Below are 113,849 nucleotides of genomic sequence, written 5' to 3' on the forward strand. Positions count from 1 at the left end.
ATGCCCCTGAGCGCCCATGATTCCCAAAGACAGGAAGGTCAGGAGCGCGAGTATCACCATGGAGGCGACGACCTTGCGGGTAAGGTCACGGCGTTCCTTGCGATACTGGGCGTTGGTCTGCTTGAGGCCGACTTGCCGGATGACGCCAAGGGAGCCGCCGGTCCGCACCGACACGAAGGACCCGCTGCGAATGCGCGCGAGCGACGTGACCTTGAGCGGACGATTGGTCTGGCCGGTCTTCGCATCGTCGGTCGCTGCCTTGGCCTCGTCGGCCGCCGCGGCCCTTTCGGCCTTGGCGCGCGCGATGCTTGCCCTGCTGTGCTTGCCCTCGGGCATCGTCACCTTGTCCTCAGAACGCGCCACGTTTGCTCCCCACCCCGCGGATGGCCGTGACAAGGAAGACGATGGCGCCTCCAATGGAAATGAACATGCCCGACATGGTTGCGTAGCCGTCACCCAGAAACATCGTGACGAGCACGTAGGACACGAGAACGAACACGCCGCCGCCCACCATGGAAAGCGGCATGAGATAGGTGAAGTTAGGGCCCACGAGTCTGCGTGCGAGGTGCGGGACCATGAACCCGACAAAGCCCACGCGACCGCAGAACGAGACGATGAGGGCCGTCACGAGCGTTGCCAGGGCGATGATGACGAAGCGCATGCGCCGCGTCTCAACACCCATGGCCCGCGCCTCGCCTTCCGAGAAGGCGAGCAGGGTGAGCTGGCTTCTGTAGTGCATGACGACAAGAAACATGATGAGGACGGGAACGCCGACGGCGAGTAGGTCGATGATGGAATAGGAGCGGTAAAACGACGATATCTGGAGCTGCATCATCATGTCGGCCTGAGGGCCTTCGGGGTCGACGACGATGTAGTAATAGCGGATGGTGGACGACACCGCGCCCATGATGGAACCGATCACCTGGCCCACGATGATCATCATGAGACCGGAAGTGGAACCACGTCCCACCGTACCGATCACGAGCATGACAAGACCGACCACGATGGCGCAACCCACGAAGCTGCAGAGGGCCAGGCCATAGGAGTTCCAGAGCGACATGAGGGGATCGGTCACCGTCTGGAGGCTCTCCGACTCGAACCACAGGCCGTGGGACTGGCTCGCGTCATAGAAGAAGACGACCCAAAGCGCCATGCCCAGACCCGCACCGCTCATGACGCCCAAAGTGGAGGGCGAGACGAGGGCGTTGCGGAAGGTCCCCTGGTACACGGCACCACAGAGCGCCAAGCCGGCACCGCACAAGATGATGACCCCATAGGTCGTCGCGAGGTTGATCGTCCTGTTCCCCGCGGTTACGTTACCCATGAGCATGGCAAACAACCCGTTCACGTTCTCGCTCAGATCGCGGATGAACCACGCGAGCGTGTAGCCGTCGTTGTAGTTCGTCGTGTGCAGCGTCTCGTTGAACAGGTTCTTGGGGATGACGAGGCCGACGACGAACACGACCACCGTGACCGCGATGAGGATGAGGATGATGCGCAGCCTCCGGTCAAGCGCTCGCTCCGAGCCCTTCCTCAGGGACACTTCCTCGTGCTCCTCGATCAGGACCTCGATGGAACGCTCCCTTGGCATATCCTGATGCTTGCCCTTACGCGCCATCAGAACACGACCTGTTCACCACTATGCGCCGAAGAAGCAGGCTCGTAGAAGTCGTCCTCCTTGTCGAGCTTGCGGTCACGGCGCACGCGTGCGATCCACCACAGGGCAAAGCCGGCGAGCACGAACGCGATGAGCACGAATGCGACCAGGCTCAGGTTGGGGGCGTCATCCGAAGAGGCCCCGTCCGGTACATTGGACTGCTCATCGCCCAAGGAGTCCTGCGGGGCAAGGCCGCTTGCGTTGGGATTGGCGCTTGCGGCCAAACCGCCGGCGGAGGCAATGGGAGTCGTCGCCCGCGGAGCATTGCGGGAACCAAGCAAGGCGACCGAGGCAGGCCCATCGTCATTCGCTTCGCCTCCAGATGCGCTTGGCAACTCCTCCACCGCGTCCTTCCCGAAAACGGCATAGAGCGTGACGGGGTCCTCGCCTTGCGTCAACGTCGCAAGCGTCTTTACCGACCCCCTGATGTAGTTGGAATCATCGGGCGAGAGCGACCAGCCGCGGAAGGGCAGGTCTTCGCCCTTGTCCGCGGGGCGCGACACTCCGGTGGCATCGAAGGCGCCGTTCACGGTCGTCGTCGTCGGCACGTCATCGGCCTGCGCGTAGAGCTGTCCGTCAACGTAGAAGTCCACGGGAACCTTGCGGTCTCGCACCTCGTAGATGGCATAGACGCTCGATTGCCTCGTCAGGTCATCCTGAGCGCCCGCAGCGGTGGGAATCGGCACCATGGGGGGCTCCCATCCGTAGTAGGGCTCGACATCGCTTTGCCGCGGCGACCAGCCGATGAAGCTGTACACGTGGGCATCGTCGTAATTGACATCACCTTGTCGTGCGACCTCGTTTGCCTTGTCGAGTCCGTTGCTTCCTCCATAGACCTGCTTGATGGCATAGGTGTATTGCATGCCTTCCCTTACGGGAAGCATGCCATAGTAGTAGACGTTATAACGACCGGGTCTTTCCGAGAAGGTGGCGACGTAGCTGCAATCACGTGTCGCCGGAGGCAGGGTCCCCCCGTAGAGCTGCACACTGCCAGCCGCTTCATCACTCCATCCGGCAAAACCGTAGATCATGCCCGTCTTGCCATGCTGTTTCGTGGGAATCGAGGCCGTCGCGCTCCGCGCGGCATAGACGTAATCCGGGCTCTGTCCCTCGTAGACGCCATGGGCCTCGACGTATCCGTCCACCTTGAAGCTCGCGAGATGCTGGCCCGGAGCGACGGGAACGTAGACGGCACGTATGCTGACGCTTCCCCTCAAGGCATCCGTCGTCTCGTCGAGCTCGAGATTACCGATGTGGTCCTCATCCCAGGTCCTGGCGCTCTGACCGGACTGGTCGGTGGTCCAGCCCACGAAGCGATAGGTCAGGCCGCCCCAGGTGTAATCGCTCGCCTGGGGAATCGCGCCCCCGGAGGCAAGCGTGGTCCCATAGCCCTGGACACGGCTCTGGGACGCGAGCATGGTGCCGTCGGCGGCGCGCAGGTTGTCAAAGGTCACCGTGACCTCTCCGGGAGTCACCGCGACGGGCGCCGTCTGGCGGGGAGCCAAGACGTTCGTGACGACCTCGCGGGCCGCGGCGTCCACCTGGCCCTGCGCGAGGGAGCTCGCGTCTCTCACCTGAACGCAGCTCGCACTGGGTCCCGCGAGGCATTGGCCTTCGGCATGCGCGAACTCCACCTCGCGGTAATCGTAGTTGTAGTAATAGGCCGGGTATATGACCTTGCTGCTCACGTCTAGCTTGAAGATGTCGCGCAAATCGAGATGGCCCGTCTGCTTGCGATAGGACGCATCGCTTGCGGAGGCAACGATGTGGGCGTCACGTTCGACGACAATGTCCTCGCGGCCCTTCTGCGCATCCTCCTGGGTAAGCTCCGCATACACGCCCGCCGCATCGCCGGATGGGGAATTGGCCTCGAGCACGCCGGCAATGCGAGCTTCGGGCATGGAGCCGGTCAAGGCCACGGCCTGGGCATTCGGGACGATATCGTAATAGCTCTGGGAATAGAAGACGCTCGCCTTGATCTTGTCGAGCTTGCCGACATCCTCCGGGGCGACGGGGTCGGAATAGGCCCACACGTAGCTACCGTCGCTCAGGGTGAGGGGGGCGGCGTAGTACAGGTAGGTATCGTAGACATGGCCATCGCGATCGTCGGGAACGTCGGCCTTGGCATAGCGCTTGAAGAGGCTCTGGATCTCGTCGTAGAGAGCCGTGCCCTCTTCGGGATAGAAGCGCATGAGGTTTGCGTTGAGTAAGCGTATGGAGGGCTTGCTCGGGTAGGAGATGTCGCCCTTCTGCTGTCTTTGGGAATCGTTTTGCACGATGACGGACGAGCCAGCATCGACAAGGAGCGAAGGATCCTTGCCGTTCGAGGCATAGGCGATGCCCTGGGCCTGGACTGCCTGTAAACCGGACGCCACGACACGTACCGTGCTGTCATCGACAACCGTTACCGACGAATCCGTCGCGGCGATGGCCTGCACCTGCATGGTACCGGTTCCCGCCGGAGCATCATCGATTGCCAGGGAGAGCTCCACGCCGGAAAGCCTCAGATCCGAGCCTTCGCTTGCACGTATGGCGGCAAAGGAGACATCGGTGTTGGAGAGCAGCGCGTTGGGTGCCAGGCGCACGGCCAGGGTTCCGTTCTTCACATCGTACGCGCCCCGCCCCGCAAGCGAGAGGGCGGCCGCATCCGACGAGGCCGCAGATGACGAGGGCACGTCGATGGAGAGGGCATGTCCATCGAGGTCGAGCGTCACCGCAGCGGGGAGCTCCGCGATCTCGTGCTCGTCGGCATCGGCGAGCAGCTTGAGCGTGTCGCCCGGCCTCGCCTCGCCAATCGCCTGGGCCAAGGAGGGATAGGAGCTGTGGGTGCGTTCGTTTCGCATGATGGACTCGCGCCACCAAACGGCACTCCCCGCCTGATCCTGATGCAAGGTCCACCCTTCGCGAAGCGACCCCTCGACGGGAGCGAAGGCATCGAAGTACCCACGGGCGGCAGCGTCGATGGACGGCCCATAGGAAAGCACTCTATCGTTTTCGAGCTGCTCGCCGAGCACGCGAATGACGTGCGCGGACTCGAAGGAGTCCCCCACGGTCAAGGGAGCGGCCAGGAAACGTATATGGGTATCGAGCGCGCTTTCGAAAGCGCAGGTGCCATCGAGGATCCACGAGGACTTGCAAGGCACCTGGGCGCTCCCGCCCATAAGGCACCAGTAGGAACCGCCTGTCGCATCCTGTTCGCACAGGGCGCTGACGTTCATGTCGCGCAGGCTCGCCTTCGCGTCGTCATTGGTCAGGCGCGCGCCGAAGACGTCATTCGAAACCTGCCGTGTCGATGCCGACAGGGTGCTTCCCGTCGCCTCGAACGCTCCGGCGCATTCGACGGCACCCGTGGAACCGTCGAGCGCGTCGGCCTCGACAGCGCTGTCGGAGATGGCGAGCGTGCCCTTCGTCGTGGTGGAGACGACGCCCCGCACGTTCACGCCGGAAACGTCGGAACGGGCGTGGATAGTGCTGCGGCGTATGGTGATGTCGGCGTCTCCCCCCTCTTGGTACACGCCGCGCGAGAAAACGGCCTGCGAGGTCATCTGCATGTCGACGGAATCGAGCATGACCGCGCCCGAGCCCGAGATGCGCAGGGCCGTCCCTTCCCTCCCCTGCGATATTCCCTCGATGCGAACGTTCTCGAGCGTGAGGTCACCAGCGCCGCCATAGGTAATGCATGCCCTGCTGGCAAGTTGATAGCCCCTGATGGCAGCCTGCCTGTCGCCCGTTGACGAGTAGACGCGCACGTTGTCCCCCGTGTTCACGGCAAGTCCCGCCATGACATGGCCGTTCAGGTCGATCGAGAGCTCGCGCTTTCCCAGCTGGGCAGGCACCGTGTCCGCATCGATGGTCACGGCGGCGACATCACGACGCAACTGGACTGTCTCGCCGTCTTTCTGCCGTCGCAGGGCCTCGGTCACCGTCGCGCATGGCGTCTCGCTTCCATCGGATCCCATGATCACGACCGGTGCCGATGCGCTATCGAGCCTGAAGAAGAGACCCCTGTCATCGCTGGAGACACCGCAAGCGCCCTCGGCAAGCCCGTTGGCAAGAGACGCCGCGATTGCCTGGCGCGTGCCTGCGTCCAGGCCATCGGAAAAGACGCCGAAGCGCTGGCCGTCACCATTGGCATACTCCAGAGCGCTCCCGGCAAGCACCGTCATGCCCTCGCCCGCAAAGGAGCTCCCGAAGACGACGCCGTCCTCGACGCTCGTCACGAGAGCGGCCCCGTACGCGGGATAGGAAGCTTTGCCGATTGCGCAGCGCAACGGAGCGTTCAGGCTCATTCCCCGGGAATTATCCGTGCGAAGTCCAAAGGCGCCCTCCTTGCCGTCACAGGTCAGGCTGAGATCGGCTGCGTTCGCGGCAGATGCGCGTGCCTCCTGGTTTGCGTACCTTTCGAGAACGGCCGGGTCAACACTGCCGGGCTCCACGGAGATCCTCGTGCCATAGATGCCCGTAGCCGTGCTTCGGGGAGCATTCACAGCAATGGCGCCTCCCCGAACGGTGATGGAAGCGTTTCCACCGCTGTAGACGCCGTAGGCGTTGTCAAAGGAGGTGAGCTTATGCGCCTCTCCACTGGGCCGCTCGACCACTGGCGAGGCCTGGACTTCCAGATCGCAGTGATCCAGCTCCACGGATGCAACCTGGTTGCCGGCATACACGGCTCTGGGGTGGCCCTCGAGCTTGCGCGTGGCCGTCGAAAGCGTCTGGTTGGAGTGGTCGACGAACACGCTGCAGTTGTCGAGGACGGCACTCCCCCGTGTCACGTACACCCCGCAGGCATCGAGCTTCTCGAGCTGCGTGTAATCCTGATGACCCTTGAGTGCCATGGAAACATCGCGGACGACGAGATTCTCGCAAGAAGAGTCGATGAGATGCGCGAGCCTGCCCTCGGTGACGACGAGCTGCTCTCCGGGATCGACTTGTCCTTCGGCGGCGATGCCGGCAAAGGGCCTGCCTCCCGTGATCGTGAGCGACTTGCAGCGTTTGGTGCCGATGAGGTAATCGTAGCTGGGCATCCTGGCCGTGAGATGGAATGTCCCGAGGTCGATGGTCACGTCCGCATCTGGTGCATCGATGGTGATCCAGCCTCCCACGTCGAGATCGGCCGTGAGCGCGTAGGTACCGCCTTCGGTAATGGTAAGCGGCTGGCTGGTGCCCCCGCTTTGCCCGTGCCACTTCGCGTTCAGGTCAATGGCCCCGTCGCCCATGGCGCTCAAGGGGGCATCTGGCTGACCTTGGGTGACGACGCTTCCATCCGGGGACGACCCGCCCGCGTCGCCCGCGGAATCGGAAGCCGCCGGGATTCCCGATAGGGTTTCATCAGATATCTCGTCATGAGAGGCCTCGTCTGTCACGTCGGTGACGGACGTAGACGAGGCAACGCTGTCCGATGAAACGCTATCGGTCCTGTCGCGCGTGGTGCCCATGGCAGCGCCGGGCGTGGCGGCAAGCGCGAGGACGAGCACGAGGCACAGCATCACGCCAGTCACCCGCTCGAAGCGAGGATAGCGGGACTGTGCAGGCGTGCGAAAACGCCTCCTCGTGGGCCGTCTCTTGTGAATCACGTCACGCATATCTCTCGTTTCCCTCGATGGCAGGAGGGCCAGACCCTCCCAAACGCCCGGTTTGGGAAAGGTCTGGCCATTCCATTGGCTCCTCGCGAGAGGAACCGTGCCTGCTTGGCGCTACGGGTGGCTAGTCAACGCTAGCGACCGCGTACCAGGCGATGTTTTCGTCGTTCCAACCAAGGCTGATCAGGTACTCGTGCTCGGTCCTGCTCGTCGTGTAGTTATGGTTGTTGGCGAACTCGTTGGGGTTGTACTGGCGCAGCAGCGGAACCGTCTCGTTGGGATCTGAGGTCCAGCCGTTGGCCTCCTCGGTCCAGCCGTTGGCAACGAGGTTATCGCGCTCCTCGGCGCTCAGGGTGTAGTGATGCTCGCCGCCGATGGCGTTGTAGAGGCGATAGACCTGGACGCCGTTTTCGGCAGGGGCATACCAACCGATGTTCTCATTGTTCCAACCGTTGGCGAGGCAGTTGTCACGCTCGACGGTGGAGGTGGTGTAGAAGTGCTCGCCGGAGTTGGGATTGTAGACGCGATAGACGGCGACGGTCTCGGCCGGAGCGGGCTTGTCAGCCGGATCGGTCATCTCGGCGTAGGTGCCGACCTCGCCAACCAGGCGGTCGGTGATCTGGAGAGACTCGTTGGCGTCGTCACCCTGGGCCTTCACGTAGGCCAGGCCATAGTCGATAAGCTCCTTGACCTCGGCCTGGTTGTAATCGGCGCAGGTGTTCTCGGTCCACTGCAGGTAATCGTTACCGCTGCCAGACGTGACGTCCCAGTTGCGCACGCCGTCCATGGCGCGGTTGATGGCGTCGTTGAGCCTGTCGGACTTCACGTGGAAGACGGTGTCATAGGTGTAGGCGACCCAGTCGGACTGGTCGATGTACTCGGGATACAGGCAACCGAGAATACGGCCGTAGTTGACGACCAGGGACGGACCACGGTTATCGCAGCCGACGGTGCCGCAGTCGGCATCGGCGACCCAGTACATCTTTCCATACAGGCTCTCGAGACCCGTGGTGTTGACGAATCCGTCACGGTTGTAATCGCCCGTATCGAGGACGATGAGGTCGATGTCATTGGCGTTGGCCTGAAGCTCGGTGATGGGGATGGTGACTTTCTCCTCGCCGGCGGCCTTCGCGTCGGCCCAGTTCACGGCGACGTTCTCGAGCGTCGCGTAGAAGTTGCTGTCAAAACCCGTGTCGAGCGTCACGTTCGTGCCGTCATTGGCGCTCACGAAGACGATGGTCTTCTTATCGGCGCCATCCTTGTCGAGACGGGACAGGACGTAGCCCTGGGAGCCCTTGGTGATGCCCTCGTAGTTCTTGGCGAGGGCAACGGGGTCGCCATAGCGGAGCTCCTTGCCGCTTGCGCTGGCAGCCTGGTTGGCGGCGTCGGCCAACGTGTAGAACAGCTCGACCTGGCTGCTGCTCACGTTGGCGTTCACGGCAACGGGATGGTAGTTGCCGAACTTCGCCGGATCGGCCGTGGCCATGGCCGTAACTTCGGCCGTGTAGTCGGTGAAGGTGGTGTTGCTGGTGGTGGCGACACCCATGATCACGTCGGGCTTCATGTCCCAGATGGCATCATCGGAATCGGCCGTGCCGTAGAAGCCCAGTGCGCGGTTCATGTTCGTGGAGCTGTAGGCCGAGCGCTTGGAGTTGGGGATGACCTTCTTGCCGTCGGTATCGTAGACGGTGTTCCACATGTAGCCATTCGGGTTGACGTTGTACTCCGTACCCATGAGCAGGTAGCGCAGGGCACCCGAGACGTTGGAGATGTTGGCCTCGAGCGTTCCGGCCGAGCCGTCATCGGCATCGTCGATGCCCCAACGCTCATCAGTGGTGTTCATGCCCAGGTACTCGGGCCAGGCAGCCGCAAACGGCGTGGGCGAGCAGGAAACGTACTGGTCTCCGTCCATTGGCGGATGGTTATCGTCAGCCCATGCGGATCCAACCGGCATGACGATCATGGAAGCGGCCAACGCGCCGGCGCACAGGGCCGAGCAGCTCGCCTTTCCAAACCTTCTCAAAGTACTTTGCATTGTGCCTCCTATGCACGTTGGTTGTTCGACGGTTCGTCTTCTCCTGCATGCGAACCCATCGAACCACTGTCAGTTTGGCGTGAGCCAAGGGTGTTTTACGAACGGCCTCCTTTCGTTTGCATGGCGTCGTTTCTCCTCATATCAACGACCTGTAGGGCATTCTGCGGTTATGACTACGTCAAAGCCCTCGAGGTGAGATATCGCGTCGGTGTCGATGCGGTAGAACTGCTGGTAGAATGCCTCGATCCACGCCTGGGGTGTTTCGACGCCCCCTTCCTGGAAGACGCCCCAGGCCCACGGGGCCGTGATGAAGCTCTCGACGTTTCCGTCAAACCAGTTGCCGGCGATGCCCGATGGAATCTGGTAGATCTGATAGGGTTGTCCCACGTTGTACAGGCCATCGACCTTGGAGGCCGAGCGGGCCACGTTCTGGGCGATGTCGCCATCGCGCACGATGATGCCGGGAAAGTCCTGGTCACCGATCGTGATCCAGCGGTCCTCGACGGAAATGCCCGTCTGCGAATACCACAGGGCCGAGGGAATCTCGCGCACGCCGACCTGTCGTGGCGTCACGCCATCGCTCGATCCGGGCATCACGACGTAGGGATAGGACTCCTCTGCGCCGGCCGTGGAGGAGACGGGCTTCACGTTGTCGTAGGCATTGTTCACGACACCCGAAACCTGCAGGTAGTAGTCGCTCAGTATGCAGTTTCCGCCTACCGTGCTCGCGGACAGGCCGACGCCGTCGCTCAGGTCGATCGGCTGTCCGTTGAGGGGGAGCTCGTGAAAGCCGAACTCGCGGTTGGCAATCATCGATGACCCGGTGGTACCGGTCCACGAATCGATGCACGCCGTCGTGACGCGCGTCTGGCTCAGGCGGGTCGTGTCCTGACCGAGCGGGGCCGTTCCCTGGTAGATGCCCTGGAAGACGCGCCCGGTAGCCATCTTGTAGCTATAGCCGCCATTGGAGTTGAGGCAGCCGTTGATGGCGGTGTCGTGCATGTCGATGTAGTCCTGCACCTGGTCTGCCGTCGAATAGGTTGCCTCGGAATTGATGCCGGAGAGAACCTGTCCCACGACCTTGACGGCCGTCACGATGTCCTGATCCGGCGTGTAGGTCTGCCCGAGCGCCGGTACGTGCACGACGTTGATGCCGGCCTCGGTGAGGAAGGCGCTTTGCTCGTCGCTCAGCATGACGTCCACTCCATCGACAAGTATCGCGTCGGCATGGCTTGCCACGAGCGCGTCAACGTCAAGGTTGCCGCCGCCGTCCCAGACGACCGGGACCTCTTCGAGGCCCTCGCCGGGAAACGCACCACGAGCCTGCATGTCGGCGATGAACTGCGCATCGGTCGCGCCCAGGCCGCCCTTGCCGGCGAGCATCTGGGTTATGAGCGCGTACTGGCCCTTCGCGGCGACGGAGCGTGCCTCGGGAAGCTCGTCGTACTCCCCTTCACCGAAGGTCTGGCCGACGCCGCCGCGCCCTGCCGTCTTGTCAGCCTGGGTGCCGTCGCCCTGGTCGGAGGTCTGCGTGTTTTCGGCGTCATCGCCCTGACCCGATGCGTCGGGTTCCTCCACGGTCTGGGTTTCCTCGGACGTCGCGGTATTTCGCTCGTCGTTATCGTCGCGCTCGTTGCCCTGCACGGCATCGGTGTTGCTCGTGGTCTGCTGCTCGTAGCTGCGGCGTATGGCCTGGCCGTTCGCGGCTGCGTCTTCCTTGTAGACCGGCAGGAAGTTTGCCTGTTCGGCATAGTTCTCGTTCTCGGAAAGGTGGACGCTGGCAAGGTCGGGATTAAGCGGAGCGCCTTCGACCTCGTGGTACTCGGGATCGGCATGGGCCTCGAGGACCCCCGTGGCGGGATCGATGATGACCTCGAGAAGCGTGTCACTGAAACGGCAACCGGGGAGCAAGACGCATGAGCTTATGAGGAGCAGGCAGAATACGAGCCTGAAACCCCTCAGGGCCCTTTGGAAATATCCCCCTGTTGTCCTCGATCGAATCGACATGCCCCCATCCAAACATTATATTTTCTTGAGATAATTATTCTTCACCCAAGATAATTCAGGAAATATATACTCCTTTGAGATTATTTTTCTAGGTGAATAGTTTACGTTTGGGTGAACGGTCAAGATTTTTCGCATGGGCACATAAGCGACGAGAAATTGGAATGGAGCACGGCTGACTCTCTGCGCGTTAGAGTGGGTCGCAAAAGGCCCGAAGATGACGCTTGTGCCCATCACAGGTATCATCATCAGCATGATGGCACGCGCGAAATACAAGCTTGACCTTGCTGACACCCATGCAGAAATATGTTTTGCCGCATTCGACACGGGCGTGCAAATCCGCGCCTACGGTGCGGCGGACATCTGCACTCCGGCACTCGAGCAAGCCTATGCGGATTGCAGACGCTACGAACGGCTCTTCTCTCGCACGATCCCCAGCTCCGACATATCGCGCATCAACGCAGCACGGGGCGCCTGGGTCGAAGTCAACGTGGACACGGCCGAACTCATCGAACGCGCACTCGCGTATTGCGCGGCAAGCCATGGCGTTTTCGACATCACGATCGGTGCCGCAAGCAGACTCTGGAACCTCAAGGAGAGTATCATCCCGCCCGCCGAGGTGCTTGCCGAAGCCGTGCAACATGTCAACTGGCGCGGCGTGCAGGTCAATCGTTCAGAAGACGCAGCGCGCGTGCGCCTCGATGATCCGGCAGCCATGATTGACCTCGGCGGCATCGCGAAGGGATGGATTGCCGATGCGCTTGACCACATGCTTGAGCGAGCGGGGGTTTGCGCTTACGTCATCGACCTCGGTGGCAACGTGCTCGTGCGCGGCAGCAAGCCCGATGGCTCGCCCTGGAAAGTCGGGCTTCCCCACCCCGCGCAAGGGCGTGCAGGATCTGCGCTCGCGGGCACGATCGAGCTCGAGAGTGGAAGCATCGTCACAAGCGGCATCTACGAGCGGGCCTGTGTGCATGACGGCGTGCTCTACCACCACGTGCTCAGCCCACATACGGGCATGCCCATCGAGACGGAATATCCAGCGGTTTCCGTCGTATGCGAACGCTCGATCGACGCCGAGGGCTACTCGACGACGCTCCTCGCACTCGGCGCGAAACGCGGTCGCGAGCTCATGGCAGAGCATCCGGAAATCCTGCAGGCGTACTTCATCTCCTGGAACGGGGAGATACAACCGCTGCGTTAACTACGACGCGCAAAAATGGCGAAAGTCACGCTAGTCCTTCGTGCGCTCGAAATGCACGATCTGCTTCTTCATCGAGATCTTGCCGACCTGCCAACCATGCGGCAGTAGCTCCTTCTTGTAATTGAGAAACGAGTGGTCAAGAGGCACGCCGGCGATATCGCCAATCTCCTCGAACGAAAGATCGAGGATCTCTCCCGGCTGCTTCGCGACATAGTCCCATAGCTTGTCGTACTTGCTCATGGTCGCTTTCCTAGGCGATGCCGCGCGTCTCCTTGAGATGCGCGATGACATCCTCAACGCCGTTGTAGAGCTTCTCGTCGTCGTAAAGGTATGGAATGAGATTTGCGTCGCCGCCAAGCGCGAGCAGCTCGTTGTACGGAGCCTCCTGCTCAACATCGCGCTTGTCGAGCTCGATGCCGTGTTCCGTGGCGAAATCGGTCACGATGGCACAGGTAGCGCACGGCGCCCAGTAATAGAGAATCGGCGTAGCCATGGTTCCTCCTTATCGGCAGTTTGCATGGGAACATTATACGTGAAGGGGTGTGTCAGGGGGTCTGACCCCCTGACACACTGACACACGATCATTCGTTCGCGGGATGCTCGAGCGCCTCGTAGAGAAGACGCGGTGTCAATGCCACCAGATACTCGCAAAACTCCCGCATCTCGTAGGGAAGCTCGCCCGAGCGAAACTTGTTGGTCATGATGGACTCACAGTAGGGAAACGCCTCTATCTGGAACGCGAGCTCCCCCGTAATCTCGCGATGCTGAAACTCCGTGATGGTCTGGGTGAGGTTCTTTTGCCGCTCCCTCACGAAGGAGGGCACCGCCGATTGGTATTCGCGCCCCACCGACGCACTGGCAAAGAGCGCATTGAACTTCGACATCTCGCGCGTAGTGATCATATGCCCCTCGAGCCACGTAAGATCGCGCCCGATGCGAAAGATCCCGTCTTCGTGACACTGATGACCGATCCAATTGACCACGGCATATTTGTCCTCGAAGTTATGGTAAAAGTTCGAACGGCTCACGCCCGATTCCCGCACGATGTCCTCGATGTGTATGCGCGCGAAGGGCGTGTCGGCGCAAAGCCGGTTCATGGCCTCGGCCACGCGAAGCTTGGTGAGGTACGAGCGAGAGTACATTTTCTGGTCTGATGCCAAATCGCCGATCACGAGGACCCCTCCCCCTGGAGTCGTTGGTTTTCGCCACGAAAGTGGCCGCACAAATCACGAAAGTGAGATGTTTTGCCCAAAATGTACTACACCATTGGACGCTTTTCCAATCCTAGCCCCCATGGGGAAACATAAGGAAGCTTCCATTCCTTGAGGCTATCACACTCCCCTTTCTATAGTCGTCTCATGTTTCAGACGAAATCCCGTCACCGGGTAATAGAGGAGGGAGAGCACCTATGACGAAAGAGGAAAAGAGGACAGAGATATTCAACTCGGGACGAGCGTGGATCGTTGCCTGCGTGGCCATCATCGCCTCGATTCTGATCTCGGTCAACTGCAACAAGCTGCCGGCGACCATGTCGCTCGTGATTCCCGCGCTTGGCATCGATACCGGCATGGCGGCAAACATCATGTCGCTCAACGGATACGTCGGTCTGATAATGACCTTCGTCGTCGCCGCCATCATCATGAAGTTCGGAGCGCGCAAGGCCACGACACTCGTATTGGTATGCGCAGTAGCCGGCGCCATCATTTCGGCGATGGCCACGAGCGTCGAGCTTCTCGTCGTCGGCCGTCTTATCGAAGGCGTCGGATACGCCTGCATCGGCTCGGTAGTGCCGGTCATCATCTCCGAGTGGTTCCCGCCATCTAGGCGCGGCGTCCCCATGGGCCTGTTTTCCGTATGGGTGCCCCTGGGTTCCATGTTCATCATGGGCACGTCCGGCTTCTTCTTCAACGTCGGCGACCCCTACAGCTACCACAACGTCTTCTGGTTCGTGGTGGTCCTGCTGGCCATCGTCACGGTGGTCTGGATTCTGGCCATACGCGATCCCAAGGTCTCGTACCTGGACGAGGTTGACCCCAACGCGCCCAAGCCGAAGATGTCCGAGGGCTTCAAGAGCCTGTCTTGCTGGATCTCGATGGTCGCCTTCGCGGCGTTCTCCCTGGGCACCGCCTGCGTCATGAACTTCGAGACGCTCTACATGGTGCAGACCATGGGCATGGACCAGCTGGGTGCCAACACCATGATGAACATCGCCAACATTGCCGTGGTTATCGGCGGCATCGCCATCGGCGTGGTCATGAACCTAGTGACGGGCAACACCCAGCGTCTTGCCATCCTCGTCGTGGCATCCGTCGTGCTCGGTGTCTCGTTCTCGATGGCCTACACCATCGGCGAGGGAATGCTGATTCCCTGGCTCATCCTGTTCGGCCTTTCCAATGGCGTGGTCCCGGCCATCTTCTTCACCATGGTCGCCGAGATAGCACCTCGACCCGAGTTGGCCGGTATCTCGTCTTCGCTCATGAGCTGCGGCCAGTGCGTGGGCGGCATCCTCTTCGGCCTGGTGGGCGTCATCGTCTCCAGCGCCGGATGGGGTGCGTGCACGGGACTGCTCATGGGAGTCGGCATCGTGCTCGTCGTGGGTGCCATCGCCCTCATGGTGGTCATCAAGGCGCGCGACGCGAAGAAGGTGCAGAAGGACGCCTAAGACCGCCGGCCTACCGGCACAAGTAGAGAACCCTTGCATTGTTCGATTTGCAGGAATGTACGTGAGAAGAGAAAGAGGAAGACATGGAATTCAAAAACGATCTAGGTAAGCCGTGGAAGTTCCAAGATGGTGACTTCACCGTGATCCGCTCTTCGGTGTGGTCTCCCCCGGGTTGCCATCCCGTCGGATGCGGGATTAAGCTCTACGTGGACAAGGACGGACGTCTTGACCATGTGGAAGGCGACGAGAACGATCCCATCACCCAGGGTCGCCTGTGCCCCAGATGCGTCGCCCTCAAGGATTACATCTACAACCCCTCGCGCGTCATCTATCCCCAGAAGCGTGCGAAGGAGGAGCGCGGAAACGCCGATGCATGGGAGCGCTGCAGCTGGGACGAGGCCCTCGACATCATCATGGACAACTGGCGCCGACTCACCGACGAGTACGGACGCGAGACCATGGCCATCTTCGTGGGTACCGGCCGTGACGGCATGCTCTCCCAGGACTTCCAGCTGTCCATCTTCCGCACGCCCAACCTGGCCTACACCCAGTCCGGTTACGCCTGCTACCAGCCGCGCATGATGTCGTCGCAGATGGTGCTCGGTGCCCTGTACCCCGAGCTTGACTACGCCGGCGGCCTCGAGGGTGGCTATGACGACCCGGAGTACTGCGTGCCTGAGCTCATGGTCCTCTGGGGCAAGATGCCCCTGGCATCCAACCCGGATGGCTTCTTCGGCCATGCGGTCATCGACCTCATGAAGCGCGGTGCGAAGCTCGTCACCATCGATCCGCGCGTCAACTGGCTGGCAACCAGGTCCGAGCTGCAGCTGCGCCTGCGCAACGGCACGGATGCCGCCCTTGCCATGGCGATGTGCAACATCATCATCAAGGAAGACCTCTACGATCACGATTTCGTGGAGCGCTGGACCTACGGCTTTGACGAGTTCGCCGAGCGCGTTGCCTATATGACGCCCGAGGATGCCGCCCGCATCTGCGAGGTTCCCGTCGAGGACATCTACACGGTGGCCCGCATGTACGCCAACGCCCATCCGGCCTCCATCGCCTGGGGCCTCGCCTTCGACCAGAACACCAACGGCATGCAGGCCGGTCAGTGCGTACTCGCCATGATATGCATGTGCGGCAACCTCGACGTGCCCGGCGGCAACATCGTCGCCGACCTGTCGATGCCCGAGGACATCACCGGCGACGCCGCATCCGGGCAGTCGGAGCACAACACCGACACGCGCGCCTTCATCACCGAGGGCTGGTACCAGATGACCGACGAGGAACGCGACAAGTGCATCGGCATGGACAAGTATCCCCTGTACTGCAACCAGATTACCGGTGCCCAAGCTGACTGCGTGTTGGATACCCTGGAGACGGATGAGCCCTACCCCATCAAGATGGCGTGGATCGCCAACACGAACCTCATCGCCCCGACCAACTCGGCCGAACCCACCCGCTGGCACAAGGCGCTGCTGCGCTCCATCGACTTCGCCTTCGGCACGGACTGCTTCATCACGCCGACCATCCAGGCCGTCTGCGACGTCTTCCTGCCGCTTTCCACGGTGGCCGAGCACGATGGCGTGAACCGCACCCACTATGGTGCCGCCTCCATCACCACCGGCTGCGGCAACAAGGCCATCACCGTGGGCGAGGCCAAGTCCGACCTCGAGATCTACTGCATGCTCGCCAAGCGCATGGCCGAGATGTTCCCCGATGACCCCAAGGCGCGCTTCGCCTACGAGAAGTACCCGGACTACCACGACTATCTCGAGAAGAACCGCCTCGAGGGACGTCACGTGTTCAATGAGGTGCGCGAGCTCGTCAAGTTCAAGCGCAAGGTCTATTACAAGAAATACGAGACCGGCAAGTTGCGCCCCGACGGACAGCCGGGCTTCCTGACCCCAACCGGACGTGTCGAGCTGTGGTCATCGGCCTTCGCAAACAACGGCATGGACCCGCTGCCCTACTACTACGAGCCGGACCTTTCGCCGCGTATTCCCGAGAAGACCGCCGAGGACCTGGAGCTCAAGCGCAATCCGCTGGTCCCCGAGGAACTGGACGCCAAGTGGCACGAGCGTGACCTCCCCCACGAGGAGATCATGGAGAAGTACCCGTTCATCATGTCCACGGGTCACCGCCGCTACTCCTCGTTCCACTCCGAGCACCGTCAGGTGGCCGTGCTGCGCGAGCTCGATCCGAACCCGATGATCGAGATCAACCCGGCCGACGCAGAGCGCATCGGCGTCTCCGATGGCCAGTGGTGCGAGATATCCAACATGTTTGGCAGCGCGAAGTTCAAGGCGCGCGTGATGCCGACTGTGGGTGAAGGTCATGTCGAGGTTGATCACGGCTGGTGGTTCCCCGAGCAAGACGGCAGCGAGCCCAGTCTCTTCGGGGTCTGGCAGTCCAACTGCAACGACCTCATCCCGGAACACCACAACAACGCCCTTGGCCTGGGAGCCCCCTACAAGAGCGCATGCTGCAACGTGGTGCCCCTCAAGGAAAGCTACGACGTCGACATGGCAGCATTCGGCGAGAAATTCGGAAAGCTGGTGTAAATCATGACTCAATACGGATTGCTTATCGATTACGAATTCTGCACGGGATGCCAGAGCTGCGAGGTCAGCTGCAAGGAGGAGCATGACTTCCCCGTCGGCAAGTGGGGCATCCGCGTCCTGGACGACGGTCCCTGGCAGAAGGACGATTCCAAGGACATCGGGAACTGCTACAACTGGAACAAGATTCCCACTCCCACTGACCTGTGCGACCTGTGCATCGACCGTTTGCGCGATGGACGCGAGCCCGTGTGCATGCACAACTGCCTGGCCGATGTCATTCGCTTCGGCACCATCGACGAAATGGCCGAGGAGCTGAAGCGCAAGCCCAAGCAAGTGCTCTGGACCCCCTGCGACATCAATCTCTAGTTTCATCAGTACCGCAAGCCCGAATGGTGCGTCTCTTGACGAGGCGCACCATTCGCCACGCGTGAACCATCCGAGGAGGAAGCCATGTCCATGCGCAGGAATTCCAACGGAGCGTTGACCACGATGAACGTCATCGGCATCCTGGCGCTGTTCTGCACCATGAGCGAGTTCGCCATTCTGACGCCATCCATCGCAGCCTTCTCGCATCATTTTGCCGATACCGACATCACCACCATCATGCTCGCAAACAGCATCACCGGCATCGTGTCGGTACCGGTGAGCATCGCGTCCGGCGCCCTGCTCCCGAAGATCGGCTTCAAGCCCGCTGCCATCGCGGGCATCCTCATCATGACGGTGGGCGGCGCGTACCCCTTCCTCATGCCCGATATCACCGACTACAACCTCATCATCTTCTCGCGCATTATCGTCGGCATTGGCCTGGGCATCATGTTTCCCGTGGGCAACGCGAGCATCATCGCGTTGTGCGAGGGCGAGCAACGTTCACGCCTGCTTGGTCTGGGAATCACCATCCAGTTCGTCTTCAACATCATCTACACCACGGTAGCCGGCTATCTGACCGAGATCGGTTGGAACTACTCGTTCTTGGCGTATCTAATCGGCTTTGTCCCCATGGTCATCGCGTTGCTGTGGATGCCCGAAGCCAAGGGTGTCGTTCGCGCCAAGCTCGCAGGCCAGGTCAAGACGAAGGGAGTCGCAAAGCCGAAGATTCCGCGTTCCATCGCGGGATATGCGCTATTCGCGCTGGCGGCGTGGACCTGCGTCGTGACGGTGCAGGTAGTAACCTCCTCGGTACTTGACTGGCGCGGACTTGCCGGACCGGGCGAGGCGGCGCTTGTCATCAACTGCTGCGGCATCGGAACCATCCTGTGCGGCCTGCTCTTCCCCTACCTCGTCCGCTGGTTCAAGGCGCGTCTGTTCGGGATATCGGCCGCGTTCATCGTGATAGGACTCATCCCCTGCCTGCTGGCACCGTCATCCATCGTCTACGCCCTGGGCGTCTTCATCTTGGGGTTTGCCGGCTCCGCGTTCTTCACCGCCGCGCAAAACGCGACAGGCAATGTCACGCCTCCCGAGCGCGTGCCCTTCGTGAGCGGCATCATGACGTCGATGATGAATCTGGGGCCGTTCTTGGCACCCTATGTGTTCAGTTGCTCGATGCTCCTGCTGCCGGCCATGGGCTTCGATGCCGTGTTCCCGGTTCTCATCGTCATCGCCTTGGTGGTATGCGTCATCGGCCTTGTTCACCCCATGCGCGCCCTCATGATGCGCAAACCCGAATAGGCTGGGTGCGATATGCCACGTTGCTTCGCATGCATCCATTGCGGAAAATGCGGGCCGCCAAGCTCGGACGCCAAAGTCCGCCCCATCGGATACTGCATCTTCTGCGACACGCAAAACGATGCAAGCGATACCACCTGCAAGACATGTGGCAAGCGCCTGCCGTTGCCTCCCGGCAACGTGAACGCGGCTAGCAGCTGACAGGCTAGATGCTCACCGTCAGGCCGTCCATGAGGTCGTTCACGGTCTTCATGGCGCACATCTTGCCGCACATCGTGCAGGTCCCTTCCGTGACGGGCGGGGCGCTCTCGTAGAACTCGCGCGCACGTTGCGGATCGAGGGCGAGGTCGAACATCTCGCTCCACGACACGCGACGACGAGCATCGCTCATGCGATTGTCCCGGTCACGCGCACCTGGCACGCCTTTGGCGATGTCGGCGGCATGGGCGGCGATTTTGGTGGCGACGAGTCCCTCGCGCACATCGTTGGCGTCCGGTAGGCGCAGATGCTCGGCCGGCGTCACGTAGCAGAGGAAGTCAGCCCCGCTCGAGGCCGCGATGGCCCCGCCGATGGCCGCCGTGATGTGATCGTAGCCGGGAGCGATATCGGTCACGAGCGGGCCGAGCACGTAGAAGGGCGCCTCGTGGCACAGGCGCTTCTCCATCTTCATGTTGGCCGCGATTTCGTCGAGCGCCATGTGTCCCGGCCCCTCGACCATCACCTGCACGCCGGCATCCCACGCGCGTTGCGTGAGCTTGCCGATTTCGATGAGCTCGGCAATCTGGGCGGCATCGCTTGCATCGTAGATGCTACCGGGGCGCATCGCATCGCCAAGGGAGATGGTCACGTCATGCTCGTGCAGGATGGCGAGCACGTCATCGTAGAACTCGTAGAACGGATTCTCGTTGCCGGTCGCCTCCATCCAGGCAAAGATCAGCGAACCACCCCGACTGACGATGTTCGTGAGACGCCCCGTCTCCTTGAACGAGTCGATGACCCGGCGGTTCATGCCCGCATGTACCGTCACGAAATCGACGCCGTCTTCGGCATGCGCGCGAATGACCTCGAGAAAATCGTCCGGCGTGATGTCGATGAGCGCCTTCTCCAGATACCCAATGGCATCGTACATGGGCACCGTGCCCACCATTGCCGGGGACCGATCGATGAGCGCACGGCGAAACGCGCGCGTCTTTCCCGAGTTCGAGAGGTCCATGATCGCCTCGGCGCCCAGCTCGAGCGCGACATCGACCTTGCGCCACTCCTCCTCCTCGTCGGCCAGGTCGCCCGAAATGCCAAGGTTGACGTTGACCTTGGTGCGCAGTGACACACCATCCAGGCATGAGCCCACGCCCTCGGGATTAAGCGAAGCGTGGTGGATGTTCGCCGGAATGGCAATGCGTCCAGCAGCGACGGCCTCACGCACGTTTTCCGCGCAGATGCCCTCCTTCGCGGCGACGGCGCGCATCTGCTCGGTCACGATTCCGGCACGCGCGTAATCGATTTGCGTTATTTGATTGCCCATGGCGTCCATGGCGCACTCCCTTCGTTGGCATTACCCACACAGGTTCATCGGGTCGGCATCGTAAGCGCCCTCTCAGCCTGGACCATCCAAGCTCCCCGGTTATGGTTTGGGATTATATGTCAGATACGGCGCGATGATTCGCCAGAGCGAAAATCCCGCGCTAGCTCTTGCGCTGAAGCCTCTCGAGCTCGGCCTTGAGCGAGGCATAGTGCTTGAACTCTTCCTCGGACCAACTACCAAAGAGCGCTTCCTCGAGCATTTGGCTGGCCGTAACAGCAAGGCCCTCTTGCGGATAGAGGCGCTCACGGCTGCGGTTGTAGAGGTAGATTTGATCGAACATGCCCGAATCCTCGAGTACAGCGAGGTTGCGCACGATCTGGTCGACGATCTTGCGATGATGGGCGGGGTCGGTTGCTCGGGGCGTGGTGCCGGCAAGACGCATTTGCTCATAGCGGAGTTGGCAGGAGACGAGCGATATCTCCGGCTTGACCGCCATGAGAGCGAGCGAGACATCATAGCCGCGCTCACGTAGGAGCGTGGCGGTCGCGAGAGGCACCTGAGACGTGCGTAGCGTGCCCTCGATGATGAGGTTGTAGCCGGCCGAGGAAAGCGCATCGACGAAGGCCTCCACCATCTTGCCTGCCCATTGCGCCGTATAATCGACGGCCTTATCGCCATAGGCGCTTTGCAGAGCAAAGAAGCGCGGGTGAAGCTTTCGATATTCATCACCGTTGATGACGATGACATCCTTTTTGAACATCTCGAGAAACACGTGGTGAAGAGTGGTCTTGCCTGCCCCGCTTTGACCACCAAGCAAGATTGCCTGCGGTCGATCATGCGGCGACAGACAAGCGGGCGCTACCATCGTCTCGAGCTGACCAATCAGCTTTTCGGAAAACTCTTCTTCGGAATACTCCGCAAGATAGTTACCCATGTCAGGCCGCCTGCGGGATATAGCGGTCTGCGAGTTTATCGAATGCGTCAAGTTGGCCCTTAATTTCTGCCAGCTTACCCTTGTTGGAGTTTTCGGAACTGACAATAGTAGGCTTAAGCAAGGCAATCTGATTGATGATGTCGGAAAACACCATTTCGCGCATTGCATCGCCATGTTTCCGTGCGGTCGACCTCAGCGCAAATAGCTTGGCCAGAATCTCGGCGGCTTTCTCCGTAAGCACCTCTTGCGTGAGCGTAATCTGATAGATCTCCGTCATGTCCATATCTTCATCTCCTTCGCCAAAGTAGACCTCTGCATAGACGATTTCCTCGACGCCATGACGCTCCTTCTCGGAAAGCTCCTTGCCGTCACGGTCGAGGCAGTCCATGATGAAGCGCGGCAAACGGGCGGCACGGATGAGGTTGGCGTTGGCGCGAGAGGGCTTCTGTCCCTTCTCGTAGCGCGCGAGACTCGCCTCCCCCAGCCCGAGCAAACGCGCGAACGAGCGTTGCGAGAGGCCGTACTTGGCGCGGATGTCCTTGATGTCCTGCGGTGTGAGTTCGTGGGCCATGCCCTACCTCCTCGAACAGAAATCACTCATGTGATGTCTTCGTAAGCTTATAATACTATAATTTGATTGTAATTATAGTATTTTATTATCTTTTGTTATGTTTTTACTGATTTGCAATCATTTGATATGCATATACACAGTTTGGTACATCCCGATCACGCATTTGGCGGCCCAGCACGAAGCGCAACATACATGTGCAGTTTTATGCGCCCCGATCACATGACGCTTTGACAGCATGCGTACCCTCCCGTACACTGGGCGAACCCGGATTCGATTTGAGGTGGATGTATGTGCGGAGAATTCGTCATCTAGTCTTTCTCGGCTAAGTGCCGAACACTAGTCATTCCCATTCCGCACACCCACGTTCCGGGAGATTCCCATGTCAAAGAACATCTCTTCAAACTCGCCTGCGCAGGCGGGAAAGCCTGCCGAATCCACCGACGCGCTTCTCACGAGCGCCGTCGGCTTGCCCCTTCCCAAGAACTGGCTGGCGATCATCAGCTTCATATGGGCCGGTCAGGCCGTCTCGATGATAACCAGCTACGCTGCGGGCTATGCCGTCGTGTGGTACGTGACCGAATCCACCGGCAGCGCGCTCGTGCTTGCCGTGATGAACATATGCGTGATGCTCCCCGTCGGTCTTCTCTCCCCCTTTGGCGGCATCGTGGCAGACAAGCACAACCGCAAGATGATCATGATCGTGGCCGACGGCGCCATTGGGCTCATCTCGTTGATAGCGGGATTCATCATCCTCGCAGGCGATGTCTCGCTCGTGTTGCTTACCCTCGTCTGCGTGGCACGCGCCATCGGCCAGGCCTTCCACAGCCCGGCGATGATGGCGACCATGCCCATGCTCGTGCCCGACAAGCACCTCCTGCGCATCAACACGCTCGACCAGTTGCTCGCCTCCATTGCCGGCATAGGCGCGCCCGCCTTCGGCATCTTCCTCTACACCACCATGGGGTTTTCCTCGGTCATGTTCCTCGACTTCATCGGAGCACTCTTCGCCATTGCTGGGCTTGCGCTTGCGAAGGTCCCCACCGTCATTGACGAGACAGCCACGCAACAGCATGTCATCGCCAACCTGCGCGACGGCTTCCGTGCCGTCGCGGCATCGCGCGGCTTGCTGCTTCTCATCGTCATGGTCACCATCGGCATGATGATATTCGGCCCGCTCTCGGCCGTGTTCCCGCTGATGACGTACGAGCATTTCTCGGGCGATGGCTACATGGCCTCGCTCGTCGAGGCGGCATTCGGTATCGGCATGCTCGTGGGCTCGGGCATACTCATGGCATGGGGCGGCGGCAAGAGGCTCGCGGGCCTTATCGCCGTGGCCGCCGTCATCGTGGGGGCAACGACGACGGCGTGTGGGCTTCTGCCCCCGACAGGTTTCGTCGCCTTCGTGATGCTCGTCGCTGTGATGGCCATGGCCTGCGCATGGTTCAACGGTCCCACGATGACCCTCACGCAACGCAACGTGCCCGATGAGAAGATGGGGCGCGCCATGGGCCTGCTCAACGCCGCCATGGGGCTCGCGACGCCCATCGGCATCGCCATCGGCGGCGTGGCGGCCGAGCTCATGGGCGTAGCTCCGTTTTTCGTGGTGGACGGCATCGCGTGCCTCGTGCTAGGCCTCGTGGCCTACATCCCCAAGTCGATCCGCGCCCTCGACGAAGGCTAGCGTACCGAATGTGACAAAACGCGCCGGGGCAGTTTTGTCGATACCTCTGCACACCAGTTATCCCTGCTGTTCGGAGACCCCGCGCTTGCCGTACCCATAGCGCTTTCTGAACGCGACCATGAAGCAAATCGAGAGGACGGCGGCCGCCAGCTCGCCCACCGTGACGGAAAGCCAGATGCCGTCGATACCCAAGACCAGGGGAAGCAGCAGTACCGCGCCGCACTCGAACACGAGAGTGCGCAGAAAGGCGATGATGGCAGAGACGATACCGTTGCCAAGCGAGGTGAACAACGCCGAAGCATAGATAGGGATGCCCATGATGAGGAAGGCGAAAGCGTAGATCTGGTACGCGTTGACCGTGAACTCGAGCAACACCGCGTCGTAGCTCACGAATATGGCGGAGAGCGGCCCGGCAAGCCATTCGGCGGCCAGGAACATGAAGACGCTGCCCACGCCGATGAACCCAAGGCTCTTGAGCAGGATGCTGCGCATCTCCTTGCGATTGCGCGCACCGTACTGGTAACTCATGAGCGGCGAGCTGCCGAGCGCATATCCCATGAAGATGGCCGCGAAGATCATCGCCGTGTAGCCGATGACGCTGAACGCCGCGACGCCATCTTCGCCGATGTAGCGCATGAGCTGGAAGTTGTAGAGCATGGTCGTGAGACTCATGGCGATGTTGGAGACGAGCTCGGAGCATCCGTTGAGGCAGGACCTGCCGATGGGTCGCCACTCAAGGCGCGTCCTGACCAGGCGCAGCAGGCTCGAATTGTGCTTGCGCAAGAAGTAGACGAGCGGAATGAGGCCACCCACCACCTGACCGAGCGCCGTGGCGATGGCGCCTCCCGCAATCCCCCAGCCAAAGACGCAGATGAACAGCCAGTCGAGCACGACGTTCACGACGCCCGCGGCAACGATGACGTAGAAGCCGTAGTTGGGCTTGCCTGCCGTGGAATAGAAGATCTGGAACGCGAACTGCAGCGCGTAGAACGGCAGCGCGAGCAGCACCCAACGACCGTAGATGACGCTCTCGTCAAGCAACGCGCCCTGCGCTCCGAAGGCCTCGAGTAACGGCACGAGGATCAGCTGCCCGATGACGGCGAGCATGACCGCGAGGACGATCGTGAAGATGACGAGCATGCTGAAGTAGCGGTTGGCCTTCTCGTCGTCGCCCTCGCCACGGGTCTTGGCGACCAGCGCGCTACCGCCCGTGCCCGTCATGAGGCCAATCGTCGCGAGGATCATGACGACGGGCCAGGCCAGGTTGACGGCCGCCAACGCGGTCTTGCCGACGAAGTTCGAGACGAAGAAACCATCCACCACCTCGTAGAGCGAGGTGAAGATCATCATGCAAATCGTCGGAAACGTGTATTTGAGAAGGGCACTCATGGAAAAGTGCCGGTTCATGTCCTGCGTCATAAGGAGTCTCTCGTATCCAATACAAAGCTGGGCGTAGCGCCAAAGGGTTCACACGAGAGAAACAGTGTACCTCATCGCCAACGCTAGTTATGTATAGGTGACGGCCGTACCCATTTCATCCGTGATGCTTGTGGTGTCTCCCACCCTGGGCATCACCATCTTGGGCCACGGCCGTACCGCCATGGTGCGATGCAATCTGATCGCGCAGCTCGCGCATCGAGAGCCCCGCGCAATCGTCAATCGTCAAATCAGGATCGAGCTCCGTCAGCTCAAGGGCGGCTACATAACGACCGCAACCCATTCCGTGAGCATGAGCCTCTTCGCGCACCTGCAAACTCACCGCATCACATGACCCCCGGCACGGCAAAGCCGCCAGCCGCTCCTCGCTGATGCCCACGAGCATCTGCTCCTGCTCCGCATTATCCGAGGCGACACTTACCTGCACGTAGGCATCGTCACGCAAGTATGGCGCAAGCGAGGGACTCTGGGTGAGCTTCTCGAGCGCCTCGCCATACGAAAGGCCGGTGAGTGACAAGTCTGCGACTACGGCCTGACCGTCATCGTTTATGCCCTCGACGCTTACCACCTGGTCGGCGCTATTGAGTTGCAATTCGATGGAGGGGTTGATGTCGATATCCACATAGGCGCTGATGACGGTGTCGAAGGGTGCAGGCGCAACAGTATCGCCTGACGTGGTGGGATCGCCCGGCACGTTGGCGATGCGGAAAAACCCGAAGCAGGCCACGCCAAGTACGAGACAAGCCGCCAAACCGGCAATGAAGCGATTGAAGCGCACTTTGCGGGAAGGACGACGGCGCTTCGCCTTGGCAGCGCTGGCAATGGGAATGACTTGCGCCGTATCGGCACCCACACTGTCCGCCTCGGCCGCAAGGCGATCATAGGCATCGAGGACCGATTGCCGAGCGCTCGCGGGCGGTTCGAGAGCATCGAAGGCATCGCGCATGCGCGTTTCAAGTTCGCGATCGTTCACGAGAGGGCCTCCTTCAGCGTTTTCTTGCCCCGAGCTATCCAGGAATAGACGGTGTTGACGGGAGCATCGAGCATCTCGGCAATCTCGGGTGCCGTGTATCCCTCGTACAGCGCGAGGTAGAGCGGCAAACGGGGCGGGTCATCGAGAGACCGGAACGCCTCCATGAGCTCCATACGGTCGCAATCGGGTTGTGCCTCGCTGTCACGGGAAATGAGCGCCTCCGACGCGATTGCCTCGTCGAGAGGCTCGTCGTTGCGACGATGCGCCCGCAGCATGTCCTTGCAGACGTTTGATGCAACCGTGATGAGCCATGCCTTGCGATGGGCATCATCGTTGAAGCTCGTCGCATCGGCAAGCGCATACTTGAGGAAGGTCTCCTGGAACGCGTCCTGCGCGTCGTGCTCCGAACGGAAATACCCCATGCACACGTGCCAAACGGTCGCCCCGTGGGCGTTCATGGCAGCTTCGATGTCGTCACGAGACAGCACAGACGCGGTTCCAGGCTCGCTCGCTAGCAGTGAGTCCCGTGGTGACCACCGCCGTGATGGCCGTACCCGGCACCGCCGTTACCGGCACCTGCACCGCAGCCGTTGCCAGCGCCACCAGCGTAGTTGTCACAGACGCCATCGCCATTGTCATCGGTATAGCACGGCCCGTTACCGGCGCCGGCGCCGTAACCATTGCCATTGCCGACATTGGAACCATCGCCGCGGTTGGCATAGTTGTCACAGACGCCATCGCCGTCATCATCGGTGTAGGCATTACCGCTACCAGCACCAAGACCGTAACCGTTGCCGGCGCCGTAGCCATCTGTGTAGTTGTCACAGATGCCATCACCGTTGTCATCAACATAGCAACCGGCGCTGCCAGGACAATCACCCGCCGCGTTCACGCAGCTAAGCGTTGCGCAGACCCGTTGCGAAAGCGGATTTGCCTGCGCCTGCACCGGTGCATTTCCGAGACAGAGCGCAAACGCGGGAATGGCAATGGCCGCGGCAAAGGCGATGCCGAGAATAGCGATCGTGGTTTTCTTCATGATGCACACCTCACTCGTCCGTGCTTTGACTTCACTTATAACACGAACGAGCGAGCTGATTCCTTGCAGGAAATTTCAAAAAACTTATTCGTATTTCTCGACGGCAAGTTCAAGCTGGTTGATGATGTCGATTTGCTGGGGGCACATGCTCTCACAGAGGCCGCACTTGATGCACTCGCTTGCCCTGCCTTCGGCTGTCTGCCAGCTGTAGAGTTCCTTCACGAACTCGTGGTCATGCGTCATGGATTCGAGGTTCAGAAGTTCCATGACCGTGGGAATCTTCACGCCCGAAGGACAACCCTTGACGCAGTAGTTGCAGGCCGTGCAGGGAATCTCCGCCAGCGAGCGCAGCTTCGTGATTGCGCGCTCGAGTGCCTCGTGCTCGGCAGCCGTGAAGGGCTGGTTATTCGCGTAGGACGCGACGTTCTCGTGCGCCTGATCCATGTTCGACATGCCCGAGAGCACGGAGATGACATTGGGGAGGTTCCAGCAGAAGCGATAGGCCCATTCGGCCTGCGTCGAGCCGGGCTTTGCCTCCTCGAGAATGGCCGCCACATCATCCGGCAAGTTGCAGAGGCGTCCACCGCGAGCCGGCTCCATGATGATGACCGGCTTGCCATGTTTCTCTGCCACCTCCATGAGACGCTGCGCGTCATTGTGAGGATCGTTCCAGTCGAGGTAGTTCACCTGGAGTTGCACGAAGTCCATCTCGGGGTGCTCCGTGAGGAGCTTGTCCAGACAATCGGCATCATCGTGCATGGAGAAGCCCACGTAGCGGATCTTTCCGGCGGCCTTCTGCTCTTGCGCCCAATCCCACATGCCATACTCATCGAACTTTGCCGTGCGCTTGCCGCCCACGTTGTGATGCAGGAAGTAGTCCACGTAATCGGTGCCAAGACGCTTGAGCGAGATATCGAGGCACTCCTTGGCAGCCTGCTCATTGGGCATTGCCCATGCCAGGCATTTGGTTGCAATGGTGAACGACTCACGCGGATAGCGCGCGACGAGCGCCTTGCCGAGCGCCACCTCGGACTCGCCCTCGTGATAGACGAACGCGGTATCGAAATAGGTGTTGCCGGCCTCCATGAAGGTATCGACCATCTGCTCGAACTGGGGGATGTCGATGCTCTTGACGTCGTTTTCGTCGAGAAGAGGGAGCCTCATGCAGCCAAAGCCCATCTTGGAAGCGGGAAAAATAGCGTCATTCACGGTATGGTCCTTTCGTCAGCGGCAAACGCCTTGTTGGCATGACATCAAAATCCGTTGCGCATCATAGGCATTAAAGCGAGCTTTAAGTCAAGGAATCCACGCGGAATTCCCCTGGAAGGTCAAGGTTTGCGCGTCTAGAGCGCGGTGCTCTCCTTGAACCTGTAGACCCCCTCCCATCGATTTCACGTGACAGAATTGAAATGTAGGGGCATCTGGGCCGAGCCTTCTCACTCCATCTTCTACAATGACGACGTGACCACGCAAAAAAGGAGGCACCGTGAAGATTCTCGTCGTGGAAGACGACCCGCTCATCGTGCGAACCCTGGGCGAGCTTCTCGAAGCGGAAGGCTACGAAGTCGCCACGACCGCCCGCCAGGACGAGGCGACCACGCTTCTGGCACGATCCTCCTTCGACCTTCTCCTACTCGACATCACCCTTGCACAGGGAAATGGCTTTGCAGTCTGCGCGGCAGCGCGCCAGGCACACCCGGACATGCCGGTCATCTTCCTCACGGCATCCGACGACGAGTACTCGACCGTTGCCGGACTCGACATGGGGGCGGTGGATTACATTGCGAAGCCCTTTCGCGCACGCGAGCTGCTCTCGCGCATGAGGGTCGCGTTGCGTCAGAACTCCAGTGGCGCTGGCATGTTGCGCATCGGAAACCTGTGTCTTGACCCGACGACGGCCGTGGTGAGCAAAGACGGCGAGGAGATCGTGCTCTCGGCCCTCGAATACCGCCTGCTCCTCTACTTTCTCCAGAACCAGGGACGGCTCATCACGCGCGAGATGCTTCGCGATGCCATCTGGGACACGGCAGGCGAATACGTCTCCGACAACTCCATCAACGTCTACATCCGCCGCCTGCGCGAACGCATCGAGGACGACCCCGCGCATCCGGAGGTCATCGTCACGGTCCGCGGACTCGGCTACCGCATCGGAGCGGGGCAATGAGAGGTTCGCTCACTGTTGCGCGCAGGGGAGCTGCTTCGCTCCGACGGTCGCTTCCCGACAGCCCGCTTCGCGGTCTTTACGGCGCGCTCCCTTGTACCTCCGCTTCGCAGCTCGCCTGCGCACATTTGCTCCATACAATCGGCGGGCGCATTCTGAAGGGAGCGCTGTGAACGACTCGCTTGCCAGACACGTTGTAGTCCTCGCCGCACTGTGCATCGCCGTCACCGGCGCGACGTTCCTTGCCGTCGGCGTGGAGGCCGCACTCTGTTGCGCCATCCTCTCCCTTGTCGTCTTCGTCTTCTTCCTCGTCGTCTCGCTGCGCCGCCGAGCCGAGATACGACGCCTCACGGATGAGATCGACGAGGTCCTCAACCTTGGTAGACGCCTGACCTTCTCGAATTGCCGCGAGGGCGACATCGCCGTCCTCGCCAACGAGCTCGAGAAGATGGTGGCGCGCCTTTCCCGGCTTACCAGCCAGATCGAGAGCGAGAAGACCGCGCTGGCGGACTCTTTCGCCGACATATCGCATCAGATCCGCACACCACTGACGGCCGCCGAACTCATGCTCCCGGCTATCGAGCGTGCCACGGACGAGGAGCAGCGCAAGAGGCTCGCGCGCGACCTCGAACACCTGCTCGACCGGGTATCCTGGCTCGTCGCCACGCTGCTCAAGATGGCCAAGGTCGATGCCGGGGCACTGCACATGGAGTCGCGACCCGTATCCGTCGCGTCCATGGTCGCCCGCGCCTGCGCCCCACTCGAGCTGCCCCTCGACCTGCGCGGCATCGCGCTTGTCATCGATATCCCCGACGACGCACGCTTCACGGGCGACGAGACCTGGTGCGCCGAGGCAATCGAGAACATCGTGAAGAACTCGATGGAGCACTGCCAAGCCGGAGGGACGATCACCATACGTGCCGAGGAAGATGCGCTGGCCTGCCACATCTCCATCAGCGATGACGGACCCGGCATATCCGAGGAGGACCTTCCCCACCTCTTCGAGCGCTTCTACCGGGGCACCGGGTCGAAGGAGGGCGAGGGCTTTGGCGTTGGGCTTGCGCTCGCCCGTTCACTCGTCTCGGGGCAAGGCGGCACGCTGCGCGCCGGAAACGTCCCGGGCGAGGATGGCAGCTCCGCCGGCGCCGTCTTCGAAATCGCCTTTCCCAAGCTCTGCGTCTGACGTGCGCCGCGTATCCAGCTTACAAAGCCGTAATGTGCGCGTCACGACCACGCTAGCTTGTCGCACCATACTCGTCTGCGTATCCCGGACACGTGTAAGAAAGGAGCAACCATGGACATCCTCAAGGTTACCAACCTGACGAAGGTCTACGGTAAGGGAGCGCAGGCGACATGTGCGCTGGACGACGTCTCGTTTTCGATTCCGGAGGGCCAGTTCGTCGCCATCGTTGGCGCATCGGGCTCGGGCAAGTCGACGCTCTTGCATCTCATCGGCGGAGTGGATCGCCCCACGTCGGGTACCGTCGAGCTCAACGGCGCGAACATCTACGCACGCACCGACGAGCAACTCGCCGTGTTCCGACGCCGCGAGGTGGGCCTCGTCTACCAGTTCTACAACCTCGTGCCCATACTCAACGTCGCCGAGAACATCACGCTGCCGGTTGCCCTGGATGGGCGCGCCGTGAACGAGGAGCGCCTCTCCGCGCTCATGCGCACGCTCGGGCTTCAAGGTTATGGCAACCGCCTACCCAATCAGCTTTCCGGCGGTCAGCAGCAGCGCGTGGCCATCGGACGTGCACTCATGAACAACCCGGCCATCGTATTGGCCGACGAGCCCACGGGCAATCTCGACTCGCAGAACTCCCGCGAGATCATGGCACTTCTGGAAGCGGCAAACCGCGAGGCGGGACAGACGCTCATCGTCATCACGCATGACGATGACATCGCGCTGTCCGCCGACCGCATCATCGCGATCGAGGATGGCCGCATCGTATCCGACGAGAGGATCCGATGATGAAGGTCATGACATCGTTCACCATCAAGTCGTTACGCACCTCGACGGCCCGCACCGTCGTCACCATTGCCGGCGTGGCGCTTGCCGCGGCCCTGCTCGTGGCCGTGCTCTCCTCCTACGTTTCGGCCACCGATTACCTCCTGCGCAACGAGACGACAGCCAACGGTACCTGGATGTCATCGGTCATCGTGCCCGATGACGCAACGAGCCGCGACGAAATCGCGGCGGCGCGGAGCGCATCTGACGTCGAGGCGCTCGCAACGCTGCAGGACGTGGGCTTTGCCGGGTTATCGGACAATCAGCGGCTCACGCTCGGCACCTACCTGCCCATACTCACCAGCACGGGCTCGCTCGACGAAGTCTGCGGTGTCCACCTGGCCGAGGGCCGCATGCCGCAAAATCCCGGCGAGATCGCCCTGCCCGGTATCTGGCAGCGCAACAGCGCCCTAGCACTGGGCGATAGCGTCACGCTCGACGTCGGAAGCCGTCGCGCCGTACTCGCTCCCGGCGAACAAGGCAGCATGAGCGGCGCCTCCTTCGCCGTCGATGACTATGATCCCGAGTTCGAGCCCAAGGGCTACACCGTCGAGGATGGCTCGTCCCTCAACTCGTCGATGGGATATCTCGATTCCGCCGATGACAACGGCAAGTTCGACGAGGAGCTCGTCGGCGTGCAATCGCGCACCTTCACCGTGGTCGGCTTCATAGAGACCGCCTCCTGGGGTACCATGACCGGCGTGGGACCGGCCGCCCTCACCTTCGATGACACCGCTACCGGCGACATCGAGGTCTTCCTCGACATCACCGGCGTCTCCACCGTCAAGCAGGTCCGCGAGCGTACCGCCGAGCTCTTCGGCGACGCTGACATCGAAACCCATGTGAATCTCCTGCGCTACATGGGCATCAGCGACCACGGCTCGATATGGGAGACCTTCTTCTATCTCGTGGTCATCCTCGCTGTCATCATCATGGTCGCTTGCATCTCGCTCATCTACAACGCATTTGCCATCTCGGTCAACGAACGCATGCGGCAGTTCGGTCTGCTTGCCTCGATTGGCGCGTCCAAGCGCCAACTGCGCCGCGCGGTCCTGCTCGAAGGCGTCATCATCGCCGTCATCGGCGTCCCCGTCGGCATCGCGGTGGGGCTCGGCGCGTGCGCGGGTATCTTCGCCTGGCTCGGCAACGCCATCGCCGACATACTGGGCGGGCAGTGGAGTTCGTTCTACCTCGTCGTCGATTGGCGCGTGGTGCTCTTCGCCGTGGTCCTCACGGCGCTGACGGTACTCGCGAGCGTCTGGATTCCCGCCTTGCGCGCCGCCCACGTCTCCCCCATCGACGCGCTGCGCCAGAGCTCGACAATCAAGCTATCGGCCCGTGCCGTGCGCGCGTCCGGCGGACACGGCAAGCTCGCGCTCTGGAAGCGTCGGGGCGTGTCGGGCACGGTCTTCGGCATCGGCGGACAGCTCGCCTCGATCAACCACAAGCGCAACGCTTCCAAGGGGCGCGCCGCGTCCGTTTCGCTGGCCCTCGCCATCATCCTGCTCATGACTGCCGGGTCATTCTCGTCGCAGCTCGGCATGTTCACGAAGGTCGCCGGCAACCTCTCGGAAGCCGATGTCACGATGACGGTTTCCCTGGAGCCCACCGACGAGCACGCGGCTACGGCCTCGAACATCGAGGCGACCGGTGCCGACGTCTACTCCCAGGCGAGCGCCGTGCAAGGCGTGACGCCTCTGGGTTGGGCCATCGTATCGACACATGGCGGGCTCATTCCCGCGTCCATGGCGGGAGGCGCCCTGAACGCCTCGGTCACCGCGGATTCGCTCGTCGACGGTGACGTGCCGGCACCGCTCTTCGTCGCCTTCCTGCCGGCCGACGAGTTCGCCGCCTATGCCAAGGACAACGGCATCGACCTTCCCGGGCAGTCCGGCGCACCTGCCGCCATAGCCGTGCGCGAGGGCTACAGCAACACGGGAAGCATGTACAGCTACGATGAGCTCTTTGCCCAGACGGGAACCATCGACATCGTGACCGGCATCAGAGGAGACGACGCGGCCACGGCGGGCATCATGGTGACCGACACGGCTGACGACGGAGCGGAGACGCTCGAATTCATGCGCTGGGTCAAAGGCGAAGGCTACACCGACCAGAAGCTCGCTTCCGACGAACTCGAGCGCACGCCAATCGAGGTCGTGGGGTTGGCGGAGAGGCGACCCGCATGCGTCACCTCAAGCGGTGGTGTGATGATCGTCGTTTCCATGGAAGACACCGGCACTTTGCCCCTCGTCGGTGCAACGAACAACCTGAACTTCTCGGCTGGCTTCGACACCGCCGACAGTGAAGCTGCGGTTAAGGCCCTCACGCCACTCTCCACCGTTTTCGAGGACGCCGGCTACAAGATCTCCTTCAACCACGTGATGGACAACGCGGCCCAGGAGCAGTCCATGGCCATGATGGTGACCGTGGTGAACGTGTTCTGCTTCCTGTTCTCGTTCATCCTCACGCTCATCGCCCTGGCCAACGTGTTCAACACCGTGACCAACGGCCTCATCCTGCGCAAGCGCGAGTTCGCGGTCATGGAGTCCATCGGCATGGGCGCGCACCAGTTCCGCTCGATGATAGGCTGCGAATGCGTCGGGTACGGCCTGCGCGGCCTCATACCCGGCATCATCGTGTCGTTTGGCGTGAGTTACCTGCTCTACCTGGCGCTTGGCATATCCATGCGCGGGCTGCCCTACACACCGCCGTGGATGTACCTCGTCCTGGGTTGCGGGCTCGTGATCGTGGTCATGGCCGCGAGCGTGCTCTACGGCCTGCACCGTTGCCGCAAGGGTGACATCGTCGAAGCCCTGAGGATGGAATAGGGCCGGCAGCGTAGCGTCGTCTCGAGCAGGGTGCGCCCCCTGTCATTCCGAGCGAGCACCCCCCCTGTCATTCCGAGCGAGCGCAGCGAGTCGAGGAATCTTCTCCGTCACTGAGAAAGCGATGGTCGAGATTTCTCGACTTCGGCGCTACGCGCCTTCGCTCGAAATGACAAGGGGGGAAGCGCTGTCATCTCGACTGGAGCGGTCGTTAGACCGCGGAATGGAGAGATCTCTGAGGCGGGGATTTCTCGACTTCGGCGCTACGCGCCTTCGCTCGAAATGACAAGGGGAGGCACGACTACGGTCCCTTCGCTCGAAATGACAATGGGAGGGCGTCAGATCACGAACGCTCGTCGGACCCGAAGGCCTTCATGAGCAGCGAGACGATGCCGCACAACAGACCGCCTATGGGCCATGCAAGCCAGAAAAGCGACTGCGCGTACGAGTGCGTCGGTACGAAGAGCATGACGAGGCCGGCGATGGTGGCGATGATCATGATGCAGCCGCAAATCGCGCCGATACGTTTGTCGGTCGCGTGCGTTTGGAGAAGCTCGCGCTTCTGCTCATCGGTCAGGGGTGCCGACTCGATCTCGTGCGCCTCCAGCACCTCGCCGGCGCTGCGATTGTAGTTGGCGATGTTCATGCGGCCGTACATCATGCCACCGTACACGATAAGTCCCGCGCCACATGCTATGAGCATGAGCATGACGGATGGGGCGACGCATTCGGACAGCGCCGTGTCGGCGGTGGCGATGACAAAGCAGACGCCGACGAGTATGCACATGATGCCACCCACAAGGCGCCAGCTGAAATGCTTGCGCGCTTCCTCCTTCTGGGCCGGCGTGTAGAAATCCTCGATGTAGGGATGCTCACGTACGAACGCGCTGTGACCCATGCCACCGGGTATGAGCATGGCGAGCCCGACCCCCACGCCCGCAAACAAGAGCAACGTCCCTAACGCCAGGTAAACGTTCTCGGAGAACAGACCCTCCAGCGGACTATACGTGTCGATGTCGGCGGCGCAGAAGAACAGGATCGACAGCGCGACACCGAAGACGATGGAGAAGACGCCAATCGAGACCTTGCGGGCAAACCCCCGCATGTGCTCGTCATAGCCCACGACATCGACCGGCGGAGTTCCCGGCACCACCGAGGCTGCTGACTCCACCGGACGGCCGGTAAGGTCTCCCTGCACGAGCTCGTCGAGCGTGCAGTCGAATATCTGGCACATGCGCAGAAGCTTGTCCATCTCCGGGTACGACTTCTCGGATTCCCATTTGGTCACCGACTGCCGGCTCACGCCGAGTATCATGGCCAGCTGCTCCTGGGTCATGTTGTGTGTTGCGCGCAAATGCTGGAGGTTTTCTCGAAAGCTCATGTCATTCCTTTGCGTTGGGTGCGATTGCGTCCCCAAATTTACCGAGTGGCAAGGTGACATTCTACCAACCAAGAGATGCTTTTTGCCGCGTTTTCGAGGCACCCGCTGGTTGCCAATCCCAGGTCACAGCCGCGCAAACCATAAATGAGACAATTGCTCTGAGTAACTGTCTCATCAAATGTTCTGCGTAACGACGGAGGCACGCTCGCAAGCACACTGGCCCGCCCGTTCCGCATCAAAGCGGCGGTTTCTGAAGTAGATGACCCAGTTGATGCCAAGAAACGCGAGATTGAGGACGTAAATCCAGAAGACCCAATTCATCGCCCCAAGAGCGATCTTGGCCGCGATACCGCACAGGTAACCGAGGCATATGAGCGTGAGGAACTGCCAGCTCGTCCCCTTTGCCGTCCTTGCCCTATACGACTTCCATGCGTTCATGGGCCAAGACAGCCCAAAGCATATGAGCATCGTGGCTTCCAGAAGCTCCGCTAGCAACATCGCGACTCGCTTTCTCTCGCATCCTTCCAAAGGCAAACGAGGCAAATGGACAGGGTTCCTTTTTCTCATTTGCCGAAGCTCATTCTCCTATTCGCACGTCACATATGTCTAATATATAATTCGTTGTACTTTCATATCACTTTGATATGAATAAGCACCTAATCTCGTGAGAAACCGGAAGGCACGATGGACGTAAGGCAGCTTAAGTACTTTCTCGTGACGGCGCAGCTGGAGCATGTCACCCATGCGGCACGCAAGCTCTCAATAGCGCAGCCCGCCCTCTCGCAATCGCTCCACAGGCTCGAGGCGGAGTTGGGCGTGAAGCTCTTTGTCCGGGAGGGAAGAAACCTGAGGCTGACCGAGGAAGGCGCCTACCTGAGAGACAGGCTCTCCCCCATCGTGGCGGAGCTCGACAGCGCATGCGCAGGCCTCGAGGCGTTCGCAAAAGCCGAGGCCAGCACGGTGAACCTCTGCATCGCGACCGCCTCGGTCATCGCTGTCGATGCAATCGGCACCTTCGCGCCCCAGCACGCAGAGACGCGATTCGACGTCAACAGGGATGACGCATCACCCCGCAACGACATCATCATCGACACGGTCCAAAACGCGGATGGCAAAAGCGGCAAGACCGACATCGCGAACTCCCACGCCGACTTCGCGGAGCGCGTCTGCATAGCCATCCCGGCATCGAGATCACATGGAGAAGCTATCGCACTCGACGAGCTCGCGGATGCGCGTTTCATCAGCCTCGCGGGATCGAGGCGCTTTCGCTCCATCTGCGACGAGCTGTGCGCGAGCAGGGGCTTCGAGCCCGACGTCATGTTCGAGAGCGACAATCCGGCCGTGGTCCGAAAGATGATAAGCTTGGGCTTGGGCGTCGGATTCTGGCCCGAGCGCAGCTGGGGTCCCGTCAACGGCGACGACGTCATCGTCTTGCCGTTGGCAGATGACACCTTCTCGAGGACGATTCACCTCGAACTCACGCCACGCGGCATCGAGAAGGAAGCGGCGCGTACGTTCTTCGAACACCTCGTCGAGCACTTCGCAAGCGTATGGGAGAGATGATTGCAGAACCCAACCTTGACCGAGCGGTATTACTACCTGGACGCTTTGCGCATCATCGCGATATGCGCGATTGTCCTGCTCCACGTCGCCGGTTCGTATTGGTACGAGCTTGACGTTTCCAGCTTCGACTGGCACGTCGTAAACGCATACGACTGCATGACGAGATGGGGCGTCCCCGTGTTCGTGATGATCAGCGGCGCGCTCTTTCTCGACCCCAGCCGTCCGCAACCCCTCAAGAAGCTGTGGGGTAAGAACATCCTCCACATCGTGGTGCTCATTCTCTTCTGGGGCCTTTTCTACGCGTTGATCTACGACCGGCCCGGGCAGCTCTCGCCCGAATCGCTCGTGGGCTTCCTCGAAGCGGCCATGTTCGGTCCCCAGCATCTCTGGTTCCTCTTCATGCTCATCGGGCTTTACGCCATCGTGCCGTTGCTCAGGTGCATCACGGCAATCGAAAGTGCCACGAAGTACTTTCTCGCCATCGGATTCGTCTTGAACGTGGCGCTTCCCCTTGTAACTATCGATGGCATGTTCCCGTTGCTGGACAGGCTCATGGGCGCCTTCATGATTCAGCTGCCCCTGGGCTACTCGTTCTACTTCGTCCTTGGCCATTACCTCGCCTCGCATGTTTTCACGCGGCGCGTCCGCATCGGCATCTACTTCCTGGGACTCCTTTGTCTCGTTGCGGCGACGGCGGCATCCGCCTGGTTTTCCAACATTGCCCACGCGGCGGACAACGCGATAATCGCGGGCTCGTGTTTCTTCATGTTCGCTGCAGCGGGCATCTTCGTCTTCGTCAGGCAGCTGTTTCACAAGCATGAGCCAAGCGCGCGCGGCAAGCGCCTCGTGACGGCACTTTCGTCGTGCACCTTGGGGGTCTATGTCATCCACATCTTCGTGCTGCGATTGCTGATGCAACTCGGCATGAGCGGAATCGTCCCACCTGTCCTCGTCTCGATTCCCGGCATGGCGCTGCTGGCCTGCGTCCTCTCCTTTGGCATCGCCTGCGTGCTCAAGAAGATCCCGGTTTTCGGCTCCTATTTCGTGTAGGTGGGATTCCGACCCTCCCCCAGAGTCTGGATTTCCCGCATGCGCGAGCGGACGAGCCCCGTTACGGTGTATGCTGGGACGTGGAAAGATTGGCGACGATGGGAGAGGCCATGATTCACGAAATCACCGACGAGAACTTCGAGACCGAGGTCATGGACGCGGATACGCCTTGCGTCATCGAATTCACCTCCGACTGGTGCGTGCTGTGCAAGGACATGGTCCCCTCGTTCGAGAAGGTCGCCGAAGAGCTCGGTGACAAGGTGAAGTTCTGCAGCGTGGACACCGGCAAGCAGCGCAAGCTGGGCATCACGTTTGCCGTCGGCTCGCTCCCCTACGTCGTCTACGTGGCAAACGGCGAGATGACTCCGCTCTTCGACGAGCTCGTCTCGGCGGACAGGTTGCGCGAGCGCGTGCAATTCATGCTCGACGGCGGCGAGGTCGCGACGACGCGCCCCGTCAACCTTGCGCATCTACACCGGTAGAGCATGTCTCAGGGACGCTGTCTCAAAACATCGACATTTCTCTGGCTTTGGGCATCTTTTGAGACAGGGTGCCTGAGACGTCATCTCAAAAAAAAGACGGCACCCTCTAGGCAGGGTGCCGTCTTCGTTTCGCGCCATGTGCCACCTACTGTCCCGGCGGCTTGTAGGCGGGCATGTCGTCACCATGCTCGGAGAGGTCGGACATGAAAAGATCCTCCATGATGGTGTTGCGCGTGTTCCACGTCGCGCCAGTGATCGCGTCGACCACATCGGCGATCTCCTCGTCGGTGGCGATTACGATCTTCTGCGCCCGAACGCGTTCGGCATCGAAACCGGTCATGTCATGTCCCTCGGGCACGATCAGCCCCTAGGCATTTGCCGAAGGGACCTTGGCGCCAGCCGCAGGTGCGGCGTCCTTGGCCTTCTTGGCACGCTCGCCGGTGATGACCGCCGCCAGACCACCCGCCGCCGGATCGCACAGGAAGGCCACGATGACGATCACGGGCCAGAACTGCAGGCACAGCGACACGAAACGGTCGAAGAGATTAGTCGCCATCATCTCGCCCGTAAGAGTCGAGACCGCCTCGACGTCCCCGACACCCGTCATGAACGCCGTCATGACGATGCCCAGGAAGAACATGATCAGCGTGCTGAAGAACACGTTCTGGATCAGGCGAAACGCGACACTGCCCGGCTTCGCGTCATAGTACTGGGCGCATGCCGCAGCGATGCGCGCGAGCGGGATCACGGCCGTCACGACGAACGACGTGATGAAGGCCACGAGGAAGCTCATCAGGAAGAACACCGGGTCGATGTGCGGCATGCCCTGCACGATGGTGAGGCACAGGCACAGTACCGCCGCGACAAACAGGGAGAAGAACAGCCCGTAGATTATGTAGTACTTCTTGCTATGCATGATGCACGCTCCTTAGAGGATGGGCGCGCCCTGGGGGGATGAGGGCGCACCCACTCGGCTGGTCGCTAAAGGCTAGTTCAGCACGAACATGGTCTTCTGCTTCTCGTCCATATGCTCGGCCAGCTCGGATACCGGGCCGAACTCGAGGCATTTGGACTGGCAATGCTGCACGCAGGTCGGAATCTTGCCCTTCCCGCGGCGATCCGCGCAGGTGTCGCACTGCTTCGTCGGAATGGGCAGGTACGAGAACTGCCAGTTCTCCTCGGCCTCGTCGCCGATGACCCAGGGGCCGATCTTGACGACCTTGATGCCGGTCTCGCCCACGGGCAGCCCATGCTCCATCTGACACGCGATCTCGCAGCTATGGCAGCCCGAGCACCACTGGGCGTCAACCAAAAGTCCGTATTTAGTCATGGCTAGTTTCCTTCCTCAACCTTGTAGATCTTGCAGATGGAGCTCTTGTAGTTCGAGCCGAAACCGCTCTTGCCCGGAATCCACGGAAGCGTGTTGTTGATGTTCAGGTCGAACACGTCGTAGAACTTCTCGGGATCACCCTCGGGGAACCACCAGCCGTGATCGCAGGAGACGAGACGACGATCCATGATGGGCGTGAGCTTGGCCTTGCGCTTGGCGCGGCCGAGCGGCCCTTCCATCCAGACCCAGTCGCCGTCCTTGATGCCGTACTTGGCGGCCGTATCCGGGTGAATCTCCATGAGCGGCCAGGGGCGATAGTGGCGCATGCGCTCGATCTGGCGATGCTCGGAGTGGAACATGCCCCAGAAGCGCGCACCCGAGGTCATGACGAGCGGATACTCGTCCATGAGCTCCGGCGTGGAGCCGGGACCGGGCTCGGGCTCCTCGAAGTAGGGCAGCGGGTCGAGACCGGCGCGACTGTAGAAGTTACTCCACAGCTCGATGCGACCCGTCGGGGTGTTGAAGCCGGGCTGGCCGTCAGAGCGCAGCATGCCCTTCTCGTAGCGGTAGTACTCGATGGGCTGATAGGCCGGAGCGACCTCTTGTAGCTCCTCGAAGGTCATGCCGGTGGGCTCGAGCATGTCGGTGAACATCTCGTCAACGTTATCCCAGGGCCAGCCATCCGGGTTCCAGCGCTTGCCGAGCTCGAGGTTGATCTGCATGTCGGACTTCGTCTCGCCGATGTCGACGATCTTGTTGATGGTCGATCCGCGCTGGGCACCCGAGATGAAGGCCAGACCGTTGCGCTCGGCGAAGGTCTGCGCGGGCAGCACCACGTCGGCCAGGGCCTCGATGGTCGGCGTCCTGAACAGGTCGACCACGACGATGAAGTCGAGCTTGCTGAGGGCCTTGTAGAGCCTCTGCGGGTCGGCACCCATGCAGGCCAGCGGATTGGTGGTCTGCAGCCAGGCACCATGGATCTCATAGGGGTCTCCGGTCTCGATGGTCTTGACCGTCTCGTCGGGCTGGGACACGGCGAAGCCGAAGTTGTAGAGCGGGTAGTCCTGGATGCCGATGCGCTTCTTCTCCTGCTCCGGCCCCAGCAGCTCGCGACCCCAGCCGCCGGCAACGGAGAGGATTTCGGGGGCGACGATCATGCCGCCCGGACGCTCCATGTTGCCCGTGATCTCCCACAGCGCCAGGATGGCCTGGCCGGCGGGCATGGCCTCGCGTGTCATGTCGACGGCGACGCCCCACTGCAGCGTGGAGTTCTTGGCCTTGCCGAGCATACGGGCGGCCGCGACGATTTTGTCGGCGGGCACCCAGGTGATCTCGGCGACCTTCTCCGGCGGGAACTCGGCGGCGCGAGCCTTGAGCTCGTCGAAGCCGTAGCACCACTTGTCGACGAACTCGTGGTCGTACAGGTCCTCCTTGATGATGACATCCATCATCGACAGCGCGAGCGCGGCATCGGTGCCGGGACGCACGCGCAAATGCAGATCGGACTTGGTGGCAAGCCACGTGACCTTGGGGTCGACCGTTACGATCTTCATGCCACGCTTCATGAGGTCGATGACCCAGTGACCGTAGAAGCCCTCGAGATTCGACTTGAGCGGATAGTTGCCCCAGATGAACATAACCTCGGGAACCTCGTAGTCGGGATGGTCGTAGCGCTCGGGGAACTGCTGCGCGCAGTCGGGAATCCACGGCGCGCCGGTGGTGGCGGCCATACCGGCGATGCGTGGCAGGTAGCAGGCTTGGCCGGAGAGGAAGCCCGTGTAGTTGGGAGAGCCGAACGACCACGCCAGGCGCGTGATGTAGGCGGCGATGTCACGGCCGGTGCCCTGCGCGAAGACGACCGACTCGGCGCCGTACTTCTCCTTCATATCCATGAACTTCTCGGTGATGAGGTCATACGCCTCATCCCAGCTGATGCGCTCCCACTTGTCCTTGCCGCGGTCCTTCGGGTCGCGCTTCATCGGATACAGCAGGCGCTTCTCGTGGTTCGTCACCTCGGGTGCGTCCAAGCAGCGCATGCACAGACGACCCTCGGTCCACGGGTCCTCCGGGTCGCCCTCGCACTTGACGAACTTGCCCTCCTGGTCCGTGTACATGATGACGCCGCAGCCCATGTGGCAGCCAGGGCCGGTCCAGGCGCAGCCGCGCGTGACGTTCAAGTCCCCTTCCTCGTACTTGAACGGCCGCTCGTGCTCCACGGTCTTGTACTTCTCGCTCATACCTTCCTCCCGTCTCGTGATGTGCGAATGGGACTTCACGTGACGGCAACCGCATGCCTTGGCATGCTGTTGCAAACAGGCGACCCCATCCGCTACGCTTGAGAGGAAGGCTATGGAGCGCGGACGTTTTACGCCATCAGTAAAAACGCTGAAACTTTGTTCCGGCTATCGCGACTTTAAGCATATGCGCCACCTGGAGGACCTATGAAAGAAAGTATGAATGACGCCGTTGAGCCCGCTCAAGGCATCAACTTCTCGAGTCTCTTCATGGCAGCGTGTGGGTTCGCACTCTACTGGGCATGCTTCTTCACGATGCTGATGCGCAACTCCTTCATGGACGCCGCAATCGAAGAGCTCTGGTACCACTTGTACCTGAGAATCGTCTTCTTGGTGGGTTCGGCGATCATGTGCATCGTGATTGCGAACAAGGCCGACTGGTTCTCTTCCGAGCGTGGACGACGCCTGCAAAAGGCCGGCATACTGCTATTCTCCGCTGTTGCAGCCATATCGTCGTTTACGGCCTACACGCTCGAAGCTCCCCTCCCCCTCGCTTTCGATTTCTTTGCCTGGTCCCTGGCGGGCATGGGGCTAGCCTGCCTGCTCATGATCTGGATTGAGCTCATCGCCGCGCTCGACCGCAAGGCCTGCGCAACGGTGCTCGTAGCTTCGATGGCACTCGGCGCACCCACGTACCTGATCATGAATCTGCTTCCGTTCCCGTTCAATATCGGCATGCTCTGCTTGTGTCCACTTGCGAGCCTTGGCATTTTGGAGATGCTCGAGCATGATACAAACATCGTCATGCCAGCGTTTGTTCCACTGGAAGAATCGCGAAAGAAGACACGCCTTACCCTGCTTTTTAAGATTGTTTGCGTAGCCTATGGCATCGTTTTTGGCGTCGGCATCGGTGCAACCACGCAGTTTGGCGAAAGCAATCTGCTGCTGGGTGGCATCACGCTCGTCCTTATCACAGGTGCGGGGGCTGCCTGGCTCGTCCTACGCACAATGCCCGACCTTGCACGCCGCATGAGCAGCTTCAGACTTCTCTTTCCCGTCTTGATCGTCGCGCTCATACCAATGTCGTTTTTGCAAGGTCCCGCCGCTGCATCCTGCAACATGCTCTTACTCGGTTGCTATGTCTTTTTCGAGGCGCTTGATATCGAGCTCGCGCTCGACATCGCGCGCACACGCAAAGCCCCACGTCTGTACCTCGTGGGATTGACCCAGGCATGCCTCTACATCGGCCTGCTGATTGGACACGCCATTGGACTTGCTGTGACCTCGTCGGGCGTCATGGATTACGCGATGCTCTCGATGGCAGCGCTCGCTCTTGTCGTGCTGCTTGCCGTCATCATCACCTTCGCCCCTCTCTCCCCGCTTGCAGAACCAGTTATCAAGCGGAGCGAATCGGCAGATGCAGACGAAGAGAGCGACACCAATGACACCTGGCAGGCGCATTGCGAACGCGTCGCCAAAGATGCAGGGCTTTCCGCTCGCGAAACGGAGGTGTTCATGTTGCTGGCAAAGGGTCGTGGCGTCGAGCACATCCAGAACAAGCTGTGCATCTCGGGACACACCGTAAGAACGCACGTCTACAACATCTACCGCAAGATGGGAATCAACTCACGCGAGGAGCTCCTGGATGCCGTCGAGCAGGAACAGGCAAACCGCAAGGCGGAGTAAGGGGTCACCTCTCCCCGTAGTGATACCGACATGAGGCGATTTCGATGTTTGTCCCCACAACTCGATAGACGAGCCTGTTACATTCGTCGATGCGACGTGACCAGAGACCAGACAGGTCACCACGGAGTGGTTCGGGCCTGCCAATCCCAGCAGACAGGCCATTTCGCTCGATATCCTTTATGAGCAGGTTGATTCTCTTGAGGGTCTTGCGATCCTGCGTTTGCCACCAGACGTAGTCTTCCCAAGCTTCGGGTGCCCAGACCTTATTCATCGTCCACCAGCTCGTGAACGATACCGTGCCCCTCGTCGAGCGACGCTACGCCACGTCTGATGTGATCCAGATTCTCTCTGCTGTAGAAGGGATCGTACGAGACCTCGAAGGGGATGCGATGCTCGCGGCCCATCTTCTTGGCGAAGATGTTGAATGCCGTGCTCATGCTCATGCCAAGCTCCTTGCATGCGATTTCCATGTCGCGTTTGACGTCCTCGTCCATGCGGACGTTTACCATCGTGCTCGCCACTGCATGCCCTTTCTCCCTAAGAGAAAGTATAATGAGCAGATGAAAGAATGTAAAGACAATCGCTTTACATTGTATATACGAATTTACTTGAAAAGATTCATCTGCAACACGGGGTTAAATCGAGACAAGACGGCGTTGGCGCGCGACATGCACGACGGCGACATGACCTTCGCGGGCAATCGTGTCTTGCAGCGTTGCGGCGGGAAGCTCGTAGTCGTTGTTGTTCTCGGACACGTGCATGGCGATGACCGCTTCGAACCCGTCATGCAGCAGGCTTGCGAGCTCGGCGGCTGCCTGCTCGTTGGAGAGATGCCCGCGCTCCGAGGCGATGCGACGCTTGAGTGGATACGGATACGGCCCCTCGGCGAGCATCTTCGGATCATGGTTTGCCTCGATCGCGAGAAGACGACACCCGCCCAGCGCCTCATGCGCCTGCGGCGTCACGACGCCCGTGTCAGTCACGTAGCCGATCGCGTCGTCACCGCATTCGACGCGAAAGCCGAAGGACTGCGCCGCATCATGCGAGGTGGCAAACGCGTAAACCGCGAATCCGGCAAGGTCAAGCCCGTCACCGGCGGCAAAGGAGGCAATATCGCAGAGACCCTGCTCGAGCAGTTCGCCGATATCGCGGCTAGCATCGCGCACGGCATCGCTCACGTGGATTGTCGGGTGCACACCGAGCTTGGCAAGCCCCCGGTAGACCACCCCGAGCCCCTTGGTGTGGTCGGTATGCTCGTGCGTGATAAGGACGCCCCTCAGCCGCCGCAAATCGAAGCCCGCCTCGTCGCAGCGGGTGAAGAAGTCGCGCTTGCAGATGCCGCAGTCGATGAGCAGGCCCTCGCCCGTCGCGACGTTCTCGACGATGGCAGCGTTGCCCTTCGACCCGCTCGCGAGCACGTGAAGCCGCATGCGCGCATCATTCGTCCGCTGTGTCACGTTGTCATCCCGCAAGCTTCGCTATATCCAGCGAACGCGTGACATGTCGAAACGCTTGGGGCTGCGCGGTTCGAGCATCTCCTTGGGATGTCCGACGGCGATGAGCGCAAAGGGGATGCAGCCGTCTTCTGCCCCGATGACCTTAGCGACGGCCTCGATGCGGTCTTGCTCGGGATAGATGCCCAGCCATACGGCACCCAACCCCAGTGTCTGCGCCTCGAGCAGGATGTTCTCCGCGCAAGCCGACATGTCCAGGGGAACGCAGCCCTCGAAGCGCTTCTCGCCACCCGATACGCACGGCACGATAACGAGATCGCACTTGCCTGCGGGGTGCGCATACGGGCTGCATGCGGCAAGCTCTTCCTTTACCTGCGGATCACGCGTGAGAACGAACTCCCATGGCTGCTGGTTGCCCGCCGACGGAGCCGCCATCGCGGCCTCCATCAGCCGCTCGACCTGCTCGTCACTCACCGGCTCGTCGGTGAACTCCCTGATGCTCACACGCGTGAAAATCGCATCTTCCATGGCTTGCTCCCTTCACTCGCTTGCTCCTGTCAGTTTACTACCTCAGCTGCTCGCGAGCTCGTCGAGCGCATCGCCGGTGACCCGGTAGACCGTCCGCTCGTCCATCGGCTTGGCACCAAGTAACAGGTAGAAGCCGATGGATGGCCCATTCCAATCCAGACAAATGTTGCCGGGGCAGCTTTGCCTTATTTCCCACGCAGGGTCTCGAAGACGTCCGTGAGGAAGCTGGGATCTTCCGAATCCACGACAACCATCATCGTCTTCGAGCCTTCGTAGGGCAGTCTGCGCTGCGCGTCCAGGAAGAACGCATCCAAACACTCGAAGGGCTTGAGCAGCAGCTCGTCATCGTAGATTCCGCCGACGACCACATCATCGAGGTAGACGATGTACTCGCCCATCATCTTGCGCGTCCTGATGCCATCGACGCCCGCGAGCAGCTCCAGCACGTAGTCGTGGTACTCCTGCGATGAGGCCATGTGCCCTCCCCCTTTTTTTCGTGCGAAATGAAACGATGCTGCCAGTATACTTCCCCGCCATGCCAATGAGAAAACGATCGGTACATTTCTCATGACAGCACCGGATAGATGCGCCATACTGCTGGGCAGTCAACGACACGGAGAAAACACCATGAGCATGCCCGAGATGAGACGCAAGCTGCAGCACATTCCGCACGACGAGTGCCTCGCGATGCTGCGCGACGGCCAATTTGGCACGCTCGCCGTGCACGGCGCCGACGGCTACCCGTATGCGGTGCCCATGAACTACGCGCTGCTCGATGCGGGCGAGGAACTGCCGCTCATCTGCATGCACAGCGCTCAGCAGGGTCATAAGATCGATGCGATCGCGCGTGACTCGAAGGTCAGCTTCACCGTCGTGGGGCAAAGTCGCATCGTTCCCGAGAGGATAACCGACTACTTCCAGAGCGTCATCGTCTTTGGCAGGGCATGGGTAGAGGATGACCCGCAGATCAGACTCGACGCCCTGCATGCACTCGGAGAAAAGTATTGCGCTGGCTTCGAGAACCTCGTCGAAGATGACATCGCCAAAAGCGGTCCGCACTGCTCGATCATCCTCGTGCGTATCGAGCAACTAACCGGCAAGGAAGGACTTGACCTTGCCAAGACCCGCAGAGAATAGCCATGCGTGCCTTCATCGCCCTGGACATTCCACAGGCTCTGCGGGAGGACGTCGTCGCCCTGGCGCGCCAGCTCAAGACCGCCGTTAAGGGGCGCTTTGTGCCACGCGAAAACTACCACCTGACAATCGCCTTTCTGGGTGATGCGAGCGAGCGTGACCTTGCTGACGCCATGCTCGTGCTTGACGAGGCGGCGAGCCACTTCGACCCCGTCGAGCTGACACCCGATGGGCTGGGCAAGTTCGGACGCGCGAACGATGCGACCCTGTGGCTCGGCTTCACGCAGGACCCGAAGCTCATGGAGCTTGCCGCCTTCGTGCGTGCAGAACTCGATGACGCCAGCGTGAGCTTTGACGCAAAGCCCTTCCTTCCCCATCTCACCATCGCACGACGTGCCGCGCTCGACCATGGCATGCTGCCGGCCTTGCCCTTCCCCGCTCCGGCACATACCGGCGAGCTCTCGCTCTTCAAGAGCACGCTGACAGGTGATGGCGCGATCTACGAGCCGGTCTACACAGTACGGCTTGGGAACTGAGGCGCTCTGCACGGCTCGCGATGCAAATTTTTTGCGTAAATGTGAGACCTCCTGAACCTGGAAGGGCACTTCATGCGCATTTTTTTCGATAATGTGAGACTAGACGAGGAATCGGTCTCACATAATCGCAAAAAAAGTACAGCAGGCAGCCTCGTGTCTCACATAATCGCAAAAACCGTGCAGCAGGCCACCGTAGACCTCACATAATCGAAAAAAACGTGCATCTCGCCAACGACAACCTCACACTTACGCAATTTCTTTACACGGCGCATTTCGGATAGAATGCATCGCATGACATGCGGGAGAACACAGCAACAAGCTCGCATCTGGTACGTGGAAGACGACACGGACCTCGCGCAAGCAACGACGCGATTGCTTTGCGAAGCAGGATTCGACACACACGCGTTCACTGACGCTACGAGCGCGCGATTGGCACTCGCGCAGACTTTGCCTGATTTGCTCATGCTCGACTGGAATCTACCTGATGCGGACGGCATCGCCCTCTGCCGCAGAGCAAGGAATATCGAACCCGAACTTCCCATCCTCATGGTTACCGTGCGCGATGAGCCACGTGACATCGTCGAAGGCCTCGAAAGTGGCGCGGACGACTACGTGACCAAACCGTTCGACGCAAGCGTCCTCGTCTCGCGCATCCGCGCCCTGCTACGTCGTTCATCGCCGTCACGTACTATTTTGAGCTGTGGCGACGTGCGCATCGATGTCGACGCTGCCTGTGCGTTCCTTGGCGAAGATGCCCTCGACCTCACGCCGACGGAATATCGATTGCTGCAACTCTTCCTCGAGAACAAGGGGCGCATCCTGACGCGCAGCCAGATCGTCCAGAGGATCTGGGATACCGATGAAAACGCCGTGTACGACAACACGCTCACCGTCACGGTAAAGCGTCTGCGCGCGAAGCTAGGAGCCTCCAGCTGCATCAAGACCGTACGTAGCTTCGGGTACCGCATGGAGGAGCTGCCATGAACATGATAATCGCCCTCGTCATTGGCACCATCATCGGCGCGGCGCTCGTGGCCCGCCAGGCATTCCGTTCCAGACAGCGTCAGGAAGACCGCATACGCAATCTCTCCGTCTATCTGGAGCGCGCGGTCGCAGGCCAGGCGCCCATACTCGAAACATCCGGTGAGGATGAGATATCGCAGCTGCAAGACGAGATAGTCAAGACCGTGACAGCGCTCGAGTATGCCCGCCGACGCGCGACTGAGGACAAGGAAGCCTTCGCCGAGAACCTCGCCAACATCGCGCATCAGATAAAGACCCCCATCGTCACCATGTCGCTTGCCGCGGATGAGCTGCCCGACGACGAGCAGGCGGATGTCATTCGACGCCAGCTCAAGAGGCTCATGCAGCTACAGGAAGATCTCCTCATGATGGCGCGAATCGATTCGGGCGCACTCGTGCTCGATATCGATGATTGCGATGCATACTCACTCCTGGAAACGGCAGCCGACGACATCGACGAACTCGCATGTCATAGGCAGGTTACGATAGACGTCGAAGAACGCGGTACCGTGAGCCTGCGCGCGGACTTCCACTGGATGTGCGAGGCAATCTCCAACATCCTCAAGAACTGCGTCGAGCATGCACCGGCACACTCCACCGTGCACGCATCCTATGCCGATAACCCCCTCTACACCGAACTGCGCATTTCCGACGAAGGACCCGGTTTCTCTTCCGATGACCTTGCCCATCTCTTCGATCGCTTCTACCAGGGACGCGGAAGCGTCGCTGGCGCGACCGGTCTCGGGCTTTCCTTCGCCCGCCAGCTTATCGAGGCGCAAAACGGAACCATCGCTGCGGAGAACCTCCCCGCCGGCGGAGCGCTGTTCGAAATCAGAATCTATCGTCACCCCATTGTCACTTTGCATTCGTAAGCTAGGCCCAAGCAAGAGCTTCGTGGCAAAGTGGAGGTTACGATATGCCGATCGTCGAATGCATCGATGTCGAGAAGACGTACGGAAAAGGTCCTCAGGCTGTCCATGCCCTGCGCGGTATCAGCCTGTCCGTGGATGCGGGGGAATTCGTCGCCATCATGGGCGCATCGGGATCGGGCAAGTCCACCTTACTGCACATGATCGGCGGCATAGACACGCCCACTGCCGGTGTCGTGGCCGTCGATGGGACGGATGTCGCGACGCTGGACGCGACACAAACGGCCATCTTCCGCCGCCGCAAGGTCGGATTGATCTACCAGTTCTTCAACCTGATCCCGACGGTGAACGTGCGCAAGAACATCATCATGCCCATGTTGCTTGACCGGCGCGAACCCGACCAGATGCTATTCGAGAGCATCGTCGGCACCCTCGGCATAGACAAACTACTCGATGCCATGCCTGTCGAATTGTCAGGTGGTCAACAGCAGCGCGTGGCAATCGCCCGCTCGCTCGTCTACCGGCCAGCGCTCCTGCTCGCCGACGAGCCCACGGGTAACCTCGACAAGCGAAGCTCGCGCGAGACGGTCGACCTTCTCAAGATGGCAAACCGGCAGTTCCACCAGACGACGCTCATCATTACGCATGATGACGAAGTGGCACTCGAAGCCGACCGCATCATCACGATCGAAGATGGTCGCATCATCGCAGATGAGCGTAGGTGATCGTCATGAGGAACAACCTGACGACGGATTTCATCCGCGGTAACAAGACATCGAGCATCATGATTGCCGTCACGGTCCTCATCAGCAGCTTCCTGCTTACGTTGCTGACAACGACGCTGTACAACTTCTGGATTGACGCAGCGATGCAGGCCCAGACACAGGGCGTCGATTGGCACGCGCGCATCACCGGCGAACTTGCCGCCACCGCTTCGATATACCTAGGCACGACACTTCTTGGCTGCATCGCGCTGGTGCTCATCATTCGCAACGCGTTTGCCGCGTCGATGCAGACACGTGTGCACCAGATGGGCATCCTATCCACCGTCGGCGCGACGCCCCGCCAGATACGCGGGGTGTTCATACGCGAGTCACTTATGCTCAGCATGATCCCCGGTGCCGTGGGAGTAGCCCTCGGCATTGGTGTGACTGCCGGCTTCATCACGCTCGTGAGGCAATATGCCCAGTCCATCGGCATCGAGCGAGACCTGGCGATTGCATTTCACTTCGACCCGCTCCTCCTTCTCGCCATCGTTGGCCTCGTCCTTCTCACCGTACTCGTATCCGCAGGACTGCCAGCGCGCAAGATGGCGAAGATATCTCCTCTCCAGGCAGTTCGGGGACTTCCCGAAGACCAGCTGGACAAACAGGTGCGACGCGGTATCTGCGCACGCCTCTTCGGTATCGAAGGCGAGCTTGCAGCCGGCGCGATACGCCTGCGACGGTCTCTACTCCGCTCCACCTCCATCGCATTGGGCCTTTCGTTTGTCATCTTCATCGTGTTCTTGTCATTCATGACCGTCTCGAAGGTGGTGAACGAGCTGCATTTCTATCGCGATTACGGCGATGATCCGACCTACGTTGCCCAGACGCTGGCTCAGAACGATGCTATCTGGAGCGGTTACGCGCTTGTCGTCGGTGCCTTCTGCGCCATCCTGGCCCTCATCGGCATCGCTGCCGTCGTCACGCAGGCACTGGGATTCGTGAGCCAGCGCAAGCGCGAGTTCGCCCGCTATCGCTCCATCGGCATGACGCCAGGCGGTATTTACCGCATGCTCTGCGTCGAAGGTCTGCTGACGGTGATTCGCCCGCTGCTCATCGCACTCATTCCAGCCGCCGTGCTCTCCATCGCCATGGTAATTGCGGGGCGCCTGGATATTTCCACATATGCGGCGGCCTACCCCTATGCCGCAGTGGGCATATATGCACTCATCATTTTCGCAATCGTTTTTGGAGCGTACTTGATAGGCGCGCATCGTGTGAACCAATGCGACCTCGTCACGGCCCTGCGCGATGACACGCTCGTGTGAGGATGAGCAAACAAGATTTCTCGACTCCGCTCACTGCGTTCGCTTCGCTCGAAATGACAAGTATGTGACAGGGGTCAGACCCCTGTCACATCGTGACGAGTGCTAGACTTGAGCTTGCAAGGACCCTCTCCCGACGAGCAAGGCGAACCATGTGCAAGACCGGCATCATCATCGTGAATACGGGCAGTCCCGCCGCACCAACCAGCGAGGCGGTGGCCGAATACCTACGTGCGTTTCTCTCCGACCCACGCATATGTCCCATGAATCCGCGTCTGTGGCGTCTCATCCTGAACCGTTTCATCATCCCCAAGCGCGCCCCGGTCTCGGCTGCCAAGTACGCAACGATATGGACCGACGAGGGCGCACCGTTGGATGCGGGAATGAGGTCGCTCGCGCAGAAACTCGGGCGAGCATGCGCACACGATGACGACATCGCCCTCGTGCGCCATGCCATGTGCTACTCGGCGCCCTTCGTCGAAGACGCCCTGGCCGATTGCAGGGAGCATAGCTGCGACGAGGTCACCGTCATCCCGTTGTATCCCCAAAGCGCCTTCTCGACGACCATGGCGGTAAAAGACAAGGTCAACCAGGCGATCGAGGATCTCGACTGGACACCGGCGCTACGCTTCGTGGAGAGCTACCATGACGAGCCAGCCTACATCGCCGCGATTGCGGATTCCGTTTCCCAGTCGGGATTCGACGCCGATGCGGGAGACCGTCTGCTCTTCGCGTTTCACTCGATTCCGATGACCGACATCCGCTCCGGAGACACGTACGACGAACAGACGCGGCAAACGGCACGAAACGTCGTCGATGCCCTGGGGCTTCCCGAAAGCGCCTGGCATGTGGGCTACCAATGCCGCTTTGACAAGAGCCGCACATGGCTGGGGCCTTTCACGAAGGAGGTCCTGGGTACGCTTGCCGATGCACGGCGCCTCTTCGTGATCGCACCCAACTTCTCCGTCGACTGCCTCGAGACGACCCATGACATCCAGGACGCGTTGCGCGATGCCTGGCTCGAAGCAAACGCAGACAAACCAGAAGACTCGTTCGTCTACGTGCCCTGCCTCAACGATTCGCCGGCCCAGATTGACCTGATCAGGCAGGTCGTCCTACGCGCCCTTTCTACGCCGTGCGTGCCTGCTTGAAGCGTTCGATGTCCTCGCGATACTCCGCGAGCGTCGAGTGCGGCTCCTCGATGTAGAACGGCAAGTCAGCCAGACGCGAATTGTTGGTCATGGCCGCCAGGGCATCGAAGCCGATCGTGCCCTCGCCGATGCGGGCGTGACGGTCAACGTGCGAGCCACGCGCCTCCTTGCTGTCGTTGAGATGCACGGCGCATAGCTTGTCCAGGCCGATCGCGCGATCGAACTCGTCGAGCACGCCGTCCAGGTCGCCGACAATGTCATAGCCGGCACCCCACAGCGCAGCGGCATCGATGAGCACGCCCACGTGGTCCTTGAGGTCGACCTGCTCGATAACCTGCGCGACCTCCTCGAAGCTACTGCACAGCTGGTGCCCTTCGCCCGCAAGCATGCAGATGAGCAGCTTGCCCTGCTGGCTGGGATGCACGGTGGCGTTGATGGCGGCGGTGAACTTGGCCAGTCCCTGCATCTTGGACTCGTCGAGCGCGCTACCGGGACGCACGAGATAGTTCTGGCCGGGAATCTCGTCGAGGCGCGCCATATCCTCGGCCATGACCGCCAGGGCGAAGTCACGTTGCTCGACCTTGCCCGAGGCAGGCTCGATGTCATAGGGCGCGTAGGCGAGCGGGCTCACGATGCCGTGCTCTTCCGCATATTCGCGATATGCCTTCACGTCTGCCTCGTCAACGGGCTTGACGCTGCTGCCGCGCGGATTGCGCGAGAAGTACTGAAAGGTGTTCGCGCCCAGGCCATCCGCCTCCATCGCCATGGAGAGATAACCCTCGCGCTTCGATAGATGAGCTCCGATTACGAACATGACAATCATCCTCTCGATCGTTGAAGTGCCGCCAGCATGACGGCACGTATCTACTGCAGATAGAGCTCCCTGAGTCGCTCGCGCTCGCGCTCCCCCACGCCGAGGACCGCAGCGAGATAGGCATCCATGCCGCCGCATTCCTGCTCGACGGCCTCGAGAGCCGCATCCAGGTAATCCATGCTTGCGTAGAAGATGGAATCGACGTCCAAATCGACGTGCTCGAGCAGGCCATACCGGGCAAGCGCATCGAGAATCTCCTTGACTGCGTCGCGCACGAACAGGTTGGTCGCGAGATAGTCCGCGCGGATGTGGGGCATCGGAACGCCGAGCGCGTACTCAACGAGGACGCCCGCAAGTCCCGCGCGATCCTTGCCCTCGGTGCAATGCCACAGCGTCGCACCGTCCTCGGCCGCCAGAAGTGTCTCAAAGAATGCCCGGTAGGCTTGCTTGCCGTCCTCGCCGAGCAGACAGGTGACATACAAATCGCGGATTGCGTCGTGGGCATTGCCGCTGAAGCGCTTGAGCGCCGCAAGGTCGCCTGCGATGCCGCCCTCGTGTGTGATGCCAACGGCGGCCTCGGAAAAGACCGGCAGATCGACGAACTCGATGCCCTGCATGCGATCGCGCGGATCAGCCGCACCCTCGCGCTCCTTTGCCGTGCGAAAGTCCACGACGCGCGCAAGGTCATGCCCATCGCGCAGCAACTCGATGTCCTCGTCCGTGCACTTGTGCAGGTCACCGGAGCGGATGAGCCTGCCGTGGGCAACGCTCCTTCCGTTCGTGGTTGGTAGTCCACCAAGGTCACGCGTGTTGCGTGCTCCGCGCAGGCCAACGTGCCTGAAGTTCTCGAACCCGGGGATTGGCTCGGGCAGTTCGGGGCCCGTCCGTGTCTTATCCTTCGCGTCATTCATATCAAAATGCCGCCTTTCTCATTTCATCTGCTCCTCGAGCCATTCCCTGAGGATGACCGCATGGTTAATCTTGGGGTCGCGCGCCGCGTAGAGCAGCGTGATGGTGCCGCCCGCCTTGGCCGCATCCTTCTTGAGCTGCTGCGCGCATGCGTGCGCGGTATCGCTTGCATTGAGCTCGCCAAGGTAGCGCTCCTTGAAGGCATCGAAGTTCTCGGCCTTGTGCCCGAAGGCCTTACGCGCCGCCGTCGAGGGCGTGAGTTCCTTGGCCCAGTAGTCATATGGCAGGTCGGCCTTACGTATGCCACGCGGCCAGAGCTTGTCGACGAGCACGCGATAGCCATCGCTTGCCTCGGGTTTCTCGTAGACGCGCTTGATCTTGATATCCATGGCTGCCTCCTTGTCACAAGCCCGCCGATTTGCCTCGCATCGCTATCGGACATGTACTGGTGATTTGTCCGCCAATCAAATGCGAAACGTATTGACTTATACAGTCTAACTCAGAATAATAAGCGCATAACCGAAAACCACTAAATTTCGACCGTTCGCCAAAACTTTTATTGACAAGAATTGGCTTGAGAGGGGTGAGGACAGGGTTACACGCACGAGCGTACGCGAAGTTTGCGAGAGAGGAGCTGGAATGACAATGAAGAGCCCAGAGCTTTCGAGACGAAGCTTCGTCAAGGCAGGCGGCGCACTCGCCGTGCTCGCCACGGCAGGCGGTGCCGTTTCCACGGCAGATAACCTGTTCGGCGAGGTAGAACCAGCGCAAGCCGCAGCCGAAGACAAGATCGTCTGGAGTCAATGCAACGTGAACTGTGGCGGAAGGTGTATCTTCCAATGGCATGTAAAGGATGGCAAGATCGCCTACATGCTCACCGACGATACGGGAAACGATGACTTCCAGGCCCGCGCCTGCCTGCGCGGACGTGCGATGCGCCAGTGGATCAACCACCCCGACCGTCTGCAATACCCGATGAAGCGCACGGGACCGCGCGGAACGGGCAAGTTCGAGCGTATCAGCTGGGACGAGGCCATCGACACGATCGCGGACAAGCTCAAGTACACGATCGAGACCTACGGCAACGACTCGATCTACATCAACTACGCCACCGGCATGTATTCGGCGACGGGACGCACCACCGAGCGCCTGATGAACTGCCTGGGTGGCTACCTCCCCATGTACGGCGACTACTCGACCGGCATGCACCAGTACGTGATGCCCTTCATGTACGGCGTGGGCGTCTCGCCCTATGAGAACGTGAGCGCCTCGTCGGTTGACCAAGCCGGCAAGGCCGACCTCGTCTTGATGTTCGGCAACTCGCCGGCGGACAATCGCATGGGCGGTGCCAACGTGGTCTGGGACTACGCGCGCGTGCGCGAGGAGGGCCCCGAGATCATTCACATTGACTACCGCTACAACGAGACGGCCGCTGGTCATCCCGAGGAATGGCTACCCATTCGCACGGGCACGGACGCGGCGCTCGTCGCCGGCGTTGCCCACGAGCTCATCGAGAAGGGCTGGGTCAACCTCGACTTCCTGCACAGATATTGCCAGGGCTACGACGAGGAGACCATGCCCGCGTCGGCCAAGGGCCAGAACAAGTCGTACTACGACTACATCATGGGCACCGGCTACGACAAGGTCGAGAAGACGCCCGAGTGGGCCGCGCAGATCACGCTCGTGCCCGCCAAGACCATCCGCGAGCTCGCCCGCAAGCTCCACGAGGCCAATAGCGTCTACGTCGTGCAGGGCTGGGGACTGCAACGCCACAGCAATGGCGAGTCGGCCACGCGCGCGGTGTGCATGCTCGCGCTGCTCACCGGCAACCTCGGTCGCGAGGGCACGAACTCCGGCATGCGCGAGGCCGAACCGCCGGGAGCGCCCGTCGGGTCCATCCCGTCTTCCGACGATGACCCCAACGGCGTACCCGAGAACATGGTCAACGCCAAGATCTCGTGCTACTCGTGGCTCAAATGCATCGCCGAAGGCTCGGACTTCCAAAAGGAGCTCGACGCGGCCGACGAGCTCGCGCTCTTCATGGGCGCGCAAGACCCCGAAGCAGCAGCTGCTGCCGCCAAGATCGAGGCGCCGAAGAACGGCATCAAGTTCCTCTGGAACTACGCTGGCAATTGCATCACCAACCAGCACGGCGACGTCAACCTCGTCTTCGACACGCTCTCCGACGAGAAGAAATGCGAGTTCATCGTCGTGTGCGACACCTTCATGACGGACTCGGCCAAGTACGCCGACATACTGCTTCCCGACGCCATGCGCGCCGAGCAGCTCAACATGTCGACCAACGGCTACTCCGAGTACTACTGGGGTGTCACCGTCGGCGGCCCGGCACAGGAGCCTCCCTTCGAGTGCCGCCCGATCTACGACGTACACGCCGAGATCGCCGATCGCTTTGGCGTGAAGGACAAGTTCACGGCCGGCAAGACCCAAGACGAATGGGTCCGCTCCATCTACGAAGAGGGCGCGGCCGAAGATCCCGAGATGCCCTCGTGGGACCAGATCCTCGAGCAAGGCGTGTGGAAGCGCGAGCTACCCACGGCCATCGCCTTCGAGAAGAACGTCGCCGATCCGGTGGGCAACCCCTGGAAGACACCATCGGGCAAGATAGAGATCTACTCCGAAGCGCTCGAGAAGATCGCGAGCGAGCGCGAGCTCTCCGAGGGCCAGGTCATCTCCCCCATCCCCATCTTCGATCCGGGTGTTGAGGGCTACGGCGCGGTCACGAGCGAATATCCGCTCTACATGTCCGGCTGGCACGACAAGGCCCGTACGCACTCCTCGTTCGGCGCGCTCGAGGTGCTGCGCGATTACAACCGCCATCGCCTGTGGATCAACCCCATCGACGCCGAGCCACGCAAGATCAAGGACGGCGACCGCGTGCGCGTCAAGAGCCCGGCCGGCGAGGTGCAGGTCGAGGCGCACGTCACGTCGCGTATCGTCCCGAGCGTCATCGCCATGCCGCAGGGCTTCTGGCACGAGGCCGACATGCAGGGCAACAAGCTCGACACCGGTGGCTGCATCAACACGCTGACCACCTACACGCCCTCGCCCCTCGCCCACGGCAACGGACCCAGCAATTCGATCATCGCCGAAGTGCGGAAAGTTTAGAGGTGAATCATGGCTCAATACGGATTCTTCTACGACAACACGCGCTGCACGGGATGCAAGACCTGTGTGATGGCGTGCAAGGACTACTACGACTCCCCGCTCGACATCGCGCGACGCAAGGTATACGACGTCGAGGGCGGGCAATGGAAGGGCGATGAGGGCGGTGCCTACACAACCGACAGCTTCCTCTACCATCTCTCCATCGGCTGCCAGCACTGCGATAACCCGGCTTGCGTGGACGTCTGCCCCACGACCGCCATGCACAAGGATCCCAAGGACGGCATCGTCAAGGTGGACACCACCAAGTGCATGGGATGCGGCTACTGCGTCATGGCCTGCCCGTACAACTCGCCGCAAATCGACCACGAGAGCGGTCATGCCGTCAAGTGCGAGGCGTGCTGGGAGCGCCTGGATGCGGGCAAGACACCCGTGTGCGTGAGTGCCTGTCCGCTGCGCGCGCTCGACAGCGGCCCCATCGAGAAACTCAAGGCCAAGTACGGTGACGTGCGACAGATCTACCCGCTGGTGGACCCGTCGATGACGCAGCCCAACTTCGTCATCAAGCCCTCGCCGGCATCCGAGCTGCCCTACGTCGAGTCCGGATACGTTTCGAACCCAGAGGAGGTCTAGCTCATGGATGCGGTAATCAAGGAACTTCCATTGGCGCTGTTCACCACGATCGCCTCGGTGGGCATCGGCGCCTTCGTCGCAATGTTCTGCGCGATATACGTCAACAAGTCCATGGGGGCCGGCAGCCTCAAGCGACTCGACAAGCTGACGGCCGTGCCAATCGTCTTTTGCGTGGTGGCGCTCATCTGCGCGTTCTTCCACCTGGGCGACCCGCTGCACGCGGTCAACATCGTCAACACGATCGGCAGCTCGCCGATGACCAACGAGATCGTCGCGTTCTGCGTATTCCTCGTGCTCGCCGTCGTCTACTGGCTCGTCGCGCTCGCGGGCAAGCTGGAAAAGCACGGCCCGCGCGCGGTGTTCTCGGGCGTGGTGGCACTCGTCGGCCTCGTCTCGTGCATCATGATGGGCCTTGCCTACGCGCTGCCCGCCATCCCCATCTGGAACAGCCCCTGGGGAACCGTGCAGGTGCTCGGCGCAATGCTGCTGGGCGGTACCTTGCTGGGTGGCACGATCCTCAACATGTCGGTCCGGGAAACGCCCCTCGAAGGCGAGGCTGACGGCAGGATCAGGCTGCTTGCCATGCTCGGTGGCCTGGTGCTCATCATCGGCACGGCCGTGCTGTTTGGCATGGGAGCAAGCGCGAAGAGTGCGATGATCGACGTCGCCGCCAACACCGGCACGCTCATCATTCCGCTCGTACTCGTGATCGCGTTCTCGATCGTCGCCGTCGCCACGGCGTTTCTTGGCAAGGATGCCAAGCGCACCGCCTGGCTCGCCTGCGGGACAATCATCGCGCTTGTCGCGATCTTCCTCGCACGTGGCATCTTCTACGGCGTGCAGATAGGCATCGGCCTGTAGCAATCGCACATGGGGACGGGGTCGCACGCAAGCGGCCTTGTCCCCATGCGGCGTGACAACGGGCTGAGCTGCACCCAAATCGGCCCAATCGCGCAACCAACCCGGGAAAACGAGGCAAAGCATGACCGGACAACAGACGATCGACGAAGGGGCGCTTGCGGGTATCGCCTTTGCGGGCAGGACGCTCGGTCCCCTCTTCAGATACGACCCCCTGCTCGACCGAGAGAAGGTGGAGGCGCTATACGTCGCGCTGGCGCGATCGGATGCCGCTGCATTATGCGAGGAATGGCCCTTCGTGACACCCGACGAAGCGTTCAAGCCCATCGCCGATATGGTCAGAGGCGCCAAACGCCTCGAAGACGAGCTCGCCGTGGATAACGAGTCGCTGGCCGCCACATCATCGCTTGCCGACGAATACCGCCGGCTCTTCGTCGGTCCGGCCAAGAAGGCCGCCCCGCCCTGGGGCTCGGTATACACCGACCGCGACCAGGTCGTCTTCGGTCTCTCGACTCTTGACCTGCGCGAATGGCTACGCGAAAACGGAATCGAGGTTCGCCGGGGCGAGTCGGAGGAACCCGAGGACCACATCGGGACGATGCTCGAGCTCATGGCGTGGCTTGCCGACAACCGCCCCGAGCTGCTCGGAGACTACCTGCAGCATCACCTGCTTACGTGGGCTCCGCATTTCCTCGCACTCATGCAAGACGCCACGACGGATGCCTTCTTCGCGGGGCTTGCCGCGTTGACGCGCTACACGCTGCTCGGCATCCAAGATACGCTCGAGCTCGAGGTCGTGGAGCCACGTTTCTACCGGTAGGTGGCTCGCTATAACCATTGTCATTTCGACCGGAGGCGCGAAGCGCCGCCTCATTGTCATTTCGACCGGAGGCGCGAAGCGCCGAAGTGGAGAAATCTCGATCTTCCGTTGCAGGTAAAGGGGCGAGATTTCTCGACTCCGCTCGCTATGCTCGCTTCGCTCGAAATGACAGGGGGCGCCACTTCATTTGCTTCTCACGACAGGGGCATTCCCTATGAGTTGAGGTACGCTTCGACATCGGTCTTGAAATAGCCCTCGGGGACGTTGTCGCGGATGAAGTCGATGAAGTCCTGCGCCGAGCGGGTGAGCACGTGCTCCTTGCTCCATGCAAGCGAGACGGGATACCACATGGGTGCCGTGTTGACGGTGAACCGCAGTATCTCGGGGTCATCGCGATAGCGGTTATAGATGCACTCGGGGACCGTCCCCCAACCCAGGCCGGCCTTCACGCCCTCGACCATGGCCTCATGCGTGTCGAAGCAGGCGATCATGTTGTGATCTTGCAGCGATAGACCATAGCGCTCCCGAAAATGGCGGTTGCCGACCATGTGACGACCCGAATCCCACTCGTAGATGATCATGGGCCAGTCGAGCAAGGTCTCGACGGGAATCGGCTGCGTGGTGCGGTTGTAGGGCGCGGCGTTGGGACAGATGAAGATGAGCTTCTTGTAGCCCAGCACCTCGAGCTCGAGACCAGGCTCCTCGGGCTGGTTCTCGAGCATGGCAAAGTCGAGCTTGCCGGCCTTGAGCTGCTCCACCAGTTGCGGCTCGTAGCCCGCTTCCAGATGCACGCGCGCATCGGGCACCTTTCTCTGGAAACCGGCGACGAGACGGGGTAGCAGGGCGACACCATCGTTGATGCACATCCCGACGTCAAGCGTCGCGTCGAAGCGCTCGTCGATCGCCGCCAGTTGGGACGCCAGGACACGCTCGAGACTCGCGGCGTTGCGCGCGAAGGTCGTGACGAGCTCTCCCGCCTTGGTGGGCACGATTCCCGTGGAGGTGCGGTCGTAGAGCTTGCGTCCCACGCGCTTCTCGAAGCTCGTTATTCTCTGGGATAGACCCGGTCGTGACATGAATAGCTGGTCAGCTGCCTGAGAGAGGCTTTTGGCTTCCGAGAGCACAATGAGCAGTTCGATATCTTCGAAAAGCATGTCAACCTCCCGGCTTGGCAAATGCCTTTTTGGCAGGGTATTTGAAATAGCGCACTAGATACATATTAAACACAAAAATCGCCATCCCTGTCTAGGCCGCCCGACCCATTCGATGCAGCGTTCCTTTATAACCGCTGTAAGGATTCGTTACATGAAAGCATGAGTTTCCATCTCCCTTTCAAAACCTCAACACCCAAATCCGCAAATACGTCAGTTAGCAAAATCTAACCCTCGTATATTTGCCTTGCAATAGCCTTATGCGGACACTGGACGCTCCCCCAATAATCGCCTGACCTCCTCTTCCGTCGGCGAATCCCCAAGTCCGATGCCCGCATTAAGGCAATGGCAAACGTGAGGGATTGAAGTAAGAGAGGGAGGTACGTATGGACAAGCAGGGCATCATAGATGCGAGCAAGAAGCGTCGCGAAGGCGAGCGCATCTTCTACACCTCGTGTCCGGCAAATGGCTGCTGGGATTCGGCTTGCGTTCTGAAATGCCATATGAAGGATGGCAAGATCTTCGCAATCGAACCCGATGACTCCATCAACAAGAACGACAGCCGCGAGGACAAGGCGTGGGAGGAACTGCTCAAGGGCAACATCCAGGCACGTCCGTGCGCCATGGGCCATTCCTGGAAGAAGGAGCTCTACGGCGAGACGCGTCTTCTGCATCCCATGAAGCGCATCGGCGAGAAGGGCCCGGGCAAGGGCTACTTCGTGCCCATCAGCTGGGACGAGGCGCTGGACACCATCGCCGACAAGATGAAGGAGATCAAGGCCGAGTACGGCCCCTATGGCATCTTCCATTCGCAGTATCCGAGCTTCGAGAAGAACGGCTTTCCGCTGGCACCTTGGTGGGAGGCTGGCTTTGGTGCTTGGGGAGAGCACTCCACCTCGGGACATGCAGCCGGCGAGATGCTGCACCTGGGCGTCGATTTGACCAAGGTCACGCGTGGCCTGCAAAACTCGATTCCGGGTTTCGAGGCTCCGGACATCTTCTATTCCAAGCTCCTCATCCTGTGGGGCATGGATCCGGTCGTGGCGTGGTACGGGCAGACGTCCTACTACATGAAGCTCGCGCACGAGTACGGCATCAAGACCATCATCATCGATCCGCGCTACACGCAGTCGGCCGAGCTCATCGCCGACCAGTGGATTCCCATCCGCCCCGGCACCGACCTGGCCATGATGCTCGCCATCGCACAGGTACTCTTCGAGGAGGACATGCTCGACCACGAGTTCATCGAGAAGTGGGTCGACAAGGAAGGCCTCGACGAGTGGCGTGCCTACGTCATGGGCGAAGGCGAAGACGGTATCAAGAAGACCCCCGAGTGGGCCGCCCCCATCTGCGCGGTTCCCGCCGAGACCATCCGCGAGCTCGCACGCCTCTATGGCACGTCGCAGCCGGTGCACCTGCAGTACTTCTACAGCTGCGCCAAGCGCCACATGGGCGACTACAGCGCGTCGGCTTCCATGATCCTGCAGGCCATGACCGGCAACATCGCCATTCACGGTGGTTGCGAGTCCGGTGCGTGCCTGCCCACGCCGGGACGCATCCCCACCCCCACCGCTGACTGGCATCGCAATCCGGGTGACTACAAGGTTCCGGTGCTCTTCAACAACAACTGCCTGACCGAGATCCTGGCGCGTCAGAAGGACTACTGGGAGGGTCGCATCACCGAGAGCGAGTTCCGTCACCTCATCGGCTCGCCTACCAACGACAGCCCCCTGCCCAACATCCAGATGATCATCTTCGAGAACAACTACGCCAACAATCACTCGAACGTGAACAAACGCTTCAAGGGCATGGCCGACACGAAGTTCAACTGGGGCTTCCAGTGGCACATGAACCAGCCCACCGCCGAGCTGTGCGACATCATCCTGCCGGCTCCCGTGTGGCAGTTCGAGGGCATGGACGAGTACATGTACGGCCACCAGCGCTTCGTCAGCGGCCCCAACGGCATGCGCAACTACTTCACCTTCTGCGCACGCGGTGCGGAGTTCCCCGGTGAGGTCCGCTCCAAGGAATGGGTCTGGACCCAGATCGCCAAGCGCCTGGGCGACGAGGTCGTCGAGGGCTACAACCCCCGCATGAAGGACGTCGAGTGGGAAGACTGGGTCGACGAGCAGGAGAAGGTCTACAAGGAGGCCGTCGAGAAGTGGATCGACGATGGCTATCTCATCGCCCTCGGGAAAGAGGAGATCCAGACCTGGGAGGACTTCAACGCCAACCCGGTCGTTCGCACCGAGATCGACGAGCCCTACTACCCCTTCAAGTCGGCCATGGACGCCGGCGAAAGCCCCTTCTACACGCCGACGGGGAAGATCGAGCCCTACTCGCGCTTCGTCGAGACACATGACATGACCGAGTCGCGCTGGCGCGGCCAAATCGAACCCATGCCGGTCTGGAGCCCCAGCTACGTGGAGGGCGACATCGGATCTGCCAGTAACGACGGCTTCTACAACCCCAAGGTCAAGAAGTATCCGCTTTCCGTCGTCACGCCCGTCTCCGTCTACCGTCAGCATTCGAGCAACGACAACAACCCCTTCATGCGCGAGGATGTCTACCGTCATGGCGTGTGGATCTCGGGCGTGGATGCCCAGGCCCGCGGCATCAAGGACGGCGACCTGTGCCGCGTCTACTCCGACCGTGGCGAGGCAATCCTGCCGGCCTACGTCACCAACCGCTGCATGCCCGGCACCGCGGCCGTCCACCACGGCTCCTGGTACCAGACCAACGGCGAGGACGCCGAGATGAACGCCTTTGGCCAGGACATGCGCGGCACGCCCAACATCCTGCTCGATGACGGACACCTGCCCCACATCCTGGGCGCGCTCATCATCGCCGGACTGTGCGAGGTCGAGAAGGTGGCCGACGGCGATGCCGAAGGATACGGCACCGAAGCCGCCCGTGGCGGCATGCGCGGCGCGAAGGTCGCTATCGGCGTACGCGAGAAGCTCGCCCAGGCCGACAAGGCCCATGAGGTCGCGTTCATGAGCGCCGAGGCCCAAGCTCAGCTCAACGCCGCGGCATCCAATCCCACGACTCCCGGCGAGTACGCCTAGCGGAAGCCTGGAAAGGAGGAAAGAAAATGACCCAATACGGATTTATGTTCGACATGAACCGCTGCTACGCCTGCCAGGCATGCAGCATCGCCTGCAAGGACTGGAACGACATCGAGCCGGGCGCCGAGAAGTGGATGACCGTCTACGAATGGGAGAAGGGAACCTTCCCCAACATCCGCCTGAACGCCCTGGCCTTCCCGTGCGCCCATTGCGAGGACCCGTCTTGCATGAAGGTGTGCCCCAACGGCGCCATCTACAAGGAAGACGAGTTCGGCGCGGTCCTGGTGGACCAGGACAAGTGCGAAGGCTGCCGCAAGTGCTACGAGGCATGCCCCTACGGATCGCCCAAGTTCGCCAGCGACGAGCAGGGCGCCAAGATGAGCAAGTGCACCATGTGCGTCGATCGCCTCGCCGAGGGCATGCAGCCCGCCTGCACCGCGAGCTGCCCGTTGCGCGCCTTTGACTTTGGCCCGCTCGACGAGCTCATCGAGAAGTACGGCGACGTGCGTCAGTGCGAGGGCATGCCCGCGCCGGACGCCACAAAACCCGCTTTCATCATCTGGAACCCACGCGAGAAGACGCCGCTCATCCCCTATGACGTGGATGAGGCCATCAGGCTCAACCAGCAGCGTGGCGACCTGGGGACGATGTTCGAGAGCGAGGAGGACCTCACGACCTTCGATGAGGGAACGATTCGCCGTGACGAGCTTGTCATGAAGCACGCGAACAACGCCGAGCTGATGCGCGCGACGCGCAACGACATGGCGTAAAGCTTTCCCGGCACCTCACCTTGGCGTTTGCTTCGGGCGCTGCACGGCACGCTAGGGCCGCTTAGCCCGAAGCGCACGCCAATCTGGGGCACCGGTAAAGCTTTCGAAGCTTTGTTTTAGGAGAAACCTGAGGAGGATATGTAATGGAATGGATTGGAGTTATAGGCATCGTCGTGGGCTTGGTGTTCTTCGTCGTTGCAGCCATGAGGGGCTGGAACGTGCTGATCACCTCGATCGTGACTGCCATCGTTATCGCGCTCACCAATGGCATGGACATCATGAGCTCCATGGTGGGCACCGAAACGTCGTACGTCACCGGCTTGGCCGGATTCTTGAGGGGTAACCTGATCATCTTCATGGGCGGCGCCATCATGGGCGAGTTCATGGACAAGTCGGGTGCCGCGAAATCCATCGCGCAGGCAATCATGAACAAGGTGGGAACCAAGAGCCCCTACATGGTGCTTCTCGGCATCTCGCTCATCGGCGCGCTGCTCACCTATGCGGGCATCTCGATGTTCGTCGCCATGTTCGCGCTCATCCCGCTGGCACGTCCGATGTTCCGCGAGTGCGACATCCCCTGGCCGCTGTTTTGCGCAGCTTGGACGCTGGGTACCTGCTCGTTCACCATGGCGATGATCCCGGGTGTACCGGCTATCGCCTGGATCAACGCAGCCAACGGCTGCGGCGTATCGCTCACGGCCGCTCCCATCATGGGCATCGTGGGCTCCATCATCGCCATCGTGATCAGCTGCCTGATCATCAAGTTCTCGCTCAAGCGCGCTCAGGCTCGTGGTGAGCACTTCGTGGCAACCGAGGACGACATCGAGGTCGAGGAGGACAAGAACATCCCCAACCTGTTCCTGTCGCTGCTGCCGCTCATCCTGCTCATCGCCACCATCATCGGCCTGTCCGCGACGGGCATGAAGAACGTCGTCTACATCGGCATGCTCGTGGGCATCATCGCCTCGATTGCCTGCTTCTTCAAGTTCGTGCCGAGCGTCAAGGATTCCCTCGGCGCAGGCGCCGTTGCCGGTGTTGGCCCCGCGGTCTTCACCTCCGCTGCCGTCGGCGTCGGCACCGTTGCCGCCGCATCCATCGGCTTCTCGGTCATCTACGAGGCCATCTTCAACATGCCTGGCGGCACCTACGTGTCCGCCGCCACCATGGCAGCCGCCCTCGGTGGCATCATGGGTTCCGGCTCGGGTGCCGTGGGCATCATCGCCCAGAACTTCCTGCAGCCCTACCTGGCGACGGGCGTCGATCCCGCCGCGCTCGCGAAGATCATCGCGACTTCGGCCACCATCGGTGGTGCGCTGCCTAACTCGGGCGCCATGTTCGGCATGCTCTCAGCCATGAAGCTCACGCACAAGAATTCCTACAAGTACATCGCCGCCATCTCCATCGGCGCCGGTCTGTGCGCATTGATCGTCATGATCATCATGGCAAACCTGGGCATCGTGTAGTCCCTCCTTTTCCAGTCGGCGCCTCGCATGCACGGGGCGCCGACACCCCCTTTTCCGAATAACTACCAGGCATAACCCGACCGATTCGACAGAGGTGTCGCCATGGATTCCAATTCGCAAAGCCCCAAGGGCAAAGCCGTCACCGACGTGAAGGCACCTGCCCAGGGCAGGGCTCCCGCAAAGGGACGCTCGGTCACGAGCCAAGTATCGCTTTTCGAAAGGGTGCCCGATTGGGCGCGTCTTTCCTGGCCGGATATCGCGGCCATCCTCTCCGGAGTGGTCTCGAGCCTCTCCAAGCTCATGGGCGGCGGCATCGTCGCCTTCTACGCGGGCTGCCAGCTCGGCGGCGTTACCGTCGCCATCACGTTCGCGCTTTCCTTCGTGCTCACGTATTTCGTCGGCAAGATCTGCTTTCGCGAGGGTCTTCCCAACAACGTCGTCTCCCGCTACTACATCTTTGGCAAGAACGGCTCCGCCGTCGGCTCGCTCATCTGGATATTCGTCTTGGTGGGCGTTTTGGCCGTAGGCACCGTGCAGTTGGGTAACGCCATCCTGTTCGCCTTTGGCTGGGAGGGCGAATTCGCCCGATGGGCCCTCTTCATCGGCATCTCGTGCGTGTGGGTGCTCATGGCGCTGTTCGGCACCAAGGTCATCGCCCGCATGAACGCCGTGTTCGTCGTCGCGCTCTTCTGCGTCATGGGCTATGTGGTCTATCTCATCGCCGCCGACGGACAGCTCGTCGATGCGGCAACGCACGGCATCATGATCCCCGGCGTCGAACCCCTCGAGGGCTTTGCCTATTCGGTGAACTACGCCATCATGACGAGCGGCCTGCTCGCATTGTTCGCCGCCGACTTCACGCGCTTCGCTCGCAAGGAGCGCGACCTCGTGCCCATTTCTCTCACGGGCTCGATCTTTGCCATTGTCACGTACATATTCGGCGCGCTCATCGTCTATTACGGCTTTGAGCAGTCGTTCGCATACTTCAGCGCCCAGGGCATGGATGCGACGCTCGCGGCAAACGCCGCAGTGACCAATCCCGGCGTCTCGCTCGTGCTCGCATCGGGCGGCAGCGGCCTGGCCATCATCTGCCTGTCGCAGATGAAGGTCGAGACCTCGAACTCGATTGGCGGTGCCAATGCCGTGTCGAACCTCTTCGATTCGCTCTTCGGCAAGAAGCTCGCCTGGCCCGTTGCCGTCATCATCGCCAACGCCATCGGACTTGCCTTCATTCTGGGCAACATCCTCGACCAGGTCAACGCCTTCATGAGCTACGGCTCGATACTCACGAGCTCGTGGTGCATCCTGCTCATCACCGACTACTACATCGTGCGCGGCAAGATGGGCATCGGCGCGCGTGAAATCGACGTAAGCGCCCAGGAGCGAACGGTCAACTGGCGTGGCGTGGGAACGCTCGTGGCGGTTTCCGTCGTGGCAAGCGTGCTGTATGCCACGGGCATCTTGCAGATACCGTTCTTGCTGGTTGCGCCTGCGTCCATGGTCATCTACATCCTGGTGAGCTGGCTGCTGCGCGACAAGGTGCGCTCGGGGAAGGTGGCGTAAGAAGCCGCTGACAGTACCTTCGCGCTGCCAAGGATTGCTGGTCGCTGACCGTCGATGGAGGCGTCCTGCCAAGGATTGCCAGTCGTTGACCGCCAGGTGCCAAAGATAGCGGTCAGTGACCACACGCTTTGGCAATTGGGACGAAGCGAGCCTTTATGGCGGTCACACAACGGCCATCCTTGGCAGGAGCACCCGCTGGCATTCGTGACAGGTCAACAGGTAGTAGATGCCGAGCAAGACGGCGGTGCCACCGATGACCGCCGCCACGATCGCCACATAGGACGAGCTTCCCAGCACCAGTGCGAGGAAGCCCACGAGTGCCAGCCCGAAGCAATCGTGCACCATAGCAAACGCGAACGGTGCCGCAAAGTAGATGCCCACTTGGGTGCGTATTGCGCTCCGCATCATCTTGGGATCGCAGCCCAAGTCGGCGAGCAGTGCGAAGCGTCCGGCGCTATCGACCGCGTCGGCGAGCTGCTGCAATGCGAGCACCGCGGCAGCCGCCACGAGAAACGTGATGCCGTAGAAGATCCCGACGTAGCCGATGGGTGCCAATGCCGCGGCGTTGTCGATGCCCGCGGGTCCTCGCATTCCCACGCTGAAGGCCAGTCCGGCCACCATCATGCACGTGGCCACGGCGATGAGGACGCAGGTGCAGGCCATGGCGTTCGAGCTCGACGAGACACGACTCTCGACCTGGCGGATGACGAAGAAGCGCAGACCCGAGAGATAGCGGGCGGGTTTGCGTCGGGCACGGGATGGCCAGCTGGTGGCGACCCAGCGAAACAGGACGGCGGTGGCGAGCACGGCAAGGACACCCAGCGGCAGTATCCAGACGACGAAGAAGATGGGCTGCAGGATGCACGATCCCCACACGACGGCCAGCACGACAAAGGCGAAAGCAAGCTGCAGGGCCGCTGGCAGGCGCCGGATGCCCTTGGGGCTATCGGGAGTCGAATTCGCGCGCAGCAGCTCTATGAGCGGTCGCCTGCCCACGTCGCGAATGCCGAGGAGCGTGGCCAGGGCCATGATCGAGAGAAAGCAGCCCGCGGTCCAGCAAAGGGCATCGGACGAAAAGGTGAAGACGAGCTTGTACGGAGCGTCGAAGACAAAAGCGGCGACAAAGCCAGAGAGCGGCGATATCACGACCGCCACCAGCATGCCGATGACCAGGGCGACAAGGCCGACGACGCACCCCTCGTAGGCGAGGATGCGCGCAATGGACGACGCGGGCATGCCCAGGATCTCGTAGAGCGCGAACTCGCGGGAGCGGCGACGCAGGATGAAGCGGTTCGCGTAGACGATGAGGAATGCGAAGACGATGACGGAGAACACCGAGAACGCCTGCATGACGCCGTTGGCTGAATCGTACACGCCCCTTTGCTGTTCGCTCAGGTCCAGGGCAAGGAGATAGTCGGTCGATGCCGTGAACGAGTACAGAAGACACGCGGCAAAGGCCAAGGTCATGAAGTAGACCGAGTAATCCCCGAATGAGCGCTTGATATTCCCGATGGCAATCTTTGCGTACATGCCACTCCCTTCCGAGTCATGCCCATCCTAAGAGCTGAGAAGAGGAGCTACCATCGGGTCGCCTTACCGCACGCGAACACTTTCGTAAGGTTCGCGTTGACGAAGGCCGGATGAGAGATCTGCATGGAACAAGCTTCTCGACAAAGGCCCTACCCTACACAGGCGGCGATGATGCGGGCGGCCTCGCGAGCCGATTCGACGTCCAGCCCGCCGTACTGGATGGCGAAACGCGCATCATCGTGAGGCGGCAGCGGGGCGATTGCGTAATCGTCCATGGGCGAGAGGCGCACTCCCCGTTCGAGTGCAGCGGCGGTGATTCGGCCCTCGTCGGCATCCTCGATGGAAAGCACGAAATGCAGCCCCGAATCGGCCTGTTCGACATGCACGCGGCGCGACGGGGCGAGCCGCATCATTTCGTCCACAAAGGCATCGCGCACGTCGCGCTGCGCCTTGCGGTAGCGGTTCACATGACGCTCGTAATCACCCGTCTCGATCATACGCGCGAGTGCAATCTGATCGATGACACTCACGGTGTTCGCGTAGAAGCCGACACGCTCGTCCCACGCCTCGGCCAGTTCGAGCGGCAAAACCATGAAGGCCATGCGAAGCGCCGGGCCCAGGCTCTTGGAAAACGTGTTGGTGTATATAACGTGGCCCGCCACGTCGATGGATGCGAGGCTTGCCACCGGACGGCCCGCCATACGAAACGGCGCGTCGTAGTCATCCTCGACGATGTAGCGTTCCTCGGCCTCGTTCGCCCACGCAAGCAATTCGTAGCGACGGCTAATGCTCGTCACGATACCGGTCGGGAACTGATGCGACGGCATGACGTGGACGAGACTCGCATCGCTTGCCCGAAGCTCCTCCATGGAGATGCCCTCGTCATCGAGCCCGATGGGCCGCACGGACACCCCTGCCGACGCGTAAATCTGCGCCAGGCGCGGATAACCGGGGTTCTCGAGCGCCACCGAGCCCTTGGGCCGCAGGAGCTGCACGAGTGCGGCATCGAGGAGCTGCGAGCCGGCACCGACGACGATACGAGCGGGATCGGCCTCGAATCCGCGCGTCTCACGGAGTCTGTGCGCGATGGCACGACGCAGACGCAAGGTGCCCTTGGGAGGCTGTGGACCGTAGAGCTCCTCGTCGGCTTCGGCCGACAAGACGCGACGCAGGGCCCTTCCCCACACGCGCGAGACCATGGCGAGATCGACATCGACACGCGAGAGGTCGAAAACAGGAGCGCACGATGAGACACATCGGACAGGTACATCTGTCTCATTTGCAAAACCGGATGAGACAGATGTACCTGTCCGATGTGTCTCATCGTCGCCAATCATCGAGAACGAGAGCTCCGAGACGTAGTATCCGCTGCGGGGCTTCGTATAGCAGTAACCCTCCGTCACCAGTTGGGCGTAGGCGTTTTCCACGGTGATGAGACTCACGCCGAGATGCTGGGCAAACGCGCGCTTGGAAGGCAGCTTCTCGTGGGGTGCAAGCGTGCCGGCCTCGATGTCGCGTCTAATCGAACGATAGACGAATTCGTAGAGGCTCAGCTCCCCACGGCTCTCCAAATCGTAATCCAGCATCAGCACCTCCGTGGTGGGACAAGCGACTGAGGCAATGAGACAGATGTACCTGTCCAATGTGTCTCGTTCTCTGAGCATAATCTGGTCATATCAATTTCGCAAGATATGGATATACAAACATGTCCAGATTACGCCTAGGCTTCGAGCCGTCAGTACTCGAATCGACACGCGGAGGCAAGACATGGCAGAGACGACGAGGGAAGAACGCGCCAAACTCAACCGGGAGCTGGCGCAGATGCTCAAGGGTGGCGTCATCATGGACGTGACCACCCCCGACCAGGCACGCATCGCCGAGGAGGCGGGTGCGTGTGCGGTCATGGCCCTCGAGCGCATCCCGGCAGACATACGCGCGGCAGGCGGCGTGAGCCGCATGAGCGACCCGGCGATGATACGCGGCATCCAGCAGGCCGTGAGCATCCCCGTCATGGCAAAGTGCCGCATCGGCCACTTCGTCGAGGCCCAGGTGCTCGAGGCCATCGAGATCGACTACATCGACGAGTCCGAGGTGCTGAGCCCTGCCGATGACATCTGCCATATCGACAAGACGGCGTTTTCCGTGCCGTTCGTATGCGGCGCACGCAACCTGGGCGAGGCACTGCGCCGCGTCGCCGAGGGCGCGTCGATGATCCGCACCAAGGGCGAGCCCGGCACCGGTGACGTCGTGCAGGCGGTAAGCCACATGCGCCTCATCAACGGCGAGATACGCGCGGTGGGCGCCCTGCGCGAAGACGAGCTCTTCGAGGAGGCAAAGCGCCTGGAGGTCCCCATCGACCTGCTTCGCTATGTGCACGAGCACGGCAAACTGCCCGTCGTCAACTTCGCTGCCGGCGGCGTGGCGACGCCGGCCGACGCGGCGCTCATGATGCAGCTCGGCGCCGAGGGCGTCTTCGTGGGAAGCGGCATCTTCAAGAGCGGCAATCCCGCCGAGCGCGCCTGCGCCATCGTCGGCGCCGTGACGCGCTACGAGGACCCGGAGTACATCGCGCACGTCTCGGAAAACCTCGGCGAGGCCATGGTCGGCATCAACAAGGACGAGATCGAGCTGCTCATGGCGGAGCGGGGCATCTAATGACCACGGCAATCCTGGCGGTGCAGGGCGCGTTTGCCGAGCACGCCGCGATGCTCGACGAGCTGGGCGAACCGTGGTTCGAGCTGCGTTGCCTGCGCAACATGAGCCGTCACTTCGACCGGCTCATCCTACCCGGAGGCGAATCGACGGTGCAGGGAAGGCTGCTGCGCGAAGAGGGTATGCTCACGTCGCTTCGCAAGCTGATCGACGAGGGGATGCCCGTGCTCGGCACCTGTGCGGGCCTCATTCTGCTCGCCGAACGTGTCATCGACGATGATGACGGCAGTCGCCCGATCAGGCCCGACAGCCACCTGGGGACCATGCACGTCACGGTCGAGCGAAACGCCTACGGCCGCCAGCTCGCAAGCTTTCACGCGACGGACGAATTTGCCGGCATCGGTCCGGTGCCCATGAGCTTCATACGGGCACCGCGCATCGTCGAGGTGCGCGAAGGCGCAGTCGAGCTCGCACGGATCGACGGCGACATCGTCGCCGCGCGCGATGGCAAGCAGATCGGCGTCGCGTTCCATCCCGAGCTCGATGATGACCCGCGCATCCACGAGCTCTTCCTCGCCCTGTAAAAGGCATGCAATCTGATTGCCCTTCTCGCGTCAACTGGTCTGCGCGGGAAGCTCAGGGTATCATTACGACAGTCGTATTCGATTCATCCTTGTCAAAGTTTGGAGATACCTATGGATGCGTGCGAAGTGCAGCTCACGAACGGCGGTTCCTCATTCCAGGAGCTCGTCGATGATATGGCGAAGGACTCCTACTGGATCCGTTTCTTCTGCCGGCCCTGCTGTCCCGCTCCAGACCTTGAGGGCGCAATCAAGATGCTCGACAAGCTTGCCGCCGAGGCAAGCGCGAACGAGGCCTTTGACGACGAGCAAAAGCAACGCATCATCGCGCTCATCGAAGAGCGCAAGGCATGGTATCCCGGCTCGGGTCTCTGCAGGCACTAGACGCGCCGGTTCATGACGTACATACCCTTATGATTAGCTACGAAACAAGCGCCCTGCTCATGATCGACATGCAAAACGGGTTCATCGACCCGTCTTCGTCACTGTGCGTCGCCGGAGCGCAGGCCACGATACCCGCCTGCGCCCATGCGCTTGCCACGGCGCGCAGCCATGACATGGCAATCTATCACGTGCGCCGCGCATACGCCTTTGACGGCTCCGATGTCGAGCCCGTGCGCCGTCGCATTTGGTTAGCCGGCGGACGGCCCTTATGCCGCGAGGGCTCCGACCCTCACAGCATCGAGGCTCCCGACGAGCTCGCACCCCATGAAGGCGAGTGCATCGTTCACAAGCCGCGCTTCTCCGCCTTTTTCGACACGCAACTCGATGCGATGCTGCGCGAACGCAACATCGACACGGTCGTGCTCGCCGGCACCACCACACCCAATTGCATCCGGACAACCTGCTATGATGCACTCTCGCTCGGCTACAACGTCATCGTACTCGAGGATGCCACCTCATCACGCACTCCCGCGGTGCAGAAGGCCAACATCGACGACATGGCGTACATCGGCACCACGATCATGAGCTGCGATGAATTTGCCGCCGGGGCACTTTTGCAGGTCGAGGATCTGACAGATTAGGGCGTGACGGGGAGGTGACAGGGGGACGGGGGTTCTGTCACGCTGGATTCGCGTGACAGAACCCCCGTCCCCCTGTCACCTCCCCGTCCCCACTGTCACCCCCATCGCATTTTGCAGAGGCTTTACAAACGCCTGATAGACGCTTTACATGCCGATTCTATCCTGTGGTCAAAGCTTATCCATGACAAGGAGATAGGCAATGACCACAGGAAAGGACCTAGACATGACCAAGACAATAGCGCGCGTCGTCCTCACGACCCTCGCAATGATAACCTGCCTCGTAGGGGCGTTCGCCATGATCGGATGCTCGTCGTCGGGCCAGGAATCCGGCGCCCAGGGGTCGTCCGGCACCGAGCAGATCTCCGTCTACTCGCGCGAGGACGGATCCGGAACGCGCGGAGCCTTCATCGAGCTCTTCGGCTTGGAGGAAAAGGACGCGCAGGGCAACAAGACCGATACCACGACCGACAAGGCGGCCATCACCAACTCCACGTCGGTCATGATGACATCGGTCGCCAACGACCCCAATGGAATCGGCTACATCTCCCTCGGCTCGCTCAACGACTCCGTCAAGGCCGTCCGTATCGACGGCGTGGAGGCGACGGCGGACAACGTGAAGGGCGGCTCCTACAAGGTCTCGCGTCCTTTCAACATCGTCCTCAGCGACATGTCCAATGCTGCGGCAAACGACTTCGTCACCTTCGTCATGAGTGCCGACGGGCAGGCCATCGTCGAGGATAACCACTACATCGCCGTCAACGACGCCGCCCAGCCCTACCAGAAGGGCGACGTGTCCGGCAAGGTCGTTATCGCGGGATCGTCATCGGTCACGCCGGTGATGGAGAAGCTCGCCGAGGCCTATGAGTCCGTCAACCCCGCCGTCACCATCGAGGTCCAGCAGTCGGACTCCACGACGGGCGTGAACATGGCCATCGAGGGCACCTGCGACATCGGCATGGCATCCCGCGAGCTCAAGGATTCCGAAGTCGCCGCTGGCGTGAGGTCCCAGCCCATCGCCCGTGACGGAATCGCCGTGATCGTCGCACCGTCCTCGTCCGTCGACGAGCTGACCAGCCAGCAGGTCAAGAACATCTTCTCCGGTGTCGCAAAGACCTGGGCCGACGTGATTGGCTAGCCATCCCATGAACCATATCATGTCAAGGCAGACCCTCAAGGAAGGCGTGGCGCGGTGGCTCTTTGCCGCCGCTGCCGCGATTTCCATCCTGGCCGTGGCGCTCATCTGCCTCTTCCTCTTTGCCAACGGGGTTCCCGCCATGGCGCAAATCGGACTGCCCGACTTCCTGCTGGGAACCACCTGGAAACCGGGGAGCGATATGTACGGGATATTCCCCATGATAGTCGGCAGCCTCTACGTCACCGCCGGGGCAATCGTCGTCGGCGTGCCCGCGGGCATCCTGACGGCGATCTTCCTCTCCCGCTTCGCGAACGCGAGCATCGCGCGGCTGCTCAAACCCGCCGTCGAGCTGCTCGCCGGCATCCCGTCGGTCGTCTACGGCTTCTTTGGCCTCATGGTGGTCGTCCCCCTCGTGCGCTCGATCGGCCCGGGCAACGGACTGTCGCTGCTCGCCGCCTCCTTCCTCTTGGGCATCATGATCCTGCCCACCATCATCACCGTGTCGAAGAACGCCCTCGACGCGGTGCCCCGGAGCTACTACGAGGGGGCGCTCGCCCTGGGGGCAACGCACGAGCGCTCGGTCTTTCGCATCATCGTGCCGGCCGCGTTCTCGGGGATCATGGCGTCCGTCGTCCTGGGCGTGGGACGTGCCATCGGAGAGACGATGGCCGTGGTCATGGTGGCGGGAAACCAGGCCGTCATCCCCTCCTCCATCTTCGATGGCGTGCGCACGATGACCGCCAACATCGTGCTCGAGATGGGCTACGCCGCAGACCTGCATCGCGGAGCGCTCATCGCCACCGGCGTCGTGCTCTTCGTGTTCGTCATGCTCATAAGCCTGCTGTTCGGCGCGATAAAGAAACGAGGTGCCCTGAGATGACGGCCCGTATCCTTCGCACCGTGGTATACGCGGGCGCCATCTTGTCGACTGCGATGCTCGTCCTGATCATAGGGTTCATCCTGGTGAACGGCATCCCGAACCTCAGCCCGACCCTGTTCGAATGGGAGTACACCTCCGACAACGTCTCGCTCATGCCCGCCCTGGTCGACACGGTCCTGATGGCGCTTCTCGCCCTCGTCATCGCAGCTCCCGTCGGCATCGCCTCGGCGGTGTACCTCGTCGAGTACGCGCGGCCCGCGAGCCGTTTCGTGCGCGTGGTGCGCATGACGACCGAGACGCTCCAGGGCATCCCGTCGATCGTGTACGGCCTGTTCGGCCTGCTCTTCTTCACGACGCTTCTGGGTTGGGGCCTCTCGCTGCTCGCGGGCGCATGCACCCTGGCGATCATGGTGCTCCCCATCATCATGCGCACGACCGAGGAGGCCCTTCTCGCCGTGCCCCAATCCTACAAGCACGGCGGGCTTGCCCTGGGAGCCGGTCTCGTGCGCACCATATTCCGCTGCGTGCTCCCGAGCGCGCTGCCCGGCATCTTCGGTGGCGTGCTGCTCGCGCTGGGCCGCTGCGTCGGCGAGGTAGCGGCGCTGCTGTTCACCGCCGGCACCGTGGCGCAAATCCCCGACTTTGGCGGCGAGGGCGTCTTCGCCCTGTTCGACTCGTGCCGCACACTTGCCGTGCACATGTACGTCCTGGCAAGCGAGGGACTGCACCTGAACGAAACCTATGCCACGGCCGTCGTGTTGCTCGCCCTCGTCGTGTTGCTGAACGCGGGGACGAACCTCGTCGTCAAGCGATTGAACGTGCGGGGCTAGCGATGCCGAAACCCGATACCCCTATCAAGCGAAAGGACAATCCGATGGAATGCGTCCGAGAGAAAACCCCGACAGTCACCCCAAGCAGGTCCCACGATTCCCACGCATGCCCCGATGACATGGCCATGGGCTCCGCATGCCCAAGCCGCGAAGCCAAGATGGAAGTGAGGAACCTGAACCTGCACTACAGCGACTTCCATGCGCTCAAGGACATCTCGCTCTCCTTTCCCAAAAACGAGGTGACAGCCCTCATCGGCCCGTCCGGCTGCGGCAAGTCGACGTTGCTCAAGACGCTCAACCGAATGAACGACCTCGTCGAGGGTTGCTCGGTACGAGGCTGCGTCGAGCTCGACGGCCACGACGTCTACCGCACGATGCCCACCACCGACCTGCGCAGGCGCGTCGGCATGGTGTTCCAGCAGCCCAACCCGTTCCCGATGAGCATCTACGACAACGTCGCCTTCGGCCCGCGGACCCACGGCGTCAGGAAGCACAGCGAGCTGGACGACATCGTCGAATCGTCCCTTCGCGATGCCGCCATCTGGGACGAGGTCAAGGACCGTCTGAAGCACAGCGCCCTGGGCCTGTCCGGAGGACAGCAGCAGCGCCTGTGCATCGCCCGTGCGCTGGCGGTGAAGCCGGAGGTGCTCCTGCTCGACGAGTCCACGAGCGCGCTGGATCCCATATCGACGGCCAAGATCGAGGAGCTCGTCGGCGAGCTCAGGCATCGTTACACCGTCATCATGGTGACCCACAACATGCTGCAGGCCCTGCGCGTCTCGACCAAGACCGCGTTCTTCCTTCTGGGAGAGATGATCGAGGCCGACGACACGGAGACCCTGTTCACGCATCCGCGTGACGAGCGCACCGCGGACTACGTGGCCGGAAGGTTCGGGTAGACGGCGAATGTGTCAGGGGGTCTGACCCCCTGACACATTCACTACGATACGCCCTTCTCGATGACGGCGCCGACGGGGCAGGCATGGTGGCAGTTGCCGCACTCGTCGCAACGCTCGCCCAGGATGCGGTAGGGGGTTCCCGCCACGATGGCCTTGTGCGTGCAGGCGTCCATGCACGCACCGCACTCGATGCACTCATCGGTGATGGTGAAACCGGCGGGCACGAAGGTCGCGCCGCCCCAGGAAAAGCGCTCGCGCAGGATCTTGTGGTCGCGGTGCACCATGTTGAAGTCGTAGTCGTAGAGCTCGCCCCAGGCGCTGTCCATGACGAGGACCACGGTCTCGGGATACTTGTTGATGTCATAGGTCGCCACGGCGAACATGGGATTGACGGCGGCCTTGGCGGAAAGCTCCTCGTCGCTCAGAAGGCGCACGTTGCCGCTCACGCGCATCATGTAGCCGGGCTGGAAGTGCGGCATGTTCTCGTCGTCCCATACCACGGGCGCATCGGTGCGCTCGCCGCACACGGAGAGCTTGCCGCCCTCGATCATCTGCCGGAAGAACGGCTTGCCCGTCATGGTACGCAGGTAGAGACCCTCGTCGTCATAGGCGAAGAAGTGCGCGATGCGCGAGTCCACTCCCCCGTTGCCATCGAGCGTCGCGAAGCTGCAACACCCGATCTCGTCGAACTTCTCGTACACGTCCTGGATGCTCAGCATGGCATCTCCCCTTTCTCCGGTGAATCGGAACGCATCTGGCAATATCTACGCGCCATTCCCCGTGCATGGGCGCGCATCAGGTCGAAACCGAACAGCTCGGTGCAGTCCTCGGACACGTTAGAGACACTGTTGGCGTCTATGAAATAGGCGCCGTGCCCGGTTTCTATGACGTCGAAGCTCCCGAAGCCGATGCCGAGCGCGCGGGCCGCACACAGGGCATCGTCACGCACGTCATCGGAACAATCGGGATAGAGCTCGTAGGTGGAGCCAGCGTGGTAGGAAGACAGGCCGCCTTCGCCGATGCTGCGCTTGGCGATGAGCGGCAGCGCGTCGTCCACCACCTCGATGCGGGTCACGTATCCGTACTCGGGCTCGACGTACTCCTGCACCACGAAGGGCATGGCAGGCGCCTGCGCGATAAAGCGACGAGCCTCATCGGCATCGCGAGCGAGCAGCGTATGCGTACTGCGGCCGCCGCAATCGGGCTTGATGATGCAGGGATACGCGAAAGCCGAGGCGTCGAGCTCTTCCGGCATGCCAAAGGCGATGATTGCCGGCGTCAGTAGGCCGGCTTCCGCGAGCGCACGTGTACTCGCCACCTTGCCTAATCTCGTAGCGATGCGCGCGCGGCTCGTTGATCATGACGATGCCACGGGCTTGCGCTTCGTTCACGAGCCGCTCCATGTGCGCGAGGGCGGCGTCGTGTCCGCGGAAGCGCGCGCTGGCGAACACGCGGCTCACGAGCATGCCGCAGGCAAGGGCCCGCTCCACGCAATCCCCGTGCGTCATGTCAATCATCGTGACCGTCGGCACATCATCGCCGCACATCTCGGCAAGTGCCGTGGCGAGCTCGGCCGCCAGCTTGTGGTCCGACCACTCGTCGGACTCGTAGAGCACGCCGATGCCCGAAAGCCGATCAGTGCGCATAGTCGAGCCTCTTCTCAAAGTGGCGGCTCACCAGCATGACCGGCAGGGTCAGGCAGAGGTAGAGCGCCCCCAGGAGCAGGAAGCACCCGAAGAAGTTGTAGTTGGTCGCGCTGATCTCGCGCATGGTCTGGGTCAACTCGATGACGGCGATGACCGAGAGCAGCGACGAGTCCTTGATGATGGAAGCGAACTGACCGGTCAGCGCCGGAAGCGTGCGGGTCACCATCTGGGGCAGCGCCACCGATACGGCAGTCTGCACGCGGGTGAGCCCCAGGGCGCGTGCCGCCTCGAGCGGCCCGCGGTCGAGCGACTCGTAGCCCGCGCGCACGATCTCCGCGATGTAGGCACCGGCGAAGACCGACAGGATGATGATGCCGGCAACCACGCGATTCTCCACGCCCCAGGCCGTCCCGATGATGTAGTAGAACAGGTAGATCTGGGCGATGAGCGGCGTGCCGCGGATGATCTTGACGTAGAGGTCGCACAGGTAGCGGATGGGCAGGATGCGCGAGTTCTTGCCGAGGGCGACCGGCACGCCGATGAGCATGCTGCCTATGAGGCTCGCGACCGACAGCCACACCGTGAGCATGAAGCCGTCGAAGATGCGCAGCCGGTACTGGCCCACGAAGTCGAAGTTCAGCGTGATGCCAACGGCGCCGAGCGAACAACCCACGACGAGGATGACCGCCACGCACACGAGCAGGTAATTGACGGCCTTCTTCAGCGGGGCGACCGCCTCGCCCGCAGGCGCTACGAACAGGCTACACAACACGGACACGACCGCACTCCCCTCACTCGAAGTCGAAGAACCACTTGAACCCGTGCTCGTCGAAGGCGCGCTTCTCGTCGGCGAGGTACTTCTCGGTCAGGCGGTCGAACTCGCCATCGGTCTTGGATGCGGCGATGAACTCGTTGAGCTGGTCGAGCAGCTCGGTATCGCCCTTCTTCACCGCGATGCCCCACGACTCGGCCTGCTGGAAGGGGATGAATATCGCCTCGGTGGTATCCGGATTGGCGACGTTGTTGCGGTAGATGGTCAGCTGGTCGTAGAGAAAGCCATCGGCCTTGCCCTGGACGACCTCGGTGACGCAGGCGCTCTCGTCGGCCAGGCGGACGATCTGGGCTTCGGGCAGGTTCTTGGTGGCATACACGTCACCGGTCGAGCCCGTCTTGACGGCGACCTTCTTGTCGGGCTGGTTGAGGTCGTCGATGCTGGCCACGCCCGAATTGGCGTTGGCGAGGATGGCGAGCTGCGCCATGGCGTAGGGATCGGAGAAGTCGACGGCCTCCTTGCGCTCCTCGGTGATGGTCATGGAGCTGATGACGCAGTCGGCCTTGTCGGTCTGCAGCGATGGGATGAGGCCCGTCCCAGGCCGTATTCTCGATTACGAGGTCGTAGCCATAACGATCCGCGAAGTCCCGCATGAAGTCCACGGCCAGACCGGCGGGTTGCCCCGCATCGTCCTTGGTCTCGAACGGCGGGTAGGCGAGCTCCATCGCCACCGTGAGGACGGGCTTGCCATCTTGCGATTGCGTGCCGCCGCCTTGCGATCCGCAGCCCACGAGGCCGAGCACGCCAAGCGCCAGGACAGCCGTCAGGGCAAATGCCAGGGTCAGTCTCTTTCTCATGATTTGTCTCCATTCCCTTTTCCGTGGGTATCAAGCGCTTCCTCGAAGTTTCTCCTCATGGTCTCGAGCGTGTCGCGGGTAACGTCGAATCTTTGCGGCGTCACCCTGTCCATCTGCACGGAGACAAGCTCCGCGGAAATCCCGTCGAATATGCCCCTGAGCTCCTTGCCTTCATCGGTCAAGGTCACGTAGGTTATGCGACGGTCACTCCCATGCTTGTCCGTCTGCACGTAACCGGCGTTCGCAAGTTTCTTGACGAGGCTGGTGACCGTGGAGGGTTCCCGGCCGATGGCGCGCGCGAGCTCATGCATGGTCACGGACTCGTGGGCGAACAGATGCATGAGGATGTCACCGTGGGATGGCACGAGGGTGTCGAGACCCTCCTCGCGTAAACGTGCCGCCAGAAACCTGTTGGCCGCGGCCAGGGTGCGCGAAAGCGTGCTCACGAAATTCGACGCCCCAACAGGGCATGTCTGCTCCTTGTCGCGATTCTCAACACCCGCCATCATGCGTCCCCGATTCTCGATGTCGTTTCGGGAATAATACTTCGATATCGAAGTATCGTCAACACGTCAGGCTACAGCATGCCATGCCGAACCAGACAATTGCCGCCGGGGCACTTTTGTCTGGTTCCTATGCCGGGAAGTTCACGACGTACAGGCAGAGCACGAGCGCGTAGAACACCACGACCGCAACGAAGATCGCCTTGCGCATATCCTCGGGCAACTTGAGGTACTGCCGTTGCAGCACGGGAAACACGACCCACGTGACCAGTGTTGCCACCGCACCGAAGGCAAGCGTGTTCTGGAGACAGATCTGTCCCATGAAGTTGAAGGGCATGTCCGAGTAGTCCCAGAGCGGATAGATGCCATTGGCATCCGGCATGTTCTGCGTGAATCCCAGGATGAGCTCGAGCGTGGCGCAAACCGCGGTGTTGATCAGGAAGCTCAGAAGCAGTGGGGAGAACCTGCCGTGCAGTGCTTCTTGCAACTTGGTCTTTATGGGGAAGAGCAGCAGAGCACACGCCACCATGCCGATACCGTAAATGGGGAACGGACTGAGATAGTCGCGCCAGATTCCCGAGGTGGGATCGTACGTGCCAGCCACGAGGCCCCATTTGATGAGGGTGCAGAAACCCGCTTCCATCCAATGCCCCACGATGCTGAAAAGGCAGAAGTAGATGATCATGGAACGCCAGAAGTTCCACGTGGTTGGTTTCCACAGGTCCCAAGCACGTGCGACGAGCTCCTTTTGGCGCTCGATTGTGAACTCGTTGACGAGGACTTCCCTGGGCTTTCTCGCGAAGAAGAAGTAGAGGAAGACGACGATGTCGAACCAGCAGCTGGTCAGCCTTTCGGTAACCCCAATCGTCCCCATCGCGATGCTGATGATCGTTCCAACGACGATATCGAACACCGCGAATCCGCAAATCCAGAATCGCGCCGCCTTCGAACGCTGCCAGATAAGCCAGAAGGCGACGCCATGGAACACGAGCGTGGCAAACGAGAGGATATCGGCAGGCGACAGCTCATAGCGTCCGGAAATGAGGAAGGTGCACAGCCCCAGCGAGGCCAGGATGTTCACGGCGAAGATGACCTGGAAGACGGCGATGAAGCCAAGGGGTGGCTTGCCATCGGGTTTGACGTGCTCCTCGAGCGCACCCGATTTCCATGCCCTGTGCACCGTGATGGCGCAGTACAGCGACAGCGATTCCACGAATGCCGGTATGAGCATGGATACGGCGCTTTCAACGCCAAGCGCGTCGTTTGTGGCCGCCGTGTATATGGCGTTTACGATGCTGAATGCCAGGACAATCGAGTTCAGGACGATGAATGCACGCAGACGACCGGGGCGCTTCGACCCGCGGAAGCCCAGAATGCCCACGATCAAGTTGAACGCGCCATCAACCAGGAAAACGACGGCAAGGCCTATCGCGATGATGCCGAGCGCCGCCGGTGTGGAGGATTCCGTGACGATCTCATCGCCATCCATCAACGTGAGGTCTGCGTCAATCGAGACGATCGAGCCAACGCCGTCGGACGTCAAGAGCAAGCCACCCGCTCCGAAAAGCAGGCCAGCGGCCAACTCGACGTCCGCGATGACTATCAACACGAGCGTCAGGATGCGCAAAATCTTCTGATGAACCGTCATGGTCTCCCCTTCTATGCCGGTAAAAGAGATGAAAGGCAATGGGCGCATCATAGCATAGCCATCACAAGACGCCTTTCTGCGCATCTGCCAGGAGCATCGCGTAAGGCAAAAACTAGAACTTCACGATGCAGAGAACGATAAAGCCCACCGTGACGAAGGCAAAGAGGACGGTGGCAATCGAGGAGGGCAGCGACCTCATCGCCTTGTCGCACAGCGGGTAGAACACCCAGGTGTAGAGCATGGCGACAATGCCAAGGACGATATCGTTCACGAGCCACGCCTGCCCCAAGATGTTCAAGGGTAGCTCCGAGTTGTCCCATAGGGGGTAATTGCCAAAGGCATCCGGCTGGTTGAGCATCAGTCCCATGCCAAGCTCCATCACCATGCAGACGCCCACCGTGATCACGTAGAAGGCGATGCAGGCCGTCCACATCTTCCTACAACGTTCCAGGAGCATGATCTTGAGCGGGACAAGAACGAGGGTGCACACGACGGTTCCCACACCGTAGACGATGAAGGGATAGAACGGGTCATCCCACACCAGAGAATCCTCGTCCACGATGCCGAAGATGTCCATGAACGAGCAATACGCGATCTCGAGCCAGTGACCAACGACGCTGAACACGCAGAAGAAAATGACAAGATTACGCCAGAAAGATAGCGTACTGGGCGCGAAACCTTCGTACTCATCGCTTTTGGCAATCAGGGACAAACCGTCTCATCTCCCGCCCTCGGCATACCGGCAGGCTCATAGTATAGCGAGCGCCCTCGCGATTGCATGAGACAGTTGCCGCCGGGCTGGATTTGTCTCATTGCGGCGGCAATCCTGCATGCTATCCCGTGCATTTCGGTGGCATCCCCGTGCATCTCACTCGAACGAGCCCCTCCCCTCGCAGCTTGCGCCCTATACTCACGACAGGAAAGGAAGAGGCATGAAAATCGAGATAGAGACCGACGAATCCCTGCACGAACCGGAAATCCTCCTGCGTTGCGCCGTCGTGGACGAACGCGTTGCCTCCATCATCGCCAGTCTGCGCATGCATGACCGCAAGATGACGGGCAAGAGCGATGGCGAGATGCGCGTTGTCTCCGCAGGCGAGATCCTCTACGCGGAGTCAATCGACGGCCGCAGCTTCGCCTACACGGGCGATGCGGTCCTGGAGATGCCGCTTCGCCTCTGCGAGCTGGAAGAGCGCCTGGCGGACGCCGGCTTCGTCAAGGTTGCCCGGAACTGTCTCGTCAACCTGTGCCGTGTCGCGGGACTACGTCCCTACGTCGGCGGCAGGTTACTCGCACGCCTGGACAACGACGAGGAAATCGTGATCTCGCGCAAATACGCGGGCGAAATAAGGAAGCAACTGGACGCATAGGAGGAGATGACAATGGATCACAAGATCATTGACACCGAGAGAAAGGGACCCGGCGAGGTCCTCAAGATGCTGGGAATCAACTTCTGCATAGCGTTTACCATCTTCATGCTGTTCACCATGGTCTTCGGCATGATATACGCTGACGAGGAGGCAAAGGCGGGCATCATGTACTGCTGGGGCATCGTGGGCGCCATGCTCCTCGCCGTGGCCATGCAGCTTGTCTTCTTCACGCCGCTCGTCATACGCAGGCTCGGCTATGCCGCTCGCGTCGCCCTATTTGGCGTGGGCTTCTATGCCATCCTCACGCCATTTGCCGCGTTCTTTGGCTGGTTCCCGGCCGACATACCGGGCGCGTGGATTACCTGGACCGTCATCTACGTCGTGATTCTGACGCTTCTCACCGCGCTCTTCACGATGATCTACCGACGTGAGGCCAAGGCGCTCAACGAGAAGCTGGAGAGGTACAAGGCCGGACGCTAGGTCCGAAGCTGCCCAGAATCGCGCGTGCGTGACCCGATTCGCAAGCACACTGCCAAGGTTGATGGTCAGTGACCGTGCACCTTGGCATTCGATGGTCAGGAACATGGGGTTCTTGGCACACCGTTCATTCGACCCTCTCACTCCCGAACGCACCGGTCTGGCGATTCCACAACCGCGCGTAGTCGCCACCCTTGGCCACGAGCTCGGCGTGCGGTCCGTCCTCCACAATGCGTCCCTGCGATAGCACGACAATGCGGTCGAGGCTCGCGACGGTGGACAACCGGTGCGCCACCACGATGGCGGTACGGCCTTCCATGAGTCGCGCCAGGGCCTCCTGCACGGCGGCCTCGCTCTCGGAATCGAGCGCACTGGTCGCCTCGTCGAGCACGAGGATGGGACAGTCGGCGAGCATGGCGCGGGCGATGGCGATGCGCTGGCGCTGGCCACCGGACAGCTTGATGCCACGCTCGCCGGTGATGGTGGCGAAGCCCTGGGGAAGCGCCTCGATGAACTCCAGCGCGTTTGCCGCGCGCGCCGCCTCGCGGATCTCCTCCATGGTGGCGTCAGGGCGCCCGTAGGCGATGTTCTCGGCGATGGTGCGATGGAACAGCAGCGCCTCCTGGGGCACGTAGGCGATCTGGCGACGCAGGCTCTGCTGGGTCACGTCGGCCACGTTCTGGCCGTCCACCAGGATCTCGCCCTCCTGGATGTCGGCAAGGCGCAGCAATAGCTTGGTGAGCGTGGTCTTTCCCGCGCCCGACATTCCCACGAGCCCCACGCGCTGGCCAGCCGGAATGTGCAGATTGAAGTCGTCGAACACCTGCGTCTTCACATCACCGTCGGTATACCAGAAGTTGATGTCGTCGAAATCGATCTCGCCTTCCTCCACGTCAAGCGGCTTGGCGTCGGGCTTGTCGGCCACGAGGCGCGGCTCGTCGAGCACGGCGGTCATGCCCGAGGCATCACCGAAAGCCTGATTGATGCGCTGTAGGCCCGTGTTGATGAAGTTGAACTGGTTGGTCACCGTGTTCGTGTAGGTGAACATGAGGATAACCGTGCCCGGTGTGATGCCGAACCAGGCGTTGCCGCCAGAGATGAACACCGTCACCACGGACATGATCACCACGGTTATGGCCGCCGTGGTGATGCCGCGGGCAAGCGAGGCCCACATGCGTTTGGAATCCCGGGCGACCACTTCCCTGTTCGCCGCGTCGAAGAGCTGGCGCTCGTACTCCTCGCGCCCGTAGGTCTTCACGGCAAGGATATTTGTGACCGCGTCTGACAGTTCTCCGGACAGCTGGTTCTGGGCGCTGGCCGCCCTCTCGTTCAGGTGCAGAATGCGCTTGTACATGATGTAGGAGACGACGGCGTACACGGCGAGCATGGCCATGAGCACGCCGGCGTAGATGGGCACGACGGGAAACAGGATGAGGCAGGTGAAGGTGATCGAGCACAGGATGGGCAGGAACGGAAAGTTCATGGTCTGGAGCAGCTGTGTGTAGCCGGCCATGAACTTGGAGGTCTGGCTCACAAGCGTGCCGCCGAAGCGGTTGGAATGAAACGACAGCGACTGGTTGCACAGGCAGTCGAAGGCCATGGTGGCAAGGTCGTAGTTCACGGCGATCTGCAGTTTCCAGAGGGTGTAGTCCTGGAGCTTGCTGCATGCCTGGCCGGCGACGTTGATGCCGATGAGTGCCGCGATGTAGGGACCGAACACAGCGAAGACCTGATCGGCGGCCACCGGCTCGGAGGCGATGCGGTCGACGATGAGGCTCATCACGTAGGGGTTGCCGTAGGTGAGAAAGCCGCAGAACCCGATGGTCGAGGCCACGAGCGCCACGAACAGCCCCAGGTGATTGCGCGTCGCCAGCCAGTAGTAATGCAGGCTACGCCTCGTCAACGATTGCCTCTTCGACATCGGTTCCTCTTTCAGTATCCTTGGTGATTGCATGCAACCGAAAGTGTATCAGCGCGTCTCGGTCACGTACGCCCTCGTGCTCCTCGGAAATTCGCGTTTGAACGCGTCTTTCACCAGGCGCTTGCCCTTTGCCCCCGCATCCACCGGAACGCACACGGTCTCGAAGCCTTCCTCAACCAGAACCCATCCGTCCTCTTCGCGCCTCAGGGTCACGGAACGGTCTTTCTTGAAGGTGCTCAAAGTGATGGATTGCAGACCCTTGTCCGCCGTTGCGTTGAACAGCTTTGCCTGCGCCTGCTTTATGGGCATGAGCTTCATGACGACCTCCTTGCAAGAAAGCGGTCCAACTCGGCTGTGAAGGCTCGCTTTTGCAGCGTACGTGATATGTAGATGACCGTGGCCGTTTCGCCCTGCATGACAAAAGCCACGCGAACGGGTCCAAAAGTGCCGGCGTTCACCCGGCATTCCCGAACAGCGTTGCCCTCGAAGCGCGACGTAGTGGCGAACTTCGATTTGAACAGGCCGTGGTCGAGCTGAGTCATGACAGTGCGAACGATGTACTCCTCGAGCTGCGGCTGCTTTCGCAACATGGCGGCGCACCCCTGCTTGTCGAAGATCACCCTCCCCGCTCGCGTTTCCATGTCGTCCATGATGACCTTCTGCCATAGCTTATGGATACATTGCCCTCATTATATGCGAGGAAAAAGAATGTCGGCAAAGCAATGATGCATGCTATAGACTGTTCGAAAGAAGAACGACTCGAGAGACCGGGCCGCGACCCTGCCCTGCACCCGTTCCGTGGATGCATAGAGCAGGTCCAAGACGAAAAGGATGAAGACCATGAAAATCAAGAACATAACGGTGGCAGGCGGCGGAGTCCTGGGCAGCCAGATAGCACTCCAGAGCGCCTACAAGGGATTCTCGGTCACGATGTGGCTCCGGAGCGAAGGCTCCATCGAGCGCGCCAAGCCCAAGCTCGAGCGACTCCGCACCATCTACAAGCAGACCCTCGAGGCCATGAAGACGGACCCTGCCGCCTATTGCCGCGGACTTGCGGACTCACCCGACGTCCCGGCCGCAACGATCGACGAGCTCATCGGCAACGTCGACAGGGCCTTTGACGGCATATCGCTCACGACCGACCTGCAGGAGGCGTTCGGCGACGCGGACCTGGTGATCGAGGCCATCGCCGAGATCATCGACGAGAAGGACGCGTTCTACTCCTCGATCAGGGACATCCTGCCGCAGCGGACCATCCTGTGCACGAACTCCTCGACCCTGCTGCCGAGCGCGATGATGGGCTTCACCGGCCGCGAGGACCGCTTCCTCGCGCTGCACTTCGCCAACAACATCTGGAAGAACAACACTGCCGAGGTCATGGGCACGCTCGAGACGAGTGAGGAATCGTACGAGGCAGTGGTCGAGTTTGCCCGCGCCATCGGCATGATCGCCCTCGAGCTCAAGAAGGAGCAGCCGGGATACCTGCTCAACAGCATGCTCGTCCCCTTCCTCAACTCCGCCGAGGCGCTGCTGGCCAACGGGGTCGCGGACGTGGAGACGATCGATGCCGCATGGACCCTTGGCACGGGCGCTCCCCTCGGCCCCTTCCGCATCCTCGACATCGTCGGCCTGACCACGGCGTACAACATCGTCGCCGCCAGCCCCGCTGCCCAGGACCCGGACAGCACCGCAGGCCGCATCGCGGCGGTCCTCAAGAAGCACATCGACGAGGGAAAGACGGGCGTCAACGCCGGCGAGGGCTTCTACAAGTACGGCAAGTGACTACGCAGGGAGCTCCCCGCGCGGTCATCTTGAGTCGCCTCTTAGAAAAGCATTTCACGGGCACTCGTGCAAAAGAAGAGGTCGAGTTGTCGGCTGACACCATCCAGGACTACTTCAAGAAGAAGTCATCGCTCACGTTCAGGCTCTCGAAGCACAGTGTCGCATACCAGGGAGCATATAGAATGCCATCCCTCATTTCGAAATTAGAGCGGCAGAGGACGATGGCACGAGACACCTCGTATCCGGGAGCTGCAAGCACCTTGCTGAGCGATGCGTGGGTCAGGTAGTCGTTACCGGATTTCACCTCGATAGCGATCACACCCTCATCGCTCTCGATGAGAAAATCGACCTCCCCCACCTTCTTGGTGAGATAGTAATAAGGCGTGAACTGGGCTGCCACCAATTCCTGCGCCACAGCGTTCTCGAAAACGCCACCCATGTTCACCGACCGGTCATCGGTGTAAACCGCACGCGCCAGGCTCTGCGGAAAGCGGGCGACAAGCATGCCCGTGTCCGACTGATATAACTTGAACGAAGCGGCACGCTGCGTACGACGCAAAGGTGGCTTGGGCTCGGTCACCTTGTTAACCTTCAGCCCAACGCCCGCACGCACGAGCCAGAGGAAATCCTGCTCGTAATTATCATAGCGAGCCGTCTCCCCCAGAGAGGTGACGACGAACTTTGCCCGTTCCTCTTCCAGTTGCACTGGAAGCTCCTCGAAAATCGACTGGACGTGAAGTGCACGTGCGCCGGCATACTTCGCGATGTCATAGGAATACTGCTGGTTTAAATCAACCTGCAACGCACGAATGCCCGCAAGACTACCGTTGCCGTCGACGAATTGCTGAACGACTTCGGGCATACCACCAACCACAAGATACGTGCGCCATTGGGAAAGCAGATGCTCATGCAGGTACGCTTCCAGTGGCTTTCGTTGGGCGAAGGATTGGCAAACTTGTTCGAGCATCGCCTCCTGAACGCCAACGGCCCAGCAGAACTCCTCGAAGTCCATCGGCCGCATCTCGATTTCCGCGACATATCCCACGGGAAACGACCGTGCGCTCTTGAATTCGGTTCCCAGCATCGATCCCGAGAAGGCGTAATCGTAGCGCCCGTCTTCTACGAGGAATTTCGCGTATGTGGTCACGTCGGGAAGCTCCTGTATCTCGTCGATGAACACGAGCGTATCGCCTTCGATGAAAGGGGCTTCCGACAGCACTGCCAGACGGTTGATGAAATCCTGAGTGCTGCGTGCCGCCGCCAGCGTCTCCTTGGCCACCTTGTCGCGTAGCAAATTGATCTCGACGAGCGACGCATACTCCGTTCTCCCGAGATGCTGGATAAGATAGCTTTTACCGATTTGCCGAGCACCCGTTACGAACAGCGCCTTGCGTTTGCGAGACTGGCTTTTCTTCCAATCCAGAAGAAGCTGATATGCCTTTCTCCGAAGCACCGCAGTCCTCCTTCCGGGAAAAATAACAAATTTTGTCATTTCGTTTTCTAGTATTTTAACAAAATTCGTGATTTCACAATGCGAATTATTAACAAAATTCGTAATTTTGAATTAAACGTTCATTCGGCATAACCTTCCATATCCCAACTTCGCTGTGTCGAACCAAAACACCATTGCGGTTTTGGCAACAGCGGCACGTTTACTGCACCGGGTGGAGAACCCAAGCGCCGTTATCATCGAGGTATCGAAGGATGGGGTTTGAGGGAAAGGACGATACCATGAGCAACGACCTCGTAGTTCTCATCGTCATGATCGTGCTGCTGGTTGGCGGCGGACTGCTGCTGAACCTCCAGATTCGCCGCACCGAGCGCAAGGATAAGCTCGAACAGGCCGCGAAGGAGAGCACCGTGAAGTCCACAGCTGCCGCAGCAGAGCAGAAGAACGCGGCCTAGCGTTCGACGACGCAAGAGACTCAAGAAGAAGGAGCCCCATTCATGGGGCTCCTTCGCTATGTGGCGCTTTTCAGGCAAGCGCCATTCCCCTCCCTTGCTATCATGAGGCCTCGAATGAGAGGTCGAGCCAATCCGGGTGATGAGATGAATTTCGAATATCTTGACGAGTTTGTCCACTTGGCGCATAGCCTGAGTTTCCGGCGCACTGCGGAGCACTTCTTCGTGAGCCGCTCGGTCATTAGCCGCCATATGACCGCACTCGAGGAATCGCTTGGCACGCTCCTCTTCGTGCGCGACACGCACGGCGTCGAGCTGACGGATGCCGGCGAGGTCTTTCTGCAGGAGGCCCAGTCCCTGCTGCGCGGATGGAATCTTGCGCAAGAGCGCGTCAAGGCCGTTTCCGGCACCGGTGACAAACTCGTACGCATCGGCTACCTGCGCAACGGCGCACGACCCTTCCTCGTACGATTCGTGAACTCCATGGCCAAGGAACATCCCAACATCCGGTTATCGCTCCTGTGCATGAAGTACGACGAGCTGCGTCAGGCGTTGGAGGAGCGTGGCGTCGATGTGGCAATCGGGATGAACGTGGACAGCTCCATCTCGTCCAACTATCGGTCCACTCCCATCTATCGCGATCACTTCGTCATCGCGTGCAATCGCGCGAACCCCCTGGTGTCCATGACCGATGGCATCACCGTCGATGACTTGCGCGACCAGAGGCTCCTCATTCCCGGCAGTTACCTGTCGTCGGGCCTCGCCGAGGGCATTCGGTCATTCGTGGATGACGAGACCCTTGCCGAGGCCGAGGAGCTCTACATGGACATGGACCTGCTCTACCTGAAGCTCCGCACCGAAAATTGCGTCGCATTCGTCTCGGACATGAACGCCTCGATGTTCGACGGGACGCTCTCGATCCTACCCATACGCGACATGGACTTCTGCTTCGACATCAGTGCTTTCTACCACGACGAGTTTACGGGCGAGGTTTACGAGGCGTGCCGCAAGACATTCGAGGACTGTCGCCGTGCGTTGGCAGATGAGGAACCCGTATCCCTCCATTGGGTGCAAGAGTAGTCCAAACGGATTTCCGGCGCTCAGATTCGATGCTATGCAGGGCTACGAAGCAAAGCCAGCAGCTGCGAGGTCCTGGGAGATGAGCCAGCGTAGATAATCGGAGCGCTTGAATCCAAGTTCACTGGCTCGCCTGTCCATGGCGCTGACATGCTGCTCAGTATCCTTGAAGGTCACGACCTGCAAGGGCTCGCCAAACTTCAGGGGACGACCATATATGACCTCGCCAACAGGTTCTCCGGGAAGCTCTCCGCGTACGAGCATCTCGTCAAGCTCCTCGATGCGTTCTGCAGAAATGTCGAACATCTCCTCGAGCTCTTTTGCGGTATATTTCACCATCGTCCTCCTCCCCTGAGACCCAATTTGCCCTATTTCGTATTACGTAATTATACGGGATGAAGCGCGTGCGCACAATGACCTCCTGACCTTCGAGTGGCTGTCCTTCTCATCGAAGTTAGGAGGCTTCCAACAAGAACATTTGTTCGATTATAGCATGTGGTCTAGGAGAATCTGCGTCTTATTTAGATATGACAGAGATGTGCGAATGGGGCGTGCCTGATGTGCCCCAGACGGATGTTTTCGGCGAGATACGACGAAAACTAGCGTTTGGGGCACATTACACGCGTCCCAAACGTCAATGTTCGCCAGCAGCAGACGCGAGACGCGCCCCAAACGTCAATACGCGTCGCCCCCTGCTCCCGCCTCGTGACAAAAGAAGAAGGAGCCGCCGTGATGGCGACCCCTTCAGTCGAGATGACAAAGGCACAACCCAACGGTCGCTTCAGTCGAAAGCCCTACGCTATTCGCTGAAGCCCGTGAACGACAGCATGAGACCGCCGCACGTGTTGTTGTTGTCGGACTCGAATCCGTATTCGCCAAAGGTGAACTCCATGATGTAGGGCACGTCGCCGGCAATCTTGGCGACGGCATCGGCCACCTCGCCGATGCGCGCGTCGATACCGGCGCGACGACCGCCGCAATGCACCAGGTGGAAGGCAGCAGGCTTGCCGGGCATGACGTCGATGAGGGCCTCGAGCGTGTCGGGTACCGACGCGATCAGCTCGTCGACCGTGGCCTCCATGCGGATGACGCAGGTCTTTTCGGCCAGGTTGTTGCCCACGTTGATCGTGAAGTCGTCGTTGCCGTTCATCGGGTGGCGAATGGCGACCAGGTCGCCCAGGCGGTCCTTGACGCCGAGCGGCGAGGTGATCGAGTAGGCCAGCAGGTTGCCACCGGCGATGTCGTCATCGGAGCAACCGGTCCACTCCTGGTACTTCTTGGCGGCGGGCACGCCATCAATCTCGGCGATGGTGCGCAGGCCGTTGACCTTCGTGATAACGCCGAAGTCATCCGTCTCGTGATAGGCGCCGGTGAACATGTTGGTCATCGCCGGGGCGTCCCAGAAGAGCGCGATGACGCAACCGTCGCCAAAGCTCTCGTCGTTGTCGTAGAGCTTCCACTCGCCGGCGATGGAGTTGTCTGCGGCGGAACCGCCGAAGAACGGCACGCGCCCGATGACGGAGGAAATGCCCTTGAGGTAGAGCTCCTCCTCCGCAGGAGAGGCGGCCATGTAGAAGAAGTCGGGGGCGACATCCTTGCCCGCGGCGTCAAGCGCGGCCTCGGCCATGATGAGACCGGCCTCGAAGGGATCGTCGTTTTGCGCGCGGTCGGCAGCCGCAACGCCGACGGCCATGTCCGGACTCGAGAGCACCATCACGCCCACGAACGGCTCGTCACCGCCCACGTAACCGCCATCGGAGACGATGACGCCGGTGAAGGAGGTGTTGCCCAGAACCGGTACGCCGGGAATCGCCTCCTTGACACCGTCGACGACCGCCGTGACGTTGTAGTCGCAGCTGCAGTAGACGAATGCCACCTTGGGGGCGTCCAGCCCCTCGACCGCCTGTGCGGCGGCTTCTTTGCCCGCGTCGAATGCCGACGCGCCCGTGCTGTATCCTGTGTTGGCTTTGAACATCTTGACCTCCTGATCGAAAACGTTACATGAAACACATTCGTCTATTTTAATACGTGCAGCCTCGGGAAACGCTGTAATTCTTCTAGCTCCAGAATAACTACAGGCGAGGACAGCAAATTAGACAGGGTACTCGCCGGTGAAGCAAGCCTCGCAGAAGGAGGGATGGCATGCGCCGGAAACCGCCTCGCGCAAGCCATCAAGGGAGAGAAACGCGAGCGAATCCGATCCGATCCACTCGTTCATCTGCGCGAGGTCCATGTTCGCCGCGATGAGCTGCTCGCGTGTAGCCGTGTCGATGCCGTAGAAGCAGGGCCACAGCACTTCCGGACTCGTGATGCGCAGGTGCACCTCGGCGGCCCCCGCATCGCGCAGCATCGCCACGAGCTTGCGCGAGGTACTGCCGCGCACGACAGAATCGTCGATGACGACGAGCCGCTTTCCCACAATCACATCAGGTAGCGGATTGAGCTTGAGCCTGATGCCGAGCTGGCGCATCTCGTCGGTGGGCTGGATGAAGGTGCGGCCCACGTAGCGGTTCTTCACGATGCCGTCGGTGTACTCGATGCCGCTTTCGGCCGCGTAGCCGAGGGCAGCCGGGACACCGGAATCGGGCACGCCGAGCACGAGGTCAGCCTCCACGGGATTCTCGCGGGCGAGGATGCGTCCGGTATCGCGTCGTGCCTGGTAGACGCTCTGGCCGTCTATCACGCTGTCGGGCCGGGCGAAGTACACGTACTCGAAGATGCACGAGGCGCGCTTGGCAGGCTCGACGGCCGCAAACGAGCGCAGTCCCTCGTCGTTGACGCGCACGACCTCGCCCGGCTCGACGTCGCGCACGTAGGTGGCACCGACGATGTCCAGACCGCAGGTCTCCGACGAGATGACCCAGCCGGCGTTGTCGGGCAGCTCGCCGATGCACAGCGGACGGATACCGTGGGGGTCGCGAAACGCGTAGAGGCCATCAGCCGTGCACAGCACCATGGCATAGGCCCCCTCCATGAGCTCCATGGCGTGGCGTATACCCTCGCGCAGGTGGTTGGTGCGCTCCGTGTACATGCCGATGAGCTTGGCGGCGACCTCGGAGTCGGTCGACGAGTACAACCGGGCGCCGTCGGCTATGAGCCGTGCGCGCAGCTTGTTGGTGTTGGTGAGCGTGCCGTTATGAGCGAGGGCGAGCAGCACCTCGCCCATGGCCGACATGTGCGGCTGGGCCGCCTCCCACGAGGCCTTCGATCCGCTCGTGGAATACCGCACGTGGCCGATCGCGACGTCACCGACGAGAGCGTTGAGGGAATCGTCATCGAACACCTGGGTCACGAGTCCCAGGTCCTTGGAGACGTTGACCGTCTCGCCATCTCCGACGGCGATGCCCGCGCTTTCCTGCCCCCGGTGCTGCAATGCCTGCAAGCCAAAGCCCGTCATGCGGGCGACATCCTTGCCCGGTGCGTAGATTCCGAATACGCCACATTCCTCGTGCATCGCCGAACTCATCTCCCCGTCGCGTCTCCCAAGTTGACGAGGGGACTATACACAAGTCGTGTTTCGCCTTCGTTTCAGGCGGGAAAGTCAATTAGCGATCGAGGAAGCCGGCGTCGCGAATCTCGCGCAGGCGCGCCTCGATCTCGCGCAGGCTCGCGTCCGACAAGCCGCGGGCGTTCGATGGCGTGGTCGCGTGGATGTCCGAGGACTCCCGGTAGCGCTTCATCATTCCCGAGAACAGCTCCTTGTTCGTCGGGGGCGTGCAGATGACCGCGTTTGCGCCCGCCTCGACCGTCGCGCGAATGCTCTCTTCGGTCGAGCCGCCCGTGGCGATGAGGGGCACGTCGGGAAACTCCTCCCTGATGTCTGCGACCACCTGGGCCGTCGCGGCGCCGGCGGCGACGTTGAGGATGGAGGCGCCGGCGGCGATTCGATTGGCGACCACATCCCTATCGGCATCGACGACCGTCACGATTACCGGGATGTCGATGACACGGCTCACCATCTCGAGGGTGGTGTAGCTCGCAGGTGCGTTGAGCACGACGCCATACGCGCCATCGGCCTCGGCATCCTGCGCGAGCGCAGCCGAGCGCGGACCGGCCGTCGTCCCTCCCCCGACACCTGCGAACACGGGAATCGCGGAGGCCTCCATGATGGCCTTGGAGATGATCTGCTGCGGCGTGAAGGGATACACGGCGAAGACCGCATCGGCATCGCAGTTGCGGATGATCGCGATGTCGGTCGTGTAGACGATCGATCGGATGGTGCGTCCGAGCACGCGTATGCCGCTCGCCTCCTGCGCGGCCTCGGGAAGACGCACGCTATGGGCGCGCAAATTGCCCGTGAGCTCGGGCGTGCGCAAAACGCGCGGGGTGACGGTCATGCTTGCTACTTCATCGCTTTCGGTCATGGCGTGTCCCTCCGTATAATCCAATTGCTAAGCAAGTCTATGGTGTCGTTACGTCAAAGACAATACGTGTATGGGAATGTGAGAATATTGTCACATTTGGCAATGGAATCATCTGCACTCCATCGCAGCGGCGTGGCAAATCACCCGCCCTCTTTGTCACGGTCACGTTAAATAATCCGAAATTGAACCACTTTTCCTCCGCTTCTCTGATAATGGGTAGCCGTTGTCAAGGAAGGGAAACGCCCGTGGAAGAAGCACTATTGGGGATCGTTACGACGATCAACTCGTATCTATCTAATTACGTCCTGCTCACCTTGCTCATCGCAATGGGCCTTTGGTTCACTATCCGCACGAAGTTCGTGCAGTTCCGCTGCTTTGGCGAGGGATGGCGCCGCATCTTCGGCGACTTCTCGCTGCGCGGCGGCAAGCAAGGCGGCGGCATGACGTCGTTCCAGGCCCTGGCCACGGCCATCGCCGCGCAGGTCGGCACGGGCAACATCGTCGGTGCCTGCGGTGCCATCCTGGTGGGCGGCCCCGGCGCCATCTTCTGGATGTGGCTCATCGCCCTTTTGGGCATGGCGACCAATTATGCCGAGGCCGTCATGGCGCAGAAGACCCGCGTGGTCGACGCCGACGGATCGGTGCATGGCGGTCCCGCCTACTACATCACCACTGCATTCAAAGGCAAGGGCGGAAAGGCACTCGCCGGCTTCTTTGCCGTGGCCGTCATCATCGCCCTGGGCTTCATCGGCCCCATGGTGCAGTCCAACTCCATCGCCGCGACCATGAACACGGCGTTCTCCATCGAGCCGTGGATGATCGGCATCATCATCGCCGTACTGGCTGGATTCGTCTTCATCGGCAACATCCACCGCTTGGCATCCATCACCGAGAAGATGGTACCCATCATGGCCGTGCTCTACGTGGTGGGCTCGATCGTGGTGCTCATCATGAACTGGCAGAATATCCCCGATGCCTTCGCGCTCATCTTCCAGTGCGCCTTTAGCCCGGAAGCCGGAATCGGCGGTGCGTTCTTCGGCATCGTCGCGGCCATCACCTATGGCGCCAAGCGCGGCCTGTTCTCCAACGAGGCCGGCATGGGCTCCACCCCGCACGCCCACGCGCTCGCCGAGGTGCGCGACCCGCACGAGCAGGGCGTCGTCGCCATGATCGGCGTCTTCATCGACACGCTCGTGGTCGTCACCATGACCGCGCTCGTCGTCATCTCCACCCTCTACGTGGGCGATGGCGCGCTGGCCAAGGCTTACGAGGACGCCGGCAAGTACGACACCGTCGTCGAGTTCGTGCAGGCCGAAGGCGACGCCATCGGCGAGGGCATGGTGATTTCGGACGGAGCGCTCGTCAACGCGAAGGGCGATACGATCCTCACCGATGACGACATGAACGACCCCGCCGCCCTGGCCGCGGCCGTCGGCTTGGACAACGGCAACATGGCCCAGGTGGCGTTCAGCCAGTTCTTCACCACCAACGGCGGCAACATCTTCGTCGCCATCTGCCTGCTGTTCTTCGCGTTTTCGACGATCCTCTCGTGGAACCTGTTCGCGAAGCTCAACTGGGAATACCTCTTTGGCAAGAAGACGATTCTCATATTCGCCTGCATCTGCACGTTCTTCGTGTTCCTGGGCGCGGTGCTCAAGATCGACCTCGTCTGGGAGTTGCAGGACATGTTCAACCAGCTGATGGTGCTTCCCAACGCCATCGCGCTGTTTGCGCTGACCGGCTCGATTCTCGCCATCGCCAACGCCAAGCACGACAAGAAGGCAACCGACGTTCACGCCGAGCATGCCGAGGAAAAGGCCTGGGCCGAAGCCGAGCGCGCAGCCGAGGGTGCGCTTCGCGCCGAGGAGGACGACGCCACCCGCGAGATCCTCGTGGAACGTGGCGACTACATGGGCCGCGAGGAGGACGACAAGGACGAGTAAGCGCTGTGAGACATGCTATCAAGGGGATGCCGGTCACGAGAATGTGGCCGGCATCCTTGCGTATGCAGGCTCGTGCGATTGCGCTCGCCCTTCGCTGGAACGCTAGAGAAACGCGAAAAAGCGACAGGCAAGCCTAGCGCAATGGCGGAATGCAGCCTAGACGTGCTCGTGATCAGCGTCGTAAGGCAGCTTTCCGACGAGCTGCTCGTACTCGCGTACGAGTTGCGTGCCCTCGTGGTTTCCGAACGCGTTGATGTGCTTTTTGAGCTCGTGGGCGAACTGCTTGGGCGGCCACTCGCGGTAGGACTTGTCATTGCCCTCCTCCTTCATGACCGCGCGAGCCCATTCCTGGGCCTTGTCGGCGGCCTTCCTGAGGTCGTTCGTGACGAGATCCTGGTCCTTTAGCGAATCCATCTGTGCGATGACGCGTTCCTGCATCTCCACGATCTTATGTAAAAGCTCCTTGTCAGCCATGATGGCCTCCTTCGTTTGTGTGCTGATGTATATATTCTATTCCAAGAATGAAGAATGAGACAATGGAATCTGATATGTCATCTTTCCCGAATACCGAGATAGCGATGCAGTATCCTACGAACAGAGCAACGGACTGGAGATGAATGACCATGGTTGACGAATCACTCGAGAGATACCGGGAGATGCGCGACGACGTCGTGCGGGAGTTCGACGAGGTAATTGCGCGCCTTGACGAGCTCAAGGCCGCCGGCAAGTTCAAGACCGTCACCTACAAGCAGCTCTTCGCCCGCAAGATGACGTTGTCGGCCATGCTGGACATATACCGCGAACACGGGTTGCTGTAGAGGAACTACTGACATCACGCATCTCGATGCGATAGCAGCGTCAACTATATCCTGAACGAGGTATAATGAACTTGCTAATCAAGTGCCATTCAGGGAGATGACCCGACATGAATTCCAGTCAAGGCAGCGATATGCCAAAGCGTGTCGCCATCCTCGCCGCCGACGGCTTCGAGGAAATCGAGCTCGTGGTGCCCTTCGACATACTGCGCGAAGCGGGACTCGAAGTGGACCTCGTGAGTGTCAACGGAGCCGCGCAGGTCACGGGCACCAATGGACTCGTTATCGACGGCTGCGTGCCCCTGGAGGGATACGACTTTTCCGCAACCAGCGCCCTTGTGGTCCCTGGTGGGTCCGGCTACGCCCCCATCGAAGCATCCGAGAAGGCGACGGAGCAGATCAGGGCCTTCGGGAGTAACCCCGACAAGGTGCTTGGTGCCATATGCGCCGGCGCATCCATTCCGGGCAAGCTGGGTCTCTACAAAGGCAAGAAATACACGGTCGTCCCCGGCATGGACGGCGACTTTGGCGGATTTCTCGAGAAGAAGCATGCAGTGGTCGATGGCAACGTCGTCACGGGCATCTCCGTGGGCGGTGCCTTCGAGTTCGCGTTTGACCTCGTTACTCGCATTTGCGGAGAGAACGTGGCGAAGAAGCTGCGCAGGCAGACCTTCTGGAAGATCTAGGAAAAGGCGTGCTGTCCAGCGTGGGTGGATGTTGACGGATTGAAGCGCCTGATGCTGTAAGCGATATAAAATGCCTTGTTGTATGGAAATGGGCGTGCGAAGTCCGGCCTGTGAGAGCACATCGATGGGTTAAAGGATAGCCGGCCAAAAGCGGCTGCTATTCTATGTCATTGTCCCATCTGCTTCTAATTCATCGAGATGCCTGAGGGCATCGAAGTAATGCTTCTTATACTCTTCAGATGCATTTTCTCTGACAATATCATCCATATCTGGCTCGTAATCGTCAGTAAGCAAGCTGAGATACATGTCAAACATACGTTGGCTCTCTGCCTTGTATTTATATGAATCTGTGTCTCTAAACATCCGCAAACCCTTCAGCAATTATCTTATAGAAATCGTTAGTTTGGCTGTCAGTCGGGGCATCACTGATCCGAAACTAAATCAAAGAAGGCATTGTTCAAGGTATTCGCCCGGCATATCTTCGCCCTTTTTCAAACCTAGCTTCTTGACCATATCCGCGTATTTCCTCACGCTGTACGGGCAGGGGTCATCTTCGTCATAGACGCAGAAAACACCATCAGGGGCAAGGTCATCAAGACCCTCTGCTATGTATCCGACTTCTTCCTTGTCCACGTGTGCCTCTCCATCAAAACCGCTGCGTTACCATCACCAGTTTGACTATTGACCAGAATGCTACTGCTCAGAAAACGGGGATCTATCTCACCGTAATCCCTAGTCCTGAAACGCGCCAGCAAGATCCTGCGTGATCTTCTTTACCTCATCGAGCGTCTTGGCGCTTTCGACCCTTCCGAGCTGAAGCAATATCAACCTCTTTATGGTCTCTTTATGGTCTCGACCCCCCCCCCGGGGGGGGCATGTCGCTTTCCCTCTCATCCATGGCAAATGCTCCTTTCCCGTTTGATTGCCAGCCATAATGCACTGCTTAGAAGCCGCGAAACGTCTGTGTGTGGTATCAGATGACACAGCCATGCATAGGAACTCCGTGTTCCTTGCGATAGGCTATGTCGTCGCAAACGAGACCGGTCACATAGGCACCGCGCTCTGCTTCTGTCAGGTTCTCAAGCTTCGCGATCTTTTTGGACTCAACTTCAGGGTCGAGGGTGATCTTTATGAGCTTCACCTCTTCCTCGGTATTCTTGCGCCCGCCCCATGTGTCGTTGCAATTGATGATGCATTTCCTATCAAGGATTCCGGCATCGAGAGAAAGCAACATGGAAATGTAGCAGCCAGGAGAGCATATACGCGACACGAAATCGTAGATTCCCGGGCATCCCTGCTCGTCTATGGGAATGTCGTATGAAACGATTCGACGATTTCTGGCTCCCTCAGCAACCTCCGCAAAGAAATTGCCAAGACTGCGATTGATACGCGCAGCAATCTGCTTTCGATATCCGATGCACAAGGCCGTAAGCGTTACGAATAGCCAGAAATACATGTCAGTCGACTCCTTTCAGGCAGACCGAATCGAGAGATGACATCGAGGCCACCATCCGATAATTCCAAAGCTCGGCCATGATGACGAACGACCCTTTCACCATGTATTCTAAACAGAACGAGGAAATTCACTGTCCCATACATGGGACTTAGCCAATACGGATTGTCACTTTGGATAAGGGAGCGTAATGCTAGAATGCGGCGAGCCATAACGGGAGAGAAGGATACCCAATGCAGATCACGATGCCGCAAAATCGCACTGACATGCTGGTGGAGGAGTTGACGTCCGTGTGGCGCGCATCCGTCGAGGCGACGCATGACTTCCTGGGTGAACAGGACGTCGAACGAATCGCGCAATACGTGCCGGAGGCGATACGCGCGGTTCGCATCCTCGTGACGGCATGCGATGACAACGGACATGCGCTGGGCTTTGCCGGCGTAGATGACGGAAAGCTTGAAATGCTCTTCATCGACCCCGCATATCGCGGTAAAGGCGTGGGAGCGACGCTTTTAAACTTCACGGTGCACGAGCTGGGAGTCACAACCGTGGACGTGAACGAGCAAAACGCCCAGGCCCGAGGCTTCTACGAACACGAGGGTTTCGAGGTCGTCGGACGATCGGAGACCGACGAGCAGGGCGAGCCCTTCCCCATCCTGCACATGCACCTGAAAGCACGATGACTTTGTAACTAACACACTTGCTGGCACGGCATCTCGCAACCCTAACGCCGCATTCTTGCCTGGACCGCGGACGGAAGCTCCTCGTACTGCACCTCGCGCCACTCCGTAACACCGCGGACGGGAAGGACGTTGAGTCGCAGGTACGCACCTTCCCGAAGCTGGCGTTCCGTGCCGAAGCTCAGGTCTTGCACGCTTCCGTTCTCGTCATAGGAAGGCAGCGTGTAGAGCAGCGGCATGCCACCCGTGAAGTCGATGACGCCACCATCCGACTCTTGCTCCCGAACCTGCGTGTTATCGACTTGCGTGTAATACGTTCCGCTCGCCATCCCGGGGATGAGTCCCCAGCGAAAGCCGACGACGGCGACCGCGGCAACCAGTACCACGGCCGCGATAACGGCTACCCTCTTACCCATCTTTTGCCTCCTCGCAAACGAATCCGCAACCCAAGACCATGTATCCATCCTAGAAACGGCAGATAACAGCCACCATCGAACCCGCTTACGCTTGCCTAACGATTTTGCAAGGTTGGATAACCCGGTGCCATATACAATGGATGACCGTAAATCAGAAAGGACACCCCCGTGCGCATGCCCGTCGCAGTCCTGACGCTCCTCGTGGGCGCGCTGCTCTTCATAGGCACCTATACCGCCACGCCGTACGGCTCCACAGCCACGGCGCAGGACGTCCGCGCATCCACCCTCGACAAGGCGGTCGCCGCCACCGAGGAGGCACGCGTGCAGCTCCTCGCATCGTACGAGGTCACACCCGGAACTTACGTCGATCGTGGCTTCCTCGTCGATAACGTGCTCCATGCAGGCAACCTGGGCGACATCCACTTCAGCCTCCTCGTGCCCGAGAGCTATGACGTCACGCGGCCCGTGTCGCTCTTCGTGACGCTTCCCGCCGAACCAGGTCTCTACTACCAGGGCGCTGGCGCAAACCTGCAGGTGGAGGAGTTCGCGTTTACCGCGCAGGGCTACGACCCCAACATGATCATCGTCGCACCGCAACCCAATGATTGGACGCAAACCTCGGCCAATCAGATCGTCGAGTTGACCGAATACCTGCTGCTCGCCTATGAAATCGACCCCGAGCGCGTCTACCTCGAAGGCTACTCCTACGGCGGCGAGACCTTGTCGCTCGTCATGGACACCAAGCCGCAACTCTACCGCGCCGCACTGCATCTCGCCTCGCAGTGGGATGGGGATGTCGAGGCCCTGGCCACTGCACGGATACCGCTACGCATCTCGCTGGGCGACAACGACGAGTTCTACAGCGTCGAGGCCGCGCAAAGGGTCGTCGATGAGCTGCGTGCCCTCTACGAGGCACAGGGGCTCAGCGAGGAGGAAATCAACCGCCTGGTCGTGTTCGACGTGAAGCCGGCGTCGTACTTCTGGGACCCAAACGAGCAACATGGCGGCGGCAGCCCCCGCATGGCACGCGACCCCGAAGTGCTCGGCTGGCTCTTCGCACAGTAGCGCCCATGACTCCGTTCGAGCATTACATGTATGTCCTGGAGTGTGGAGACGGCAGCCTCTACACGGGCTATACCACCGATGTCGACGCCCGCGTAGCCGCGCATCAGGCAGGGACCGGCGCCAAGTACACGAAGGCCCATGCACCCGTGCGGCTCGTCGCGCAGGCACGCTTCTACTCGAAGGAGCGCGCCATGAGCGCGGAGGCACGCTTCAAGCAGCTCGACCGTGCGAACAAGGACGCGCTGCTCGCCAAGGCAGCGAATACGCCGCTGGAAGACGTGCTATGCGACGAGCTTCCCGGCTTTGGCGAGGACACGGCCAGCGAGTTCGTATGTCGCAGTCTGGCACGCAACGTTGACCTGGACTATCGCGACTTCCATGCACGCCTCGTGCCCACCGTGGACAAGAAGATCATCGCCGGCGTCAGGACTCCCGCCCTGCGCACGATCGCCAAGGAGCTCGTGAAGCGCGATGACGTCGACGCGTTCCTCAAAACGCTTCCCCATCGTCTGTTCGACGAGAACCAGGTGCATGCCTTTGCCATCGGATTGGAGAAGGACTACGACGCGGCCCTGGCGCTTTACGAACGCTTCCTGCCCTTCGTGGATAATTGGGCAACCTGCGATCAGCTGCCGGTCAAGGTATTTGCCAAACGTCCCGACGAGACGCTCGAGCACATCGAACGCTGGCTCGCATCAAAGCATTGCTACACGATTCGTTTTGCCATGGGTGCGCTCATGCGCCTCTATCTCGACGAGCTATTCGACGAGCGCTTTCTCGATTCGGTTGCGCACACGCGCATGCCCAACACCGCCGAAAACCCCGCCAGCGAAGACGATGTCTATTACGTTGACATGATGCGTGCCTGGTACTTTGCCGAAGCGCTTGCGAAACAGGAAACGTCCGCGCTTCCGTATCTCGAGCTGCAGGGCGATGAGGCGTTGCTTGACGAATGGACGCGCCGCAAGGCAATATAGAAGGCCATCGAGAGCCGACGCATCACCAGCGAAATGAAGGGCTACCTGCGCACCCTGCGTTAGAACGCGTCAAGCCCCCATCCTCCTCATCGCGCTACAATGCTCACATGAAGGCGCACGGTAACATATATTTGGCAAAGGACTCGGTCATCGTCGGGTTCGCCCTGTTCGCGATGTTCTTCGGGGCAGGCAATCTCATCTTTCCGCCAACGCTCGGTCAGGAAAGCGGCGACCTGTGGGCATGGGGCTTCGTCGGCTTTCTGCTCGTCGATGCGGTGCTATCGTGCCTCGGCGTCTTCGTGATGAACGCGGTGGGTGGCCCACGCGATGCCTTCGACAAGGTGCTCGGCAAGGTAGGCGGTACCATCTTGGGCACAGCGGCAATCCTGTGCCTGTGCGTTGTCTTCGCCATGCCCCGCACGGCGGCGACGACCTTCGAGCTTTCGGTCGCCCCCTATCTCGGCAACGCGGCATCCGCATGGCTCGTCCCGTTTTCCATCGTCTTCTTCGCCATCGTCTATCTCCTCGCCTGTCGCAAATCGCGCGTCGTCGACATCATCGGCAAGTTCTTCACGCCCACCCTGGTGCTTGGTATTCTCGTGCTGATTGTCGTGGGAATCGTTCACCCGATCGGGCCTATCGAAGCTCCCCTCACGAGCACGGTGTTTCAAGAGGGCGTCCGGGCGGGATACCAGACGATGGACGTCCTGGGCGCAGCGGCATTCTCGATAATCATCCTCGACTCTGCCGTCGTGAAGAGCCATTCTAAGGAGCGCGACAGGCTGTCCCTGCTGGCACGCGCGAGCGTATGCGCCGTGGTCATGCTCGCCATCGTCTATGGTGGCCTGACGTACCTGGGCGCCACGTCGCTGACGCTCGGGAGCAACATGTCGCAGGCCGATTTGCTCGTGGCAGTCGTGAATGCGCTGCTCGGCGACACGGGTATGGTTCTCCTCAGCGTCGTCGTGTTGCTGGCATGCGTGACGACCGCTGTCGCACTCGTGAGCTCGGCCGCGGACTTCTTCTGCGTGCTCTTCAAGGACAAGGTCTCCTACAACGTCTTGCTCCTCATCGACTGCATTATCGGCGTCCTCATCTGCGATATCGGACTCGACAACATCATCCAGCTTGCCGACCCGGTGCTGGGCATCGTCTACCCGCCGTTCATCGCCGTGGTCGTGCTACTGCTCTTCCACAAGCACATCGCCTGCCGCCATGTCTATCAAGGTGCGGCTATCGGTGCGTTTCTAGCGGGCGTGGCCCTCGAGCTGTACGGCACGGGCGCGCTCGTCGTGGTGCCTCTCGACTGGCTACCGCTCTACTCGATGGGGCTCGGATGGATCGCGTTTGCCATCGTAGGGGGAGCCATCGGATGGGTGATGGGCAAACGCGCGTGACCTGACCCGTGGCTATTTGCGGCCTCCAGGCACCGTAAGGCCTATAGCCAGGAAGCGCCCGTCGCGTAATCGATGGTCACGCCCGGCTGCTCGTTGTAGCAGTAGACGTTGAGGCATATGCCGTCCCCCTCGTCCTCGAGCGACCACGCCTCGAGTTGGACACCGCGGGCCACGAGCTCGTCTCCCTGGAAGATGGGCGTTGCCCGGAAGAGCACATGATAGCCGGTCAAGTCGATGAAGTTGCGCACGGCATCCTCGAAGGGACGCATGTTCGACTGGTTCATGTATTGCGTGCCCGTGATGAGATTGTTGGGATTGGCCTCCTCGGCCGTGAGCTCGCGTGCGATCAAATGGCTGCGGTTGTACAGGGCCTCGCCGGGAATGAAGTCGTAACGTGCCTGCTCCCAACCGCTCGGATGAATCTTGCTGATGTTCTGACGTTTGGTCCCTGGTTCCGGGATGGTCTCGACGCCGACGAGCGCCATAGCCGCCCCGCATCTGCCGAGGCTATCGAGCGGCGCATACGATTCGTAGCCGTACGGAAGAGCCTTGTCGGCATCGGTGAACGTGGGCTTGCCGCCGTTGAGCTCGACATAGCCCTTGCCGTCGTTGGGAGGAATCGAGCCGAGGTCAAAGACGGGGCTGGTCGCAGCCCCGCTGGCAGGAGCGTCCGCAGCGCGGTCTTGCGACAAGATGTTCCCGAGAGGCAAGTCCTGCGTGCAACCGACCAAGAGGCTGAACGCAAGGACGAGAGTAAGCGCGAAAAGACAGCGTGGCCGGGAGATACGCTGGTATTTCGTGATACGAGTCCTCATGGGCACATTCTATATCACAGTCCCTCGCCACTTCTCATTCGCAGGTCAGACGGTCATAATTACCACGTGCGAAACCACGTAAGCCGAGCATGAGAAAGCCAATAGACCGTGAGAAGAGCTCTATTCATCGTGATGACGATTGCCTTTGGCGCCTTTGCCGGTGCCTTCGTTTGGGCGTTCTTCTTCCTCATGAACGCGGGCATCCATCTGCTCTGGGGCGTCGTTCCCACCTCACTTGCGGCAGCCGGATTACCGGCCGTTCTCTACCCCATCGCCTTTTGCGCGCTCGGCGGCCTGTGCATCGGATTGTTCGCAAAGAAGTTTGGGCCCTACCCCGATGACATGAATACCGTGATGGCCCAGGTCAAGAGCGAGGGACGGTACGAGTACAAGCATCTGGGCGCATCGTTTTTCGGCGCGCTTCTTCCGCTGCTGTTTGGGGGCTCGATAGGTCCCGAGGCGGGTTTGACCGGCGTTATCGCCGGGCTTTGCACCTGGGTGGGCGACCGTCTGCGCTTCATGGGTGCCGAAATGCGCGAGCTCGCCGAAGCAGGCTGTGCCGCCGCGATATCGGCAATCTTCTCCACACCGCTCTTTGGTCTTGCCGTGCCCGTTTTCGGATCGGCCGATGAGTCCAACGGGGGCCGCCCGGTAAGCGAGATCAGACTCGATGTATCCAAACCGGTCAAGGTCGTCGTCTACGTGCTGGCAGCCGCAGGGGCAATGGGGATGATGGCGCTGCTCGGATCCATCTTCGGACGCAGTGGTGGTCTCCCCCACTTCAGCGATATCGCGCTCGGTCCGCTCGAGCTGCTCTGGGCGCTACCTCTCATCGCCATCGGCGCAGTGGCGGGCTGGCTCTACTTCCCGTTCGGGGCACTCGCACGCAAGCTCTCCGCACTCATGGGAAACCACGTAATCGTGAAGCCCGCACTTGCCGGTCTCGTTCTCGGGGCGCTCGGTATCGCACTGCCTTTCGTGCTGTTCGCAGGCGAAGCCCAGACCGAGGAATTGTCCCTTACCTGGACGACGATAGGCGCGGGGCTCCTTATCGCAACGGGCTTCGTCAAGGTGTTCGCAACGCAGCTTTGCCTGAACATGGGCTGGCGTGGCGGCCATTTCTTCCCCATCATCTTCGCGGGCATCGCAATCGGGTACGGCATGGCAGCCCTCACGGGCATCGACCCGGTGTTCGCACTCTGCGCCGTGACCGGAGCGCTCGTCGGCGCCGTCATGCGCCAGCCCATCATGACGATGGTGTTGCTGTTCCTGGTCTTCCCCATCGCCGGCGCGCCCGTGCTGCTCGTCGCGGCGGCCATCGGGTCAATCGTCCCCGTGCCGAGCGTCTGGATGACGGCACGGGAATAGACCCGCGCAAAAGTCGCCCAAGTCTAGGGTTTCCCCGTCAGCAAGCACCCTACAGCTCGCGAACCTGGTAAAGGCGCGCGGCGATGAATGCGCTTGCGACGTACAAGATAGCCGCTACGACGCAGGCGCCCGCCGTGATAAGGCCCGTGTTCTCGCTCAGGAACGTGCGTATGGCCGTCAAATCGATCGCGCCGGACATGTTGCCGATCGCGACACTCGCAAGCACAATCGTGACGACAACGAGGAGCGGCAAGAGGCGCGTTGCCTTGTTCATGCCAAAGCGCATCAGAAGCGGCAAGGTGAGCGAGGCGAGCACGATGATGAAGATGAAGCCGGCAAAACCGCAATCGAGAATTGCGATGAAGGCATCAGGATTCACGAGCTCCGTACCCATGCCGAGGCCGCCGCACACCTGGACGATTGCGAGAAAGACGAACGAGACGATCCAGGCCGCAAGCAGCGAGATGACCGCGATGATGAGCATGCTGATATAGCGCCCGTAGGCGACCTGCCGCTTGGTGATAGGCAGCGTCAGACGGAAGCGTTCCCACCCGTTCATCTCGTCGTATGCGAAAATCGAGAAGAGATACATCATGGGCGTCATCGTTGCCATGGCAGCCGTGCCAACGATGGTCTCGTTTGTGCCCCATGCGAGAAATCCGCAGATAACGACAGACACGAGCAATAGCTGCACCGCAACGTTCTTGGAAGTGATGAGGTCGGAGAAAATCATGGCTTTCATAGCTGCTCTCCTTTCAAGGTGAGCGTCATGTAATCATCGATGCTGGCACTGTCGAGCGCGATATCGGAAAACGCCTTCGCAAAGGCGAAGCGGTCGGGTACGAGTACGTCGTACGTCATGCCGCTCTTGAACTTTCGCACGCGCCCATCATCGGCCCATGCGCTCTCCCCTATCAGCTCGAGGTCGCGCTCCCTGCAATGTGCGACACCGGCCACATCGCAGATTTCGTCCTTGGGAACGTCGAAGACGAGCTTGCCGCCGTCAATGCATACGATTTCGTCGGCGATCTTCTCGAGATCGCTCGTGATATGCGTCGAGAGCAGGATGGCATGACCCTCCGCGGCCATGAATTCGCGCAGGACGTCGAGCACCTCGTCGCGGGCCATCGGGTCGAGGCCGGCGGTAGCCTCGTCGAGAATGAGTAGCTCCGGATCGTGCGAGAGCGCGAACGCCAGCATGAGTTTCATGCCCATGCCGCGCGACAGCTCCTTCACGTTTTTCTTGGAAGCAAGCCCGAAGCGCTCGCAGAGCGCGGCGAACCGATGCGCGTCCCAATTGCGGTAGGCGAAGCGGCCAAGCGTCTCCACATCCTTCACTTTCGATGTGTCGGGAAACGCGCAGGTATCCAAGACGACGCCGACGCGTTGCTTGAGCTCCCCTTCTGGCGCGGAGCCGCTCCCGACAGGGCAGCCAAGCACCCGCACGTCGCCCTCGTCGGGCCGCAGGATGCCGAGCAGCATCTTGATCGTGGTGGTCTTTCCAGCCCCGTTCGAGCCGATGAGGCCCACGACGGTACCGGCCTCAACGCGTATGTCTATGCCTTTAAGGTGGAAGTCGTCGTAGCGCTTCCCCAGGCCGTTTGCCTGTATCAATGCGTCCATTCGTGTCTCCTTGCCGGGCTAGTCCTCAAGGAGCAGATCGAGCATCTCGTGCAAATCGCCAGACGTGAGCCCGAGCGGACGCGCATCCGCTATCGCACGTTCGAGCGACTCTTCCACATGCCGCACGCGCTCCTCGCGCAGCAAGTCCTGGTTACCGGCAGCGATGAACGTGCCCTTACCCTGGACCGTGACCACAAAACCGAGCTCCTCGAGATCGGCATAGGCCCGCTTGGTCGTGATCACGCTGACGCGCAAGTCGTTGGCTAGAGAACGTATGCTCGGAAGAAGCTCCCCCGGCGTAAGCTCTCCGGACAGAATCGCGTCCTTGATCTGCGCTTCTATCTGCTCGTAAATCGGAACCGAGCCCGAATTTGAAATGACTATTTCCAATGGTCCTCTTTTCCGGCAGCCCTGCAGCAGCTACCGTGTCGCCCCGCGAAGGCGTCCCCTCACGAGACGGTGTGCATATGCAATATAGACAGTATATACACACCTATACACAGCCGTCAAGGGAGATAGGATAGAGGGATCATCAGACAGACGGAGCGTGCAGCGACTCTACGAACTCCTCGATGAGTCCGTTGACCTCATCGGGAGCATCGGTGTTGGCGTTGTGCCCGGCACCCGCAATCCACTCGAGCGGCAGCCCCGTGCGTTTCGTCCATGCGCGGTTATAGCGCATGGCTGAGCCCGCCTTGTCCTTCTCGCCGCATATCAACAGCGCCGGGCAATCGATCACGTACGGACGGCTCGCCTCGATCGCCTCGGCCAGCGCGCGAAAGCCGTGCGCCGTCAAATCGACGTATTCTGGCTTCTCGTAGTCGTCCATCATCGTGCGCATGAGCTGCATGCCGTAACCAGACGTGGCGACCTGCGCACCAAAGCGCTTGAGTGCATTCCACGGAATGGAGGCATACATCGCGTGCGTGTGCTTGAGCAAGAAGAGCTCGACGGCCGTGATGTATTCGCGCTGAAGCGGCGCGGAGTCAATGGAAACGAATCCCGCCGCCTTGCCGGGAAACAAATCCATATACGCTTGCGCGACATAGCCGCCAAGCGACTGTCCGACGAGAACGGGATGCTCGACTCCCTCCTGCTCGAGCAGGCCGTCAAGCACGCGCGCAAGGTCATCGAGGCTCCAGGTAAGCGGAAAGGGCCGCGACAGCCCGTGCGAGGGGCCATCCCAGACAAGACAGCGCATGCCCGGTTTGCCCGCAAAGTACTCCATCTGCCTATCGAACAGGCGATGATCGGCCGTCAGCCCCGGCAAGAAGACGAGGGTCCGTCCCGTAGGATCAGAGCCCCCGCTCGTCCAGTAGTGGATGATGCCGTCTTCGGCCTGATAAGTCTTATGCTCCGGGGCATTGGGCATGTCTGTCTCCGTATTCCAACTTGATGGCCTCGTTTTACTCGACCTCACGCCAGCGCTTCAGATGCGGAAGTAACGTGGCCATGAGCGAGACGGCCTCCTCGCGCGAGCAGCCGATCGCCTCGGCCTCCATGTCCGCCGTCGCCTCGATGAACTCGTCCATGGTAACCCCCTTGGCAGTGAAACCGCCGTCGCTGAAGCACCACTTGCAATAGTCCGCGTTCTCGGAACCATCCGCATTCGTTCCATGCAGTTCCGCATCTGGAATGGGCATGCTGCAGCTCTGGCAATAGTAATCCATGGGCATCTCGAAAAAGCGCTCGAGCGGTACGTTGAACGTGGCGCAGATGAGCTTCACCATGTCGATACCCGGCTGCGTCTCACCAGTCTCCCAACGCGAGACCGCCTGCCTCGTTACGTAAAGCCTACGCGCCATCTCTTCCTGCGTAAGCCCCATCTCTTTGCGGAGCTTCTTGATAGTATCATTCATTGCCATGACATTGCCTTCCGATTGATTCTCGACTGGCCATGATTGTCCGCCACGGCAGCGCGCAGCTCAAGCAACCATCTGTTGCGCTCATGCACAAAGGGGTCTCTCGCAGGCGATGCCGAGAAATCCATTCGGCGAGAATGGCTTGTCGTATACAATTGACCGAAGTCACGCTTTCTCGCAATGGGGGCTATCGATGGGCAGCAAAGCCTCAGCCAATCTCATAGGATATTCGACCGCCATCATCCAGGCGATTTTATACTCGACCATGGGCATCTTCGGCAAGCTGTTGTATGCCACGGGTCTCGATTCCAGCCAGGCGATGATACTGCGCATGGGGTTCACCGTAGTTTATCTCGGTGCCCTGCTGCTGATATGGCGCAAGCACCGATTGTTCAGCCGTCATAAGGAGACATACATCCAGTCGGCATTCTTCTTCCTTTCGGCATGGATTTATCTCCTTGCGGTGCAGCATATGAATGCCGGTCTCGTGACGTGCATCTTCTATACGTTTCCCGCCGTGGTCGCCCTGCTCAACACGATAGTCTTCAAGGAAAAGATGACCTGGCGCGTGGTGATGGCATTGGCGCTTTCCATCATCGGCATCATCCTCATATCCGGAATACTCGAGCCGCATGCCGTGTTCATGGAGCCCCTTGGGGTGCTTTTCTCGGTCCTCGCCTGCCTTTCGTTCGCGGGCTATTCCGTGATAATCCACGTCACAAGCTCCGAGGAGAGCTCGTTTACCTCGACGTTCACGATGTCGACGGTCTGCCTGGTGGCATCGCTCGTTCTGTTTGCCCCAGAGGTCCCCGGCGCCTTCATGGGATTTGACCTGTACCGCTTTGGCATCGCGTCCGGCTTTGCCATCATTGCCACGATCCTGCCGATTGTCCTCTACATCGTCGCGATCAAGTACATCGGCTCCACCAAGGCGGCGATACTCAGCTTGATCGAAACCCCCGCATCGCTCTTCCTGGCATGGCTCATCCTAGGCGAGACACTATCCGTCATCCAGCTCGTCGGCGCAGTCGTCATCGTCGCATCCGTCCTCGTCATTACCCTGAAGGGCAAAGATGCGGCATAGGACGGGGCTATGCCTCGGATGCGTTTGGGGTGGCCTCGCGCTTGCTCCCGGCTTCCTCGATCACACCCATGTCAAGGCGGAGCGTCTGCTCCACGATCTTCATGAGCTCCTCGTCCGAGACGCTGGGCTTGATCTTGGCTAACCCCACCAGGCCGTAAATCGTGACGCAGAGCATTTCGTATACGAGGTCGATCTCGATCTGATGATGGGCCGCATACTCCGTGACGATGTGGTCGCTGAAGCAGTCCACCGTCTCCTGCGCTGCCCGCACGCCGAACGCATCGCGCACCCCCAGCTCCTCGAGCACGTGAATCATCGGGCGCGGTTTGCCCTTTGCATCGTAGAGCACGTAACGGAAGGTGCGTATGCACTTCTTGAGCGACCCGGCGGTGTCGCCGAAGGTGCGCTCCTCGTTCCACGTGATGACGCTTTCCACAAGATCCTCGACATAGTCATCGAGCAGCGCCTCTATGACGCCATTCTTGTTTTGGAAGTGATAGTAGACGAGCTCGCGCGTGACGTTGGCTTCCTCGGCGATGGCGGTGACCGTCGTCGCATGGACTCCATTGCGCTCTATGAGTTTGCGTGCCGCGCTCACGATCGAGCCCTGCGTCCCAGAAAGACGTCGTGTTTCCATGAGATTCTTGCGTCGAGGTCTGACATGTGAAGCCGCTTTGGCGGGCGTGCGGTTGCCATATCGGGGGATATTAGTCATGAGTACCCCTTTCGGAGTCACCATAAAACCATACTCACGTTTCATAATCCAAGGGATTTTGTTAAACACTGGCATGTGCGCGGCTGCTACGCTCGGTGCGATTTCCTTGATTCATCGCACATCAGCTGGCCGAATCGAAGGAGCAGGTCACGGTCATTCTAAAGGCATGCTTCAAAGCCATCGACCCCACGTCACCGAACCGTCAGGGAAACGATATCGACACGCAGCATCGCACGGGACTCCGCGCACGCCGGGAAGCGTCGGTTTGCGACCGTCGTGCATGGCAAACCGCTTATAATGGCGCTCCCGATGGTTCGAATGCCCAAGTCGAGGAGGACCCATGCAATACGAAATCGAAGGCGGAGCGTTTCCCGTAGTGGTCTGCCACCTGGAGGCCGGTGAGCAGATGAAGACCGAGAAGGGATCGATGGTGTGGATGGATCCCTGCATGACCATGGAGACGACTGGCGGCGGTGTCGGTAAGATGTTCTCCAAGATGTTCTCGGGCGAGTCCATGTTCCAGAACATCTATACCGCGTCATCGGCCGGCCTCATCGCGTTCGGTTCGAGCTTTCCCGGCAAGATCCTTCCCATCCAAATCGAGCCTGGCAAGGGCTTCATCGCCCAGAAGATGTCGTTTCTCGCCTCGGAGATGGGCGTTGATTTGTCGATCTTCTTCAATAAGAAGATGAGTGGCGGCTTCTTTGGCGGCGAGGGCTTCATCATGCAGCGCATGAGCGGTCAGGGCATCGTCTTTCTGGAATGTGATGGCGAGCTGATGAAGTACGAGCTGGCCGCCGGGCAGAGCATGCTCATTGACACCGGCAACGTGCTCGGATTTACCGAGGGCATGACGATCGAGGTCGAGCGCATCCATGGAGCCAAGAACATCATGCTGGGCGGCGAAGGCCTCTTCAACACGAAGGTGACTGGCCCGGGTACGCTGTGGTTGCAGA

113 protein-coding genes, 1 pseudogene and 1 riboswitch (2 of these 115 only partly in view) are annotated in these 113,849 nt (G+C 60.7%); of the genes and pseudogenes, 52 read left to right on the plus strand and 62 right to left on the minus strand.

Annotated elements, in window-relative coordinates; all coding sequences use genetic code 11:
* From OIM11_06460 to OIM11_06480, 5 genes are all read right to left on the minus strand, one after another.
* A protein-coding gene (locus tag OIM11_06460; GenBank protein HJJ00768.1) for an iron ABC transporter permease crosses the window boundary here: on the minus strand, positions 1-363 show its start. Its footprint begins 1,032 nt before the window's first position; the window shows 363 of its 1,395 coding nt (coding positions 1-363); it begins with the start codon at positions 361-363; the stop codon falls past the left edge of the window.
* On the minus strand, positions 350-1,591 hold the full coding sequence (locus OIM11_06465) for an iron ABC transporter permease (protein ID HJJ00769.1): 1,242 nt from the start codon (positions 1,589-1,591) through the stop codon (positions 350-352). The genes OIM11_06460 and OIM11_06465 overlap by 14 nt, the downstream gene beginning before the upstream one ends.
* 26 nt (positions 1,592-1,617) lie before the next feature.
* Positions 1,618-7,239, minus strand: coding sequence for a hypothetical protein (locus OIM11_06470; protein HJJ00770.1), 5,622 nt, complete (start codon positions 7,237-7,239; stop codon positions 1,618-1,620).
* A 121-nt stretch (positions 7,240-7,360) separates the two neighbouring features.
* A complete protein-coding gene (locus OIM11_06475) occupies positions 7,361-9,271 on the minus strand; it encodes a hypothetical protein (GenBank protein ID HJJ00771.1) in 1,911 nt (636 codons plus the stop codon).
* A gap of 141 nt (positions 9,272-9,412) precedes the next feature.
* A complete protein-coding gene (locus OIM11_06480; protein HJJ00772.1) occupies positions 9,413-11,182 on the minus strand; it encodes a hypothetical protein in 1,770 nt (589 codons plus the stop codon).
* Between the two features lie 310 nt (positions 11,183-11,492).
* On the opposite strand from OIM11_06480, the gene OIM11_06485 reads away from it, so the two are divergent.
* Positions 11,493-12,479 carry an FAD:protein FMN transferase gene (locus OIM11_06485; GenBank protein HJJ00773.1) on the plus strand — a complete coding sequence of 329 codons (987 nt, stop codon included), beginning with the start codon at positions 11,493-11,495 and terminating at the stop codon, positions 12,477-12,479.
* A 30-nt stretch (positions 12,480-12,509) separates the two neighbouring features.
* On the opposite strand, the gene OIM11_06490 is transcribed toward OIM11_06485, so the two are convergent.
* The 3 genes from OIM11_06490 to OIM11_06500 all read right to left on the minus strand — a co-directional run bounded on the left by OIM11_06490 (position 12,510) and on the right by OIM11_06500 (position 13,651).
* On the minus strand, positions 12,510-12,719 hold the full coding sequence (locus OIM11_06490) for a hypothetical protein (protein HJJ00774.1): 210 nt from the start codon (positions 12,717-12,719) through the stop codon (positions 12,510-12,512).
* A gap of 10 nt (positions 12,720-12,729) precedes the next feature.
* Entirely contained in the window at positions 12,730-12,972 is a 243-nt protein-coding gene (locus OIM11_06495; protein HJJ00775.1) for a hypothetical protein, read from the minus strand.
* A gap of 88 nt (positions 12,973-13,060) precedes the next feature.
* A complete protein-coding gene (locus tag OIM11_06500) occupies positions 13,061-13,651 on the minus strand; it encodes a TetR/AcrR family transcriptional regulator (GenBank protein ID HJJ00776.1) in 591 nt (196 codons plus the stop codon).
* A gap of 236 nt (positions 13,652-13,887) precedes the next feature.
* Between OIM11_06500 and OIM11_06505 the strand changes: the two genes are divergently transcribed.
* From OIM11_06505 to OIM11_06520, 4 genes are all read left to right on the plus strand, one after another.
* Positions 13,888-15,141, plus strand: a complete 1,254-nt coding sequence (locus tag OIM11_06505; GenBank protein ID HJJ00777.1) for an MFS transporter — start codon at positions 13,888-13,890, stop codon at positions 15,139-15,141.
* An 83-nt stretch (positions 15,142-15,224) separates the two neighbouring features.
* Complete coding sequence (locus OIM11_06510) at positions 15,225-17,705, plus strand: molybdopterin-dependent oxidoreductase (GenBank protein ID HJJ00778.1); 2,481 nt, start codon at positions 15,225-15,227, stop codon at positions 17,703-17,705.
* Between the two features lie 3 nt (positions 17,706-17,708).
* On the plus strand, positions 17,709-18,071 hold the full coding sequence (locus OIM11_06515; GenBank protein ID HJJ00779.1) for a hypothetical protein: 363 nt from the start codon (positions 17,709-17,711) through the stop codon (positions 18,069-18,071).
* Between the two features lie 84 nt (positions 18,072-18,155).
* Positions 18,156-19,373: an MFS transporter gene (locus tag OIM11_06520; GenBank protein HJJ00780.1), complete on the plus strand. Its 1,218-nt coding sequence runs from the start codon at positions 18,156-18,158 to the stop codon at positions 19,371-19,373.
* A gap of 202 nt (positions 19,374-19,575) precedes the next feature.
* Here the strand turns inward: OIM11_06520 and thiC are convergent, their stop codons facing one another.
* The 3 genes from thiC to OIM11_06535 all read right to left on the minus strand — a co-directional run bounded on the left by thiC (position 19,576) and on the right by OIM11_06535 (position 22,397).
* Positions 19,576-20,901, minus strand: a complete 1,326-nt coding sequence (gene thiC / locus OIM11_06525) for a phosphomethylpyrimidine synthase ThiC (protein HJJ00781.1) — start codon at positions 20,899-20,901, stop codon at positions 19,576-19,578.
* Positions 20,892-21,000, minus strand: a riboswitch (TPP riboswitch). (Overlaps the previous gene by 10 nt.)
* A gap of 52 nt (positions 21,001-21,052) precedes the next feature.
* Positions 21,053-21,826: a zeta toxin family protein gene (locus OIM11_06530; GenBank protein ID HJJ00782.1), complete on the minus strand. Its 774-nt coding sequence runs from the start codon at positions 21,824-21,826 to the stop codon at positions 21,053-21,055.
* 1 nt (position 21,827) lies between these two features.
* Complete coding sequence (locus OIM11_06535; GenBank protein HJJ00783.1) at positions 21,828-22,397, minus strand: helix-turn-helix domain-containing protein; 570 nt, start codon at positions 22,395-22,397, stop codon at positions 21,828-21,830.
* A gap of 379 nt (positions 22,398-22,776) precedes the next feature.
* On the opposite strand from OIM11_06535, the gene OIM11_06540 reads away from it, so the two are divergent.
* Complete coding sequence (locus OIM11_06540; GenBank protein HJJ00784.1) at positions 22,777-24,078, plus strand: MFS transporter; 1,302 nt, start codon at positions 22,777-22,779, stop codon at positions 24,076-24,078.
* A 57-nt stretch (positions 24,079-24,135) separates the two neighbouring features.
* Here OIM11_06540 and OIM11_06545 read toward each other — a convergent pair whose 3' ends face one another.
* From OIM11_06545 to OIM11_06565, 5 genes are all read right to left on the minus strand, one after another.
* On the minus strand, positions 24,136-25,467 hold the full coding sequence (locus OIM11_06545) for an MATE family efflux transporter (GenBank protein ID HJJ00785.1): 1,332 nt from the start codon (positions 25,465-25,467) through the stop codon (positions 24,136-24,138).
* Positions 25,468-25,612: 145 nt separating this feature from the next.
* A complete protein-coding gene (locus OIM11_06550; protein ID HJJ00786.1) occupies positions 25,613-26,488 on the minus strand; it encodes a hypothetical protein in 876 nt (291 codons plus the stop codon).
* Positions 26,485-26,946 (minus strand): sigma-70 family RNA polymerase sigma factor, encoded by a 462-nt coding sequence (locus tag OIM11_06555; protein ID HJJ00787.1) that lies wholly within the window; start codon positions 26,944-26,946, stop codon positions 26,485-26,487. Before OIM11_06555 ends, OIM11_06550 begins: the two co-directional genes overlap by 4 nt.
* Before the next feature lie 53 nt (positions 26,947-26,999).
* Positions 27,000-27,524, minus strand: coding sequence for a hypothetical protein (locus tag OIM11_06560; protein HJJ00788.1), 525 nt, complete (start codon positions 27,522-27,524; stop codon positions 27,000-27,002).
* A gap of 84 nt (positions 27,525-27,608) precedes the next feature.
* Entirely contained in the window at positions 27,609-28,733 is a 1,125-nt protein-coding gene (locus OIM11_06565) for an aldo/keto reductase (GenBank protein ID HJJ00789.1), read from the minus strand.
* Positions 28,734-29,010: 277 nt separating this feature from the next.
* Between OIM11_06565 and OIM11_06570 the strand changes: the two genes are divergently transcribed.
* The 4 genes from OIM11_06570 (at position 29,011) to OIM11_06585 (ending at position 34,524) form a co-directional block, all read left to right on the plus strand.
* The gene (locus tag OIM11_06570) at positions 29,011-29,688 is read left to right on the plus strand and encodes a response regulator transcription factor (protein ID HJJ00790.1); all 678 of its coding nucleotides are present in this window, start codon (positions 29,011-29,013) and stop codon (positions 29,686-29,688) included.
* Positions 29,689-29,854: 166 nt separating this feature from the next.
* Positions 29,855-30,868 (plus strand): HAMP domain-containing histidine kinase, encoded by a 1,014-nt coding sequence (locus tag OIM11_06575; GenBank protein ID HJJ00791.1) that lies wholly within the window; start codon positions 29,855-29,857, stop codon positions 30,866-30,868.
* Between the two features lie 111 nt (positions 30,869-30,979).
* Positions 30,980-31,660 (plus strand): ABC transporter ATP-binding protein, encoded by a 681-nt coding sequence (locus tag OIM11_06580; protein ID HJJ00792.1) that lies wholly within the window; start codon positions 30,980-30,982, stop codon positions 31,658-31,660.
* Positions 31,660-34,524 carry an ABC transporter permease gene (locus OIM11_06585; GenBank protein HJJ00793.1) on the plus strand — a complete coding sequence of 955 codons (2,865 nt, stop codon included), beginning with the start codon at positions 31,660-31,662 and terminating at the stop codon, positions 34,522-34,524. Before OIM11_06580 ends, OIM11_06585 begins: the two co-directional genes overlap by 1 nt.
* Positions 34,525-34,864: 340 nt before the next feature.
* Here OIM11_06585 and OIM11_06590 read toward each other — a convergent pair whose 3' ends face one another.
* Positions 34,865-35,902, minus strand: coding sequence for a helix-turn-helix domain-containing protein (locus tag OIM11_06590; protein ID HJJ00794.1), 1,038 nt, complete (start codon positions 35,900-35,902; stop codon positions 34,865-34,867).
* A gap of 174 nt (positions 35,903-36,076) precedes the next feature.
* On the minus strand, positions 36,077-36,400 hold the full coding sequence (locus tag OIM11_06595; GenBank protein ID HJJ00795.1) for a hypothetical protein: 324 nt from the start codon (positions 36,398-36,400) through the stop codon (positions 36,077-36,079).
* A gap of 186 nt (positions 36,401-36,586) precedes the next feature.
* Between OIM11_06595 and OIM11_06600 the strand changes: the two genes are divergently transcribed.
* From OIM11_06600 to OIM11_06610, 3 genes are all read left to right on the plus strand, one after another.
* Positions 36,587-37,465 (plus strand): LysR family transcriptional regulator, encoded by an 879-nt coding sequence (locus tag OIM11_06600; protein ID HJJ00796.1) that lies wholly within the window; start codon positions 36,587-36,589, stop codon positions 37,463-37,465.
* Positions 37,466-38,515 (plus strand): acyltransferase family protein, encoded by a 1,050-nt coding sequence (locus OIM11_06605; protein HJJ00797.1) that lies wholly within the window; start codon positions 37,466-37,468, stop codon positions 38,513-38,515.
* Between the two features lie 110 nt (positions 38,516-38,625).
* On the plus strand, positions 38,626-38,997 hold the full coding sequence (locus OIM11_06610) for a thioredoxin (GenBank protein HJJ00798.1): 372 nt from the start codon (positions 38,626-38,628) through the stop codon (positions 38,995-38,997).
* Positions 38,998-39,142: 145 nt separating this feature from the next.
* Here OIM11_06610 and OIM11_06615 read toward each other — a convergent pair whose 3' ends face one another.
* The 4 genes from OIM11_06615 to OIM11_06630 form a co-directional block, all read right to left on the minus strand.
* Complete coding sequence (locus tag OIM11_06615) at positions 39,143-39,355, minus strand: hypothetical protein (GenBank protein ID HJJ00799.1); 213 nt, start codon at positions 39,353-39,355, stop codon at positions 39,143-39,145.
* Between the two features lie 9 nt (positions 39,356-39,364).
* Complete coding sequence (locus OIM11_06620) at positions 39,365-39,913, minus strand: hypothetical protein (protein HJJ00800.1); 549 nt, start codon at positions 39,911-39,913, stop codon at positions 39,365-39,367.
* A gap of 72 nt (positions 39,914-39,985) precedes the next feature.
* Positions 39,986-40,327, minus strand: a complete 342-nt coding sequence (locus OIM11_06625; protein HJJ00801.1) for a hypothetical protein — start codon at positions 40,325-40,327, stop codon at positions 39,986-39,988.
* 2 nt (positions 40,328-40,329) lie between these two features.
* Positions 40,330-42,564, minus strand: coding sequence for a molybdopterin-dependent oxidoreductase (locus OIM11_06630; protein ID HJJ00802.1), 2,235 nt, complete (start codon positions 42,562-42,564; stop codon positions 40,330-40,332).
* A 204-nt stretch (positions 42,565-42,768) separates the two neighbouring features.
* Between OIM11_06630 and OIM11_06635 the strand changes: the two genes are divergently transcribed.
* Positions 42,769-44,247, plus strand: coding sequence for a helix-turn-helix transcriptional regulator (locus OIM11_06635; GenBank protein ID HJJ00803.1), 1,479 nt, complete (start codon positions 42,769-42,771; stop codon positions 44,245-44,247).
* Positions 44,248-44,251: 4 nt separating this feature from the next.
* On the opposite strand, the gene OIM11_06640 is transcribed toward OIM11_06635, so the two are convergent.
* The 5 genes from OIM11_06640 to OIM11_06660 all read right to left on the minus strand — a co-directional run bounded on the left by OIM11_06640 (position 44,252) and on the right by OIM11_06660 (position 46,705).
* Positions 44,252-44,518 (minus strand): Txe/YoeB family addiction module toxin, encoded by a 267-nt coding sequence (locus OIM11_06640; GenBank protein HJJ00804.1) that lies wholly within the window; start codon positions 44,516-44,518, stop codon positions 44,252-44,254.
* Positions 44,511-44,768, minus strand: coding sequence for a type II toxin-antitoxin system RelB/DinJ family antitoxin (locus OIM11_06645; GenBank protein ID HJJ00805.1), 258 nt, complete (start codon positions 44,766-44,768; stop codon positions 44,511-44,513). The genes OIM11_06640 and OIM11_06645 overlap by 8 nt, the downstream gene beginning before the upstream one ends.
* A gap of 114 nt (positions 44,769-44,882) precedes the next feature.
* Positions 44,883-45,704 carry an MBL fold metallo-hydrolase gene (locus OIM11_06650; protein HJJ00806.1) on the minus strand — a complete coding sequence of 274 codons (822 nt, stop codon included), beginning with the start codon at positions 45,702-45,704 and terminating at the stop codon, positions 44,883-44,885.
* Positions 45,705-45,725: 21 nt separating this feature from the next.
* Positions 45,726-46,229, minus strand: a complete 504-nt coding sequence (locus OIM11_06655; protein ID HJJ00807.1) for a nitroreductase family protein — start codon at positions 46,227-46,229, stop codon at positions 45,726-45,728.
* A 185-nt stretch (positions 46,230-46,414) separates the two neighbouring features.
* The gene (locus OIM11_06660; GenBank protein HJJ00808.1) at positions 46,415-46,705 is read right to left on the minus strand and encodes a TfoX/Sxy family protein; all 291 of its coding nucleotides are present in this window, start codon (positions 46,703-46,705) and stop codon (positions 46,415-46,417) included.
* 151 nt (positions 46,706-46,856) lie between these two features.
* Between OIM11_06660 and OIM11_06665 the strand changes: the two genes are divergently transcribed.
* From OIM11_06665 to hemH, 7 genes are all read left to right on the plus strand, one after another.
* Entirely contained in the window at positions 46,857-47,366 is a 510-nt protein-coding gene (locus OIM11_06665; GenBank protein HJJ00809.1) for a pyridoxamine 5'-phosphate oxidase family protein, read from the plus strand.
* Between the two features lie 2 nt (positions 47,367-47,368).
* Entirely contained in the window at positions 47,369-47,899 is a 531-nt protein-coding gene (gene thpR, locus OIM11_06670) for an RNA 2',3'-cyclic phosphodiesterase (protein HJJ00810.1), read from the plus strand.
* Between the two features lie 291 nt (positions 47,900-48,190).
* Positions 48,191-48,883, plus strand: coding sequence for a response regulator transcription factor (locus OIM11_06675; protein ID HJJ00811.1), 693 nt, complete (start codon positions 48,191-48,193; stop codon positions 48,881-48,883).
* On the plus strand, positions 48,880-49,794 hold the full coding sequence (locus tag OIM11_06680; GenBank protein ID HJJ00812.1) for a HAMP domain-containing histidine kinase: 915 nt from the start codon (positions 48,880-48,882) through the stop codon (positions 49,792-49,794). The genes OIM11_06675 and OIM11_06680 overlap by 4 nt, the downstream gene beginning before the upstream one ends.
* 44 nt (positions 49,795-49,838) lie before the next feature.
* The gene (locus tag OIM11_06685) at positions 49,839-50,516 is read left to right on the plus strand and encodes an ABC transporter ATP-binding protein (protein HJJ00813.1); all 678 of its coding nucleotides are present in this window, start codon (positions 49,839-49,841) and stop codon (positions 50,514-50,516) included.
* A 5-nt stretch (positions 50,517-50,521) separates the two neighbouring features.
* Positions 50,522-51,823, plus strand: a complete 1,302-nt coding sequence (locus OIM11_06690) for an ABC transporter permease (protein HJJ00814.1) — start codon at positions 50,522-50,524, stop codon at positions 51,821-51,823.
* 149 nt (positions 51,824-51,972) lie between these two features.
* The gene (hemH, locus tag OIM11_06695; protein HJJ00815.1) at positions 51,973-52,971 is read left to right on the plus strand and encodes a ferrochelatase; all 999 of its coding nucleotides are present in this window, start codon (positions 51,973-51,975) and stop codon (positions 52,969-52,971) included.
* On the opposite strand, the gene OIM11_06700 is transcribed toward hemH, so the two are convergent.
* From OIM11_06700 to OIM11_06710, 3 genes are read right to left on the minus strand one after another with little or no spacing between them, the layout of a single operon-like run.
* Positions 52,949-53,785, minus strand: coding sequence for a deoxyribonuclease IV (locus tag OIM11_06700; protein HJJ00816.1), 837 nt, complete (start codon positions 53,783-53,785; stop codon positions 52,949-52,951). The genes hemH and OIM11_06700 overlap by 23 nt on opposite strands.
* Before the next feature lie 50 nt (positions 53,786-53,835).
* On the minus strand, positions 53,836-54,696 hold the full coding sequence (locus tag OIM11_06705; GenBank protein HJJ00817.1) for a tyrosine-protein phosphatase: 861 nt from the start codon (positions 54,694-54,696) through the stop codon (positions 53,836-53,838).
* 18 nt (positions 54,697-54,714) lie between these two features.
* Complete coding sequence (locus OIM11_06710; protein HJJ00818.1) at positions 54,715-55,083, minus strand: DUF488 family protein; 369 nt, start codon at positions 55,081-55,083, stop codon at positions 54,715-54,717.
* A gap of 250 nt (positions 55,084-55,333) precedes the next feature.
* Between OIM11_06710 and OIM11_06715 the strand changes: the two genes are divergently transcribed.
* The 4 genes from OIM11_06715 to dmsD all read left to right on the plus strand — a co-directional run bounded on the left by OIM11_06715 (position 55,334) and on the right by dmsD (position 60,128).
* Entirely contained in the window at positions 55,334-57,820 is a 2,487-nt protein-coding gene (locus tag OIM11_06715) for a molybdopterin-dependent oxidoreductase (GenBank protein ID HJJ00819.1), read from the plus strand.
* A 9-nt stretch (positions 57,821-57,829) separates the two neighbouring features.
* The gene (gene dmsB / locus OIM11_06720; GenBank protein HJJ00820.1) at positions 57,830-58,450 is read left to right on the plus strand and encodes a dimethylsulfoxide reductase subunit B; all 621 of its coding nucleotides are present in this window, start codon (positions 57,830-57,832) and stop codon (positions 58,448-58,450) included.
* A 3-nt stretch (positions 58,451-58,453) separates the two neighbouring features.
* The gene (locus OIM11_06725) at positions 58,454-59,311 is read left to right on the plus strand and encodes a dimethyl sulfoxide reductase anchor subunit (protein ID HJJ00821.1); all 858 of its coding nucleotides are present in this window, start codon (positions 58,454-58,456) and stop codon (positions 59,309-59,311) included.
* 121 nt (positions 59,312-59,432) lie between these two features.
* Positions 59,433-60,128, plus strand: coding sequence for a Tat proofreading chaperone DmsD (dmsD, locus tag OIM11_06730; protein ID HJJ00822.1), 696 nt, complete (start codon positions 59,433-59,435; stop codon positions 60,126-60,128).
* Positions 60,129-60,340: 212 nt separating this feature from the next.
* Here dmsD and OIM11_06735 read toward each other — a convergent pair whose 3' ends face one another.
* Positions 60,341-61,282 (minus strand): LysR family transcriptional regulator, encoded by a 942-nt coding sequence (locus OIM11_06735; protein ID HJJ00823.1) that lies wholly within the window; start codon positions 61,280-61,282, stop codon positions 60,341-60,343.
* Between the two features lie 383 nt (positions 61,283-61,665).
* Between OIM11_06735 and OIM11_06740 the strand changes: the two genes are divergently transcribed.
* The 4 genes from OIM11_06740 to OIM11_06755 all read left to right on the plus strand — a co-directional run bounded on the left by OIM11_06740 (position 61,666) and on the right by OIM11_06755 (position 68,143).
* Positions 61,666-64,347, plus strand: a complete 2,682-nt coding sequence (locus OIM11_06740) for a molybdopterin-dependent oxidoreductase (GenBank protein HJJ00824.1) — start codon at positions 61,666-61,668, stop codon at positions 64,345-64,347.
* 26 nt (positions 64,348-64,373) lie between these two features.
* Complete coding sequence (locus tag OIM11_06745; protein ID HJJ00825.1) at positions 64,374-65,117, plus strand: 4Fe-4S dicluster domain-containing protein; 744 nt, start codon at positions 64,374-64,376, stop codon at positions 65,115-65,117.
* Between the two features lie 143 nt (positions 65,118-65,260).
* Positions 65,261-66,580 carry a hypothetical protein gene (locus OIM11_06750; protein HJJ00826.1) on the plus strand — a complete coding sequence of 440 codons (1,320 nt, stop codon included), beginning with the start codon at positions 65,261-65,263 and terminating at the stop codon, positions 66,578-66,580.
* 102 nt (positions 66,581-66,682) lie between these two features.
* On the plus strand, positions 66,683-68,143 hold the full coding sequence (locus OIM11_06755) for a hypothetical protein (protein HJJ00827.1): 1,461 nt from the start codon (positions 66,683-66,685) through the stop codon (positions 68,141-68,143).
* Between the two features lie 162 nt (positions 68,144-68,305).
* Here the strand turns inward: OIM11_06755 and OIM11_06760 are convergent, their stop codons facing one another.
* On the minus strand, positions 68,306-69,673 hold the full coding sequence (locus tag OIM11_06760; protein HJJ00828.1) for an FtsX-like permease family protein: 1,368 nt from the start codon (positions 69,671-69,673) through the stop codon (positions 68,306-68,308).
* Positions 69,674-69,822: 149 nt separating this feature from the next.
* Complete coding sequence (locus OIM11_06765; protein ID HJJ00829.1) at positions 69,823-71,259, minus strand: PLP-dependent aminotransferase family protein; 1,437 nt, start codon at positions 71,257-71,259, stop codon at positions 69,823-69,825.
* Between the two features lie 181 nt (positions 71,260-71,440).
* Here OIM11_06765 and pdxS point away from each other — a divergent pair, with 181 nt between their 5' ends.
* From pdxS to pstB, 8 genes are all read left to right on the plus strand, one after another.
* Positions 71,441-72,328, plus strand: a complete 888-nt coding sequence (pdxS, locus tag OIM11_06770; GenBank protein HJJ00830.1) for a pyridoxal 5'-phosphate synthase lyase subunit PdxS — start codon at positions 71,441-71,443, stop codon at positions 72,326-72,328.
* On the plus strand, positions 72,328-72,909 hold the full coding sequence (gene pdxT / locus OIM11_06775; GenBank protein ID HJJ00831.1) for a pyridoxal 5'-phosphate synthase glutaminase subunit PdxT: 582 nt from the start codon (positions 72,328-72,330) through the stop codon (positions 72,907-72,909). The genes pdxS and pdxT overlap by 1 nt, the downstream gene beginning before the upstream one ends.
* Before the next feature lie 111 nt (positions 72,910-73,020).
* Positions 73,021-73,290, plus strand: a complete 270-nt coding sequence (locus OIM11_06780; GenBank protein ID HJJ00832.1) for a hypothetical protein — start codon at positions 73,021-73,023, stop codon at positions 73,288-73,290.
* A 29-nt stretch (positions 73,291-73,319) separates the two neighbouring features.
* The gene (locus tag OIM11_06785; GenBank protein ID HJJ00833.1) at positions 73,320-73,931 is read left to right on the plus strand and encodes a cysteine hydrolase; all 612 of its coding nucleotides are present in this window, start codon (positions 73,320-73,322) and stop codon (positions 73,929-73,931) included.
* 223 nt (positions 73,932-74,154) lie between these two features.
* A complete protein-coding gene (locus OIM11_06790; protein ID HJJ00834.1) occupies positions 74,155-75,066 on the plus strand; it encodes a substrate-binding domain-containing protein in 912 nt (303 codons plus the stop codon).
* A gap of 19 nt (positions 75,067-75,085) precedes the next feature.
* Complete coding sequence (pstC, locus tag OIM11_06795; protein ID HJJ00835.1) at positions 75,086-75,946, plus strand: phosphate ABC transporter permease subunit PstC; 861 nt, start codon at positions 75,086-75,088, stop codon at positions 75,944-75,946.
* The gene (gene pstA, locus OIM11_06800) at positions 75,943-76,776 is read left to right on the plus strand and encodes a phosphate ABC transporter permease PstA (protein ID HJJ00836.1); all 834 of its coding nucleotides are present in this window, start codon (positions 75,943-75,945) and stop codon (positions 76,774-76,776) included. Before pstC ends, pstA begins: the two co-directional genes overlap by 4 nt.
* A 119-nt stretch (positions 76,777-76,895) precedes the next feature.
* Entirely contained in the window at positions 76,896-77,675 is a 780-nt protein-coding gene (gene pstB, locus OIM11_06805; protein ID HJJ00837.1) for a phosphate ABC transporter ATP-binding protein PstB, read from the plus strand.
* 41 nt (positions 77,676-77,716) lie between these two features.
* On the opposite strand, the gene OIM11_06810 is transcribed toward pstB, so the two are convergent.
* From OIM11_06810 to OIM11_06850, 9 genes and pseudogenes are all read right to left on the minus strand, one after another.
* The gene (locus OIM11_06810; protein HJJ00838.1) at positions 77,717-78,394 is read right to left on the minus strand and encodes a 4Fe-4S binding protein; all 678 of its coding nucleotides are present in this window, start codon (positions 78,392-78,394) and stop codon (positions 77,717-77,719) included.
* Positions 78,388-78,945 carry an ATP-grasp domain-containing protein gene (locus OIM11_06815; protein ID HJJ00839.1) on the minus strand — a complete coding sequence of 186 codons (558 nt, stop codon included), beginning with the start codon at positions 78,943-78,945 and terminating at the stop codon, positions 78,388-78,390. Before OIM11_06815 ends, OIM11_06810 begins: the two co-directional genes overlap by 7 nt.
* Positions 78,827-79,321 (minus strand): hypothetical protein, encoded by a 495-nt coding sequence (locus OIM11_06820; protein ID HJJ00840.1) that lies wholly within the window; start codon positions 79,319-79,321, stop codon positions 78,827-78,829. Before OIM11_06820 ends, OIM11_06815 begins: the two co-directional genes overlap by 119 nt.
* Positions 79,311-80,099, minus strand: coding sequence for an amino acid ABC transporter permease (locus OIM11_06825; GenBank protein HJJ00841.1), 789 nt, complete (start codon positions 80,097-80,099; stop codon positions 79,311-79,313). The genes OIM11_06820 and OIM11_06825 overlap by 11 nt, the downstream gene beginning before the upstream one ends.
* 13 nt (positions 80,100-80,112) lie before the next feature.
* Complete coding sequence (locus OIM11_06830; protein ID HJJ00842.1) at positions 80,113-80,634, minus strand: transporter substrate-binding domain-containing protein; 522 nt, start codon at positions 80,632-80,634, stop codon at positions 80,113-80,115.
* Between the two features lie 109 nt (positions 80,635-80,743).
* Positions 80,744-80,818 (minus strand): annotated as a pseudogene (locus OIM11_06835) (hypothetical protein).
* Positions 80,819-80,946: 128 nt separating this feature from the next.
* Positions 80,947-81,456, minus strand: coding sequence for a MarR family transcriptional regulator (locus OIM11_06840; GenBank protein ID HJJ00843.1), 510 nt, complete (start codon positions 81,454-81,456; stop codon positions 80,947-80,949).
* Between the two features lie 127 nt (positions 81,457-81,583).
* Entirely contained in the window at positions 81,584-83,101 is a 1,518-nt protein-coding gene (locus tag OIM11_06845) for a putative ABC transporter permease (GenBank protein HJJ00844.1), read from the minus strand.
* Positions 83,102-83,213: 112 nt separating this feature from the next.
* A complete protein-coding gene (locus OIM11_06850) occupies positions 83,214-83,813 on the minus strand; it encodes a putative ABC transporter permease (GenBank protein HJJ00845.1) in 600 nt (199 codons plus the stop codon).
* 220 nt (positions 83,814-84,033) lie between these two features.
* Between OIM11_06850 and OIM11_06855 the strand changes: the two genes are divergently transcribed.
* Positions 84,034-84,471 carry a LytTR family transcriptional regulator gene (locus OIM11_06855; GenBank protein HJJ00846.1) on the plus strand — a complete coding sequence of 146 codons (438 nt, stop codon included), beginning with the start codon at positions 84,034-84,036 and terminating at the stop codon, positions 84,469-84,471.
* Positions 84,472-84,483: 12 nt separating this feature from the next.
* Positions 84,484-84,951, plus strand: coding sequence for a DUF3021 family protein (locus tag OIM11_06860; GenBank protein HJJ00847.1), 468 nt, complete (start codon positions 84,484-84,486; stop codon positions 84,949-84,951).
* 124 nt (positions 84,952-85,075) lie between these two features.
* On the opposite strand, the gene OIM11_06865 is transcribed toward OIM11_06860, so the two are convergent.
* Genes OIM11_06865 through OIM11_06875 form a run of 3 tightly spaced genes read right to left on the minus strand, consistent with a single transcriptional unit; the run spans position 85,076 to position 87,519 of the window.
* Positions 85,076-86,869, minus strand: a complete 1,794-nt coding sequence (locus tag OIM11_06865; GenBank protein HJJ00848.1) for an ABC transporter ATP-binding protein/permease — start codon at positions 86,867-86,869, stop codon at positions 85,076-85,078.
* A 48-nt stretch (positions 86,870-86,917) separates the two neighbouring features.
* The gene (locus tag OIM11_06870) at positions 86,918-87,187 is read right to left on the minus strand and encodes a hypothetical protein (GenBank protein HJJ00849.1); all 270 of its coding nucleotides are present in this window, start codon (positions 87,185-87,187) and stop codon (positions 86,918-86,920) included.
* Positions 87,184-87,519, minus strand: a complete 336-nt coding sequence (locus tag OIM11_06875) for a hypothetical protein (GenBank protein ID HJJ00850.1) — start codon at positions 87,517-87,519, stop codon at positions 87,184-87,186. The genes OIM11_06870 and OIM11_06875 overlap by 4 nt, the downstream gene beginning before the upstream one ends.
* Before the next feature lie 190 nt (positions 87,520-87,709).
* Here OIM11_06875 and OIM11_06880 point away from each other — a divergent pair, with 190 nt between their 5' ends.
* Positions 87,710-88,651, plus strand: a complete 942-nt coding sequence (locus tag OIM11_06880) for a 3-hydroxyacyl-CoA dehydrogenase (protein HJJ00851.1) — start codon at positions 87,710-87,712, stop codon at positions 88,649-88,651.
* A gap of 109 nt (positions 88,652-88,760) precedes the next feature.
* Here the strand turns inward: OIM11_06880 and OIM11_06885 are convergent, their stop codons facing one another.
* Positions 88,761-90,104, minus strand: coding sequence for an ATP-binding protein (locus tag OIM11_06885; GenBank protein ID HJJ00852.1), 1,344 nt, complete (start codon positions 90,102-90,104; stop codon positions 88,761-88,763).
* Positions 90,105-90,355: 251 nt separating this feature from the next.
* Between OIM11_06885 and OIM11_06890 the strand changes: the two genes are divergently transcribed.
* Both OIM11_06890 and OIM11_06895 read left to right on the plus strand, forming a co-directional pair.
* Positions 90,356-90,556: a hypothetical protein gene (locus OIM11_06890; GenBank protein HJJ00853.1), complete on the plus strand. Its 201-nt coding sequence runs from the start codon at positions 90,356-90,358 to the stop codon at positions 90,554-90,556.
* Between the two features lie 144 nt (positions 90,557-90,700).
* Entirely contained in the window at positions 90,701-91,633 is a 933-nt protein-coding gene (locus tag OIM11_06895; GenBank protein ID HJJ00854.1) for a LysR family transcriptional regulator, read from the plus strand.
* Between the two features lie 42 nt (positions 91,634-91,675).
* Here OIM11_06895 and OIM11_06900 read toward each other — a convergent pair whose 3' ends face one another.
* The 4 genes from OIM11_06900 to OIM11_06915 all read right to left on the minus strand — a co-directional run bounded on the left by OIM11_06900 (position 91,676) and on the right by OIM11_06915 (position 95,994).
* Positions 91,676-91,966 (minus strand): hypothetical protein, encoded by a 291-nt coding sequence (locus tag OIM11_06900; GenBank protein HJJ00855.1) that lies wholly within the window; start codon positions 91,964-91,966, stop codon positions 91,676-91,678.
* Positions 91,967-92,429: 463 nt separating this feature from the next.
* A complete protein-coding gene (locus OIM11_06905) occupies positions 92,430-93,605 on the minus strand; it encodes an FIST C-terminal domain-containing protein (protein ID HJJ00856.1) in 1,176 nt (391 codons plus the stop codon).
* Between the two features lie 117 nt (positions 93,606-93,722).
* A complete protein-coding gene (gene purF / locus OIM11_06910) occupies positions 93,723-95,096 on the minus strand; it encodes an amidophosphoribosyltransferase (GenBank protein ID HJJ00857.1) in 1,374 nt (457 codons plus the stop codon).
* Between the two features lie 79 nt (positions 95,097-95,175).
* Entirely contained in the window at positions 95,176-95,994 is an 819-nt protein-coding gene (locus OIM11_06915; protein ID HJJ00858.1) for a hypothetical protein, read from the minus strand.
* 245 nt (positions 95,995-96,239) lie between these two features.
* Between OIM11_06915 and OIM11_06920 the strand changes: the two genes are divergently transcribed.
* Positions 96,240-97,937: a sodium:alanine symporter family protein gene (locus OIM11_06920; protein HJJ00859.1), complete on the plus strand. Its 1,698-nt coding sequence runs from the start codon at positions 96,240-96,242 to the stop codon at positions 97,935-97,937.
* 156 nt (positions 97,938-98,093) lie between these two features.
* On the opposite strand, the gene OIM11_06925 is transcribed toward OIM11_06920, so the two are convergent.
* Positions 98,094-98,411 carry a hypothetical protein gene (locus OIM11_06925; GenBank protein HJJ00860.1) on the minus strand — a complete coding sequence of 106 codons (318 nt, stop codon included), beginning with the start codon at positions 98,409-98,411 and terminating at the stop codon, positions 98,094-98,096.
* A gap of 149 nt (positions 98,412-98,560) precedes the next feature.
* Here OIM11_06925 and OIM11_06930 point away from each other — a divergent pair, with 149 nt between their 5' ends.
* Both OIM11_06930 and OIM11_06935 read left to right on the plus strand, forming a co-directional pair.
* Positions 98,561-98,755, plus strand: coding sequence for a hypothetical protein (locus tag OIM11_06930; protein HJJ00861.1), 195 nt, complete (start codon positions 98,561-98,563; stop codon positions 98,753-98,755).
* A 131-nt stretch (positions 98,756-98,886) separates the two neighbouring features.
* Positions 98,887-99,438 carry a DJ-1/PfpI family protein gene (locus tag OIM11_06935; protein HJJ00862.1) on the plus strand — a complete coding sequence of 184 codons (552 nt, stop codon included), beginning with the start codon at positions 98,887-98,889 and terminating at the stop codon, positions 99,436-99,438.
* A gap of 162 nt (positions 99,439-99,600) precedes the next feature.
* Here OIM11_06935 and OIM11_06940 read toward each other — a convergent pair whose 3' ends face one another.
* From OIM11_06940 to OIM11_06950, 3 genes are all read right to left on the minus strand, one after another.
* A complete protein-coding gene (locus tag OIM11_06940) occupies positions 99,601-99,801 on the minus strand; it encodes a hypothetical protein (GenBank protein HJJ00863.1) in 201 nt (66 codons plus the stop codon).
* A gap of 78 nt (positions 99,802-99,879) precedes the next feature.
* On the minus strand, positions 99,880-100,071 hold the full coding sequence (locus OIM11_06945) for a hypothetical protein (protein ID HJJ00864.1): 192 nt from the start codon (positions 100,069-100,071) through the stop codon (positions 99,880-99,882).
* 340 nt (positions 100,072-100,411) lie between these two features.
* A complete protein-coding gene (locus tag OIM11_06950) occupies positions 100,412-100,894 on the minus strand; it encodes a hypothetical protein (GenBank protein ID HJJ00865.1) in 483 nt (160 codons plus the stop codon).
* 230 nt (positions 100,895-101,124) lie between these two features.
* On the opposite strand from OIM11_06950, the gene OIM11_06955 reads away from it, so the two are divergent.
* Positions 101,125-101,574, plus strand: a complete 450-nt coding sequence (locus tag OIM11_06955; GenBank protein HJJ00866.1) for an acetyltransferase — start codon at positions 101,125-101,127, stop codon at positions 101,572-101,574.
* Positions 101,575-101,615: 41 nt separating this feature from the next.
* Here OIM11_06955 and OIM11_06960 read toward each other — a convergent pair whose 3' ends face one another.
* Positions 101,616-101,987 carry a YxeA family protein gene (locus OIM11_06960; protein ID HJJ00867.1) on the minus strand — a complete coding sequence of 124 codons (372 nt, stop codon included), beginning with the start codon at positions 101,985-101,987 and terminating at the stop codon, positions 101,616-101,618.
* A gap of 174 nt (positions 101,988-102,161) precedes the next feature.
* On the opposite strand from OIM11_06960, the gene OIM11_06965 reads away from it, so the two are divergent.
* The 3 genes from OIM11_06965 (at position 102,162) to brnQ (ending at position 105,426) form a co-directional block, all read left to right on the plus strand.
* Positions 102,162-103,052 carry a prolyl oligopeptidase family serine peptidase gene (locus tag OIM11_06965; GenBank protein HJJ00868.1) on the plus strand — a complete coding sequence of 297 codons (891 nt, stop codon included), beginning with the start codon at positions 102,162-102,164 and terminating at the stop codon, positions 103,050-103,052.
* A gap of 5 nt (positions 103,053-103,057) precedes the next feature.
* On the plus strand, positions 103,058-104,029 hold the full coding sequence (locus OIM11_06970) for a DNA alkylation repair protein (protein HJJ00869.1): 972 nt from the start codon (positions 103,058-103,060) through the stop codon (positions 104,027-104,029).
* A gap of 131 nt (positions 104,030-104,160) precedes the next feature.
* A complete protein-coding gene (gene brnQ / locus OIM11_06975) occupies positions 104,161-105,426 on the plus strand; it encodes a branched-chain amino acid transport system II carrier protein (GenBank protein HJJ00870.1) in 1,266 nt (421 codons plus the stop codon).
* Between the two features lie 41 nt (positions 105,427-105,467).
* Here the strand turns inward: brnQ and OIM11_06980 are convergent, their stop codons facing one another.
* Positions 105,468-106,118 (minus strand): DNA/RNA non-specific endonuclease, encoded by a 651-nt coding sequence (locus OIM11_06980; protein ID HJJ00871.1) that lies wholly within the window; start codon positions 106,116-106,118, stop codon positions 105,468-105,470.
* A gap of 231 nt (positions 106,119-106,349) precedes the next feature.
* On the opposite strand from OIM11_06980, the gene OIM11_06985 reads away from it, so the two are divergent.
* Entirely contained in the window at positions 106,350-107,609 is a 1,260-nt protein-coding gene (locus OIM11_06985; GenBank protein HJJ00872.1) for a chloride channel protein, read from the plus strand.
* Positions 107,610-107,658: 49 nt separating this feature from the next.
* Here the strand turns inward: OIM11_06985 and OIM11_06990 are convergent, their stop codons facing one another.
* The 5 genes from OIM11_06990 to OIM11_07010 form a co-directional block, all read right to left on the minus strand.
* Positions 107,659-108,351: an ABC-2 transporter permease gene (locus OIM11_06990; GenBank protein ID HJJ00873.1), complete on the minus strand. Its 693-nt coding sequence runs from the start codon at positions 108,349-108,351 to the stop codon at positions 107,659-107,661.
* The gene (locus tag OIM11_06995; protein HJJ00874.1) at positions 108,348-109,232 is read right to left on the minus strand and encodes an ABC transporter ATP-binding protein; all 885 of its coding nucleotides are present in this window, start codon (positions 109,230-109,232) and stop codon (positions 108,348-108,350) included. Before OIM11_06995 ends, OIM11_06990 begins: the two co-directional genes overlap by 4 nt.
* A gap of 18 nt (positions 109,233-109,250) precedes the next feature.
* Positions 109,251-109,622: a GntR family transcriptional regulator gene (locus tag OIM11_07000; GenBank protein HJJ00875.1), complete on the minus strand. Its 372-nt coding sequence runs from the start codon at positions 109,620-109,622 to the stop codon at positions 109,251-109,253.
* Between the two features lie 142 nt (positions 109,623-109,764).
* Complete coding sequence (locus OIM11_07005) at positions 109,765-110,604, minus strand: alpha/beta hydrolase (protein ID HJJ00876.1); 840 nt, start codon at positions 110,602-110,604, stop codon at positions 109,765-109,767.
* Between the two features lie 34 nt (positions 110,605-110,638).
* Positions 110,639-111,097, minus strand: a complete 459-nt coding sequence (locus tag OIM11_07010) for a zinc ribbon domain-containing protein (protein ID HJJ00877.1) — start codon at positions 111,095-111,097, stop codon at positions 110,639-110,641.
* Positions 111,098-111,287: 190 nt separating this feature from the next.
* Here OIM11_07010 and OIM11_07015 point away from each other — a divergent pair, with 190 nt between their 5' ends.
* Positions 111,288-112,178: a DMT family transporter gene (locus OIM11_07015; protein ID HJJ00878.1), complete on the plus strand. Its 891-nt coding sequence runs from the start codon at positions 111,288-111,290 to the stop codon at positions 112,176-112,178.
* Positions 112,179-112,185: 7 nt separating this feature from the next.
* On the opposite strand, the gene OIM11_07020 is transcribed toward OIM11_07015, so the two are convergent.
* Complete coding sequence (locus OIM11_07020; protein HJJ00879.1) at positions 112,186-112,893, minus strand: TetR/AcrR family transcriptional regulator; 708 nt, start codon at positions 112,891-112,893, stop codon at positions 112,186-112,188.
* A 340-nt stretch (positions 112,894-113,233) separates the two neighbouring features.
* On the opposite strand from OIM11_07020, the gene OIM11_07025 reads away from it, so the two are divergent.
* A protein-coding gene (locus OIM11_07025) for a TIGR00266 family protein (GenBank protein HJJ00880.1) crosses the window boundary here: on the plus strand, positions 113,234-113,849 show its 5' portion. 59 nt of this gene lie beyond the right edge of the window; the window shows 616 of its 675 coding nt (coding positions 1-616); it begins with the start codon at positions 113,234-113,236; its stop codon lies off the right edge, out of view.

Source organism: Coriobacteriaceae bacterium, assembly GCA_025992705.1.
In the GTDB taxonomy this organism is placed as follows: domain Bacteria; phylum Actinomycetota; class Coriobacteriia; order Coriobacteriales; family QAMH01; genus QAMH01.

Coding starts and splice junctions, on each gene's coding strand:
- OIM11_06465 (HJJ00769.1), bottom strand. CDS start 1,591: ATGCCAAGGGAGCGTTCCATCGAGGTCCTGATCGAGGAGCACGAGGAA.
- OIM11_06470 (HJJ00770.1), bottom strand. CDS start 7,239: ATGCGTGACGTGATTCACAAGAGACGGCCCACGAGGAGGCGTTTTCGC.
- OIM11_06475 (HJJ00771.1), bottom strand. CDS start 9,271: ATGCAAAGTACTTTGAGAAGGTTTGGAAAGGCGAGCTGCTCGGCCCTG.
- OIM11_06485 (HJJ00773.1), top strand. CDS start 11,493: ATGACGCTTGTGCCCATCACAGGTATCATCATCAGCATGATGGCACGC.
- OIM11_06490 (HJJ00774.1), bottom strand. CDS start 12,719: ATGAGCAAGTACGACAAGCTATGGGACTATGTCGCGAAGCAGCCGGGA.
- OIM11_06495 (HJJ00775.1), bottom strand. CDS start 12,972: ATGGCTACGCCGATTCTCTATTACTGGGCGCCGTGCGCTACCTGTGCC.
- OIM11_06505 (HJJ00777.1), top strand. CDS start 13,888: ATGACGAAAGAGGAAAAGAGGACAGAGATATTCAACTCGGGACGAGCG.
- OIM11_06510 (HJJ00778.1), top strand. CDS start 15,225: ATGGAATTCAAAAACGATCTAGGTAAGCCGTGGAAGTTCCAAGATGGT.
- OIM11_06515 (HJJ00779.1), top strand. CDS start 17,709: ATGACTCAATACGGATTGCTTATCGATTACGAATTCTGCACGGGATGC.
- OIM11_06520 (HJJ00780.1), top strand. CDS start 18,156: ATGTCCATGCGCAGGAATTCCAACGGAGCGTTGACCACGATGAACGTC.
- thiC (HJJ00781.1), bottom strand. CDS start 20,901: ATGGACGCCATGGGCAATCAAATAACGCAAATCGATTACGCGCGTGCC.
- OIM11_06530 (HJJ00782.1), bottom strand. CDS start 21,826: ATGGGTAACTATCTTGCGGAGTATTCCGAAGAAGAGTTTTCCGAAAAG.
- OIM11_06535 (HJJ00783.1), bottom strand. CDS start 22,397: ATGGCCCACGAACTCACACCGCAGGACATCAAGGACATCCGCGCCAAG.
- OIM11_06540 (HJJ00784.1), top strand. CDS start 22,777: ATGTCAAAGAACATCTCTTCAAACTCGCCTGCGCAGGCGGGAAAGCCT.
- OIM11_06545 (HJJ00785.1), bottom strand. CDS start 25,467: ATGAGTGCCCTTCTCAAATACACGTTTCCGACGATTTGCATGATGATC.
- OIM11_06555 (HJJ00787.1), bottom strand. CDS start 26,946: ATGAACGCCCACGGGGCGACCGTTTGGCACGTGTGCATGGGGTATTTC.
- OIM11_06560 (HJJ00788.1), bottom strand. CDS start 27,524: ATGAAGAAAACCACGATCGCTATTCTCGGCATCGCCTTTGCCGCGGCC.
- OIM11_06580 (HJJ00792.1), top strand. CDS start 30,980: ATGGACATCCTCAAGGTTACCAACCTGACGAAGGTCTACGGTAAGGGA.
- OIM11_06585 (HJJ00793.1), top strand. CDS start 31,660: ATGAAGGTCATGACATCGTTCACCATCAAGTCGTTACGCACCTCGACG.
- OIM11_06590 (HJJ00794.1), bottom strand. CDS start 35,902: ATGAGCTTTCGAGAAAACCTCCAGCATTTGCGCGCAACACACAACATG.
- OIM11_06595 (HJJ00795.1), bottom strand. CDS start 36,400: ATGTTGCTAGCGGAGCTTCTGGAAGCCACGATGCTCATATGCTTTGGG.
- OIM11_06600 (HJJ00796.1), top strand. CDS start 36,587: ATGGACGTAAGGCAGCTTAAGTACTTTCTCGTGACGGCGCAGCTGGAG.
- OIM11_06610 (HJJ00798.1), top strand. CDS start 38,626: ATGATTCACGAAATCACCGACGAGAACTTCGAGACCGAGGTCATGGAC.
- OIM11_06620 (HJJ00800.1), bottom strand. CDS start 39,913: ATGCATAGCAAGAAGTACTACATAATCTACGGGCTGTTCTTCTCCCTG.
- OIM11_06625 (HJJ00801.1), bottom strand. CDS start 40,327: ATGACTAAATACGGACTTTTGGTTGACGCCCAGTGGTGCTCGGGCTGC.
- OIM11_06630 (HJJ00802.1), bottom strand. CDS start 42,564: ATGAGCGAGAAGTACAAGACCGTGGAGCACGAGCGGCCGTTCAAGTAC.
- OIM11_06635 (HJJ00803.1), top strand. CDS start 42,769: ATGAAAGAAAGTATGAATGACGCCGTTGAGCCCGCTCAAGGCATCAAC.
- OIM11_06640 (HJJ00804.1), bottom strand. CDS start 44,518: ATGAATAAGGTCTGGGCACCCGAAGCTTGGGAAGACTACGTCTGGTGG.
- OIM11_06655 (HJJ00807.1), bottom strand. CDS start 46,229: ATGGAAGATGCGATTTTCACGCGTGTGAGCATCAGGGAGTTCACCGAC.
- OIM11_06660 (HJJ00808.1), bottom strand. CDS start 46,705: ATGGCCTCATCGCAGGAGTACCACGACTACGTGCTGGAGCTGCTCGCG.
- OIM11_06665 (HJJ00809.1), top strand. CDS start 46,857: ATGAGCATGCCCGAGATGAGACGCAAGCTGCAGCACATTCCGCACGAC.
- thpR (HJJ00810.1), top strand. CDS start 47,369: ATGCGTGCCTTCATCGCCCTGGACATTCCACAGGCTCTGCGGGAGGAC.
- OIM11_06675 (HJJ00811.1), top strand. CDS start 48,191: ATGACATGCGGGAGAACACAGCAACAAGCTCGCATCTGGTACGTGGAA.
- OIM11_06680 (HJJ00812.1), top strand. CDS start 48,880: ATGAACATGATAATCGCCCTCGTCATTGGCACCATCATCGGCGCGGCG.
- OIM11_06685 (HJJ00813.1), top strand. CDS start 49,839: ATGCCGATCGTCGAATGCATCGATGTCGAGAAGACGTACGGAAAAGGT.
- OIM11_06690 (HJJ00814.1), top strand. CDS start 50,522: ATGAGGAACAACCTGACGACGGATTTCATCCGCGGTAACAAGACATCG.
- hemH (HJJ00815.1), top strand. CDS start 51,973: ATGTGCAAGACCGGCATCATCATCGTGAATACGGGCAGTCCCGCCGCA.
- OIM11_06700 (HJJ00816.1), bottom strand. CDS start 53,785: ATGTTCGTAATCGGAGCTCATCTATCGAAGCGCGAGGGTTATCTCTCC.
- OIM11_06705 (HJJ00817.1), bottom strand. CDS start 54,696: ATGAATGACGCGAAGGATAAGACACGGACGGGCCCCGAACTGCCCGAG.
- OIM11_06710 (HJJ00818.1), bottom strand. CDS start 55,083: ATGGATATCAAGATCAAGCGCGTCTACGAGAAACCCGAGGCAAGCGAT.
- OIM11_06715 (HJJ00819.1), top strand. CDS start 55,334: ATGACAATGAAGAGCCCAGAGCTTTCGAGACGAAGCTTCGTCAAGGCA.
- dmsB (HJJ00820.1), top strand. CDS start 57,830: ATGGCTCAATACGGATTCTTCTACGACAACACGCGCTGCACGGGATGC.
- OIM11_06725 (HJJ00821.1), top strand. CDS start 58,454: ATGGATGCGGTAATCAAGGAACTTCCATTGGCGCTGTTCACCACGATC.
- dmsD (HJJ00822.1), top strand. CDS start 59,433: ATGACCGGACAACAGACGATCGACGAAGGGGCGCTTGCGGGTATCGCC.
- OIM11_06735 (HJJ00823.1), bottom strand. CDS start 61,282: ATGCTTTTCGAAGATATCGAACTGCTCATTGTGCTCTCGGAAGCCAAA.
- OIM11_06740 (HJJ00824.1), top strand. CDS start 61,666: ATGGACAAGCAGGGCATCATAGATGCGAGCAAGAAGCGTCGCGAAGGC.
- OIM11_06745 (HJJ00825.1), top strand. CDS start 64,374: ATGACCCAATACGGATTTATGTTCGACATGAACCGCTGCTACGCCTGC.
- OIM11_06750 (HJJ00826.1), top strand. CDS start 65,261: ATGGAATGGATTGGAGTTATAGGCATCGTCGTGGGCTTGGTGTTCTTC.
- OIM11_06755 (HJJ00827.1), top strand. CDS start 66,683: ATGGATTCCAATTCGCAAAGCCCCAAGGGCAAAGCCGTCACCGACGTG.
- OIM11_06760 (HJJ00828.1), bottom strand. CDS start 69,673: ATGTACGCAAAGATTGCCATCGGGAATATCAAGCGCTCATTCGGGGAT.
- OIM11_06765 (HJJ00829.1), bottom strand. CDS start 71,259: ATGCTGGATTACGATTTGGAGAGCCGTGGGGAGCTGAGCCTCTACGAA.
- pdxS (HJJ00830.1), top strand. CDS start 71,441: ATGGCAGAGACGACGAGGGAAGAACGCGCCAAACTCAACCGGGAGCTG.
- pdxT (HJJ00831.1), top strand. CDS start 72,328: ATGACCACGGCAATCCTGGCGGTGCAGGGCGCGTTTGCCGAGCACGCC.
- OIM11_06780 (HJJ00832.1), top strand. CDS start 73,021: ATGGATGCGTGCGAAGTGCAGCTCACGAACGGCGGTTCCTCATTCCAG.
- OIM11_06785 (HJJ00833.1), top strand. CDS start 73,320: ATGATTAGCTACGAAACAAGCGCCCTGCTCATGATCGACATGCAAAAC.
- OIM11_06790 (HJJ00834.1), top strand. CDS start 74,155: ATGACCAAGACAATAGCGCGCGTCGTCCTCACGACCCTCGCAATGATA.
- pstC (HJJ00835.1), top strand. CDS start 75,086: ATGTCAAGGCAGACCCTCAAGGAAGGCGTGGCGCGGTGGCTCTTTGCC.
- pstA (HJJ00836.1), top strand. CDS start 75,943: ATGACGGCCCGTATCCTTCGCACCGTGGTATACGCGGGCGCCATCTTG.
- pstB (HJJ00837.1), top strand. CDS start 76,896: ATGGCCATGGGCTCCGCATGCCCAAGCCGCGAAGCCAAGATGGAAGTG.
- OIM11_06810 (HJJ00838.1), bottom strand. CDS start 78,394: ATGCTGAGCATCCAGGACGTGTACGAGAAGTTCGACGAGATCGGGTGT.
- OIM11_06820 (HJJ00840.1), bottom strand. CDS start 79,321: ATGCGCACTGATCGGCTTTCGGGCATCGGCGTGCTCTACGAGTCCGAC.
- OIM11_06830 (HJJ00842.1), bottom strand. CDS start 80,634: ATGACCATCACCGAGGAGCGCAAGGAGGCCGTCGACTTCTCCGATCCC.
- OIM11_06840 (HJJ00843.1), bottom strand. CDS start 81,456: ATGGCGGGTGTTGAGAATCGCGACAAGGAGCAGACATGCCCTGTTGGG.
- OIM11_06845 (HJJ00844.1), bottom strand. CDS start 83,101: ATGACGGTTCATCAGAAGATTTTGCGCATCCTGACGCTCGTGTTGATA.
- OIM11_06855 (HJJ00846.1), top strand. CDS start 84,034: ATGAAAATCGAGATAGAGACCGACGAATCCCTGCACGAACCGGAAATC.
- OIM11_06860 (HJJ00847.1), top strand. CDS start 84,484: ATGGATCACAAGATCATTGACACCGAGAGAAAGGGACCCGGCGAGGTC.
- OIM11_06865 (HJJ00848.1), bottom strand. CDS start 86,869: ATGTCGAAGAGGCAATCGTTGACGAGGCGTAGCCTGCATTACTACTGG.
- OIM11_06870 (HJJ00849.1), bottom strand. CDS start 87,187: ATGAAGCTCATGCCCATAAAGCAGGCGCAGGCAAAGCTGTTCAACGCA.
- OIM11_06875 (HJJ00850.1), bottom strand. CDS start 87,519: ATGGACGACATGGAAACGCGAGCGGGGAGGGTGATCTTCGACAAGCAG.
- OIM11_06880 (HJJ00851.1), top strand. CDS start 87,710: ATGAAAATCAAGAACATAACGGTGGCAGGCGGCGGAGTCCTGGGCAGC.
- OIM11_06890 (HJJ00853.1), top strand. CDS start 90,356: ATGGGGTTTGAGGGAAAGGACGATACCATGAGCAACGACCTCGTAGTT.
- OIM11_06895 (HJJ00854.1), top strand. CDS start 90,701: ATGAATTTCGAATATCTTGACGAGTTTGTCCACTTGGCGCATAGCCTG.
- OIM11_06905 (HJJ00856.1), bottom strand. CDS start 93,605: ATGTTCAAAGCCAACACAGGATACAGCACGGGCGCGTCGGCATTCGAC.
- purF (HJJ00857.1), bottom strand. CDS start 95,096: ATGAGTTCGGCGATGCACGAGGAATGTGGCGTATTCGGAATCTACGCA.
- OIM11_06915 (HJJ00858.1), bottom strand. CDS start 95,994: ATGACCGAAAGCGATGAAGTAGCAAGCATGACCGTCACCCCGCGCGTT.
- OIM11_06925 (HJJ00860.1), bottom strand. CDS start 98,411: ATGGCTGACAAGGAGCTTTTACATAAGATCGTGGAGATGCAGGAACGC.
- OIM11_06930 (HJJ00861.1), top strand. CDS start 98,561: ATGGTTGACGAATCACTCGAGAGATACCGGGAGATGCGCGACGACGTC.
- OIM11_06935 (HJJ00862.1), top strand. CDS start 98,887: ATGCCAAAGCGTGTCGCCATCCTCGCCGCCGACGGCTTCGAGGAAATC.
- OIM11_06940 (HJJ00863.1), bottom strand. CDS start 99,801: ATGTTTAGAGACACAGATTCATATAAATACAAGGCAGAGAGCCAACGT.
- OIM11_06950 (HJJ00865.1), bottom strand. CDS start 100,894: ATGTATTTCTGGCTATTCGTAACGCTTACGGCCTTGTGCATCGGATAT.
- OIM11_06955 (HJJ00866.1), top strand. CDS start 101,125: ATGCAGATCACGATGCCGCAAAATCGCACTGACATGCTGGTGGAGGAG.
- OIM11_06960 (HJJ00867.1), bottom strand. CDS start 101,987: ATGGGTAAGAGGGTAGCCGTTATCGCGGCCGTGGTACTGGTTGCCGCG.
- OIM11_06965 (HJJ00868.1), top strand. CDS start 102,162: ATGCCCGTCGCAGTCCTGACGCTCCTCGTGGGCGCGCTGCTCTTCATA.
- OIM11_06970 (HJJ00869.1), top strand. CDS start 103,058: ATGACTCCGTTCGAGCATTACATGTATGTCCTGGAGTGTGGAGACGGC.
- OIM11_06990 (HJJ00873.1), bottom strand. CDS start 108,351: ATGAAAGCCATGATTTTCTCCGACCTCATCACTTCCAAGAACGTTGCG.
- OIM11_06995 (HJJ00874.1), bottom strand. CDS start 109,232: ATGGACGCATTGATACAGGCAAACGGCCTGGGGAAGCGCTACGACGAC.
- OIM11_07005 (HJJ00876.1), bottom strand. CDS start 110,604: ATGCCCAATGCCCCGGAGCATAAGACTTATCAGGCCGAAGACGGCATC.
- OIM11_07010 (HJJ00877.1), bottom strand. CDS start 111,097: ATGGCAATGAATGATACTATCAAGAAGCTCCGCAAAGAGATGGGGCTT.
- OIM11_07015 (HJJ00878.1), top strand. CDS start 111,288: ATGGGCAGCAAAGCCTCAGCCAATCTCATAGGATATTCGACCGCCATC.
- OIM11_07020 (HJJ00879.1), bottom strand. CDS start 112,893: ATGACTAATATCCCCCGATATGGCAACCGCACGCCCGCCAAAGCGGCT.